Genomic DNA, 115,343 nt, shown 5'->3' on the forward strand with positions numbered 1-115,343 from the left:
CCTGGTCACCGCCGCCCACGCCTTCCTCACCGAACAGCGCCTGGCCCCAAAAGCCGATACAGCGGACTCACCCTCTACCAGATCCTCGACACCATTCAGGACCTGCTGAACTGCTGGACCGGCACCTGCACCACCTGCCACCAGCCCCTGCCCAGAACAACCCCCACCAGCGAAAACCCAAGAGCCAGAACAACCTAACGGAGTCCTACTAGCCGGGCTTCAAGGGGAGAACCCGCCGAGGTGTGGGGCTGGGCGGACCTCGGCACCTTGATCATCCGCGTGAAGGCGCGTGGAGGCGCGTGGTTATGAGGGCGCGGCGGATAGACCGGGTGGGCAGGGCCCTCGTCCAGCGCCACGAACACGCCGTACCGCTTGAGGAACGCCCAGAGTTCCGGGTGCTCGGTGGCCGCCATCGACAGGCGTGCCCGACCAGCATCCAGATCCACCGCGATCACCTCGGCGAAGCGCCGACGCCAGGAACCGTCCTCCCAGGCCCCGGCAGCGGCGTTCTCGGCGCATCCAGCACTTCACGCCGCTGCCGCCCGCTCAGGGTCCCGAGAGAAACAAGCGCTGCGGCCACCTCGTCCTCCGTGGCGTCAGCCACAGCCTCAGCGATCCGCCGCAGCGCCTCACTCACCTCAGTGCCCGTGCCCGTGCCCGTGTCCGCTGGTCGCAGCGTCCTTCTTGACCGTCAGCGGCAGCAGCTTCTTGCCCGTGGGGCCGATTTGGATCGTCGTGTCCATGGCAGGGCATACACCAACAGCTCTAAATCCAGTACGGTGCCGCCATGGCTACCAGAAGCAGGAAGCGCACGCCAACTCACTTACAGCTGTTCGACGTTGAAACGGAGTGGACCAAGGCGGACTTGGCAGTCCTCAAGGACCTGAAGAAGGCCGAGGCTCTGTTGCCCGACGACGCCCCCAGGGCGTTGCTTTCCATTCGCCTGTCGGTCCTCACCGACGAGACGACGTCCCCCGTCCGCCAGGAGCTGGATCTCCGCAAGCTGGCCCTGGAGCGAGGCCGGCGGGTCATCGGAGTCGCCAGCGACTTGAACGTCTCGGCCACCAAGGTCCCACCCTGGAAGCGCAAGGAACTGGGCGACTGGCTCAACAATCGCGCACCGGAGTTCGACGAAATCCTGTTCTGGAAGCTGGACCGCTTCGTACGACGCCTCACGGACCTCAGCACCATGATCGATTGGTGCCTGAAGTACGGAAAGAACCTGGTGTCGAAGAACGACGCGATCGACTTGACCACGACGACCGGGAAGATCATGGTCACGATCGTCGGAGGCATCGCCGAGATCGAGGCAGCCAACACGAGCACGCGCGTCACCAGCCTCTGGGACTACGCCAGGACGCAGACGGATTGGGTCGTCGGGAAGCCGACGTACGGCTACGAGACTGAGGAGAACGAGGACGGCAGGGTCGTGCTCGCCGTCAATGAGGACGCGTACAGGGCACTGCACTGGTGTCGCCGCGCCGCCCTGAGGCCGAAGCCGGCTTCCGCGAGTCGCATGGCCCGGGTGCTCATCCGCGCCGGAATCTGCGGACCGGGTCTGACGACGTCGACGATGCTCCGTCGGCTCAGGAACCCCGGGCTGATGGGGTACCGCGTGGAGGAGAACAAAGTCGGAGGCGTACGCCGCTCGAAGATCGTTCTGGGCAACGATGGGAAGCCCATCCGGGTAGCAGACCCGATCTTCACGGAAGAGGAGTTCGAGAGCCTGCAAGCAGCTCTGGACCGGCGAGGAAAGAACCAGCCCACCCGCACCCCCGGTGGAGCGACCCGGTTCCTGGGGGTACTGCTCTGCGATGACTGCGGCAGCAACATGACCGTCCAGAAGACCACACACAAGGGCAGGCACTACGAGTACCTGCGATGCGGCAAGTGCAAGAGCGGGGGTCACGGTGCACCGAACCCCCAGCACATCTACAGCAAGTTCGTCGAAGACGTCTTGAAGGTGCTCGGCAACGACCCCGTCATGGTGCGCGAGTACCGCCAGGGCGCCGAGGCCCGCAAGGAACAGAAGCGCCTCGAAGAGTCCGTCAGCTACTACATGACCGGCCTCGAACCCGAAGGCCGCTTCACGAAGACCCGTTTCACGAAGGAGCAGGCCGAGAAGACCTTGGATGACCTCATCCAGCAGTTGGAGGCCATCGACCCCGAGTCGACCCAGGACCGTTGGGTTGCCGTGCACAACGGCAAGTCGTTCCGGGAGCGTTGGGAGGAAGGCGGCATGGAGGCCATGGGTGCCGACCTTCTCCGGGTGGGCGTGAAGTGCAGGATCAATCGCACCAAGGTGAAGGGGGTGCGTGCCCCGCACGTCCACATGAAGCTCATGATCCCCAGGGACGTGCGGGACCGTCTGATACTCAAGGAAGACGACTTCGCCGAAGCCTTCTAGGTCGCGGAAGCCAGGGCGGACAACCACCGCGCAGCCGGACAGAGGGCAAAACGCGGTCCAGTCAAGACTGGACCGCATATATCAATACACAACAACCGAAATATCTAAATATAGCCATGCGGCAAATATATTAAGCCTCGCACCACTCCTGGTTGATCAGGCCAGGAGGCGATACCTATCGAATCACTAAAGACTAATCATTCGCGTTAACGTCATATGAAGAGCACAGGAAGTCATCCATTACAGAAATTTCACGAATCACGTCATACGAACAGGGGCCGCCATGGTCGTAGATATTCTCCATGGCCGTCAGGGCGGTACCGCCGTACCCAATGAGGCCTAGCACCAACACCAAGCTCCTGAGTGCACCTTCGAGCCCATACCTTCGCGGGGGCCTACTTCGATTGCCTAGACTGACCCCGTCCGCAAAATCATTACACGCTGTTGAATTTTCATCGAGGTGGTCGCCATTGCGGCTCAACCTGAAGAGCCGCATCACAAACCTTTTGCTTTCCACTCAGAACTCCTTTCACCGATGGGATGTGCAGCGAATGCCGCACAGGGAGGTTCACCCGTAGATGAACCCTCTGCGTGACACTCACCTCCCGGTGAAGGGAGTGGGCAAGCGACCCAGGAGGACGCTCGCTCACCCACATTATCTGGCTTCACGCCGTGCGCACACCCCTCGAAAGGGTGATCACCAGTGGCGCAGGAGGTGTAGGTGGTGTCTACGGGCCGCTCGTAGACACTGAAGTCGCGGCCGGCTGACCTGAGACCTGCGCCATGCGGGCCTCACCCTGCCGCGCAGGGCGTGCTCCCCGATGAGAACCACGACGCCGGGTCAAACGGTTCTTCCGTCCCGTCGTCGTCCACGATCACAATCTCGCTTTCGATCATGGCGACTGGGTTGCAATCACTGTCCCCCGGCGAGGGCAAAGGGCTGACGCGATGAGAGCCGCGCTTGGGAAGAGTCGTCGTCAGAGCCATCCCCCCTCTCGTCCTGCCTCCACAGCAAGCCGCCGTGTCTCCGCAAGGTCTTCGGCGACTCCGGCAGCGATGAGGGCCGCGCCGGGAGTGTGGCCGGAGCCGACATAGCGCCAGTACCGCTCGGTGACCGCGTCGGGGATGCCGTCGTGCCCCATGTGTTGGGAGCGCTCGGCTCGAAGTGCTGCGTAGGTAGTGGAGTAGGCGCGGGATTTGGTGAGGATGTGACCCCGGTAGCCGAGCGTGTGAGTCCAGGGGCGGAGGCGGAGCGGTTCGAATTCCGGGAGGCCGCCAAGACGCCAGCAGGCGCGCATCAGGGTGCGGACGTGTGTGCTGACGCATGCCGCGCCGATGTCGTCCCAGGAGGTGAGTGCGTGGTCGAGGCCGACGCCGGTCTCGCTGGCTCCCTTGGTGACGTACTTCGCGACGTACGCGGCTACAGCATCGTCGCCCAGGCCGTCGCCGTCCGTGCGTAGAGGCCGTGCATCGGTCTGTTCACCCCAGCGCAGGATCAGCTCCCCCGCGGCAGGGCTGTGGGGCGTGCGGACTTGGACGCGTGGGGCGGACGCTCGAACAGCGTCGATGAGCAGCCCTGCGGTGGCCCAGGCGGGGGGTTCGTCGCTGGATCCATCCGAGCCGTCGAGGCGGACGACAGCGTGAACGTGGACGGCCGCCCGTTTCTGGTATTCGGCGACACGGGCGAAGGAGAGCCGGGCGTGTTCGGCGAAGCGGGACTGTACGAGGCCGACGGAGGAGGCCAGACGCCGCCGTACGTCGATGACGAAGCGGTCCCACAGCTTGGAGGCGTGCGCGTGCCAGAGAACGTGCGCCGTGTAGTCGTAGCAGTCGGGGCAGAGCGGTTGACCGACGATCGGTCCGTCCGGGGCGTGGAGGGAACCGCAGCCGAGGGGACGGCCATGCTCGCAGGTGCCGCCATCGCGGCGGGGTCGGCACCGTGCGCCGGAGCGATGGACGAGGCCGAAGGAGGGGGCGGTCAGGGTGACGAAGAGCCGGGGGCGATGGCGGACCGTCGCGGGGATGTTCTTGCCGCCGAGGAGGCCGGCGCGCACCAGGTGGTAGGTGTCTCCGGCGTGGAGGCGGGAGCAGGCCGGGCAGATGGTGGCGCGTCGGTTGCGGCAGCGGACGAGGAGCCGTTCGCCGGGCTCGTTGCGGGTGTCGTAGTGATGGAGGATCTCGCCGGTCGTGCCGTCCACGGTGGTGGTGGAGCCGGAGAGGTGGATGGGGTGGGAGCAGCCGCCGGTTGCGGTGATCTGTTCCAGCCAGCGGGGGAACTTGGGGTCTTGGGCGAGGCGGATCGCGTCGCGGTCGGTATCGGGAAGCTGACACAGGCGCGCCGCACGGTCGAGGACGGCGCGCCGGTCAGCCGGGGTGTGCTCCGGGGTGATGGTGGTGACCTTCCGGGGTGGGCCGCCGTAGCGGCACGGATGGGGGTGGGTGGCGCGTGGTCGGTCATGGGGATCGCTCCCTTGCAGGTCGGTCGGGTGTGGCGGGGGTTCAGCGGATGGTGCCGGTACCGCGGCAGACGCGGCAGCGCCGGATCCGTCCGGTCCAGGTCTTGCGGGCTCCGTCGCCCTTGCAGTGGGGGCACCTCACGCGAGGCATAGGCATGGTTCAGGTCCCTTCTGCTCAGGTGTGGGAGAAGCCGCTGATGAACCACGTCACGAGGCCGTGGATGGTGAAGACCACGGGGGTCTGGCCGAGGTAGACGCCGAAGAGGCCGACGCAGACCGCTTCCCAGGCGCGGACGTCGCGGGAGCGGACGAGGAGGACGGTGATGATCCCGAAGATCACCGCGAACGTGAACGCCGTACCTTCGCTGATCACTTGGTGTCTCCTTCCAGCGCGACCAGCGCGCGGGTGACGAGGGGCAGTTCCGGGGTCATCGCGGCGTATTTGCGGGCCGTGGCCACGGCCTCATCCGTCGGGGTGAGGTGGGAGCGGGCGCGGCTCCAGCCGCCGTCCGGTCCGGTGCACACGGCCACCCCGCGTTCTTCCGCAGTGATCGCTTGGGCGACGGCTACGGCGTCCTTGTTGAGGTCGCCGAGGGTCATTTCCGCCGTGCCGGGGTCGTTGACCCGGTGGCAGATGCGGCCGCCGAGCTGGGCGCGCAGCGAGGTGACGCCGGGACCGAGGTCGGATCCGACGCGTTGGCCGGCCACGACCAGGTGGATGCCGAGCGCGGCACCGAGCTGGGCCAGCCGCAGCAGGAGCGTGGAGCACTGTTCGGCCTCCGCCCTGCTCTCGCGGGTGCCGTCGGACAGGTACAGCTCTGCGATCTCGTCGACCAGGACCACGACCGGCACCGGGCGGAGCTTGTCCGGGAGCTCCCAGATGGAGCGGACCCCGGCCGACCGGCACGCGCTCATGCGGTCCTGCATGTCGACGACGAGAGCGGAGAGGACCGCGACCGCTTCCCGCCGTGAGGTGGCCAGCGCGCTCAGCCGTCCGGCGAACAGGCCGAGCTCCATGCCGCCCTTGCAGTCGACGCCGACCAGGGCGACGCGTTGTGTGGCGAGTTGGGTGATGAGCCGGGCCAGCAGGGTCGACTTGCCGGACCGGGTGGCCCCGGTGATCAGCCAGTGCGGCACCAGACGCAGGTTCATCACCCACGCTCCGCCGGTCTCCAGAGCGCCGATGAGGGCACAGAGGAGTTCGGCCGGTGCCGTGGCTAAGCCCGGCCGCTGAAGCGGATCACTCGCCATTGCGGTCAGCAGCACGAGCCCGCGTTCGGGCGAGGTGACCCGCACCGCGTGCACCTTCCAGGCGTGCACGAACGCGTCCGCCGCCTTCAGATACGTCCCAGGGGTCTGGCCTGCGTGCAGCCGCACGGTCATGGTCAACCCCATGGGGGTGGCGCGGGGGAAGGAGCAGCGCGGAGCCACCGGCCGCACCGGGTCACCCTTGACCAGCAGGTGACCGACGAGGGTCCGGGCCGGAAGCCGGGACACGGCGAGGTCGTTGAGGACGGCGACCCGCCGCCAGGTGACCACCACCCGCCAGGCGGTCACCGGGTAGCCGACGACGTACCAGTGCCAGACCGGACGGTGCCGGCGCACCAGGTCGCCGACGACAAGCATCCAGGCGAGCACGGCCAGGGCGAAGGCGAGCACGACGGGTCCCATCACGCGCCACCGCCCTTGCCCTGCGCCGCCGGGGTGGCGTGCACGGGCGTGATGGCGTCGGCGCGGAAGCTGACGCCGTGCCGGTCCCCCATCGACCACATGAACGCCACCAGCCCGGTGACCTTCACGATCTGGCCCTCATCGATGCCCTTCGGTTCGCCGCTGACGGCGATCTCGATGACGGAGATCCGCCGCCGGTCCTGCCGCACCGTGACCGCCACGGTGTAAACGGGGTTGCCGTCCCGGTCCTTCTTCACCTCCTGTGTCTCGGAGTTGCTGATCTTCACTTCCGGCGCGATGGCGCACCGCAGTACGCCCAGTCGCGTCGTGTCCACGGGAATGGACTGCATTTCTTCGGCCTCCCTGGCCAGTCACGACGCCAGACCGATCCTGACGTCACTTGTCCTTACGAGTGATGAGTGTGGAGTCCTGTACGGCGAGTGCGCAACTACTTATGCTGACGAGTGATGTCGCGCGTGCGACGTGACGATGTGCCTACGACCTCAAGCCGAAGGTGTCGAGATGACGGAGATCCAACGCCCCGGAGCGCTCTACCAGCAGGTGGCCGCCGCGATCCGCGAAGCGATCCTCTCGGGCGAGTACGAACCCGGCGCCCCGCTCCCCTCCGAAGCGCAGCTCATGGACCGCTACAAGGTGTCCCGGCCGACCGTCCGCAACGCCGTCGCCGCCCTGCGCGCGGAAGGGCTCATCGACGTCCACCACGGCAAGGGCAGCTTCGTACGCTCCGACGGAAACCCCGTCGTCAGCATCCCCAGCCACGTGGGCCGTACATCCGGCGGACGCTTCGTGCTCCACGGCATCGCAGCGTGGGACCAGGCAGAGGAGCCGAGCACCTACCGCACCCACACCACCGAAGCCACGGCCCACCTGCTGGAACTGCAGGCGGAGGAAGCGCTCTTCGGCTGCGACCGGCTGCTGACCGACCCGGCCACCGGCACCCGCGCGATGCACCGCACGCTCATCCCGTTCGTCACCGCCGACGCCGTACCGGATCTCGCCGAGGCGCCGGACGCCGAACCCGCGACCGTGTACGCGATGCTGACGAAGGCCGGACACAAACTCTGGTGGTCCGAGACCGTACGAGCCCGCATGCCGCTCCCCGACGAGCGCACCGCGCTGCGCCTGCCCGACGCGACCCCGGTCCTGCACATCTCCCGCGTCACCTGCGGCACCGACGACCAGGCCCTGATCCTCGAAGAACTCCGCATCGGTGCCGACCGCGCCGAACTCGCCTACCGGCTCACCGCCGACAAAGAGCCCACCCGACGCCGCCAGGCATGATCGCCAAAGGGCATCGGTCGAAACAGTCTTCACTTCCTCAAGGGCGCGCCTGCGGCGCGCCGGGACGCCCGGCCGCCCCGGCCGGGCGTGCGGCGTGGCCGCCGGTCCCGTCCGAGCGCCGGACGCCCCACACCACAGCCGGCCAGACGGGCTGAAGCGTCGACCGGCCGTCGAGGGCCGAGGCGCGGGTGGCTGGGGGTCGCCGGCCTCCGAGACTTTAGGCAGCCACCATGGGGCGAGCCTCGAAGAACAGGGGGCCAATCGGGCACAACACCGGGCAGGTCCAGTACCTGCCCGATTCGCCGGGCGAGCGTAAGGCCCCCTGTTCACTCGCCCCATGGCAGCTCCCGCCCAAAGTCTCTCCGGCCGACGACGTGCCCACGCGCACCGCTCACCAGCAGAAACCCCGGTCACCGTGCACCACCATCACCATCGGCGAGCGCCACCAGGAGGCCGGCGAGCCGATCCACGGCGTAGGGCCAGCCCGCCAGGCGTACGACCCCACACCCGTCCTCGTTCGTCGAGGCGACCGCCCGTATCTCCGACAACTCGAAGCCGGCACCGAGCAGGGCACGGTTCAGCCCGTCGGCGGATTCGCGCGCCACACGCCAGCCCGCCATGTAGTCGACACCGCGCACCCACAGACCGGACTCCACGCCCGTGATGTCGTCCAGACCATCACTGATCCAGTCTTCATCCGAACCAGTCACTTGGCTCACCTCAACCTAATGGGTCGTCAACTCCCTTGATTCCAGGGTCAGAAGCGACGCAGCACAGCGACCCCGGTACCATTTGGCACCGGGGAACGCTGTGTCCCCAGCCGGGCCACCCTTTTGCTTTCCAGGGCTGATGGGGTGGCCCGGTCTCGGTATGAGGTTGTGAAGCGCGGCCCCTCACCCAGAGGGCAAAGGGGAGAGCGCCCCGGGAAGGGACCGCGCCTCTTGGCCGGAGTGGTCGGTCTCCAGCCGTTGACCGGGCCGCCGCCCGCTCCCGATCGCGAGAGAGTGAGCGTGGGCGACGGCCCGGAGTTCAGTCGTGTGGTCGGTCCGTGACACTGTCGCGGTCGAAGCGGCACCAGATCGTCTTGCCGCCCGGGTCTTCCTGCCTCCACCAGACCGCCGCCGCCAGCCGCTGAACGATGAGCAGGCCACGGCCGCTGTCAGGCAGGACCGCTTCCGACAGCTCCCCCGCCAGGCCAGGCGAGAACGCGTCACCAAGGGGAAGCAGCGGGGGTGACGAGTCCTCGTCTCCGACGCCGATGAACAGCCATTTCGGCCAGACCTTGAAGGTCAAGTCGATGCGCCGGGCCCCGCCCGGACGCGCAAGCCCATGGTCCGGCAGAACGTGATTAACCACATTGCCGACCAGTTCGGAGACGACCAACCGGGCGTCGTCCACAACTTCTCCCGCGCCCGCGTCGCGGAGGAACACCGCCGTCATGTCCCGCGCAACGCGTGCCGTGTCGGGAGACTCGGCGAACAGCGTAAGCGTCAGGAAGTGCCCGGCGTTCGACGGATCCGGCGCCGCGAACCAGTGGTCGAACGCGTCCAGCTCGCGGGCCACTTGCTCGGTTTTCCTCGCGTTCATCCCGTCCCTCTCCGGGCCGACTACGGCCCTTACAGCACCGCTTGCATCACGCAAACCAGTACACGGGGACACGGACCTGACCGGGAGCGTTCATCAGGGGGTTCACATGAACACCGGCAAAGCCAAAAGGGGTTCACCGATGAACCCCCAGGGCGATACTGCTGTGACAGGATGAACACTCGCAGTCATTCTCGGGTTGGCAGGGGAGCATGAGCCGGGAGCCGAACGCGCATTTAGCCGCCGTTATGGACGAAGCGCAGGTCTCGAACAAGGGCCTGGCACGACGGATGAAGGACACAGCCGCCCAACGCGGAATCAATCTCGGAACCACGCATGTATCCGTCCAACGGTGGCGAGACGGCGCGGGAATCCAACCGCAGACGGCAGCGATCATGGCCGATGTGTTGAGCGCCAAACTGGGACGCCGCATCAACCCTGGTGACCTCGGCTTCTTCGACCACACTCGACCCGCAGCTCCACAACCGATCGGCTATCCGAGCACCGTCCCCGATGTCCTGTCGCTACTCGACGATCTCGCCCAGGAACGCGCCGACGCGCCCGCTCCCACTGACCTGACCGTCTCAGACGCCGACCTCAGCTCAGCAGTACTGGCATGGATGATCGCGCGCCCCGACGGCATCCAGGCCGACAGACCCGCTCACCAACGAGTCGGCATGCGCGACGTACGCGCAATCAGGGACGCAGCCGCCACATTCATGCAGCTCGACTTCAAGTACGGCGGGGGTCACGGCCATAAGGCGCTGCGCCACTACTTTCGGCATGAAGTACTCCCCCTCCTCGACGCGAGTTACAGCGAGAAGGTAGGAACCGCGCTCTACGGAGCCGCCGCCGAAGTCTCCCAGTTACTCGCGTGGACCGCGTACGACGCCGGCAGCCACCGACTGGCCCACCGCTACCTCACATCCACTCTGCGCTTGTCCCAGGTCATCGACGACCGCATGTTCGGCGCGCGGATCCTGGGCAACCTCAGCCACCAAGCCAACTACCTCGGCAACCACGCCCAAGCCATCCAACTTGCCCGCGCCGCCGTCGAGGGCGCCAAGGGCCGGGCCACCCCGCGAGCCATGTCGAACTACTCGGCGATGGAGGCCCGTGCCCTCTCCAACGCAGGCGACCGCATCGCAGCCGGCCGAGCCATGAACGAGGCGGAACGCCACTTCGAGCGGGCCGACACAGGCGAGGATCCTGCCTGGCTCAGCTACTTCGACTCCGCGGAACTCATGGGCGAACTCTGCCACTGCTATCGCGACCTCAAGATGCGCCGCCAGGCCCTCGAACAGGCCCAGCGAGCAGTGGACAGCACCGACCCGAAGTACGCCCGCACCCTCGGGTTCTGCCGCATGGTGCTGGCTCAGAGCCAGCTACTGAACGGGGAGCTGGAGGCCGCCGTGACCACCGCGAGCCTGGCAGTCGACGGCGGCGAATCCCTTCAGTCCTCCCGCTTCCAGCGTTACGTGAACGACTTCCAGCAGGAGGTCAGCGTGCACGCGGCGAATCCGACGGTATCCGCCTTCAACGAGAAGGTGACCGATGCACTCGCCCGCCTGGACGACGACGAGTAACGGCTACCAGGGCCGCCAGTCCCGGGGTGCCTGATCATCCCGTAGGGCGGCGATACGCCGCCGGTACTCAGCCGCAGTCTCCTCGTTCTCCCGGACGTTCTGCATAAGCCACGTAGTCATGCCGAACTCTTGGAATCCCCGCAGGGTCTCGTATCCGTGCCAGTCGTACAGGTCTCGCCTGTATGCCGCGACGAAATCGGCGTACTGCGCGTCTGTCTGCCAGCCGAGACTGTGATGCTCCACCGCCGTCACCATGAGATCCCACTCAGGATGGTCGAAGCAGAACGCCTCGAAGTCGATCAGGACCACGCGCCCCTGATCATCGACCATGAGGTTCTGAACATGCGCATCCCCGTGCACCGGTCCCTTGGGCGACTCGAACCGCAGCTCCGCGTACTTGTCTCGCAGCTCACGCCACCGCTTCCGCAGGAAGGACTTGTCGTCCTCCGGGATCTCCGCCTTGTTGACCCGCAGTTCCTGCTTGTCGAAGGGATCGAAGGACGGCAGCACGAGGCCGGCAGGAACGGTCAGCGAGTGCAGCTCCCGCAGGATGGCGCCCAGCTCCCGGTACGTAGCCTTGCGGTCACCCTCAACGATCAGATGCCAGAACGTCACCGGGTGCCCGTCGACCAAGAGCGGTTGTTCCACGTCCTCAACGATGCGAGCAGCCGAGAACCCCTCCGCCGCCAACCACCGGGCCACAGCCACCTCTTTACGAGCTGTGGTCACCCATTCCTTGCCCCGCGCGATACGCACGACCACCGGCATCGATGCCAGCCGGAACAATGCGTTCTCCCCGAAGCGGAGCAGCTCAGCGCCCTTGTCATCGAGCCCCGCCGCCCCGCACGCGGCACGTAACACCCGCGCAGCCCCAGCCGACGTGAACCCCTCATCCGATCGAGCAGCGTCAACCGCCATGCCCGTACCAGCTCCCCTAGTCGCACGCGATCAACCAGCGCACGCCCACGGGTGACCAACCCGACGCACGCCGGACACGACGAAGACGGTACCTGCAACCACCCTCTCGACTCGACGGCGACCGTTACAGGAGGAGCCGTAGCCAGCGGAGAGATTTCCCTGACCGTGACATCCCGTCAGTCATGTCGATAACATCATGCCCTGGTAGTTCCGATGTCACGGCGGGGCGGGGTGCTGCAATGCGTAATGAAATCAGTGACGGCATCTTCTTTAACGCAGTAATTCAAGGTCAAAATGTCACAATGCAGCTTCCGCCGGCCATCCCGCTAGCCCTCTCCGGGATTCCCCGCCGTTCGTCGACATTCGTTGGACGCTCCCGCGAGCTTGAGCAAATGGCTGCCAGCCTTTCACCCAAACCTTCTCAAGGTGCAACCGTTCTCACCGTAACGGGTATGCCTGGAGTTGGAAAGACGGAACTTGTGCTGCAATTGGCGGACAAAGCGGCAAAAGAAAATGATTGGTTCCCGGGTGGTGTTCTTTTCATCGATCTGGCTGGCTACAGCAAGGAGCGCAAGGTCCTTCCCGGGGACGCGCTTGCAAGCCTCTTACGATCTCTGGGGGTCCCTTCTGAGGTGATTCCAGAAGAAACTCAGGACCGGGCACGCATTTATCGTTCCGTTTTGCAGTCATACGCTCAGCAAGAACGGCGTGTGCTTGTCATCATTGACAACGCAAAATCGGCTGAGCATGCCTCCCTCTTGCTACCCGCAGACGATGTAAATGCAGCTTTGGTCACGTCGCGGATTAATCTCGACATAGACGCCCCAATGTATACCTTGCAAGTTTTGACCCCTGAGTCTGCTGTAGATGTTATTCGTTCAGTATTGCGAACATACAGAGGCGCAGGGGACGTTCGCACAGACCAAGAAATCGGAGCAACACTTAGAGTGGCACAGCTGTGTGGATTCCTGCCACTGGCTCTTCAAATTGCGGCCGCTCTACTCGCAGATTCACCTAATCGCCCGGTGGAAGATTTGGCCGATGAACTGGCCGATGCACACGCAAGGCTGGACACCTTGGCGCGCGAAAAGCGCGCCGTCCGGGCAGTATTTGACCTCTCATACGAAGCTCTACCGGAAGAGCATGCCCGCCTCTTCCGGTTGCTTCCTATAAATGGTGGACCAGACGTTTCAACGGAAGCTGCCGCACAGCTCGCAAACAGCGAACAACGCGCAACAGGTCGCGCGCTTGAATTGCTTGCCCGGGCACATCTCATTGAAAGCAGTAGAGTATGGGGACGATGGCGCATGCATGACTTGCTGCGTCTGTATGCTGACGAGCGCGGAGCTGCAAAAGAGTATGAAGGTGAACGGTCTGCTTCCATACAGCGTCTAGTAAACTTTTACGCTGACGCTTCCGAGGCTGCGGATTTGATTCTCCGAGGACGCGCATCGGAGGCCGAGCACCAGCACTTCAAAAGAAGGCTAGGAGATCCCCTAAAGTGGTTCGAGGATGAGGAGTCCAACCTCATATCGTCAACTCAACTTGCAGCAGGTTCCAGCCTGTCCGAAGCCGCGTACAATATTGCGATAAATTTGGGCCTCTATCTGGACATCCGTAGACGAGTAGGCGACAGTCTCAGCGTAGCGCGCACTGCGCTAAGGGCAGCACGTCAAGCAAAAAATAAAGATTGGCAAGCAGGATCTCTAAATCATATCGGACTTTCTCTGAGCAGCGTAGGTAGATTCAGCGAGGCTATAGATGTCCTCAGAGAAGGGATTAAGCTAGCCCGGGAGGCAGGTAGCCGCGAAATCGAGTGTGACTGTCTGCTCGCTCTAGGAGCGGCGCAACAGAAGCTGAGAAAGCCCGAATCTGCCGTCGATGCACTGCGTCGCGCGTTGGCGATTGGGGAGGATCTAAAGAATCCAATCATAATCGGAACCGCCTTGACGAATCTAGGAAATGTTTACAGAGAGTCGGGGAGGTCTTCCGAGGCTGCTTACGCGTACAGCCTTTCCATTGAGTACCACCGTGCGAGCGGGGATCGCCGAAAAGAGGCCTCGGGTCACTCTGGTCTGGCTGCTACCCTTTCGCAATCAGGGCAGTTCCACGACGCATTCCCGCACTTCGGTGAAGCAATTAGGATTTATGATGAATTGGGGGATCGGCACGGCTTGGCAATCGCTCGCATGAACCTTGGAAATGCCCATATGCGCATGGGGAATTACCGCAAGGCGAAGAAATTTCTAGAGCAAGCTAGAGCGAACTATCAGGAGAGTAGTGATGGACCTGGGGAAGGTATGACGCTACTCAACATGGCACATTTGGAGCGTGCGGCAGGAAACTATACACTGGCTCAAGCTTATGCCGCAGAGGGGCAGAGGCTACTCAAGGCTAGATAATCGCATGCCCAATAGGGCATTTCGGGTGCGTCACAGACTGCACTGCTTACGCTCCCGAATATGCACTGCGAAATACCTCCCTTGGTTTACAATCGCGAGATTTTCTCATCGCCTTATTTGCTTCCAGCGAAGTACGGGCGGGAAAGGTGGCACAGGATGGATCTGATTTCAGCGGCACTATTGACAGCACTCGCGGGGGGCGCCGGTGGCGAAGCTGGCAGGCAGGCCTGGTCAGGGCTGGCGGCTCTGGTGCGACGCCCGTTCCAACGCAGCGCGAACGAATCCGCAGCAGATTCGCCGGTGAGTTCCGGGGAAGTGGAGCTGACCAGGCTGGCCAATGCGCCGGCGAATGCGGTCTACGCTCAGACGTTGAGCACGGCTCTAGCGGTTCGAGCGGCATTGGATGCTGACTTTTCTTCCAGGCTTCAGCAGTGGCACGAGCAGGCGAAACTGGCGCGTACCGGTGACGGTAAGACGAGCAACAGCATCAGCGGCGGGACGTTCAACGGGCCAGTCCTCCAGGGACGAGACTTCTCGGGTTTGTCTTTCACGCCTTCCTCGCCTCAGGTGCCCGCCGATCAGGAACCGGATCATCCTTCTACGCAAGGTCAGTAGCCAAGGCGATTTCGGTCAAGCTCGGAGGTTGCGCATCCGGAGACGGCCGTTGCGCGGCGAGACCGCGCTGATTCGCACCAAGTAGCGTCGGTAACGTGGAGTTCCATCTCAATCGTGTGCCGGAGGGACTGACGAAGCGGGCCCGATACTTTGTCGTCGCTCACGGCATCAGAGTCGACGTGCCGCCGGTGAGCCGGCATAGGGAGCAGTGGCTTGCCGGAGTCGCTCCCCTGCGGGGAAACCGCCAGGAGCGGCCACAGACGGCCGTCTCACGGGCTCAAGCCCTTCAGATCCACTCCACCTCGGACTGGAGGCCCGCTCGGCTCCCAGGCCCCGGCAGGGGCGTTCTCGGGGTGTCCTGAGCAACCCGCCGCGCCTTCAGGACCCCAAGCGAGCCGAGCGCTGCGGCTACCTCATCCTCTGTGACATCCGCCACAGCCTCAGCGATCCGCCGCAGCGCCTCACTCACCTCAGTGCCCGTGCCCGTGACTGTGTCCGCTGGTCGCAGCGTCCTTCTTGACCGTCAGCGGCAGCAGCTTCTTGCCGCTGTTGCTCAGTTGTGGCCACGTGTCGTACTGGGGGCAACCGGACACTGCAAAGGGAGCAACCTGCTACGAGAACACCCCAGATCAGCCACACCGTCTCGGGCGAATCAAGTGGCCTGCGCGGTGGGCACCCGTAGTCCGGGGCATCGAGAGAGCAGTGTCATGGCTGACCGGCGGCACGCCCGTCCAGCACATCAGGATGGTGCGCCCCACACTGTGATGCTGCCCGTGTAACTGCCGCTGGTCTCGTCGAACGCCCCGACGGTGACCGCGACAATGCGGCCCTTCGCGGACTTGACGCAGTAACGGCCGCCAGGACTGACTGGCAGAGTCTCGGCGCCTTGGGTGGCGATCAAGTCCGAGCACTGCTGCGGAGTAGGTTTCGCCGCTTCACTCCACTGGGCGACGGTCGGCTTCGTCGTGAACCATCCGCCGCCGAGTCCGTAAATCTCATCTTCGCGTTTGTCGCCGGTCGTGTTGTAGTGGATCCAGAAGCTGGCTCCGGTGTTGCTCGACAGCACGGACGGCGGAGACGAGTCAAGGTCGACATAGGTCAGCCTGATCTTCCCGGAATACAGCGTCTCACCTGCTTGGGGGCTCGGCGACTGCATGGAGCCCGATGCGGACTCCGACGGCGCCTTAGCCGAGGGGCTTGCAGCATTCATACCGGGCTGAGCGGTGATAGAGGGAGCCGTCGAGTGCTGCTCTGCTGCGCCGCCAGTTTTCGAGTCCGCCGAGAACTTGACGACCAACCCAATACCGAGCGCAACTGCCGCAACGCTGGTCACGACGACCGCTATCCGTCCCGCTGAATGGTGGTGGTGGGTCTCGATGTGCTGGTCACGGCCTGCCTGATAGACGCGCCCCTGCCCGGATGCCCGCACGCGGCTGTGAGCGGAGCGTCCAGGACGGGTCTTGTTACCGTTCGACTGCGGACCGTTGTTCATCGCTCGGTGATGTGCTGATCGCGGCCCGCCTGGTACACGCGGGCGTTGCCAGTCGCGCGGGCACTCATCCGGACTTCTCCAACATCAGCGTTACGCGCTGCCGGAACCGCACCTACTTCCTCCAGAAGTTCGCGAAGCGTCGCGGCTACGCTCGGGTTTTCCACAAGGAGCCGGCGAACGCGCCCTTGCCATTCCGTACGCAGTTCTGCCTCAGACAGTTCGTCACCATTGGCTCGGGCAGCAAGCAGGTCCTCCCGTCCGGCTTCGAGTTCGGCTCCCACGGAGTCGGCTCGCTCCGGATGAACGTGACGCCACAGCGCAACCATCCCGTCCCGCGTCCGGTTCCAGGTGTCCGTTGCCATGGCACCAACGATCGCTGCTCCAGCCGTACGCGCCAGTTCGACAGCCGTCTCCGGATTCACTATGCCCCCTCGCATCGAAACCCTGCCACGGTCACACTGATGATGCCGCTGACCAGAGATGGTAAGGCCTAGCCCGGCCTAGCCCCTTTCCAGCGGCGGCAGTTGACACGCTCGACTTGGTGCCCCAGGGGTGGTCAGCCCTGCGGCCAACTCCTCCTCTATGGCGTCAGCCACAGCCTTCAGTGATCGCCGCACTCACCCCGGTTCCCCGTTTCAGCTCGGCAGGGCACTCACCAAAGCCTGCTCAGTCCGGCCGTGGCCCAAGCGTCAGCCTGCGTCGCTCACGGTCCACACCTGTGACAGTCACCGAGACGTCGTCGCCGATCTGTACTACGTCCTCCGGAGCCGCCCCAGGAGCCACATCGAGCTCGTGCAGCGGGACCAGGCCCTCAACGCCGTCCGCGACTTGAACGAAGACGCCGAACGGGACCAGCCTGGTGACGCGCCCACGCAGTCTCTGGGCCACCGAGACGCCGTCGGCGAAGGCCAGGAATGGGTCTGGCTGCGTAGCCCGCAAGGACAGCCGGGCCTCTCCGTTCCACATGTCGAACTGCAAGAACTCGCACGACACTCGCTGTCCGACCTCAACGACGTCGGACGCCGCCTCGAAACGACGCCAGGACAGCTCGGGATACGTGATGAAGCCGACGCCGGGATACACCGGGTGGGCAGGGCCCTCGTCCAGCGCCACGAACACGCCGAACCGCTCGACCGCCGCCACCGTGCCGGCCAGGATCTCACCACGCCGCAGCCGCTTGAGGAACGCCCAGAGTTCCGGGTCCTCGGTGGCCGCCATCGACAGCCTTACCCGACCCGCGTCCAGATCCACGGCCGTCACCTCGGCAGTGATCCGCTGCCCGACCTCGGCGATCTCAGCGAAACGCCGACGCCAGGAGCCGTCCAACGCCCCCACCCACCCGAGCGGCCGGACGGTGAAACCGTCCAGGATCAGGGACACCTCGGACCGGGTGACGGCCGCGACCGTGCCGGAGCAGAGATCACCGACTTGCATCTCTGCCAGAAACCTCATGACGGTCTGATCGACCGACGCATCCCCCATACCGCCCAGGCTCTCACGAGAGCCCGCTAAACCCACTCCACCTCGGAATGGATGCCTGCGCGGCTCCCAGGCCCCGGCAGAGGCGTTCTCGGGACGTCCTGAGCAGCCTGCCGCGTCTTGCGAACCCCGAGCGAGCCGAGCGCTGCGGCCACCTCATCCTCCGTGGCGTCAGCCACAGCCTCAGCGATCCGCCGCAGCGCTTCACTCACCTCAGTGCCCGTGCCCGTGACTGTGTCCGCTGGTCGCAGCGTCCTTCTTGACCGTCAGCGGCAGCAGCTTCTTGCCGCTGTTGCTCAGTTGTGGCCATGTGTCGTACTGGGGACAGACCCCGCAGTCGAAGCAAGGCGTCCAGCGGCAGTCCTCGACCTCTGTTTCGTCGAGGGCGTCCTGCCAGTCCTCCCAGAGCCAGTCCTTGTCGAGGCCCGAGTCCAGGTGGTCCCAGGGCAGGACCTCCTCGTAGGTCTTCTCGCGCGTGGTGTACCAGTCGACGTCCACGCCGAAGGCGGGCAGTGTCTTGTCGGCGCACGCCATCCAGCGGTCGTAGGAGAAGTGCTCGCGCCAGCCGTCGAAGCGGCCGCCGTCCTCGTAGACGGCCCGGATGACCGCGCCGATACGGCGGTCGCCGCGCGAGAGCAGGCCTTCGACGATGCCCGGCTTGCCGTCGTGGTAGCGGAACCCGATCGAGCGGCCGTACTTCTTGTCGCCGCGGATCTTGTCGCGGAGCTTCTCCAGGCGCGCGTCCGTCTCCTCGGCGGAGAGCTGCGGGGCCCACTGGAAGGGGGTGTGGGGCTTCGGGACGAAGCCGCCGATCGACACCGTGCAGCGGATGTCGTTCTGGCCGGAGACCTTGCGGCCCTCGGCGATCACGTTCATCGCCATGTCGGCGATCTGCAGGACGTCCTCGTCGGTCTCCGTCGGCAGACCGCACATGAAGTACAGCTTCACCTGCCGCCAGCCGTTGCCGTAGGCGGTGGAGACCGTCCGGATCAGGTCCTCTTCCGAGACCATCTTGTTGATGACCTTGCGCATGCGCTCCGAGCCGCCCTCGGGGGCGAAGGTCAGGCCGGAGCGGCGGCCGTTGCGGGTCAGCTCGTTCGCCAGGTCGACGTTGAAGGCGTCCACGCGGGTCGACGGGAGGGACAGGCCGATCTTGTCCTCCTCGTACCGGTCCGCCAGGCCCTTGGCGATGTCGCCGATCTCGCTGTGGTCCGCGCTCGACAGGGAGAGGAGGCCGACCTCCTCGAAGCCCGTCGCCTTCAGGCCCTTCTCCACCATGTCGCCGATGCCGGTGATGGAGCGTTCGCGTACCGGGCGCGTGATCATGCCGGCCTGACAGAAGCGGCAGCCGCGCGTGCAGCCGCGGAAGATCTCCACCGACATGCGCTCGTGGACCGTCTCGGCGAGCGGGACCAGCGGCTGCTTGGGGTACGGCCACTCGTCCAGGTCCATGACGGTGTGCTTCGACACACGCCACGGCACGCCGGACTTGTTGGGTACGACCCGCGCGATCCGGCCGTCCGGCAGGTACTCGACGTCGTAGAACGCCGGGATGTACACCGAGCCCGTCTTCGCGAGGCGGAAGAGGACCTCCTCGCGGCCGCCCGGCCGGCCCTCCGCCTTCCACTCGCGGATGATCTTCGTCATGTCGAGGACGGCCTGCTCGCCGTCGCCGATGATCGCCGCGTCGATGAAATCGGCGATCGGCTCGGGGTTGAACGCGGCGTGGCCGCCCGCGAGGACGATCGGGTCGTCGACCGTGCGGTCCTTGGACTCCAGCGGAATGCCGGCGAGGTCCAGGGCGGTCAGCATGTTCGTGTAGCCCAGCTCCGTCGAGAACGACAGGCCGAACACGTCGAACGCCTTCACCGGGCGGTGGCCGTCCACCGTGAACTGCGGGACGGCGTGCTCCCGCATCAGCGCCTCCAGGTCCGGCCACACGCTGTACGTGCGCTCGGCGAGGACGCCCTCCTGCTCGTTCAGGACCTCGTAGAGGATCATGACGCCCTGGTTGGGCAGACCGACCTCGTAGGCGTCCGGGTACATGAGCGCCCAGTGGACGTCGCAGGACTCCCAGGGCTTGACCGTGGAGTTGAGCTCGCCGCCCACGTACTGGATCGGCTTCTGCACATGCGGGAGCAAGGCTTCGAGCTGCGGGAAGACCGACTCGACAGACATCGCGGGGTTACCTTCGTGAGCTGACAGGGACAGGGGTGACCATCAAGCCTAACCCGCCCGGAGGACTCCCCCGCCCGCGAGGATTCGGGCCCTGAACCTGCCCTAAACCCGCATCGAGCCGCTGGTCTTCTTCCACTTCTTGGGCAGCGCCTCCTCCACCCGCTCCGCGCGCCGCTCCTCACGGGCGTACAGCACGCCGTAGGTGAAGGCGCTCTCCCCCGCCGCGTGCGCCACCGCGGACAGCTCCCGCAGGGTCGTGCGGGCCATGACGCTGTCCTGGTGGTCGCCGAGCAGGCTCTGGAGCGACTTCATGGACTTGACGAGGGCCTTGGCCGGCTTGCCGAGGGCCGGGTGGGCCGTCTCGGCCGCGTACCGCGTCCGCTTGGCCTTCTTGCGGGCCTCGTGCAGTCCGAGGTCGCGGTCGGTGCCGGGCGGCTGCTCCATGCCGTCCTCGATCAGCGCGGAGACCTTCCCGAAGTCCTTGCGCACGGCTTTGGCGAGCACCTTGTCCGGCTTCTTGGCGGCTGCCTTGAGGGTCGGCGGGTCGGCGACCACGGCGTCCAGGCTGTCGAGGAGCGTCAGATAGCGTCGCGAGTCGAGTACGCCGAGCAGTCGGCGGCGGGAGCCGTGCTCGCCGGCCTTGGCCCAGGTGCGCAGCCGGTCGTGGATCGGGCCGGAGACGAGAGCGGAGGGCAGTTCGTCGAGGGCCGCGCCCAGCCGCTCGGCCAGCACCTCGTGGTCGCGGCCCACGCCCAGCTCCCCGGCCAGCCATTTCAGCTCGGCAGCGATCGGATCGGTGACGTCCCGGTCGAGGACCTTGCGGAAGGAGCGGAACGTGCTGCGCAGCCTGCGGGTGGCGACCCGCATGTCGTGGATCGACTCCTCGGCGTCCCGGCGCACGGCCGGGTCCAGCTCGACGATCGCGTCCCGCTGGGCACGGATGTACGCCAGCACGTGGTCGCCGGCGGTGACGGGCTCGGCAGGGCCCGTGTCCTTCGGCCGTGGATGCCCGCCCTTCGTCTCCGCCAGCGCCCGCTCCAGCTTCGACGCCGACTTCGACGGCCGTACGCCCGCCTTGCGCAACCGCTTGTCCACCTTGTCGAGGAGGGCCGGGTCGCCGCCGTCGGCGAGCTCCACCTCGATCTCGGTCCACTGGGCGGTGCCCTGACCGCCGAACAGCCGGTCCGCCCGTACGGCGTCCACGCTGGCCTCGGCGAGCAGCCGGCCCTTGGCGTCGACGAGGTCGCGGACGTCCCGGCTGGAGCGCAGCCGCACCACGGGCACCAGCTGTCCCTCCCGCACGCGGGAGCGGACCAGCTGGGCGAGCTCGTCGGGTACGGCGTCGGAGAGCGGGGCCCGGATCTCGTCCCGGATGCCTGGGCCGACCGGCAGTTTCAGGTGCCAGCCGGCGTCGGAACCTCCGGTCCGACGGCGCAACGTGATGGAGGCCGTGGCCAGACGCAGGTCGGAGGTGTCGTAGTAGGTCGCGTCCAACTCGGCGACGCCCTTGTCCAGGACGGACGTGATCCCGGCGGCGCCGGTCAGGTCGGGCAGTCCACTGTCGTCGGATTCGTACTTGCGCTCGATCTCGCGTTTCGTCTCCGCCATGATTCGAATCTAGTCGCAGTCAGGCGCGAACGGCAGTGCGCACCGGATCCGAATCACGGCTGAACTCAGGGAGACCAGAAGGTGTCCGACGCCTTGCGCCTCCTGGATCCCCTACGCCGACATGGGCCGCTGCACCCGGATGGACTGCAACAGCCCCACCGCCACCCACACCGAGAACATCGACGAGCCGCCGTAGGAGACGAACGGCAGCGGCAGGCCCGTCACCGGCATGATCCCCAGGGTCATCCCTATGTTCTCGAAGGACTGGAAGGCGAACCAGGCCACGATGCCGGCGGCGACGATCGTGCCGTACAGCTCGGTCGTCTCCCGGGCGATGCGGCAGGCGCGCCACAGCAGAATGCCCATCAGGACGATGATCAGGCCCGCGCCCATGAAGCCCAGTTCCTCGCCCGCGACGGTGAAGACGAAGTCCGTCTGCTGCTCCGGGACGAACTGGCCCGTCGTCTGCGAGCCGTGGAACAGCCCCGCGCCGGTGAGACCGCCGGAACCGATGGCGATACGTGCCTGGTTGGTGTTGTAGCCGACGCCGGCCGGGTCGAGGCTGGGGTTGGCGAAGGCGGCGAAGCGGGCGATCTGGTACTCGTCGAGGATGTGCAGCTGCCAGACGGCGATCGCGCCGGCCGCGCCCGCGCCGAGGAGCCCGAAGACCCAGCGGTTGGAGGCGCCGGAGGCCAGCAGCAGGCCCAGCACGATCATCACCATCACCATGACCGACCCGAGGTCGGGCATCAGCATGACGATCAGCATGGGGACGGCCGCGAGGCCCAGCGCCTGGACCACGGTGCGATGGTCGGGGTAGGGCTTGTCGCCCGCGTCGACCCGGGCCGCGAGCAGCATCGCCATGCCCAGGATGATCGTGATCTTCACGAACTCCGAGGGCTGGAGCGAGAAGCCGCCGCCGAGCACGATCCAGGAGTGCGCGCCGTTGACGGTCGAGCCCAGCGGGGTCAGCACCGCAAGGATCCCCATGAGGGAGAGGCCGTACAGGATCGGCACCACGTTGCGCAGGGTGCGGTGGCCGAGCCAGACCGTACCGATCATCAGGGCGAGCCCGATGCCCGTGTTCATGAGGTGGCGGATCAGGAAGTAGTACTGGTCGCCCTGGTTGATCTCGGTGCGGTTGCGGGTCGCCGAGTAGACCAGGAGCGAGCCGATCAGGGAGAGGGCGATCGCCGACAGCAGTATCGGCCAGTCCAGCCGCCGGGCCAGCGAGTCACGGGCGAAGACCCGCGTCCAGCCGGCCCGCTCGGGCCCGTATCCAGGGACGGAGAAGCTGTTCGCGCCGGTCATGTGCACATCCTCCGGCTTCCCCTCTTCCGCCGTCGCCTGCGGGTGTCGCGGTTGGTGTTCGTGTTCTGCTGCACGGTGGCCCCGGGCTGCGTCTCGTCCGTCTCCGGCGCGGTCTGCTGGCTGGCGCGCTGTTCCTTCGCCGGGTCCTTGGAGACCTTCGGGGACTTGATCGTGCCGTCCGCCTGCACCTTGGGCAGGGCGGTCTGCGGGGTGGGCAGCAGGGCGTTCTTCTTGTCGATCTTGCCGTCGTCGGAGACGCCGTACATCGCGTTGTAGATGTGCCGCACGGCCTCACCGGAGGCGCCCGAACCGGTACCGGCCTGAGCGATCGTCATGACGACCGTGTAGTCCTTGCTGTAGGTGGCGAGCCAGGACGTCGTCTGCTTGCCGTAGACCTCCGCGGTACCGGTCTTGGCGTGCAGCGGGATCTCGTCCTGCGGCCAGCCGCCGAACTTCCAGGCGGCGGTACCGCGGGTGACCACGCCCTCGAGGGCGGCGTCCATGCCCTTGATCGTCGCCTGGTCGACCGGCAGCCTGCCCTTGGCCTTGGGCTTGATCTCCTGGACGGACTTGCCGTCGGCACTGACGATCGCCTTGCCGATGGTCGGGGTGTACATCGTGCCGCCGTTGGCGAGCGCCCCGTAGATCACCGCCTCCTGGATCGGCGTGACGAGGGTGTCGCCCTGGCCGATGGAGTAGTTGATCGAGTCGCCCTCGCGCATCTTGTTGCCCTCGAGGCAGTTCTCGTAGGCGATCTTCTCGACGTAACTGCCGTCCTTCTTGCCGGACTTGCACCAGGAGTCCTTGTTGGCCTTCCAGTAGGACTCCTTCCACTGGCGGTCCGGGACGCGGCCGGTGACCTCGTTGGGGAGGTCCAGGCCGGTCTCCTTGCCGAGGCCGAACTGGTGGGCGGCCTTGTAGAAGAAGTCCTTGGGCTCACCCTTCTTGGGGTTGATGCCGCCGTCCTTCTTCCACTCCCGGTCGGCGAGACCGTAGAAGACGGTGTCGCAGGACACCTCCAGGGCCCGGCCGAGCGAGATGGGGCCGAAGCTCTCCCCCTCGAAGTTCTTGAAGACCTGGCCGCCCACCGAGTACGAACTGGTGCACGGGTAGCCGCCGTCCCACTCGTAGCCCGCCTCGACCGCGGCGGCCGTGGAGACCACCTTGAACGTCGAACCAGGCGCGGACTGACCCTGTATGGCCCGGTTCAGCAGCGGGTAGTCGGAGTTCTTCCCGGTGAGCTTCTTGTAGTCCTTGGCGGAGATCCCGCCGACCCAGGCGTTGGGGTCGTAGGTCGGGGCGGACGCCATGGCGACGACCCGGCCGGTCTTGGCCTCCATCACCACGACCGCTCCGGAGTCGGCCTTGTAGTTCTCGCCGGTGATCTTGTCGAACTGGGTGCGGGCGATCTTCATCGCGTTGTTCAGCTCGTACTCGGCGACCCGCTGGACCCGGGCGTCTATGCTCGTGACGAGGTTGGAGCCGGGCTGAGCCGCGTCCGCCTCGGCCTGGCCGATGACACGGCCGAGGTTGTCGACCTCGTAGCGGGTGACGCCCGCCTTGCCGCGCAGTTCCTTGTCGTACTGGCGCTCCAGGCCGGAGCGGCCGACCTGGTCGGAGCGCAGGAACGGCGAGTCGGTGTCCTGGGCCTTGGTGATCTCCTCGTCCGTGACCGGGGAGAGATAACCGAGGACCTGGGCGGTGTTGGCCTTGCCGGGAGCGGCGTAACGGCGCACGGCCTCGGGCTCGGCGGTGATGCCGGGGAAGTCCTCGGCGCGCTCACGGATCTGCAGGGCCTGCTTGGCGGTGGCCTCGTCGGTGATGGGGATCGGCTGGTAGGGCGAGCCGTTCCAACACGGTTGCGGGGTCTTCGCGTCGCACAGCCGCACCTTCAGCATTATGTCTGCGGGCTTCATGCCGAGGACGCCGGCGAGCTTGGTGAGGACCGCCTTGCCGTCGTCCGGCTGCTTCAACAGGTCCGTGCGCGAGGCGGAGACCACCAGCCGTGTCTCGTTGTCGGCGAGCGGCACACCTCGCGCGTCCAGGATCGAGCCGCGCACGGCGGGCTCGACGACCTGCTGGACGTGGTTGCCGGAGGCCTCCTTGGCGTATGCCGCGCCCTCCCGGATCTGCAGGTACCACAGGCGGCCGCCGAGGGTGCCGAGCAGGGAGAGGACGAGGATCTGGATCACGACGAGCCGGATCTGGACCCGTGGTGTCCGACCGGTCTCGGGAATGTTGGTCACTGCGGCTGCCTCCCCCTCTCAGTGCGCGGACGCGTGTGCGGACATGACGTGCGTACGGCCACACGTACGGCTGTGCGTACGGCTGTGCGTACGGCTGTGCGTACGGCTGTGCGTACGGCTGTGTGTGCGGCTGTGCGTGCGTACGCATGATGAACGACCGGCCTGTGAGGCCGCGTTCCCCCCGAACTTCCCCGTTCGGGTGAACCTTGAAGCGAACTCGCCCGCGCTCACAGCCGCTTGACCCCCTTGATGCGCCCCGCCCGGGTCGCCCGCGACTTGGCCGCCTTCAGCTTCAGGCCGCCGCGCTGGCCGCCGATCCTCAGACCCGTCCCGGAGGAGAGCCAGCCGGAGGAGATGTCCGGGCTCTTGGCGGAGTTGGTCTCCGCGAGCGGATCGTTGTCGGCGCGCCGCGCCAGGAACATGATCGCCGGGACCACGAACGGGGCGAGCAGCAGGTCGTACAGGGCGGCCGTGAACAGCAGTCCGGTGAGGCCGACATGGCGGGCGGCGGTGTCACCGACGAGGGCGCCGACCCCCGCGTACAGCAGGGTGGAGCCGATCGCGGCGCCGACGACCACGACCATCGGGCCGGTGGCCGACTTGATCTGGCCGGTCTCGGGCTTGATGAGCCCGGCGAGGTAGCCGATCACACACAGCACCAGGGCGTAGCGCCCGGCGGCGTGGTCGGCGGGCGGCGCGAGGTCGGCCAGCAGACCGGCGCCGAAGCCGATGAGGGCGCCGCCGACATGGCCGTAGACCATGGCGAGGCCCAGGACGGTGAGCAGGAGGAGGTCGGGGACGGCGCCGGGGAGGTGGAGGCGGGCGAGGACGCTCACCTGGATCACCAGGGCGACGACGACCAGCGGGACGGAGAGCAGGATCCGGTTGACGCGCATGGGGGTTGTCAGCTCCTACTGCTGCTGGCCGTCTACGGGTGCGTTCGCGCTCGGAGTGACCGTGACGGTCACCGTCGGCGTGGGAACCGGTTTGGGCTTCGAGGGGAGCACGGTGTCGCGCGGGTCCTTCTTCGGGGCCTGGACGACGACGCCGACGATGTCGAGCTTGGTGAAGCTGACGTACGGCGTGACGTAGAGGGTGCGGGTGAGGTCGCCGCCGGAGGGGTCGACGCGGGAGACGACGCCGACGGGGACGCCGGGCACGAAGGGCTTGTCGGCCTGCGAGCCGAAGGTGACCAGCCGGTCGCCCTTCTTCACGTCGGCCTTGCCGTTGAGGAGTTCCACGCGCAGCGGCCGGTCGCCCTGCCCGGACGCGAAGCCGAGCTCGTCGGACGCTTCCATACGGGTGCCGACGGTGAAGTCGGGGTCGGAGGCGAGGAGCACGGTCGCGGTGTCGGGCCCGACGGTGGTGACCCGTCCGACCAGCCCGTCGCCGTTGAGGACCGTCATGTCGCGTTTGACGCCGTCGTTCGCGCCGACGTCGATGGTGATGGTCCAGGAGAAGCCCTGGGCCGCTCCTATCGCGATGACCTCGGCGCCCTTGATGCCGTACTGGCCCGCGCCGGCGATCTTCAGCATCTTGTCGAGCTGCGCGAGGCGGCTGCGGTTGCGGTCGTCGCTGCCGAGTTTCGCCTTGAGGGCCGCGTTCTCCTTCTCCAGCTCGGAGAGCCGGTCATGGCGTTCGCCGGAGTCACGGACGGCGGAGACGGCGTTGCCGACGGGATCCACCGCCGACGACACACCGTCCTCGATCGGACCGAAGACCGCGGCCGCGGCCTGCCGGGCACCGTCGACCGGGGAGTCCTGCCCGCCACGGATGTCCACCGTGATCAGCGCGAACGCGATGGCGATCAGCAGCACCAGGAGCAGCCGGCTCTCTCGTGTGTCCCTCACGTGCGGCGGCCGTGCCCTTCCTCGAGAGAAAAACCAGGAATTCGGGTAGCCCCGGGCCAAGATGACCAAGGGCGCTTTGTGGGAGCTTATGCCTCGATATCAACGATCCGCCGCACGAGAGGAGATCATCCCGTACGGCGGAATCGAAGCGTTACGTCATCTGCGGGGCGCGGCGTCCAGAACCTGCTGCAACGCCTCGAACTCCTCGACGCACTTTCCGGAGCCGAGCGCCACGCTGTCCAGCGGGTCCTCGGCGATGTGGATGGGCATGCCGGTCTCCCGGCGCAGCCGCTCGTCCAGACCGCGCAGCAGGGCTCCGCCGCCGGTCAGAACGATTCCGCGGTCCATGATGTCGCCGGACAGCTCCGGCGGGCACTTGTCGAGCGTGGTCTTCACGGCGTCCACGATCGCGTTGACCGGCTCCTCGATCGCCTTGCGCACCTCGGCGGCCGAGATGACGACGGTCTTGGGCAGGCCGGAGACGAGGTCCCGGCCGCGGATTTCGGTGTGCTGGTCGTCGTCGAGGTCGTACGCCGAACCGATCGTGATCTTGATCTGTTCGGCGGTCCGCTCACCGAGGAGGAGGCTGTACTCCTTCTTGATGTGCTGGATGATCGCGTTGTCCAGTTCGTCGCCCGCGACACGGATGGACTGGGCGGTGACGATGCCGCCGAGCGAGATGACCGCGACCTCCGTGGTGCCGCCGCCGATGTCCACCACCATGTTGCCCGTGGCCTCGTGGACCGGCAGGCCGGAGCCGATGGCCGCGGCCATGGGCTCCTCGATGATGTGCACCTGACGGGCACCGGCCTGGGTCGACGCCTCGATGACGGCGCGGCGCTCGACGCCCGTGATGCCCGAGGGCACGCAGACGACGACCCGCGGCCGAGCCAGATACCGCCGCTTGTGGATCTTCAGGATGAAGTAGCGGAGCATCCGCTCGGTGATCTCGAAGTCGGCGATCACGCCGTCCTTCAGCGGACGCACGGCAACGATGTTGCCGGGGGTGCGTCCGATCATCTTCTTCGCTTCGGCGCCGACCGCGAGGATGCCACCGGTGTTGGTGTTGATCGCGACGACGGACGGCTCGTTGAGTACGATCCCGCGACCCCTGACGTACACCAGCGTGTTGGCGGTCCCGAGGTCGACAGCCATGTCACGGCCGATGAACGACATTGAGTTCCCCATCAGGATTCGACTGGCCTTCCATGAGCTTTGAGGGCTTTTCAGGTCGGCGTGGTGGGTGCTGTGACGTGAAGGCTTCCATCGTAAACGCGCCTGCACGAACACTGCGGAGCGGTCTCCGCCATTGTTTGCAGATGCTGTGTGGGTTCGCTTCTGGAGACGGGCGTTCGGGGGCTCGCGTTCCCTCGATCGCCCGTTTCAGCCGCTTCCGCCGCTCCGCCAGTTGGGCCAGTTGGGCCACTCGGCCGCGGTCGGTGTCAGACGCGACCGGGGAAGAAGATCTTCACCTCGCGCTCGGCGGACTCCTCGGAGTCGGAGGCGTGGATCAGGTTCTCGCGGACGATCACGCCGTAGTCGCCGCGGATGGAGCCGGGGGCGGCGGCGATCGGGTCGGTCGGACCGGCGAGCGCGCGCACGCCCTCGATGACCCGCTCGCCCTCGACGATCAGCGCGACGACCGGGCCGGAGGCCATGAACTCCACCAGCGGCTCGTAGAACGGCTTGCCCTTGTGCTCGCCGTAGTGCTGCTCCAGCGTGTCCTGGTCCAGGGTGCGCAGCTCCAGCGCGGTGATCTGCCAGCCGGCCTTGCGCTCGATACGGCTGATGATCTCGCCGGTCAGGCCACGACGGACGGCGTCGGGCTTGAGCAGGACGAGGGTGCGCTGGCTCACGAGGTGACTCCTTCTACGGCCGGATTCCACAGCCGGTTCGTACGGCCGGTGTGTGCGGTGGGATGAGGTTACAGGGCGTGTCCCGGTGCCTGTTACGCAGCGTCAGCAGTATCCGGAGAGCTTGCTGCGGCTTGCGCGGCGAAGCGGGCCTTGGCCTCGTCGATCTTTCTGCCGAAGTGCACGGACGCCCACCACAGGGCTCCGAACAGCACCCCCATGAAGAACATGATCGGGACGAAGAAGCCGGAGGCGACGAGGGCGATCTGCAGCGCCCAGCCGAGGGCGACGCCGCCGGGCCGGGTGACCACGCCGCACAGCAGCACGCTGAAGAGCATGGCGATGCCGCAGACCGTCCACACCGTGGACGTGGACAGGTCGGCGTCCTTCATGGCGACCAGACCGGCGAAGCCGATGATGAAGAACTCGCCGATCAGGGTCGAGGAGCAGAGCGTTCGCATGGCGGGACCTCAGCCCTTCCCGAGAAGCAGTCGGGCCTCGCCGACGGTGATGACGGACCCGGTGACCAGCACGCCGCCGCCGGCGAACTCGCCCTCCTCCTCGGCGAGCGTGATCGCCGCCTCCAGCGCGTCGGGCAGCCGCGGTTCGACCTGCACGCGGTCGTCGCCGAACACCTCGACGGCGATCGCCGCCAGCTCGTCGGCGTCCATGGCGCGGTGGCTGGTGTTCTGGGTGACGACGACCTCTGCGAAGATCGGCTCGAAGGCCTCCAGCAGGCCCCGTACGTTCTTGTCGCCGCTGGCCCCGACCACGCCGATCAGTCTGCTGAAGTCGAAGGCCTCGCCGACTGCCTCGGCGGTGGCACGGGCGCCGGCCGGGTTGTGCGCGGCGTCCAGGACGATCGTCGGGGAGCGCCGTACGACTTCGAGGCGGCCCGGTGAGGAGACGGCCGCGAAGGCCTTGCGGACCGTGTCGATGTCGAGCGGCTCGGGCCGCTGGGAGCCGACGCCGAAGAACGCCTCGACGGCGGCGAGCGCGACGGCCGCGTTGTGCGCCTGGTAGGGGCCGTGCAGCGGCAGATACACCTCGGGGTACTCGCCGCCCAGCCCGCGCAGGGTGACCAGCTGCCCGCCGACGGCGACCTGCCGGGCGACGACCCCGAACTCCAGCCCTTCCCGGGCCACGGTCGCATCCACCTCGACGGCCTTCTTCAGCAGCACCTGGGCCGCGTCGACGGGCTGCTGGGCCAGGATGACCGTCGCGTCCTGCTTGATGATCCCGCCCTTCTCGGCGGCGATCGCGGCGGGCGTCTCCCCGAGCCGGTCGGTGTGGTCCAGGTCGATGGGCGTGACGACGGCGACATCACCGTCGATGACGTTCGTCGCGTCCCACGAGCCGCCCATCCCCACTTCGACGACGGCGACGTCGACGGGCGCGTCCGCGAACGCGGCGTACGCCATGCCTGTGAGCACCTCGAAGAAGGACAGCCGGTACTCCTGCTGTCCGTCGACCATGTCGATGTACGGCTTGATGTCCTGGTACGTCTCGATGAACCGCTCGGCGGAGATCGGGGCGCCGTCGAGGCTGATCCGCTCGGTGATCGACTGGACGTGAGGGCTCGTGTACCGGCCGGTGCGCAGCTCGAAGGCGCCGAGCAGGGCCTCGATCATGCGGGCCGTGGACGTCTTGCCGTTCGTCCCCGTGATGTGGATCGAGGGGTACGAGCGCTGCGGGTCCCCCAGCACGTCCATCAGCGCGGCGATGCGGGCGACGGACGGCTCCAGCTTGGTCTCGCCCCAGCGGGTGGCAAGCTCCGCCTCGACCTCGCGCAGGGCCTTGTCGATCTCGGGGTCCTCGGGACGCCCCGGCACGTCGGCCTGCGGCGCGCCGCCCTGGGTACGGAGGGTGCGGCTGCCTGCCTCGATGACCGCGAGGTCCGGGTCGCGGTCGGTCTCGGCGGCGACGATCTCGTCGAAGGGGTCGCTTTCAGTCACAGGACCAGTCTACGGACGGCCACTGACAGACGCGGGCGAAGGCCCCCGGAACCGTACCGGCCGTATGGGCAGCCGTGCTGGTTCCGGGGGCCTTCGCCTACGCGCTGGTGGTTACGCCTCGGGCAGGCGCTCCAGCTGGGTCTGGATGCGGGCGATGTCCTCGTCCGCCTTGGCGAGGCGGGTGCGGATCTTGTCGACCACCTGGTCCGGGGCCTTCGCGAGGAACGCCTCGTTGCCCAGCTTGGCGTTCGCCTGGGCCTTCTCCTTCTCGGCGGCGGCCAGGTCCTTGGCGAGGCGCTTGCGCTCGGCGGCCACGTCGATCGTGCCGGACAGGTCCAGCGCGACCGTGGCGCCCGCGACCGGCAGGGTCGCCGTCGCCGAGAAGCTCTCACCCTCCGGCTGGAGGCGCAGGAGCTGGCGGACGGCGGCCTCGTGCGCGGCGAACGGCGTGCCGTCCAGCGTGAGGCGGGCCGGGACCCGCTGACCCGGCTGCAGACCCTGGTCGGCGCGGAAGCGGCGGACCTCGGTGATCACCGACTGGAGGCTCTCGATCTCCCGCTCGGCGCCCGCGTCCCGGAAGCCACTGTCCTTCGGCCACTCCGCGATGACGACGGACTCGCCGCCGGTCAGCGTCGTCCAGAGGGTCTCCGTGACGAACGGGACGATCGGGTGCAGCAGCTTCAGGGTGACGTCGAGGACCTCGCCGAGGACGCGCTTGCTGACCTCGGCCGGCTCGCCGCCCGCCATGAACGTCGTCTTGGACAGCTCGACGTACCAGTCGAAGACCTCGTCCCAGGCGAAGTGGAACAGCGCGTCGGAGAGCTTCGCGAACTGGTAGTCCTCGTAGAGCGCGTCGACTTCGGCGACGACGGAGTTGAGACGGGAGAGGATCCAGCGGTCGGTCGCCGACATCTTCGAGGCGTCCGGCAGCGGGCCGTCGACCGTGGCGCCGTTCATCAGCGCGAAGCGCGTGGCGTTCCAGATCTTGTTGGCGAAGTTGCGGGATCCCTGGACCCAGTCCTCGCCGATCGGGACGTCGACGCCGGGGTTGGCGCCACGGGCCAGGGTGAACCGGAGCGCGTCGGAGCCGTACTTGTCCATCCAGTCCAGCGGGTTGACCGCGTTGCCGAAGGACTTCGACATCTTCTTGCCGAACTGGTCGCGGACCATGCCGTGCAGGGCGATGGTGTGGAACGGCGGGGTGCCGTCCATCGCGTAGAGGCCGAACATCATCATCCGGGCGACCCAGAAGAAGAGGATGTCGTAGCCGGTGACCAGGACGGAGTTCGGATAGAACTTCGCCAGCGACTCGGTCTGTTCGGGCCAGCCGAGCGTGGAGAACGGCCACAGGCCGGAGGAGAACCAGGTGTCGAGGACGTCGGTGTCCTGACGCCAGCCCTCGCCGGTCGGGGCCTCGTCGTCGGGGCCGACGCAGACGACCTCGCCGTTCGGGCCGTACCAGACCGGGATGCGGTGTCCCCACCACAACTGCCGTGAGATGCACCAGTCGTGGAGGTTGTCGACCCAGTCGAAGTACCGCTTCTCCATCTCCTGCGGGTGGATCTTGACCCGGCCGTCGCGGACGGCGTCGCCGGCGGCCTTCGCGAGCGGGCCGACCTTGACCCACCACTGCATGGACAGGCGCGGCTCGATGGTGGTCTTGCAGCGCGAGCAGTGGCCGACGGAGTGGACGTAGGGCCGCTTCTCGGCGACGATCCGGCCGTCGGCGCGCAGGGCGGCGACGATGGCGGAGCGGGCCTCCAGGCGGTCCAGGCCCTGGAAGGGGCCGTGGGCCGTGATGACGGCGTGCTCGTCCATGATCGTGAGGGACGGCAGGTTGTGGCGCTGACCGATCTCGAAGTCGTTCGGGTCGTGCGCCGGGGTCACCTTGACGGCGCCCGTGCCGAACTCGGGGTCGACGTGCGTGTCGGCGACGACCGGGATGAAGCGGTCGGTCAGCGGGAGCCGGATCTCCTTGCCGACGAGGTGCTTGTAGCGCTCGTCGTCGGGGTGGACGGCGACGGCCGTGTCGCCGAGCATCGTCTCCGCGCGCGTGGTGGCGACGACGATGGTGTCGTCGCCCTCGCCGTACTTCATGGAGACGAGCTCGCCGTCGTCGTCCTGGTACTCGACCTCGATGTCGGAGATCGCGGTCAGACAGCGCGGACACCAGTTGATGATGCGCTCGGCGCGGTAGATCAGCTCGTCGTCGTAGAGCCGCTTGAAGATGGTCTGGACAGCCTGGGAGAGGCCCTCGTCCATGGTGAAGCGCTCGCGCGACCAGGCGACGCCGTCGCCGAGGCGGCGCATCTGGCCGCTGATCTGGCCGCCGGACTCGCCCTTCCACTGCCAGACGCGCTCGACGAACGCCTCACGGCCGAGGTCGTGCCGGGACTTGCCCTCCTTGCCCAGTTCACGCTCGACGACGTTCTGTGTGGCGATGCCCGCGTGGTCCATGCCGGGCTGCCACAGCGTCTCGTGGCCCTGCATGCGCTTGCGGCGCGTGAGGGCGTCGATGAGCGTGTGCTCGAAGGCGTGGCCCAGGTGCAGGCTGCCCGTGACGTTCGGCGGCGGGATGACGATCGTGTACGGAGGCTTGTCGCTCTTCGCGTCGGCCTCGAAGTAACCGCGCTCTACCCAGCGCTCGTACAGCGGCCCCTCTACGTCGGCCGGCGCGTACTGGGTCGGCAGTTCGATGGGGGGCGCTGGTGGCTGCTGCTGAGCGTTCTCGGTCACGGGCCCAGTTTAGGGGTGTCACCGGGCCGTCCCGAAACGTGTTTGCCGTGTAACGGTCGGGCCCCCGCTGCCGTGCAGGTGTTGGCTTTGAGCCAGGATGTGAAAATCACATAAGCATCTGGAGGGGAACCCAGAGATGAGTCACAACCAGCCGGGCCCGTACGGCGGGCAGCCCCAGCAGCCCGGACCGTACGGCCAGCCCGGTCCGTACGGCCAGCCGCCGCAGGCGCCCCAGCCCGGCTACGGCTACCCCCAGCAGCCGCCCGCCCCGCAACCCGGCTACGGCTACCCGCAACAGCCCCCGCAGGGCGTCCCCCCGCAGACCCCTCCCTACGGCCAGCAGCCGCCGTACGGCCAGCCCCCGACCCCGCCCTACGGGCAGCAGCCGCCGTACGGCCAGCCTCCCTACGGCGTCCCGCAGCCCCCGGCGCCGAGCGGCGGCGGGGGCAAGAAGGCGGCCGTCATCGTCGGCGCGGTCGCGGTCGTGGCGGCGATCGGCGTGGGCGCGTACTTCGTGATCGGCGGGGGCGGCGGCGCAGGCGGCCTGAAGGACGACGGCGCCCACAAGCTGGACACCCCGGCGACCGTCCTCACCGACTACAAGCGGGCCTCCAAGGAAGGTGCGGGTGCGAGCGACGACTCGGCCGCCGACCTGGAGAAGAGCGGCGTCAAGAACGGCAAGAGCGTGATCGGCGTCTACTCGACGGCGGACCTGAGCGGGTACGACCCCAACGACCCGAGCACCGCTCCCGACGCATCCGAGCTCGCGACGGCCAAGGGCATCACCTACGCCGGCGCCTACGGAACCATCGCCGACCCCGAGAAGGCGCTCGACGCGTTCTTCGCCAACTTCAAGGCGTCGTCCGAGAAGAGCTCCTCCGGCAGCAGCAGCACCGCCTCGGACGCCAAGCTGGTCGGCGAGCCGGAGGAGGTCGACCTCGACGGCGCGGTCATGAAGTGCCAGGCGGCCAAGGGCACCAACAAGGCCACCAAGCAGGAGAAGACCGACTGGTTCTGCGCGTGGGCCGACTACAGCACCATCGCCATGGTCTCGCCGGGTGACGTCACGAAGGGCATCACCAAGGACGTCGCGATCGACATCACCACGAAGCTGCGCAACGAGGTCCGCGTCAAGGCCTGACGGTCCGCTGCCGCCTCAACGCCGAAGGGGCCCCGGTCGGTTGACCGGGGCCCCTTCGGCGTACGCGGGGTGGATCAGGCGGTCTTCTGCTCCCCCGGGCCGCGGCCGCCGCGGGCGTCGCGGGGGATCAGGGTCGGGTTGACGTTGGACAGGACGACGTCCGCGGTGATGACGACGCGTGCCACGTCCTTGCGGGACGGGACCTCGTACATGACCGCCTGGAGGACCTCCTCCATGATGGCGCGCAGGCCACGGGCGCCGGTCTGGCGGAGGATGGCCTGGTCGGCGATGGCCTCCAGGGCCTCACGCTCGAAGTCCAGCTCCACGCCGTCGAGTTCGAAGAGCCGCTGGTACTGCTTCACCAGCGCGTTGCGCGGCTCGATCAGGATCTGCAGGAGCGCCTCGCGGTCCAGGTTGTGGACCGAGGTGATGACCGGCAGACGGCCGATGAACTCCGGGATCATGCCGAACTTGACGAGGTCCTCGGGCATGACGGCCTCGAACTGGTCCTTGGACTCCAGCTCGCGCTTGGAACGGATCGTCGCACCGAAGCCGATGCCCTTGGCGCCGGCCCGGGTCTCGATGATCTTCTCCAGGCCCGCGAAGGCGCCGCCCACGATGAACAGCACGTTCGTCGTGTCGATCTGGATGAACTCCTGGTGCGGGTGCTTGCGGCCGCCCTGCGGCGGAACCGAGGCCGTGGTGCCTTCCAGGATCTTCAGCAGGGCCTGCTGAACGCCCTCGCCCGACACGTCGCGCGTGATGGAGGGGTTTTCGCTCTTCCTCGCGACCTTGTCGATCTCGTCGATGTAGATGATCCCGGTCTCGGCCTTCTTGACGTCGTAGTCCGCGGCCTGGATCAGCTTCAGCAGGATGTTCTCGACGTCCTCGCCGACGTACCCCGCCTCGGTCAGCGCCGTGGCGTCGGCGATGGCGAACGGAACGTTCAGCATGCGCGCCAGGGTCTGGGCGAGGAGCGTCTTGCCCGAGCCCGTGGGGCCGAGCAGGAGGATGTTGGACTTCGCCAACTCGATGGCGTCGTCGCGGCCCTGGGCGCCGCCGTTCTCACCGGCCTGGACGCGCTTGTAGTGGTTGTACACCGCGACCGACAGGGCCTTCTTGGCGGGCTCCTGGCCCACCACGTAGCCCTCGAGGAACTCGTAGATCTCGCGCGGCTTCGGGAGTTCCTCCCAGCGGACCTCGCTCGTCTCCGCGAGCTCTTCCTCGATGATCTCGTTGCAGAGATCGATGCACTCGTCGCAGATGTACACACCGGGCCCTGCGATGAGCTTCTTGACCTGCTTCTGGCTCTTGCCGCAGAACGAGCACTTGAGCAGATCGCCGCCGTCACCGATGCGTGCCACGGTGTGCTTCCCCTTCGCCTGGGAGACGCCTGGACGCTTTCGAATCCAGCGGCTCCTGGTGCTGCCTTATTCCGACGGTACCTTGCCTGGGCCCCCGTTCGGGTCCCCCTTGGCACGGTTCACTGCGACGTGGACCGTGTCACACCGTGCCGAGGGGGGTCCGAACGGGACGAGCCCGGGCGTCAACGCAGAGAGTTGTTGTTCATCTTCCGGGTGGAGATGATCTGGTCGATCAGGCCGTACGACAGCGCGTCCTCGGCCGTGAGGATCTTGTCGCGCTCGATGTCCTCGCGGATCTTCTCGATCGGCGTGGTGGAGTGCTTGGCCAGCATCTCCTCCAGCTGCGCGCGCATCCGGAGGATTTCGTTGGCGGCGATCTCCAGGTCGGAGACCTGACCGCGGCCGGTCTCGCTGTACGGCTGGTGGATCAGCACGCGCGCGTTCGGCAGCGCCATGCGCTTGCCCGGCGTACCGGCGGCCAGCAGGATCGCGGCGGCGGAGGCCGCCTGGCCCATGCAGACCGTCTGGATGTCGGGCTTCACGAACTGCATCGTGTCGTAGATCGCGGTCAGCGCCGTGAAGGAGCCGCCGGGGCTGTTGATGTAGACCGAGATGTCCCGGTCGGGGTCCATCGACTCCAGGCACAGCAGCTGCGCCATGACGTCGTTGGCGGAGGCGTCGTCGATCTGCACGCCCAGGAAGATCACGCGCTCCTCGAAGAGCTTCGCGTACGGGTCGTACTCGCGCACGCCCTGGGAGGTGCGCTCGACGAAGCGCGGGATGACGTAGCGGGACTCGGCGCGGGGGCCGGTGTATTCGGCCTCGGTGCGGGCGTAGGGGCCGCTGCCGGGGAAGTCGTTCACGGTGTCTCCTGGAGAGAGGGCTTGAGGCGGTGGGCTGGAGGGGCTGGACGGGGCGCTGACGGCTTCCGAGGCCCCGGGGTGGCCCCAGGGGGCCTGAGGGCTCCTGGGGCCTCCAGGAGGGCCCGAGAGGCTTCCTGGAGCCCGGGGGGCCCAGCGTCTCGGAGGCTCCTGGAACCCCTTGAGCTTCTGGAGTCCTGGGACCTCCGGACTCCTGGGCTCCTGGAACTCCTGGGGCTCCTGGGGCTCCTGGGGCTTTCGGACTCCCGAGGCGCCTGGGCTTCCGGACTCCTGGGATTTCCGGACGCCTGGGCTTCTGGGGCTTTGGGACCCCCGGGGCTCCTGGGCTTTCGGATTCCGGCTTCGGAAGGGGCTCAAGGGGCTCCGGGGAGCGCCCTGGGCGGCCCTGCTGCCGTCAGCGGCCCTCAGGCCGCCCCGGTACCGCCGCCGCCCGGCATGCCGGCCGCGGTGGGCATGATGTCGTCGATCAGGCCGTACTCCTTGGCCTCGATCGGGTCGAACCAGCGGTCGCGGTCCGAGTCGATGGTGACCTGCTCCACCGTCTGGCCGGTGTGGAAGGCGGTCAGCTCCGCCATCCGCTTCTTGGTGTGCAGCAGCCGCTCGGCGTGGATCTTGATGTCCGACGCGGAGCCGGCGAGGCCGGCCGAGGGCTGGTGGATCAGGATCTCGGCGTTCGGCAGCGCGAAGCGCTTGCCGGGGGTGCCCGCGCTGAGCAGGAACTGGCCCATGGAGGCCGCCATGCCCATGGCGATGGTCACCACGTCGTTCTTGATGTACTGCATGGTGTCGTAGATCGCCATGCCGGCCGTGATCGATCCGCCGGGGCTGTTGATGTAGAGGTAGATGTCCTTGTCCGGGTCGGAGGCAAGGAGCAGCAGCTGTGCGGTGATCTTGTTGGCGATGTCATCGTCGACCGCCTGGCCGAGGAAGATGATCCGCTCGCCGAGCAGCCGGTTGTAGACCTGGTCGCCGAGGCCACCACCGATAGGGTCGCCGGCGGCTGTGGGCATCAGATTCGTCACGTATCCACCTGCTCGTCTTACGACGGCGCCGGGCCGTCTCACGTGTACTGCCGGGGGCAACGGGGACTCCCCTGCCCTCGTACTCATGGACCCTAACGCGCGGGTCCCTTCGGGGAATCCCGGAGAGAGGGGTGTTCGCCGGGGGCGTAGTCGCCGGGGACGCAGCGTGATCCCCGCGCCCCGGGGTGGACCGTCCCGACGTACGGCAGAAGGGCCCCGGGGCGAATCCCGCCCCAGGGCCCCTCGTGTCTACGTCGCATCCGCCTCAGAAGTGACGCGAGGCCGCTCAGGCCTCGGGCTTCTCCTCGGGCTCGCCGGCGCCCTCGACGGCCTCGACCGTCTCGGTGGCGGCCTCGGCCTCTTCCTCGTCGTCCAGGTCGATGACCTCGCCGTTGGTGTCCTTCACCGTGGCGGACTCGACGACCGTGGCCAGAGCCTTACCGCGGGCGACCTCGCCGACCAGAAGCGGAACCTGGCCGCCCTCGACGACCGCCTGGGCGAACTGGTCCGGCGACATGCCGGAGGAGGCGGCACGGCGCATGAGGTGCTCGGTGAGCTCCTCCTGGTTGACGTTCAGCTTCTCGCGCTTGACGAGCTCGTCGAGCACGAACTGGGTCTTGATGCCCTTGACCGCGGCCTCACGGGTCTCGGTCTCGAACTCCTCGGCGGTCTTGCCCTGGATCTCCAGGTACTTGTCGAGGTCGAGGCCCATCTGGCCGAGCTGGTGGTGCTCCAGGTTGTGCTTGCGGGTGTTGATCTCGTCCTCGAGCAGCTTCTCGGGGACGGGCACCTCGACGAGCTCCAGCAGCTTCTCCAGGACGCGCTCCTGGGCCTGCGTGGCCTGGTCGTACTGCTTCATGTTCTCGAGGCGCTTGCGGCTGTCCGCCTTCAGCTCGTCGAGGGTGTCGAACTCGGAGGCGAGCTGCGCGAACTCGTCGTCCAGCTCGGGAAGCTCACGGGCGGCGACCTGGGTGACCTTGACGGTGACCTCGGCCTCCTTACCGGCCGCCGAGCCGCCCTTGAGCTCGGAGGTGAAGGTGGCCTCGCCACCGGCCTCCAGGCCCTTCACGGCGTCGTCGATGCCTTCCAGCAGCTCGCCGGAGCCGATGGTGTAGGAGACGCCGCTGGCGACGCCGTCCTCCAGGACCTCGCCGTCGACCTTGGCCTCCAGGTCGACGGTCACGACGTCGCCGTCCTCGGCGGCGCGCTCGACCGGGGAGGTCGAGGCGAAGCGCTCGCGGAGCTGCTCGACGGACTTGTCGATGTCCTCGTCCGTCACCTCGACGGCGTCGACCTCGACCTCGATGGAGGAGAAGTCCTCGGGGAGCTCCAGGGCGGGACGGACGTCGACCTCGGCGGTGAAGTTCAGCGTCTCGCCGTCCTTCAGCTCCGTGATGTCGACCTCGGGCTGGCCGAGGACGTCGATCTCGGCCTCGTTGACCGCCTCGGTGTAGAACTTCGGCAGCGCGTCGTTGACGGCCTCCTCCAGCACGGCACCGCGGCCGAACCGCTGGTCGATGACCCGGGCGGGGATCTTGCCCTTACGGAAGCCCTTCACCGTGACCTGCTGGTTGATCTTCTTGTACGCCGCGTCGAGGCTGTCCTTGAGCTCCTCGAAGGGCACCTCGATGCTGAGCCGAACCCGAGTCGGGTTCAGGGTCTCCACGGCGCTCTTCACGGTTCGGTCTCCTTGGGGGCTGACTTCTTGGGTTCTGCCGGAGCCAGACCGGCCCGGCGGATTTCGCCGCCCGGAGACTTCAGTGGATGAGGACATACGGGCGTGCAGCTTGCATAGTAACGGCAGCGAGGACACGCCCCAAAGGCGATCAAGCGAGGTGACCGCGCAGGTGTGTCGGTCGGTGGTCGGGGTGGCGGGATTTGAACCCACGGCCTTCCGCTCCCAAAGCGGACGCGCTACCAAGCTGCGCCACACCCCGTCTGGTGCGACACGTAGGGTACATGCCCGCAGGCCGTCTGACCGCCGCTTTTGCCGAGCGTCGCGGCGGGCCGCGGCGGGGCCGGGAAACGGGGTGTGCGACACAGGGCGCCGACCCGCTACGATGCCTGCAGTGCCGCGGTCGGCTGACCTGCGGCGCGCCCTGTGCGGGCGTAGCTCAATGGTAGAGCCCTAGTCTTCCAAACTAGCTACGCGGGTTCGATTCCCGTCGCCCGCTCTGTACGACTCAGGGCCAGGTCAGAGAGTAAATTCTCCGCCTGGCCCTGATCGTTTTCGGGGGCTGTGTTCAGTCCGTCGTGTCCCCCGCGTGCCCCTTGGGCTTTGGATCTTGCTTTTTCTTGGCTTTCCGAGCCTTCTTGCGCCCCTTGTTGACGAGCCCGCTCACGGCATCGGCGATCAGCCGGTCACGGTCGGCGCTCGCGTGCTGATAGATCAACGCGGCGCGCGCGCTGCTGTGACCCATGCGCGCCATCAGCTCACGCGTGCTCGCCCCGGTCGACGCGGCGAGGGTGTTGCCCGTGTGGCGTAGATCATGGAAGTGCAGGCCCTTGATGCCCGCATCCGAACTTGCCTTGCGCCACAGCCGGTTGAAGTGGTTGCGGCGAGGAGTCGCACCCTTGGCACCGACGAACACCCGACCGTCGGCACCGTGCTCGGCGTAGCGGTCGAGATGCGCGCGGATCTCCGGGAGGATCGCGGCCGGAATGGCAACCGTGCGCTTGCCGGCTGCGCTCTTGGGTGCCTTGATCTCCCGCTGCCCGTTGTTCAGTTCGGCGACGGCGCGGCGGACGCGAACGGCCCCACCGTCGAGATCGACGTCACGACGGTGCAGCCCGATCAGCTCACCGAAGCGGAGACCGAGGAAGCCGGCCATGAGCACGAGCGCCCGGTAGCGCGGTTGGATCGCGTCGGCCAGGTCGTACACCTCTTGCACCGTCGCAGTGGGTCGCTCGGGGGTGTGCACCGTGCTGGCTCCCTTGATCGTGCACGGGTTGCGCCTGATCAGCAGGTCACTCACGGCCGTGCGCATGATCCCGCGCAGCAGGGCGTACGCATTTGCGACGGTGGTCGGGCCCGTACCGTCGGCGAGTTTGTCAGCGCGCCAACGACGGACGAGCGGAGGCGAGATCTCGGCGACGTTGACCGCGCCGAAGGTGGGTTCGAGATGGTTACGCAGGAGCGACCCGTAGAGCTGTCGTGTGGTGGTGGCCAACTCGCGCTCCCTGATCCACGCGTGGGCGTACTCGCTGAACGGCACCTTCCCGGCGTCCGGGTCGTGCCAGTCGCCGCGCCGCATCTCGGTCTGTTTGTCCGCCAACCAGTCGTCGGCGTCCCTCTTGGTGGCGAAGGTGTCCGGGGCGGGCCGCAGGAGCCCGTCAGGGCCGACGTAACGGGCCTGGTAGCGGCCGGACGGGAGCTTGCGGACACGGCCGAACTGTCGACGCTTGCCGGCCATCAGGCAGCCACCTTCCGAGCAGCAGACCGGCGACGAGGCTGCACCGTATTGGCCGCGATGAACGCGTCAACCACGCTCTCCGGGATGCGGACATACCGACCGACCTTGACGTACACGATCCGGCGCTCTTCGATCAGGCGACGCGGGAAGCGCTCCCCGCTCTCCTCCCAGGTCCCCAGCCGTACGGCGACCTGAGCCACATTGAGCAGTCGGTCAGCCATGCTCGCCCTCCCTCGTGTCGGCTTGCCGTTCTTCACGTGCGGTTTCGCGGTTGAGTTGGATGTCCCGGCGGATGGTGGCGGCGAGCCAGGATTCGCCGGGGGTGTGGCCGTGACCGGCGTAGGACCAGTGGGCGAGGGTCAGCGTGGTCGTCTCCGGGGCGTCGGGGTCGGGCAGGCCGAGGGCTTCGCGTTGCTGGGCTGCTCGGTAGTCGGCGCGGGTCTGCCGGAGGGCGCCGAGGGTGGTGGAGTAGCTACGGGACTTGGTGGAGAAGTGGCCGCGGAAGCCGAGCATGTGGGCCCAGTCGAGGAGCTTGCGTTCCGGGTAGAGCGGGTGGAGGTCGAGGCAGGCTTCGATGAGTCGGCGGGGGTGCTCGGGGACGTTGAGGATGACGAGGGCCTCTTTGTTGCCGATGCGGCGGTCGACGGTGCCGGTGGTCTCGGCCGCCTTGGTGGCGTACTTCGCGACGTAGGAGGCGACGGCCTGTTCGGTGATCTCCTCGCCGTGGCCGAACGCGCCGATGGGTTGTACGTCGAGCTGGGTGCCCCAGCGCAGGGTTCGGGCAGGCTGGTCACCGGCCGGGGCGACGCCGACCGCGACGCGGGCAGCGGCGGCATGGATCGCGCCGGTGAGGAGGTCGAGGGTGGCCCAGGCCGGGGGCGGGGAGTCCGGTCCGTCGGCACCGTCGAAGCGGATCACCGCATGGAAGTGCACGGCACCGCGCTTCTGGTACTCGGCGACCTTGCCGAAGGAGACCCGGGAGGACTCGCGGGCTGCTTTCTGAGTGAGGCCGGCCCGGCGGGCAATCTCGCGGCGGAGGTAGATCGTGAAGTAGCGCCACAGCTCGGATGCGTGGTTGTTCCACAGCACCGCGCCCGCGTAGTCATACGTGTCCGGGTCGAGGGGCGTGCCGAGTTCGGACGCCTCCTCGGGGTGGCGGGTGCCGCAGCGGCAGGGCCGGTTGCCGGGGCGGTTGTGCACCGGTCCGAACGACGGGGCGGTGAGGGTGGCGAAGACGCGGGGGTGGTCGCGGATCGTGTGCGGGGTGCCCTTGGCCGGGTCGCCGACGAGGCCGGCCCGGATGAGGTGGTACGTGTCCCCCGCGTAGGTCCAGGCGCAGGAAGGGCAGCGGGACGCGCGGCGGTTGCCGCAGGCGATCCGGAGTCGGCCGCCGGGTTCGCTGTCGGTGCTGTAGGTGTGGAGGATCTGTCCGGTGGTCTTGTCGCGGGTGACGGTGGTGCCTTGCAGGTGGATCGGGTCGGTGCAGCCGCCGGTTCGGCGGATCTGGTCTTGGATGCGGTCGAAGCCGGGGGCCCCGGCCAGCCTCAGCACGTCGGCGAGGGTGGCCGGGTCCAGGCCCGCCATGGTGGCGGAGTCGGTCACGCCTTGTTCCCCTTCAGCAGGATGGAGCGGATGACGACCGCGCAGACAGCCACCGAGGCGGCCGTGACGGCGACGGCGAGAAGCATGGAGACCAGGACCGCGCCGACGACCAGAACAGCGGCGCTGCCACCGGCGACGAGGGCGAGCGCGCTTCCGGGGGTGAGCTGAACCGTCGGACGGTTGGAGACCGGGGCGTACGGAGCCGGGACGGGAGCGGGGGCGTAGGCCGCCGGGCTGTACGCGGTCGGGCTGTAGACGGTCGGAGCCGGGGCGGTGTGGACCGGGGCGGTGTCCTGCGGCGGGTACTTCGGGGTGAACACGTGGGTGATCCCTTCTGCGGGCGGTCAGTTGAGGAGGGCGGCGACGGCGGGGGCGAGGACGCTGTCGGCGACGAGGTAGCCGCCCAGGAGGAGCAGGGCGACGAGCCACCACGGCGGGCGGGCGAGCTGGATGCCGAGGACGGCGACAACGAGCACGGCGAACCAGAGCGGGACGGTCATGGCGGCGGTCTCCTGTCAGGCCTTGCAGCGGTGGGTGCGGGCGGCGAGTTCGGCGGCGGCGCGGCTGTCGTACTCGGTGGAGAAGTCGCAGCGGGGCGCGGTGCAGGCGGCGAGGTGGCGGCTGCGGCCACGGGCGAGGTAGGAGGCGACCTGTACGGGGCCGATGCGGCGGACGTTGCGGAAGCGGGGGCCGGTCATCAGTGGGCGTCCTCTCCGGTGAAGTCGTGGGCGTGGTCGGTGAGCCATTGGCGGATCACGGGGTGTTCGTCGTCGGCGGCCTGGTTGATCGCGGCCTCTGCGACGGCGACGGCGTCGCCGAGCCGGTTACGGCGGGCCAGGTCAGCGGCGTACTCCAGCGCGGAGCGGATGGCGGGGCGCATGGCGTGCGTTCCTTCCTCAGAGGTGGGCGGCGACGGACGGCGTCATGGACGGCGGCAGGCCGAGCCGAGCGCGGACCGTGTCGGGGTCGGCCGGGTGGCCGGTGGCGGCGTGGTGTTCCTGGGCCAGGGCCCGGACACGGTCGACGAGGGCGGGCGGCAGGGAGGCGGCGGGGGCGAGGGGCGCCGGGCCAGGGGCGCTGATCGGTTGGGCAGCGGGTTCCGGAGCCGGTTTCGGTTCCGGTTCCGGGTCGGTGGAGGGTGCCGGGAGCGCGTCACGCTGGAGTTCCTCAACCGTGGCCGGGGCAGGGGGCGTCTCCGCCGTGTCCGCCGGTGGCACTGGGGCCATCGGGGTCCGGGGTGTGTGGGCGAGGAGGGTGCCGCCAAAGAAAGCGACGGCGGGCCAGCCGGCCACCACGACACGAAGCGAGGCGGGTACGTGGTCCAGGTCGAGGAGTCCGGCGGTGGCGATGTTCGCGCCGAGGGATGCGGCCAGGGCGACCAGGAACCACAGCCGCGGTCCCCCGGCCGGTCGTCCGACGCGCTGCTGTTCCCGCATCCGACGCCAGGCGGCGACCAGCAGCAGGTCGACCGAGACCGGGTAGGCCCACGCCTTCCAGCCGCCCTGTCCCGCAGCGTCCGCCAGGTCATGAAGGTGCGAGAAGGACAGGGCACCTGCGATGACGGCCTGGACGATCACGGCGTCCACACGAGCCAGTTGGGCGCGCATCGGCTCTGCTTCCTTCCGGTTCGAGGCATGGGAGGGGTAGGGACTTGGCGCGAGGCGGTCACGCCGACCGTGGGAAAGGGGGTGCGGCTACTCGGTCACCGGACGACCGATGGGCACGGCCGGGGCAGCGGAGGGAGAAGCCGACCCGGCAGACTCGACGGCGACGGCGGGCCGGAAGGAGTCGAGGCGGGGCAGTTCCGGCACGAGGGCGGACGTTGCCCGGCAGACGGCCGCCGCTTCTTCGAGGGTGAGGTGAGGCGAGCGGGCGCGGGACCAGCCGCCGGAGGAGTCGCCGATGATGGCGACGCCGGGCCGTTCGGCCGGGATGGCGGTTGCGGCGAGCGCCGCTTCCGGGGAGATGTCGGCAAGCGCCATGTTCGCCGAGGACTCGTCGTTGACGCGGTGGCAGATGCGGCCGGTGAGCTGGGCGCGGAGCATGGTCGCGCCCTTGCCGAGTTCGGAGCCGAAGCGCTGTCCGCACACTTCGAGGTAGATGCCGGCCGCGCGGCCGAGCTGGGCGATCCGGATCAGCTTGGTGACCATGGCGTCGCGTCGCTTCTCGTCGTCCCGGCTCGCGGCGAGGAAGAGTTCGGCGACTTCGTCGACGACGACCACGACCGGCACCGGCCGTACCGCGTCCGGCAGTCCCCACACGTCCGAGGTGAGCACGGCGTCCGGGCCCGCAGCGGACGAGAGACCGATGAGGCGGAACCGTGCCTCCATCTCTTCCAGCAGGACGTCGAGGAGTTCGTTCGCCCGGTCCGGGGTGTCGGCGAGCGCCGACAGCCGGGGCGCGAACGGGGCGAGTTCGACGCCCCATTTGCAGTCGATCCCGACGAGCACGACCCGTTGCCGGGCCAGGCCGCACACCAGGTTCCGCAGGTACACGGACTTCCCGGACTGCGTTGCGCCGAGGATGAGTTCATGCGGCACGGCGCGGAAGTCCCGCACGTGCCACCGCCCGTCATCGCGCAGCGCCATCGGGAGGGTGAGCGGGCCGCGCTGCTTCCACCGCCGTGCGGGCTGCACGTCGGAGAGAACGTCCCAGCCGATCAGCCGCAGTTCGAGCCACCCCGGCTTGGTCGGGCGGATGTGCACGGCGTGCGCGGCCCAGGCGTGGCGCAGCCGGTCGGCCGAGGCGATGAAGTCCTCGGGGGCCTGTCCGGTCGCCATGCGCAGCCTCATGACGAGTCCGGACCCGGTCGGCCACGGCAGCGACCGCCGAGGCGGTACGGGGGCGGCTTCCCGCCCGATCATCCGGGCCGTGGCCCGACGGACGGCCGAGGCCGGGACCGTCAGACCGCACGCGTCCATCGTGGCCCGATAGGTGGTGAGCACGCGCAGCGCGACGAACGGATAGCCGACCAGCCACCAGAACGCGACCGGCACTCGACGGCGCAGGACCAGTAGGGCGGCGAGCGCCAACAGGCACAGCGTCAGGGCCCAGGCAGTGTGGGTCATGGTGATCAGCCCTGCACCGAGGCGGGGGCGTTGACCATGACGGCGTCGGCCCGGTAGGCGATGCCGTGACGCATCCGCCCGCCAAACTCGCTCTCCCACGGCCGGGCGACGAGACCGGGCAGGATGACCGGAACTCCCATCACCAGGCCCTCACCAACACCCTTCTCCGGAACGGTGACCTTGATCATGTCCGAACCGCCCGCCGCGATGAACACCAGCTCCACCACCATCAGCCGGTCGTTGGTCACCGGGTCGACAGCGATCTCACCGGTCTGACGGTCCCTCACCTTGACCTCAGGCAGCTTGGTGACCAGCAGCGTCGCGGCCGAGGCGTCTACGGGGATGACACGCATTTCTTGAACCTCACTTGGTCAGCGACGCCTTACCAGCGCCGCACCGAACTGAATACCCCCCTAGACAGCACGGGGAGTGACCCGCCCTAACTGTCCAGGGGGGTTGACGACGACAATAGCCCGACGAGCCGTCAACTGTCTAGGGGGGTATACGCGTGAGCCTCGATGCGGGGGATCGCGTTACTGCAGCACCCAGTGAAAGGCGGTTGCGTCATCCTGCGACTTGCCCCGTGGCCAGCGCCGGCCCTCAGGGTCGCCAGCCTCAATCTCTCGCACGCGGCGAAGCAGCTCACCCGGCCCGGACGAGGCGAGTACAGCCACCGTCTCTTGCCAAGTGGTGAGTTGGAAGCGGTCGACGAGTCGCGTAGCGCCGTCGCTCAGCAGCGTCACGGACGTGAGCGACTCCAGCGGCACCGTCCCCGTAAGGGCATGCTCCGCCGCGCGCGGTTCGGGCCCGGCGATCCAAAAGCCGCCCGGCTGGTTGCGGAACCCGGTCAGAGCGTTCCGGTACTCGGCCAAGGCCGCGGCGTGTTCCGGTGAGCCGGTGGGAAGTGCGTCAACCGGCCCGCGCAGCTGTTTGCCGACGTCGTCCAGGCGGCGGTCGGTGACGACGGTCGTAGCGCCGTCCTTGTCGGCGAGGAGAAGCGACGAGTCCCCGAGTACGAGGTACTCCAGAGCTCCCGCGCCGGCCCGGACGGCGACGACCGTACTCGTCGGACTGGCCCGATAGGCCAGGTCGCAACTGTCCTCATGCAGGGACCGCACGGCCCGGATCGAGTCGGCGAGGCATTCGGCGAGCGGCCGGGCGGGGTGCGCCATGATGGTGCTCAGCAGCAGCCCGCCCAGCGTCGCGGAGAACCAGGCGACGCCATGCGCACACCCGGTCTCCGCGTCGGCCACTCCGGCACCGTCGAGGAGGACGGCCGCCCCGGGAGCGGCGGCGGCGAAGTCCTCGTTCTCTCGGCCCGGTTCGCCGGGCAGCGAGTCGAGGGCGATCCTCATGCCGACGGGTCCTCGTCGTGCCGGTAGAGGGGGGTGAGCAGTTCGACGGACTGCGGTTCGCTGGTCTGGGGGTCGTACTCGACGCCGACGAGGGTGGAGAAGCGATGGTCGCCGACCTGTCCCCACAGCGCGTTGAGGTCGGATGCGAGCAGCTGCACGACGCCGAGCGAGCCTTGCGTGTGGATGCCGGCGATGGCGAGGAGCGAGCCGTTGCCGTCGGGGCGCGGCAGCCGGCCGACGTATCCCACGTCGTACGAGCGGGCCGGATCGCTGTCCTGTCCCGAGCGGTAGGCGGTGCCGGTTCGCAGGTCGACGACCGTCCAGGGCCCGCCTTCCGTGCGCTCCCAGCGCAGTACGGGATCCTGTGCGTAGGTGTCCCACATCTGCTGGGACATGCGCGGGCCGCAGACCACGACCAGGCCGTCGCGGTTGAGGTCGATGTCGCCGCTCACCGGCACGTGCTCCGAGGTGACGTCGAGACCGTAGGACCGTGCGAGGTCTTCCAGGCGCTTGCCGGAACTGACGTCGTCCACGGCGACGACAGTGCGGCCGCGCTCGTCGTCGCGCCGCAGCGGAGTCGCGACGGTGACCGCACCGCGTCCGAGGAAGGCCCCTTCAGGCGCCGGTCCGGTATGGCGGATCTGATGGATCCGCCCGCGGCTCAGGCCGGCCTTCTCGGCGATCTGCGCGTAGGAGAGCCCTTGGGCATGGAGGTCTTGGACCACACGCCGACGGAGCCGGGCCAGCTCAGTGACCTCCTGCTGTGCGTCGGCCAACCTGGTCGTGACCTCCCTCAGGAGCAGATACGGATCATCGATCGCCGTGATCCGCTGCAACTCGTCCGACATGACCACACCTCCTAGAAGTACCCAGGAGTCTAGGGCCCTAGACGGAATGGGCGGGAGACGCCGCCCGGAACGAACGCCGATCACGTAGAACCTGGCTCTCCGCCGAGGCACACCCCGGGGGCTCACCCTCCACTGTCCACGAGGCGACCACGCGCCACCAGCGAGCGGGCCGTCATCGCACACTCACCCGTGCCAGGTCGGCCCAGACGCAACGGCTACCGGCAGGCCGGTCCTTCACGCCCCAGTCCTTGGCGCAGGCCGCGATCAACATCAGCCCGCGGCCGCCCTCCTCCACGTGACTGCGCACGCTGCGCAGCTGGGGCTCGTCGTCGCCGCCCTGGTCGATCACCTCGATGCGCACCAGGTCGTCGCCGAAGCCGACGACCACGAGGAACCACCCGCCGTACCAGCCGCTCCGCGAGTGCCGAACGGCATTGGCCGCCAGCTCGCCGACGACCAGGACGGCATCGTCGACGAAGTCCGACCCCTCGTCCTCCAGCAGTCTGCGGACGAAGTGACGGGCCTCGGCCACCTGCCAGGCCAGACCGGGAAACATGCGGCACCAACTTTTGAGCATGGGAACACTCCTCTTCGTCTAGGGGGCTAGACGGCACAGCGGCAGAGTATTCCCATGCCTGACTAATGAGCCAGGCATCTTGAGGAATTATTCCTCTAACGAGTGGTGGAGTCCTCCAACTCCCGGAACTCCTTCATCACCCGGACCAGGAGCTCCCGCACCTCGACCCCGAAGACCGCAGCCTCTTCGAACCGGGCGAAGGTCTCCTCGTACGCCGCGACCTCGGCGGGGTCGTCCAGGACCCGCTCACCCCGGAAGGTCTCGACGACGACCGCCTGCCGGTCGCACAAGGTGAACCCATGCCGAGGCATGACTGGCACCCGCCGCCGCCACGGAATGACTCCGATGCGTGCAGTGCTGAGACTGTCGACGGCCAGCAGCCGGTCGAACTGGGCAAGCATCAGCGCGGGGTTCCCCGGCCACGTCCTCAACACAGCTTCCGTCAGCACGAACACCGATTCCCGCCCCGGTTCGTACAAGACGCTCTGCCGCTCGACGCGGGCAGCGACAGCGCGGCCGACGGCCTCAGGGGTCGTGCCGGGCGCACTTTCGAAGACGTGCCGGGCGTACTCCGCGCTCTGGAGCATGGCCGGCAGGACGATGCACTGAAACGAGCGCACCAGCCGAGCCGACCCCACCGCTTCGTTGAGAGCCGCCCCGGCTGGAGCCTCATCGTCGGACGCTTCGACGGCGTCCGGCGCAGCTTCCACGGCGACCAGGAGGTCACTCACCTCGCGAGTGGTCGACTCGTCGAGGTCGAGGGCGAGCGACAAGCGGCCCAGGACATCGAGGCTCGGAACCATACGTCCGTTCTCGACCTTGGACACGGTCGGTTGCCCCACACCGGCCCGCTGCGCCAGCACGGCACCCGTCAGTCCGGCTTCTCCACGAAGTCCCCGAAGACGTGCCCCGAGCGCCTTCATGCGCTCCTGCCGCTCACTCCCCATGCCCAGGGTTCTACACCATGGGACAGCAGGCGCCGGATGTGTGACCGGGAATGATCGCCAGTTGCAGCCACCCCAGGGAGATCACCTGTTACAGGTTTCCCTACCTCATCAAGCACCCGTCGTCGCTTCGCTCCTCCGGGCGGGCGCGGGCCGCCGTCCGCGCCCGCGCTCATGTCTACGCCCCGCTCGGCACGGCCGACGGCCCGCGCCCGCCCAAGAGGCAGGCACACGGGCATGAGGCCAGAACGAGCCTCCGGCGGGGGCGCTCAGGCTCCGAGATGGAGGGGGCACCGTCCGCGAGTGCTGGCCCGTGGATGGCGGGAGCGGGGAGGCTCCCATCCCGTCCGCCGTCAACCCAGGCAGAGCCGAGCAGACACGGCCCCTGGCGTCCAGGTCGTTCGTACAGTGGCGCGCTCCACCTGGACGCCAGGAACCGCGCCCGCTCCACGGTGTGTGGGTCGACGGCAGACGGGATGGGAGCTGGGGAGGGTGGTGGGTGATCGACCGTGTAGCTCAAGCCATGCGAGCCGCAAGCTCATCCAGGCTGAGGAAGTAGCGAGCATGAGTACGGAGCAGGTCAGCGCGGCTCTTTGCGGTTAGCACCACGACCTCAACCTTTGTGTGATCGCGATACCGCTTCTCGGTCTCGAAGCGCGCAGCAAAGGCGTCTCGCCGGTGCTCAAACTCCTGCTCATGCAGCAAGCGACCGGCAGAGCGGTCATACACGACGAGAACGTTAGTCATGAGCCCACGCTACCAAGATCACCACGCTCGGAGACAGGTGTCATGCCGCTCATGTCCTCCCGAAGGTCAGCCAGCCCCTGTCGAACGTCATCCCACAGCTCCTGCACTGTGGCCGGATCCTCGCCCGTCCCCGAAGCCTCAAACCTTTCAAGCGCGTCGATGAAGTCACTGAGTGCGACCGCACTCCGAGCCATGGCCGCATGCAGCGCATAGGCGGCCTCATAGATCTGGCGACTGAGCTCCGCACGCTCCGGCGTCTCTTTCCTGATCTCTGGCTCCACCGCGGACCACCAGTGCGCAGGCGGCTCGCCGTAGCGAATGCCTCGACCAATCAAGTCCGCGAGCTTCTCGAACATGTCAGCCCATTCATGCTGCCACTGCGTCCTAACCTGGATCTCCACAGGGACACCGTCTGGGTACACGATCACGTGGACGGCCCTGTAGCCCTGGCTTGGCTGGGTGCGCCGATCGATGATCTTCGGCTCGCGTTCACAAGCGGTGAACGCTTCAACGATCACGGTGACAGCTGCGTCCTGCGCCCTTCTATCCCCGTCAAGCACGATCCGCATGCCCGCAAGATCCTGGATGCTCTTCAGCCAAGAGCCACCATGCCGGGCCAGCTTCTCCAAGATCGTTCCAGTGTTCTTCACGCGACTAGTGGGATCGAACCCCAGGCTCCGCACAGCCTCCAACGCCGAGACCAATGTGTCGTCGTACGCGAGGAGCAGCTGACCCAACGCCGTGAGATCTTCATCACTCGGCTCGTCCACCTTGTTCAGGCGCTCGCCTAGACGGACGATCTGGGACTTGCTGAAGGGCAGGGCCATAGTGACGTTTCTAGCACCTCATAGATGCCGCGAGCGTTCAGCCCTCAAGGCCGCCGTGCCCCCGGCGTGCCCGAAGCGGCAGCAACAGGCGGGGAGCAACGGGGAACGCCGGAGAGGCTCCCTGAAACGCGCAGGTCAGAGTTTCGCCAGCTCAGACCCGACCTGCATCCGCGATCTTCCAAACTAGCTACGCGGGTTCGATTCCCGTCGCCCGCTCTGTACGGCCCGGGCCGGGTCGGAGATGTACTTCTCCGACCCGGCCCTCGTCGTGTTCGGACGCATGTCCGGAACACGACGAGGGCCGGCCTCAGAAGCTGATCGAGTTGATCGTGTCCGCGAGCGAGTTGAGGAAGCGGTTGATCGACGGGGCCATGCCGGTCGACGCGAGGAAGAAGCCGAAGAGGATCGCGACTATCGCCGGACCCGCCTTGATCGACCCTCCCCGGATCAGTACCACCAGGATGATCGCCAACAGCAGCACCACTGACAGTGAAATGGCCACAACTGATCACACACCCTCGATCGGTCCGCACTCCCGAGACCATCGTGCCACCAACCCGGCCTCCCTATGCGGCCCGTGACGCATCATCGCGTGGACCTTCCGAGCACGAGTGCCCCGCACGGCAATTCGAGGGCCCATCCGCAGTGAAAATCGGGGCAGTTGGTTTCCGTGTCCACACAACATGTGCGCAGGTAATTCCAATGATGGCCGCAAGCACGTCAACTACGGGCACACAAGCGGCGTTATGCACCTTTTAGTGTGGATCAATCGTGACATCAAGGGCAGCCGCGAGGCACTCCAAGCGCAGTAACGAGGAATGACCTGGGGTGTTTTACGAATACGCGCACGCGACGCTAGGGTGCCTCGAATGTTCTCCGCCGCTCCGTCTCTCGTTCCGAGCCAGAACGATCAACGCGATCAACAAGATCAACGCGACGAACACGATCCACACGATCCGTCCAGGGACAGATCCGCCGAGCAGCCGTCCCCGCGGCCGGTCACGAAGCGTGACGCGTTCTTCGACAACGCCAAATACCTGGCGATCGTGCTGGTGGCGATGGGGCACACCTGGGAACCCCTCAAGGGCGACAGCCGGGTGCTCACGGCGGCGTACGTGCTGGTGTACACGTTCCACATGCCGGCCTTCATCCTCATCTCCGGCTTCTTCTCCCGCGGTTTCGACGCGAGCCCCGGCAAGCTGAAGCGGCTGGTGACGGGCGTCGTCGTGCCCTACATCGTCTTCGAGACCGCCTACCCGCTCCTGAAGACGTACGTCGACGGCTCCCCCCAGGACATCAGTCTGCTCGACCCCTACTACCTGACCTGGTTCCTGTGCGCGCTGTTCATCTGGCGGCTGACGACGCCCATCTGGAAGCTGGTCCGGTATCCGGTGCCGCTCGCGCTGGGCATCGCCATGCTGGCGTCCGCCACCCCGAACATCGGCGACGACCTGGACCTCCAGCGCGTTCTCCAGTTCCTGCCGTTCTTCGTGCTGGGGCTGAACCTGAAGCCGGAGCACTTCCGGCTGGTGCGCCGGCGCTCGGTCCGGATCGCGGCGGTGCCGGTGTTCGTCTTCGCGCTGGCCTTCTGCTGGTGGGCGGTGCCGCGGATGAACAGCGGATGGCTCTACCACCGCAACTCCGCGCAGGAGTTGGGCGTGCCGTGGTGGGTCGGTCCCGTCATGCAGGTCGCCCTGTTCGGCTGCTCCCTGCTGCTGACCGCCTGCTTCCTCGCCTGGGTGCCCGGGCGCACGATGTGGTTCACGGCGCTCGGCGCGGGCACGCTCTACGGCTATCTGGTGCACGGTCTGCTGCTGAAGACCGCCGACTACCGCGGCTGGTTCGATCAGCCGGCCCTGCACCGCCCGCTCGGGGAGATCGCCGTCACGGTGCTCGTGGCCGTCATCGTCACCCTGTTGTGCACCAGGCCCGTTCGGCGGGTGCTGGGGTTCGTGGTGGAACCGAAGATGGAGTGGGCCTTCAAGCGGGACGCCGGCACACTCGCCCGCGAGCGCGAGAAGGGCGAGAAGGTCGGCGTCTAGTCGCCGGTCAGGGAGACAGGCCGAGAAGTGCCCGCATGCGGGCGTACTTCTCGGTCAGCCGGGCGCGGGTCGGCGGGTCCAGGACCGCCAGCCGGGCCGGGTCGGCGTTGTGCGCCAGGTCCGCCTCCTTCACCAGCAGCGCGCCCGGCGTGGCCAGGATGCGCGCCGCGTACGCCTGCGGAGTCTCCCCCGCCCGTTTGGTGACCGACAGGACGACCGCCTTGGTGCGGTCGCTCAGCGCGGCGCCGTCCAGCCAGGCCGCGGACAGGGCGTCGTCCTCGACGGCGTCGTGCAGCCAGGCGGCCGCGATCTGGTCGGCGTCGCCGCCCCGCGCGCGTACGCCCTCCGCGACCGCCTGAAGGTGCTCGGCGTAGGGCCGGCCCGCCTTGTCGGTCTGCCCCTCGTGGGCGGCTCGGGCGAGGGCCTCGACCTCGACCAGGGTGAGCATGGGTGTCCCCTTACGTCTCAGGAGAGTTCCGCCTCGGGAGAGTGATGTCCCCGGCGAGTGAGGTCGCGAGTGAGGTCCCAGGTGAGTGAGGTCTCAGGACAGCGGGGCCATCTGGGCCGTCGGGCCCTCGCGGCAGACCAGGAGCAGGGCGCGGTCGTCGTTGACGTCCTTCGCCACCGCCTCGATCAGATGCCAGGCGGCGCCCTGGAAGCCGCCGGCGACATAGCGGTCGGCCTCGCCGGTGAGGCGGTCGATGCCCTCGACGATGTCCCGGTCGGAGGTCTCCACCAGGCCGTCGGTGAAGAGCATCAGCACGTCACCCGGGCGCAGGGAGCCCTTCACCGGGTCGAACTGGGCGCCGTCGTACACGCCGAGGAGGGGGCCCTCGGCGGCCTTCTCCTCCCAGCGGCCGCTGCCCGCGCTGAGCTGGAGGCCCGGCGGGTGGCCGGCGGAGTACAGCTCGTAGTCGCCGGAGTCGAGGTCGAGGACCAGGTGGATGGAGGTCGCGAAACCCTCGTCCCAGTCCTGGCGGAGCAGATAGCCGTTGGCGGCCGGGAGGAAGGCGTGCGGGGGCAGGGAGCCGAGCAGGCCGCCGAAGGCGCCGGACAGCAGCAGCGCGCGCGAACCGGCGTCCATGCCCTTGCCGGAGACGTCGGTGAGGACGACCTCCATGGTGCGGCCGCCGTTGGTACGGGCCGCGACGACGAAGTCGCCGGAGAACGACTGGCCGCCCGCCGGCCGCAGCGCCATCTCCCGGTGCCAGCCGGGCGGCAGGCTCGGCAGCTTGCTCTGCACGCGGATGCGTTCGCGCAGGTCGAAGAGCATGGTGCCGCCACGCCGCCAGGGCACGCCGACCCGGCTGCGGAACTGGGCGATGAGCAGGCCGAAGAAACCGCATGCCGCGACGACCAGGACCACGCCGGGCGTCACTCGTGAGGGGCCCTCGGTGTAGGGGCCGAGCTGCACGGACTCCACGATGAGGGCCGTGGCCGCCGCCGCGTACAGACCGAGCAGGCTCGACGGGCGCAGCAGCAGGCCGCCGGCGACGATCGGCAGCACCAGGGCGGCCGGTGAGCACCACACCGAGTTGGCGAGCGTGGTGGCGGCGATGAGCGGGACGGTGAGCAGCAGGAAGGCAAGCGCGATCCAGTCGGAGCCGTCGCCGCGGAAGTAGTCCACGGCGCTTCTGCGCACGCCGGTGCGGACCCGGTGCATCCAGTGCTTCAACCGGGCCGCCAACGTCTCGGCTTCCGCGCGCCGCTGTCGTCCTGCTGCCATTAGTTCGGGACCCTATCCATCGAACCCGCCGCTTGGCACGGGAGGTCCTACTTGTCCCCCGTCCGAGGCTCAACTTCACAGTGAACTTCACGGAAAGCGCTCGCGCCGCCAGGAGGGAGAAATTCCCTGGCTCGTCCCGCAATGGACTGCTAGGCATGAGCCCATGACGACTGAGGCGAGGCGCGGCGAAACCCCGGCGGCGGACGGTATGCGGGTGCTGCGGCGCGACGAGTGGGACGAGTGGTACGGCACCCTCCTCCGCGCCTTCGGCGGGGTCGAGGAGCCTGCCGAGGAGCGGGAGCTGTTCAGGGCGCTCACCCCGTACGAGCGCTCCCTCGGGGTGTGGGACGGCGGCGCGTGCGTGGCGACGGCCGGGGCGTACGACTTCCGGCTGACCGTGCCCGGCGGGGCCTCGGTGCCGGCGGCGGGCGTGACGATGGTCGGTGTGAGCGCGACGCACCGGCGGCGCGGGCTGCTGACGTCGATGATGCGGCGGCAGCTGGACGACGTGCGAGCCTGGGGCGAGGCGGTCGCCGTCCTCACGGCCTCGGAGCCCGCGATCTACGGGCGGTTCGGGTACGGGGCGGCGAGCTTCGGACTGCACGCCGAGATCGACACCGGCCGGGTAGGACTGTCCGTCCCGGCCGGTACGGACGACGTACGGCTGCGGTACGTCGATCCCGGCGTGGAGCTGGACGTGTGCGAGGCGGTGTACGCGCGGACCGTGCCCCGGCGGGCCGGGATGCTCGCGCGGCAGCCCGGGTGGGAGCGGCTGGCGCTGCTCGATCCGGAGAGCGGGCGGGGCGGGGCGTCGCCGCTGCAGTGCGTGCTCGCCGAGCGGGACGGCGAGGTCACCGGGTACGCCCGCTTCCGGATACGGCCGGAGTGGCGGGACAGCGGGCACAACGGGCAGGTGCTGCTCCAGGATCTGGCGGGGCTCGATCCCGTGTCGGAGGCGGCGCTGTGGCGGTTCCTGTTCGGGATCGACCTCACGACCTCGCTGAAGGTGCGGGGGCGGCCGCTGGACGAGGGGTGGCAGCATCTCGTCTCCGACATCCGGCGGTGCGAGCTGCGGGTGCGGGACTCGTTGTATGTGCGGCTGGTGGAGGTGGGCGCGGCGCTGGAGGCGCGGACGTATCAGGCGCCGGTGGATGTGGTGCTGGAGGTCGAGGACGCCTTCTGCCCCTGGAACTCGGGGCGCTGGCGGCTGTCGGGGGACGCCAAGGGCGCGGTGTGCGGGCGTACGTCCGACGCCGCCGATCTCGCTCTGTCCGTACGGGAGTTGGGGGCGGCGTATCTCGGCGGGGTGAGCCTCGGGGCGCTCGGGGCGGCCGGGCGGGTACGGGAGCTGCGGCGGGGGGCGCTTCGCGATGCGGCCGTGGGGTTCGGGGCGGGTGCGGCGCCTTGGCTGCCGCACGGGTTCTGAGCGGGCGCCGTACCTGGTCTCAGTGACGTCAGTTCTGCTGGCAGGTCGGGCACCAGAAGAGGTTGCGGGCGGCCAGGTCGGCGGTGCGGACGGTGTCGCCGCAGAGGTGGCAGGGCTGGTGGGTGCGCCGGTAGACGTACACCTCGCCGCCGTGGTCGTCGACGCGGGGCGGGCGGCCCATCGCCTCCGGGGTGTGCTCCGGGCGGACCGTGTCGATGCGGTTGTTGCGGACGCCCTCGCGCATGAGGGCGACGAGATCGGTCCAGATCGCGTCCCACTCGGCGGGGGTGACGGTCCTGCCCGCGCGGTACGGGTCGATGCCGTGCCGGAAGAGGACTTCGGCGCGGTAGACGTTGCCGACGCCGGCGATGATCTTCTGGTCCAGGAGGAGGGCGGCGATCGTCGTACGGCTGCGGGAGATCCGCCGGTACGCCCTGAGCGGTTCGGCGTCCTCGCGCAGGGGGTCGGGGCCCAGACGGTCGTGTATCGCCTGCTTCTCGGCGTCCGTGATGAGCGCGCAGGTCGTCGGACCGCGCAGATCGACGTACGACGTGGCGTTGGCGAGGCGCAGTCGGACAGTGTCCGTCGGCGGGGGCACGGGTGCGTCACCGAAGGCGACCTTGCCGAAGAGTCCGAGGTGGATGTGGACCCAGTCGGTGTCGCGGAAGCCGAGGAAGAGGTGCTTGCCGTGGGCCTCGGTGCGGGTGAGTTCCGCTCCGCTGAGGAGTTCGGCGGCGTCGGAGAACTTGCCCTGGGGGCTGGTCACGCGCGGTGCCGTGCCGGAGAAGCGGTCGGCGTAGTCCGACGCCAGCCGGTGGATGGTGTGCCCCTCTGGCACGGCGCGTGTTCCTTCCAGCCCCCGGGGGGCGGTCAGTCCTGCTGCGGGTGGTGCGCGGGAATGGCCGGCAGGTCACCCGTCGTCTCGTAGTCCGCGAGCATGTCGATGCGGCGGATGTGCCGTTCGTCCTCGGAGAACGGGGTGGCCAGGAAGGTCTCGACGAACTTCGTCGCCTCGTCCTGGGTGTGCATACGGGCGCCGACCGCCACGACGTTGGCGTTGTTGTGCTGGCGGCCGAGGGACGCGGTCTCCTCGCTCCAGGCGAGGGCGGCACGGACGCCCTTCACCTTGTTCGCCGCGATCTGCTCGCCGTTGCCGGAGCCGCCGATCACGATGCCGAGGGAGTCGGGGTCCGCGGCCGTCTTCTCCGCGGCGCGGAGGCAGAAGGGCGGGTAGTCGTCCTGGGCGTCGTAGATGTGCGGGCCGCAGTCGACCGGGTCGTGACCCGCCGCCTTGAGCCATTCGACGAGGTGGTTCTTGAGTTCGAAGCCGGCATGGTCCGAGCCGAGATACACGCGCATGGGATGAGTGTGACACGGGTGTTGCCGGGTAGCAGCGCCGGGTGCCGCGTCCGAAAACTGTGAGCAATGCTACAGAAGCTCAGGAAAACCTCAAGTAACGATATGGAATCAAAGGTTCCCGAATCCATTCACCTCGGATTCACTGGACCGGCTCGTACGCCCCCCAACCCCCTCGTACGCCCCCCACCCCCACGATTCACCTGATTCCGCCGCTTCCCCCGTATTCCGCTGTTTCCCCGTTTCCCTCCACGCGGCGCAAAGGAAGGCCGTCCCCATGACTTCGCAGCCGACCCTCACCCAGGCCGACCGCGGCCCCGGAGGTCCCGGAGAACCCGGTCCCGGACTTCAGGCAGGGCTCAAGAACCGGCATCTGTCGATGATCGCCATCGGCGGCGTCATCGGCGCCGGACTGTTCGTCGGTTCCAGTTCCGGAATCGCCACCGCCGGACCCGGCATCCTCCTCTCCTACGCCCTCGTCGGCACGCTCGTGGTGCTGGTGATGCGGATGCTCGGGGAGATGTCCGCGGCCAACCCGACCTCCGGTTCGTTCTCCGCGCACGCCGACCGTGCGCTCGGACGCTGGGCCGGGTTCTCCATCGGCTGGCTGTACTGGTTCTTCTGGGTCGTCGTGCTCGCCGTGGAGGCCACGGCCGGCGCCAAGATCCTCGAAGGGTGGATCCCCGCCGTCCCGCAGTGGGGGTGGGCGCTCATCGTGATGGTGGTGCTGACCGCCACCAACCTCGTCTCCGTCGGGTCCTACGGCGAGTTCGAGTTCTGGTTCGCCGGGATCAAGGTCGTCGCGATCGGCGCGTTCATCATCATCGGCGGTCTCGCCGTCTTCGGCGTGCTGCCCGGTGTCGACAGCGACAAGGCGGGCCTCGGCAACCTCACGGACCACGGCGGTTTCCTGCCCAACGGGCCCGGCGCCATCCTCACCGGCGTGCTGCTCGTCGTCTTCTCCTTCATGGGCAGCGAGATCGCCACCCTCGCGGCCGGCGAGTCCGAGAACCCGCAGCGGGCCGTGACCAAGTCCACGAACAGCATCATCTGGCGGATCGGCGTCTTCTACCTCGGGTCGATCTTCGTCGTCGTCACGCTGCTGCCCTGGGACGACGCGTCCATCAAGGAGCAGGGCTCCTATGTCGCCGCCCTCGACTCCCTCGGGATCGCGCACGCCGGTCAGATCATGAACTTCATCGTGCTGACGTCCGTGCTGTCCTGTCTCAACTCCGGCCTCTACACGGCCTCCCGCATGGCCTTCTCGCTCGGTGAGCGGGGCGACGCGCCGAAGGTCTTCGCCCGGACGACGAACCGTGGCGTTCCCCTCGCGGCGATCGTCGCCTCCGTGGTGTTCGGTTTCGTCGCCGTCTTCTTCAACTACCGGTTCCCGGACTCGGTCTTCTTGTTCCTCGTGAACTCCAGCGGGGCCGTGGCCCTGTTCGTCTGGCTCGTGATCTGCTTCTCGCAGCTGCGGATGCGGAAGATCATCCAGGCCGAGGCGCCGGAGAAGCTGGTCGTGAAGATGTGGCTGTACCCGTACCTGACCTGGGCGACGGCCGCGCTGATCGTCTTCGTGCTCGGTTACATGCTGACCGACACGGAGGGAGAGAGCAGCGGGCGGACGACCGTGCTGCTGTCGTTGCTCGTCGCGGCGGTCGTGGTCCTCGTCGCCTTCGTGAAGGAGTGGGACAGGCGGCAGGGTCGGCGGTCCTCCGCCATCGGCACGGGCGAGGCCATGGCCCAGGCCCAGGACAAGGCCCAGGACAAGGACAAGGACAAGGTCGAGTAGCTCTCCGGAGCCGATGTGAAAGGGGTCCGCCGCAGCGGGCCCCTTTCGTGCTTCTCCCCTGCCCACGCTGTCACATCACGCCTTCCTCGCTGAGGTGGTGCGAACGTGTGTGCCTGTGATTGCTGGTCGGGGTGGTGGCTGTGGGATCGGGGTGCGTTTGTGCGGCTGTCGTACGTATGGTCCTGGCGGCGGAGTGGGACCGATGCCGCTGGGTGTGGAACGAATGCGTCGCCAAGTCCAGGGCCGTGCATCTGCACAACCAGGCGAGCTGCGAGCGGGCCACGTGCGGGCCGGCGCAGCTCGACAGGATGCTGACCGAAGCCCGGAAGACGACGCCGTGGCTGCGTGAGGGCTCGTCGGTTGTTCAGCAGCAGGTCATCCGTGACTTCGGCCGTTCCCGAACCAAGGCGCAGACGGACATCCGCGAGCGCCTGCCCATGGCGCGCCGGGCGGGGATGCCGAAGTGGAAGACCAAACGCGAGGCACTGCCGACCCTCAACTACACGAAACGCGGGTTCCGGTTGAAGGACGGCCGGCTGCACCTGGCCGGGGGCATCGTGGTGACGGTGGTGTGGTCGCGGGAACTGCCGACCGAGCCGTCCTCGGTACGCCTCTACCAGGACAGCCTCGGACACTGGTACTGCTCGTTCGTCGTGCCCGCCCAGGTCCAGCTCCTGCCGGAGACCGGCCGGGTGCTCGGTGTCGACTGGGGCGTCAAGGAGACCGCGACCACCACGTCCGACGCGCACGACCTGCCCCATGCCGGGCACGGCCAGAAGGCACAGGCGAAGCTGACCCGGTACGACCGGATGATGGCCCGCCGCAAGCCGAAGAAGGGACAGCCGGCAACGAAGGGCTACCGCTATGCGAAGAAGCTGCGGGCGAAGGCGCATAAAAAGGTCGCGAGGCAGCGTGAGGACACCGGCCGCAAGTGGGCCAAGAAGGTGGTCCGCGACCACGACTCCATCGCGGTCGAGGACTTCCGCCCGAAGTTCCTCGCCAAGACCACCATGGCCCGCAAGGCCGCTGACGCCGCCATCGGCGCGGTCAAGGCCGCTCTGATCGAGATGGGCCGCAAGCACGGGCGGAACATCCGCCTGGTACATCCTGCGCACACCACAATGGACTGCGCGCGCTGCGATGCGAGAGCCAAGCATCGCCTGCCGCTCGGTGAGCGCACCTACACCTGCACCGCGTGCGGAGCCGTGTCCCCCAGGGACAAGAACTCCGCCCGCGTGATGCTCGTCCGGGCTGGTCTCAACCCGGCTGGCGCCGATGGCGGAAGACCTCCCGGAGCGCTGCTCCAGGAGGCGGCCTGAGCCAGGAATCCCCTCCCCCTCAGGGAGGGGGAGGATTCAAGGTGAAGCTGTCCTTGACCTTCTCGTACGTCTTCAGGGCCGTCGTCTCGGTCTCGGGCTGGTACCAGGTGTTGATCTGGTAGGACTTCCCGCTGTCGTCGAAGCCGAGGAGCCGGGCGTGCCAGGGGGTGCCCTGGAGGGTGAAGGTGTACTCCCAGACGACCGCCGGCCTGCCTCGGAACGTCGTCTCCTCCAGGCGGATCTTGCGGTAGTCCTGGCCCTGGTGGGCGTTGTGTTCGGAGGTCCGCCAGGTGTCCATGAGGTCGCCGCGGGCCAGGGAGGACTTGGCGACGAGTTCCTGGGTGCCGTCGGGGGACGTGTAGTGCACCTCGGCGCCCGTCTTGACGTCCCGCCGCCAGCCCCTGGGCGTCGCCCAGGCGAACCCACCGGCTTCCTGATGCGCGCCCGGGGGCAGGCTCGGCGGCCTGAAGGTCCCCTCGACCGTCGGTGAGGACAAAGGGGTCGAAGAGGTCGAAGGGGTGGGGGCAGGGGTGGTGGCGGCCTTCGCTGTGGCGGGGGACGGAATCGGCGAGGAGCCGCCGGCCTGGTCGCCGCCGTCGTGCGAGCCGGGGGCCGACGTCAGCACGATCGCGACGACCGCGCCCACGGCGACGACCCCGACGGCGGCCAGCACACCGGCACGGCGGCCCGTGAGGAACGGCGCGCGGTGACCCGGGCGGCGGCTGCCCCTGCGGCGCCGGGCCCCGGACGGGACGGGCGGGCCGGGCAGTTCACCGCCCGGCGGTATCTCGCGCCGCCGGGTCTCCGCGTCCGGACGGACTTGTGCGTGCGGGTCCGCGTGCGCGTCCGTGTACGGGTGGGCGCGCGGCACGGGGCCGGCCTGCCGGGCGGGGGCGCCGTCCGGTCCCGGCCTGCTTTCCGTCAGCGCGTCGGCTCGGACTAGGGAGACCCCCGGGCGCGGGCGCGGTGACGGCGAAGGTGAAGGTGACGGCGAAGGTGCCGGTGGCAGTGACGGGCTGGGAGAGGGGGGCTCCGAGCCGGACTCCGAACGCAGCTCCGAGGCCGCCTCGGTGGAAGCTTCGGAAGGCTCGGGAGAGGCGGGAGAGGCGGCAGGGGTGGGAGGAGTGGATGCGACGGGCGGTTGGGGCGGAGCTGGTGGGGCCGTACCCCCGACCCTCTCAGGCCCGGGACGCGCGTCCTCGGGTCGCTCCGCATCGGGTTGCCTCGGTTCCGGTCGCCTGGGATCACGGGGGTCGGGCGGCCTGGTTCCCGCTCCGTCCACTGTCAGTGTCGATGTGGGAGGGGGGTGGGCGATGGGGGCGAGGGTCGACTCCAGGTCGGTGAGGGCCGCGCGGACCGTGGGTTCCTTTTCCAGGAGGGAGGCGAGAACGTCACGCAACGGCCCTGCGTTGGAGGGGAGTTGGGGATCCTCGTAGAGGACGGCGTGCAGGGTCGCCAGCGTGGTGTCGCGGGAGAAGGGCGAGTGGCCGGCCAGGGCGGCGCAGAGCGTGGCGCCCAGGGACCACACGTCGGACGGCGGGCCCTGCGGGCGGCCCGAGATGCGTTCGGGAGCCATGTAGTCGGGGGAGCCGACCAGCATGCCGACCATGGTCAACGCCTTGGCGTCCTGGATCGCGGCGATGCCGAAGTCGGTGAGGACGATGCGCCGTTCGCCCCGCTCCCTGCTCCCCGCTTCCTCCACCAGGACGTTGCCCGGTTTGATGTCGCGGTGCAGGACCCCCCTCGCGTGGACCTGGCGCAGGGCCGTGACCAGGCCGAGGCCGATGCGGGCGGTCTCGGCCGGGCCCAGTGGTCCTTCCTCTGCCATGATCCGCTCCAGGGAACGGCCGGCCACCAACTCCATGACGATCCAGAGGCGTTCCCCCTCGTCCACGACGTCGTAGACGCGCACCACGTTGGGATGGTCGATGCGGGCGGTGGCCCTGGCCTCGCGCAGGGTGCGTTCACGGCGGGTGCGGGTGTCCTCCGGGTCGAGGCCGTCGATGCGCATTTCCTTCACCGCGACCTGCCGGTCGAGTACCTCGTCGGCGGCTCGCCACACCCGCCCCATTCCCCCCTGGCCGATACTCTCGACCAGCCGATAGCGCCCCGTCACCAGCAACCCCGGAAAACCGCCGTTCCCCGAGTTCTCCGGATTCCCTGTGTTTCCCGAATTTCCCGGCAATCCGCTGCACCCCCTCGACTGCTCTGCATTGCCCGGCCCCTGAAACACAATAGTCACACTTAGTGCCGTACCAGCATAGTGCGGAGAAATCTTGTGGTACCTCTTCAAGTACTGCGAATTCAGGCGCAGCCAAGGGGGACGAACATGAGTTCTCGTCGTGCGACGACCATCGCCGGATCGCTGGTCATGGCATCTTTCTCGGCAGTGTTGATCCTTTCCCTTCCTGCCGGGGCGGACGACCAGGGACCCGGCAGCAGCAAGGGGGGAAAGCCCGTCGACGAGGCGCCCGCGGGCGTGAAGACGACGACACTGCTGCCGGAGCGGATCTCGGTCGACAACAGTTCCAGGAAAACGGCGATCACCGCCACGGTGAAGAACGAGGGGACCAAGGACAGCGGACAGATAAGGCTTTTGGTCGTCGGGTTCGACGGGCTCGCGGTCAAAAGCGTTCAGGGATGTTCCGCGATAGCGGAGAAAGATCTCCCGGAAGGATCCAACAGCGGTTTCTCCTGCCCCATCGACAATCTCGCGGCCGGGGCGTCGAAGTCGTACGCCGTCGACGCGACCTTCGATCTGAGCAAGACCGGGAAGATCTGTCTGCCCGTCCAGAGCAGTGACGGGAAGAAGACGTTCTGGCAGCAGGGCCCGGTGCCGTTCGGTACGACGAACCCGTCGCCGAACGCGCCCGCCACCCCGCTGCTCCTCGGCACCGACAACACACCCGTGGCTCCCGGCGGCGACGAGCTGCCGAAGACCGGCGTCGGACGGGAGCTGCTGCCGCTCGGCGCGGCCGGAGCGATGCTGCTCGCGGCGGGCACGGCCGGCCTGTGGTGGTCCCGGCGGCGACCGGAGAGCTGAGCTCTCCCCGAGGAAGCAAGAGGCGGTGAACAAGCAAAGGGAGGAAGCAAGGGGACGGCACAACGATGACGGCCGGTCGACCGGGCCGTGCGCCAGGTCGACCGGCCGTCATCTTCAGCAACAGCCGGGCCGAGGTCCGTTGAAGTCCGTCACCGCTTGACGAGCTTCCAGGCCGTCGGCAGCAGACCCATCGCCAGGATCGCCTTGATCGCGTCGCCGATCAGGAACGGGGTGAGGCCGGCCGCGATCGCGGCGGCGGCGGAGATGCCGGCGGCGTAGGCCAGGTACGGCACGCCGACGGCGTAGATGATCGCCTCGCCCAGCAGCATCGCGCCGGCCGTGCGCAGCATGGAACGGTCGGCGCCGCGGCGGGCGAGGGCGCCCACGGCGGCGGACGCGAGGATCATGCCGAGGATGTAGCCGAAGGAGACGGAGACGCCGGAGGAGCCGTCGGCGAACCAGGGCACGCCGGCGAGACCGGCCAGCGCGTAGACGGCGAGGGCGGAGAACCCGCGGCGGGCGCCGAGGGACGTGCCGACGAGCAGCGCGGCGAAGGTCTGGCCGGTGACGGGGACCGGGGTGCCGGGCACCGGGACCGCGATCTGGGCGGCGAGACCGGTGAGCACGGCGCCTGCGAGGACGAGGGCGATGTCCCGGACGCGGGAGGCGGGGAGCAGGTCGGCGAGGACCTGCCCGGGGCGGCCGGGGGCGGCGGCGGTGCTGCTCATGGGGACTCCGCGGGATCGGGGTGGAGCGGGACACGGTGACGCTATCCCAGGGGCATGCGGCCGCTCACCGTCAGTAGTCGACAAACGGGCGTTCGGGAGCTTGGTGGGCTCCGGACAAAGCGTGGGCGTTACACGCGGTTCGAGGTGACCCTGGTCACTGAGGTGGGGTGGCTCGGGATACGGAAGCGCCGTGAGCGGCCTCTGTAGGGTCTCGCCAATCGGGCACGACCGAGCGGCGGCCGTCTCGCCCGTCGGTCGCCGTCTGGGCAGGGGCTGGTCCGATTTGCTAGCTTCGAGCCATGGTTGCCCAGGCCCAGGCCCTGAACTTCTCGTCGCGTCGCCATGTCGACCTGCGGCGCGTGAGCGCTGCCGCCTGTCGCCCTCCGGTGTGAGGCGGGCGGAGCCGATCATCCGGCGCGCCGCGCTCCACAGACGGCGCAGTGTCGGACCGGCTCCCGACTTCCGAGGAAGTTCCCCATGCCCCGTACCGCGGCACCACCCCTGCCTGTCTCCTCCGTTCCCCGGCTCGCCGACAGCGACCGGCGGCGCACCAGCGCCAGCGTGATTCTGCGGTCCGTGCTGGAGCACGGGCCGGTCGCGCGCTCCACCATCGCCCGGCTGACCGGGCTGTCCCCCGCCTCCGTCACCGAGCACTGCGCCCGCCTCACCGGGCTCGGCCTGATCCGGGAGGCGGCCGTGCCCCTGCGCCGCAACGGGGTGGGCCGGCCGCACGTTCCGGTGGATCTGGACGACTCGCGGTTCCTGGTGGGCGGGGTGCATGTGGCGGTGCCGTACACGACCGTCGCGCTGCTGGATCTGCGGGGACGGGTGGTGGCGCGGCGGGAGTTGAAGCATCGCGGTCTCGATCCGGGTGCGGTGCTGACGCGGGCCGGCGACGGGCTCGGTGCACTGCTGGACGAGGTCCCGGGCTGCCGGGTCCTCGGGGTGGGGGTCGCCGTGGGCGGCTGGGTGGACCGGGACTCGGGGGTCGTCGTCGAGCATCCGCTGCTGGGCTGGCGGGATGTGCCGGTGCGGGAGGCGGTCGGTGTGCGCACCGGGCTGCCGGTCCATGTGGACGGGCACGCACGGGCGTTGGTCAACGCGGAGCGGTTGTTCGGGCGGGCGCGCGGCAGCCGCAGTGTGCTGCAGCTGTTCGTGGGGAACGTGGTCGACGCGGCGTTCGCCACCCATGACGAGGTGCATCACGGGCCGCGTTCGCAGGCGGGCGCGATCGCGCATCTGCCGTTGGCCGGCGGCACGGAGCGCTGCGACTGCGGTCGGGTCGGCTGCCTCCAGGCGGAGCTGAGCGAGCGGACGCTGTGCCGGCGGGCCCGCGAGGCGGGGGTGATCGACGGGGTGAACCCGATGCATGTCCTCGCCGCGGCGGATGGCGGAAACCCGGTGGCCGTACGGCTGTTGCGGGAGCGGGCGCGGATGGTGGGGCGGGCGGCCGGGCTGCTGCTGGACGTGCTCAATCCGGAGCGGGTCGTCGTCGCCGAGGTGGGGGTGCTGTTCCGGGAGGACTGCCTGGCCGCGCTGCGGGAGGAGGTCGGGGCGGGGCGGGGCGCCGCGGTCTCGCGGAGCAGTTTCCCGGAGTCCGTGCTCGCCGTGGCGGGCGGGGCGGTGGCGCTGGACGTGCTCTACCGGGATCCGCTGGCCTCGGCGCCGAGCATCTCACCCGAGCCGAGTTAATTCAGAAACTCCGAATGTTGACAGGCCCCGCACGAGAACAGGAACATCGTTCCATGAGCTGTCGCACTCTCTGTTGCTGACGCCCCGGTGCGCCGGGAGCGCGCCCCTTCTCCTGCATCTCCTGCTTCTCGCGTCTTTCCCTGTGTGAATTCCTCGTGAATTCCTTTTCTCGGGCCCTGTCGTGCCCGGAATTCCGCCTGCCTTTTTCGCTGCTTTCCCTTGGGGGTCCTCCCATGCCTTCGTCCTATGACCGGCGTCTCTTCCTCGCTTCTCTGCTCGGCGCCGCCGCCGGTGTCGCGGGGCTCAGCGGCTGCGCCGAGAGCAGTGCCGCCACCGGTGACGAGGGGGCCTCGGCGGCGCCGCTCGCCGCCAAGGTGCCGGCCGGCACCAGCCTGAAGGTCGCCTCCTACCAGAATGTCCAGCAGTTGCAGTTCAAGCTGGCGAAACTGCCCGGGCTGCCGTTCACGGTGTCGAGTTGGGTGAACATCGGGGCGGGTCCCGATGTCATCAACGCCTTTCGCTCGAAGTCCCTGGACCTCGCCAACAACGCGGGTATTCCGCCGATCCAGGCGCATTACCAGGGCTTCGACGCGAAGATCGTCGCGATCGATCTCACACGAAAGCCGAACTATCTCTTCGCCACCAAGCCCGGCAGCGACATCCGCACCGTCGAGGACTTCCGGGGCAGGAAGCTGGCGTTCTCGCAGGGGCAGGCGCAGGGCGTCGTCCTGCTGCGGGCGCTGAAGAAGGCGGGCCTGACGTACGACGACGTGAAGCTGGTGCCGTTGACCAGCAACCAGTTCCTCACGGCCCTGCAGTCGGGCCAGGTCGACATCGCCCCGCTCGCCAACCAGCAGGCCCCGGCCTATCTCAAGCAGTACGGGCACAAGGGGGCCCACGCGATCACCACCGACGTCGTCGACCTGCTCAACCTGCTGTGGGCGCCGGTGTCCGTGCTGAACGACAGGGCGAAGGCGGCCGCGGTCGCCGCGTACATCCCGCAGTGGGCGCAGGGTCAGGTGTGGCAGTTCGAGAACCCGGACGTCTGGAACGAGGAGTTCTACGTCAAGACGCAGAACCTGACCCTCGACCAGGCCAGGTCGATCACCGCCCTCGCCAACAAGCCGCTGTTCCCGCCGAGTTGGGACGAGGCGATCGCATGGGAGCAGGAGACCGCGGACCTGCTCGCCCAGGGCGGCTTCGTGAAGAAGTTCGACGTCTCCTCGCTCTTCGACCACCGCTTCGAGGGCATCGCCGCGAAGTCCGTGACCGCCGAGTACCGGAAGTGACGGCCATGACCACGACCGTGACCACGACCGGGACGACGACGGGGAGCACGACGGGGGCCACGGCTGGGACCGCCGCACCCGACGTCACCGCTGACGACCGTTCTCGTGCCCGTCGCCGCCGGCGCCGCGGGCTCGCCCCCGGCAAACGGCTGCCCGCCGCCCGCCTCGCCGGACCCCTGCTCCTGATCGGGGTGTGGGCCGTCGCGTCGGCCGCCGGCCGGCTGGACCCCGGGGCGATCCCCGCGCCCTGGACGGTGGTGCGGACCGGCGCGCGGCTGTGGACCGACGGGACGCTGCCCACCGACATCCTCACCTCGCTGGAGCGCGCCGGATACGGCTTCGCGATCGGTCTGGTCGCCGGGGTGGCGCTCGCGCTGGCGTCCGGGCTGACCCGGACGGGGGAGGCGCTGATCGACGGAACGGTGCAGCTCAACCGGGCGATCCCGACGCTCGGCCTGATCCCGCTGTTCATCCTCTGGCTGGGCATCGGCGAGACCTTCAAGATCGCGATCATCGCCATCGTCGTCTACGTCCCGATCTACCTCAACACCCATGCCGCGCTGTCCGGCATCGACCACCGGTTCGTCGAACTCGCCGAGGTGCAGGGCCTGTCGAAGGTGCGGTTCATCCGGCAGATCGTGATCCCGGGCGCCCTGCCCGGATTCTTCGTGGGACTCCGGCTCGGAGTGACCGGCTCCTGGCTCGGTCTGGTGGTCCTGGAGCAGATCAACGCCACCAGCGGCCTCGGCTATCTGATGTTCCAGGCCCAGAACTACGGCCAGTCGGACGTCATCCTCGTCGGCCTCCTCATCTACGGCGTCTTCGGTCTCGTCTCCGACAGCGCGGTCCGTCTCATCGAAAGGAGGGCACTGTCATGGCGCCGCACGCTGAGCAGCTGACCCGCCCCGCCGCCGTCCAACTGCGCGGCCTGACGCGGTCGTTCGACGGACGGACGGTCCTCGACGGCGTCGACCTCGACATCCCCGACGGACAGTTCGTGGCGCTCCTCGGGCACAGCGGGTCCGGCAAGAGCACCCTGCTGCGGGCCGTCGCCCAGCTCGACCACGAGGTCGTCGGCAGCGGTGCGCTCACCGCGCCGGAGCGGGTGTCGGTCGTCTTCCAGGACTCCCGGCTGCTGCCCTGGCGGCGGGTGCTGGACAACGTACTGCTCGGGCTGGACGGCAAGGACGCCGAGCAGAAGGGACGTGCGGCCCTCGCCGAAGTGGGGCTGGCGGGCCGTGAGCGGGCCTGGCCGGGCGAGCTGTCCGGCGGTGAGGCGCAGCGTGCCGCGCTCGCCCGCTCACTGGTTCGCGAGCCCGAACTCCTTCTCGCCGACGAGCCGTTCGGGGCGCTGGACGCGCTGACCCGGATCAGGATGCACGGGCTGCTGCGCGAGCTGTGGGAGCGGCATCGGCCCTCGGTGCTGCTGGTCACGCACGACGTGGATGAGGCGATCGTGCTCGCGGACCGGGTGCTCGTCCTCGAGGAGGGGCGCATCGGCCTCGACCTCGCCGTCGACCGTCCGCACCCGCGCTCGTACCGGGATCCGCTGCTCGGCGAGTACCGCCAGCGGCTGCTCGGCGCGTTGGGCGTGACGGAGGACGTCGGGTGAACGCCGGCTCCCCTCATGCGGAAAACACTCCAAGGCCCTTCCAAAGGCCCCTCCAATAAACCCGCCAAAGGACCCTGATATGACCCGGCAGCTCCATCTCAACGCCTTCCTCATGAACACCGGCCACCACGAGGCGTCCTGGCGGCTCCCGGAGAGCGACCCGTACGCGCACGTCGAGCTGGACCACTACGTCCACCTGGCCCGGATCGCCGAACGCGGCACCTTCGACTCGCTCTTCCTCGCCGACGGCCCGCAACTGTGGGGCAACCTCGCGCAGCGCCCCGCCGGCGCCCTGGAGCCGCTCACCCTGCTCACCGCGCTGGCGACGGCGACCCGGCACATCGGTCTCATCGCCACCGCGTCGACCTCCTACAACTCGCCCTACAACCTGGCCCGTAAGTTCGCCTCCCTCGACATCATCAGCGGCGGCCGGGCGGGCTGGAACATCGTCACGACGGCCGGGGCGGAGGCCGCCCGCAACTTCGGTCTGGACGCCGAGCCCGCGCACGCCGAGCGGTACGCCCGTGCCGCCGAGTTCCTCGACGTGTCGCTGAAGCTGTGGGACAGCTGGGAGGACGACGCGATCGTCGCCGACAAGGCGTCCGGGGTCTGGGGCGACGACGCCAAGATCCATCCGCCCCGGCACCGGGGGACGTACTTCAGCGTCGAGGGCGCCCTCAACGTCCCGCGCTCACCGCAGGGTTACCCGCTGCTGGTGCAGGCGGGATCGTCCGAGGACGGCAAGGCGTTCGCCGCTCGGTACGCCGAGGCGGTGTTCACCGCGCAGCAGACGCTCGCCGACGCGCAGGCCTTCTACGCCGACATCAAGGCACGTACGGCAGCGGCCGGCCGCGATCCCGAGCACCTCAAGGTGCTGCCCGGCATCGTCCCGGTGCTCGGCTCCACTGAGGCCGAGGCGCGGGCCGCCGAGCAGGTGCTTGAGGATCACCTCGTGCACCGGCACGGGGTCGCCAACCTGGAGCGGCTGCTTCAACTTCCGGAGGGTTCTCTGGAGTTGGACGGCGAACTGCCGGCCGAGCTGCCCTCCGAGGACGCCGTCGAGGGCGCCAAGAGCCGTTACACCCTTGTGGTGGAGCTCGCCCGGCGCGAGCGGCTCACCGTCCGGCAGCTGATCGGGCGGCTCGGCGGCGGGCGCGGGCACCTCACCTTCGCGGGCACGCCCGAGCAGGTCGCCGACAAGATCCAGACCTGGTTCACCCAGGGCGCCGCCGACGGCTTCAACATCATGCCCGCCGTCCTGCCCTCGGGCCTCGACGCCTTCGTCGACCACGTCGTGCCGCTCCTGCGCGCCCGCGGCCTGCTGCGCGGCGAGTACGGCCCGCGCACGACCCTGCGCGAGAGATACGGCCTCCCGCGCCCCGCCAACCAGTACGTGCACGCTCCCGCACCCGCCCTGGTCTGAACCTCGTCCGACCCTCGTCCGCCCGTAGTCCGACCTCCTTCGACCTCCTTCGACCTCCTTCGAAAGGACCCTCCCATGAGCATCGAGATCCACAAGGTCACCGCGAACATCGGCGCCCACGTCTTCGGCGTCGACATCGCCAAGCCCCTCGACGAAGAGACGCACACCGCCCTGCGCGAGGCGCTCAACGTCCACAAGGCCCTGGTCTTCGACGACGTGAACCTGGACGACGAGGGCCAGCAGGCCTTCGTCCGCCACTTCGGCGACCTCACCACAGCCCACCCGACCGTGCCGGCCGTCGACGGCGCCCCGAACGTGCTGCCCGTCGACAGCGAGCGCGGCCGCGCCGCCAACCACTGGCACACGGACGTCACCTTCGTCCTCAACCCGCCGCAGGCCAGCACCCTGCGCAGCCTGGTCCTCCCGCCGTACGGCGGCGAGACCCTGATCACCAGCTCGGCGGCCGCCTACCGCCAGCTGCCGGAGCCGCTCAGGCAGCTCGCCGACACCCTGTGGGCCGAGCACACCAACGACTACGACTACGCGGTGCCGCAGGAGACGGTCGACGAGGAGCAGGCCGCCGCGCGCGCCCAGTTCACCTCGATCAAGTACCGCACGGTCCACCCGGTGGTCCGCGTGCACCCGCTGACCGGCGAACGCGGCCTGTTCATCGGCGGGTTCGCGCAGCGCATCGTGGGCCTTTCGCCGGCCGAGTCCCGCAAGATCCTCGATCTGCTCCAGTCGTACGTCACCCGGCCGGAGAACATCCTGCGCCACCGCTGGTCGCAGAACCAGCTCGTCCTGTTCGACAACCGCATCACCCAGCACTACGCGGTCGACAACTACGACGGCCGCCCCCGTCGGCTGCACCGGGTGACGGTCGCCGGCGACATCCCGGTCGGCATCGACGGCAAGGAGAGCTACGCGATCGAGGGCGACGCGGCGCACTACACGTCCGTAGCCGCCTAGCCACGCTCCGCAGGGGGTTTCCCCCCTTCCCCTCGGGGGGTTTCCCCCTGCTTCCCGTCCACCGATCGGTGGACGGGAAGTTCAACCGGGTACCTCTGTCCGGCAACTGCCCTGGTCAACCAGGCTTTTGGGCATGAACTCACTCACTGTGCGCATGGCGCGTTCCAGCGCGCGGCACCCCTGGCGGGCGATCGTCGGCTGGCTGGTGTTCGTGGCGCTGTGTCTGGCGGTCGGCAGTGCCGTCGGGATGAACAGCGCGAGGACGGCCGACTACCGGGTCGGCGAGGCCGGGCGGGCCGAGGCCATGGCGGCCGAGGGGAAACTGGAACGCAGGTCCACCGAGCAGGTGCTGGTGTCGGCGCGGTCCGGGACCCTCGACGCGTCCGCCGCCCGGGCGGCCGTCCGCGAGCTCACCGCCCGGATGGAGCGGCTGCCCGAGGTCGCCGAGGTCGCCGCGCCGGTCCGGTCCGCCGACGGACGGATCCTCATGGTCGAGGTGGCCCTGAAGGGCGAGGAGCGGGACGCCAAGGACAAGGTCGACGCGCTCACCGCGCAGACCGGGGCCGTCCAGCGGGCCCACCCGGAACTGCTGCTCCAGGAGACCGGAAGTCCCTCCATCAGCAAGGGAGTCGACGAGCAGCGCGGGGACGATCTCGCGCTCTCGGAGAAGATCACCCTGCCGGTCACGCTGCTGACCCTGCTGGTCGTGTTCGGCTCGCTCACCATGGCCGCCGTGCCGCTGCTGCTCGCGCTGTCCTCGATCGCGGCGGCCGTCGGACTGTCGATGGCGGCCTCGCACCTCTCCCCCGACACCGGCGTCGGCACCAACGTCATCCTGATGATCGGACTCGCCGTCGGCGTCGACTACACGCTCTTCTATCTGAAGCGGGAGCGTGAGGAACGGGCCCGCAGCGGGGGGCGGTTGAGCTCGCAGGCGCTGGTGGAGCTGGCGGCGGCCACCTCGGGCCGGGCGGTGGTGGTGTCCGGGTTCGCGGTCGTCGCCTCGACGGCCACGCTGTATCTGGCCTCCGACGTGATCTTCTCCTCACTGGCCACCGGCACCGTCGTGGTCGTCCTGGTCGCGATGGCCAGCTCCCTGACGGCGCTGCCCGCGCTGCTGACCGTGCTGGGACGGCGCGCCGAGCGCAGGGCGGCACGCCGGGCCGAGCGGGGCAAGCCCGCCCGCCGCACCCGCGACGAGAGTGGCGGCCGGGTCTGGACGGCTCTGCTGCGTCCCGCCGCCCGGCATCCGCTCGCCACCCTCTGCGTCTCCGTCCTCGCCCTGCTCGCGCTCGTCGTCCCGCTGGCCGGTCTGCACATCACCGAGATGAGCCGGGACACCCACTCCCGCGAGATCCCCGCGATGCGGGTGTACGACCGGCTCAACGCGGCGTTCCCGGAGCACCGGGTCACCCACCAGGTCGTCGTACGCGCCGAGGCCGCGCAGGCCGGGGCGGTCGGCGACGCCCTGCGGCAGCTGGCCGGGCGTGCGCAAGCCGACCCCCTGTTCACCGGCGCCCACGAGCTGCGCACCTCCGCCGACCACCGGATCAGCACCCTGGAACTGCACGTGCCCCACCTGGGCGACTCCGACCAGGCCTACGACTCCCTGGACCATCTGCGCGACGACTATCTGCCCGCCACCGTCGGCCGGATCAGCGGCGCGGAGTACGGCGTGAGCGGTGACGTCGCCCGGTACACCGACTATCCGGCGCACCAGAACGGCAAACTCCCGCTCGTTCTCGGGGCGTTGCTGCTGGTGACCTTCCTGATGACGCTGTACGCGTTCCGTTCCGTCGCCCTCGGTCTGATCGGCGTCGCCCTGAACCTGCTGTCGGCGGCGGCCGCGCTCGGGCTGCTGGTGCTCGTGTTCCAGCACACCTGGGCCGAGGGGCTGCTGGACTTCCACTCCACCGGCTCGATCGGTTCGCGGGTGCCGCTGTTCCTGTTCGTGATCCTCTTCGGCCTGTCCATGGACTACCAGGTGTTCGTGGTGAGCCGGATCAGGGAGGCCGTGCTGGCCGGGACCCCGACCCGGCAGGCCGTCCTCGACGGGGTCCGCCGGTCGGCGAGCGTGGTGACCAGTGCTGCGGTCGTGATGACGACCGTGTTCGTGAGCTTCGTCTTCCTGCACATCATCGAGATGAAACAGATCGGGTTCGTGCTCGCGGCGGCCGTCCTGCTGGACGCCTTCGTCGTGCGCATCCTGATCCTGCCGTCGGTGATGCTGCTGCTGGGCGAGCGCAGCTGGTGGCCGTCGCGGCCGCCGGCCCGCCAGGCGGCCGCTCCGCAGGCCCAACTGCCCCCCGACCGGCCCGTGGTCGACGTACGTTGATCGGTATGACCGCTCTCGCCGGGCCCTCCGCCGACGCCTTCTGGGCCATCTCGCTGCGCCGTTGGAACATGATCTGCTGGGTGCTGTTCGCCGCGATGGCCGCGGGGATCGTCTCGCAGGGCCGGCCCGGCGAAGCCAGGTACGAGGCGCTGGCGCTGCTGGCGTGCGTGGTGCTGAGCTACGCGCTCCTGGACCGCTTCCCGGGCAACCCCGTCGTCCGGCCGCACGGGTACCTCATGGTGCTGGTGCTCGCGCTCGGCGGGCTGGCGTATCTGCACAGCAGTTACGCGGCGCTGTTCATGGTGACGCTGCCGCACTACTGGATGTTCGGGCGGACCCCGCGGATCTCCATGGGGTTCCTCGGACTCGCCACCGCCTCGACGCTGCTGGGGAGTTGGCTGGAGCAGGGCTGGACGGCGCAGTTCCTCGGCGAGACGGCCGTGTCCACCCTGATCGTCGTCGCGGTGGGGGTGCTGATCGGGCTGTGGGCGCACTCGGTGGTCGAGCAGAGCACCGAACGCGCCCGGCTGATCGAGGAGTTGGAGCAGACACAGGCCCAGTTGTCCGAGGCGCACCAGCGGCAGGGCGCGGCGGACGAGCGGGAGCGGCTGGCGCGGGAGATCCACGACACCCTCGCACAGGGCTTCGCGTCGATCGTGGTGCTCGCGGAGGCGGCCCGGGCCCAGATCACGGCCGATCCGGCGCGCAGCGCCCAGCAGTTACGGTCGATCGAGTCGACCGCCCGCGAGAACCTCGCGGAGGCACGGGAGCTGGTCGGCTCGGGCGGGCAGCCGGGCGCGGCGGCGGGTTCCGTCGCCGTGACCCTGCGGCGGATCCTGGACCGTTTCGCCGAGGACACCGGGCTGACCGTGGACGCCGAGCTGGCCGACCTCGACTGCGACCAGCAGACCCGGATCGCGCTGCTGCGCTGCACCCAGGAGTCCCTGGCCAATGTACGCAAGCACGCCCGGGCCTCCACGGTCGGCGTGGTGCTGGCCCGGCGGCCGTACGGGGTGGAGCTGGAGATCACCGACGACGGCGCCGGGTTCGCGGTGGAGGAGTCGCGGGGCTTCGGGCTGGACGGGATGCGCAAGCGGACGGCGGAACTGGGCGGGCGGCTGACGGTGACCAGTTCGGTCGGGGACGGGACGCGGGTCCTGGCGATGATCCCGGCGACGATCGCGCAGGAGACATCGCAGGAGACATCTCAGGAGGGATCGGCATGAGGGAGGCGGCGACGCTGAAGGTGGTCGTGGTCGACGACCACACCGTGATGCGGGCCGGGGTGATCGCCCTGCTGGCCGGCGAGGACGGCATCGAGATCGTCGGCGAGGCGGGCGACGGCCGGGCGGCCCTCGACCTCGTCGAGCGGCACGACCCGGACGTGGCCCTCGTCGACCTGCGGATGCCGGTCCTCGACGGGGTCACGACGACGACCGAGATCGTCGCCCGGCACCCCCGCACCCGGGTGCTGATCCTGACGACGTACGACACGGATGCGGACATCGAGCGCGGGGTGGAGGCCGGCGCCATCGGCTACCTGCTGAAGGACACCACGCGCGAGCAGCTCGTCGACGCGATCCGGGCGGCGGCGCGCGGTGAGACGGTGCTCGCGCCCCGGGTGGCGGAGAAGCTGGTCGCCCGGATGCGGCGCCCGGTGCAGGAGGCGCTGACCGCCCGGGAGACCGACGTCCTCGGCGCCGTCGCCGACGGGCTGACCAACGCCGAGATCGGCCGGCGCCTCGTCATCTCCGAGGCCACCGTCAAGACCCACCTGCTGCGTCTGTTCGCCAAGCTGGACGTGAACGACCGGACCCGGGCGGTGGTGGTGGCCATGGAGCGGGGACTGCTGCGCCGGCCGTGAGACGGCCCCGCCACTCGGGTCACAGGTTGCTGAAGTCGGGGCCCTTGGTGCGGGTGCGCTTGATCTCGTAGAAGCCGGGGACCGAGGCGACCGCGAGGGTGCCGTCCCAGAGGCGGGCGGCCTCCTCGCCCTTGGGGGCGGGGGTGACGACGGGGCCGAAGAAGGCTATCTGCTCGCCGTCGGCGCCGGGCACGGCGATGACCGGGGTGCCGACGTCCTGGCCGACCTTGTCGATGCCCTCCTTGTGCGAGGCGCGCAGCTCGGCGTCGAACTCGAAGTCCTTCTGGTCGAAGTACTCGATCAGGTCGGCGGGCAGGCCGACGTCCGCCAGGGCGCCTTCGACGGCCTCGCGCGCCGGGCCCTGGCCCTCGTTGTGGATACGGGTGCCGAGCGCGGTGTACAGGGGGCCGAGGATGTCGGAGCCGTGCTTCTGCCAGGCCGCGGTGACCACCCGGATCGGCTGCCAGGCCTTGGTCTCCAGCAGCTCGCGGTACTCCTCGGGCAGCTCGTCGATCTTCGGCTCGTTGAGGACGGCGAGGCTCATGATGTGCCAGCGCACCTCGATGTCACGGACCTTCTCCACTTCCAGAACCCACCGGGAGGTCATCCAGGCCCAGGGGCACAGCGGGTCGAACCAGAAGTCGACGGGGGTCTTCTCGGACATGTCTCTCCTCAAGAGATCCGCATGGAGCAGGGCTTCTCACGAACAACACCGCCGTCGGTGCCGCGCATTCCCTGCTGCCCGAGGTCAGGAGCGCGTGGCAGGATCGCTCCTGTCCTGAGCCTTGAGGCCGCTAACGAGGGAGTACCGCCCGTGCCCGGTGAGAACCTGTCCCGCGACGAGGCCCGGGAGCGGGCCGCCCTGCTGTCCGTCGACGGGTACGACGTGTCCCTCGACGTGCGTTCGGCGATCGCCGACGGGAACGGCGAGCCGGGCACGTTCCGGTCGGTCACCACGATCCGCTTCCGCTGCAACGAGCCCGGCGCGTCGAGTTTCGCGGACCTGATCGCGCCGAGTGTGACGTCCGTCTCCCTCAACGGCCGTGATCTCGACCCCGGCGAGGTCTTCGACGGCGTCCGGATCCTCCTGGAGGACCTGGCCGCGGAGAACGAGCTGGTCGTCGACGCGCAGTGCGCCTACTCCCGCACCGGCGAGGGCCTGCACCGCTTCGTCGACCCGGAGGACGGCGAGGTGTACCTGTACACGCAGTACGAGCCGGCCGACGCCCGCCGGGTCTTCGCGAACTTCGAGCAGCCCGACCTCAAGGCCCCGTTCCGGTTCGAGGTGCGCGCGCCGCAGGAGTGGACGGTGTGGAGCAACGGCGTCGGCGAGCGCGCGGACGGGGTGTGGCGGTTCGCGGAGACGAGGCCGATCTCGACGTACATCACCTGTGTCGTGGCCGGCCCCTACCACTATGTGACGGACTCCTACAGCCGTGACCTCGCGGACGGTACGACCCTGGAGATCCCCCTCGGGGCGATGTGCCGCAAGGGTCTGGCGCCGTACTTCGAGGCCGAGGACGTGTTCCTGGTCACGAGGCAGGGCCTGGACTTCTTCCACGACCACTTCGACTACCCGTACCCCTTCGGGAAGTACGACCAGGCGTTCGTCCCCGAGTACAACCTCGGCGCGATGGAGAACCCGGGGCTGGTGACCTTCCGGGAGGAGTACATCTTCCGGGGGAAGGTGACGCGGGCGTCGTACGAGGCGCGGGCGAACGTCATCCTGCACGAGATGGCCCACATGTGGTTCGGCGACCTGGTCACCATGGAGTGGTGGGACGACCTGTGGCTGAAGGAGTCCTTCGCGGACTTCATGGGCGCGTTCGCCCTCGTCGGCGCGACCCGCTTCAGCGACGGCTGGATCACCTTCGCCAACCGCCGCAAGGCCTGGGCCTACCGCGCCGACCAGCTCCCCTCCACCCACCCCGTCACCGCCGACATCCGCGACCTCCAGGACGCCAAGCTCAACTTCGACGGCATCACCTACGCCAAGGGTGCGTCCGTCCTGAAGCAGCTGGTGGCGTACGTCGGGCAGGACGCGTTCCTGGAAGGCGCCCGCCGCTACTTCAAGCGGCACGCGTACGGCAACACACGCCTCGGCGACCTCCTGTCGGTGCTCGGCGAGACCAGCGGCCGGGACATGGGCGCCTGGGCGCGGTCCTGGCTGCAGACGGCGGGCGTGAACGCGCTGACCCCGCAGGTGCTGCTGGACCCGGAGGGCCGGGTGAGCGAGCTGGCGGTGGTCCAGGAGGCGGCGGAGTCGCACCCGGAGCTGCGCCCGCACCGGGTGGCGATCGGCCTGTACCGCCTCCAGGAGGGCGCTCTGGTGCGGTACGCGCGCGCCGAGACGGACGTCGACGGGCCGCGTACGGTCGTGTCGGAGCTGGTGGGCGCGGCGGCCCCGGAGCTGGTGCTGGTCAACGACGACGACCTGACGTACTGCAAGATCCGGTTCGACGCGACCTCGCTGGCCACGCTGCGGGAGCACCTGGGCTCGATGACCGACCCGCTGGCCCGCGCCCTGTGCTGGTCGGCGCTGTGGAACCTGACCCGGGACGCGCTGCTGCCCGCGCAGGACTTCATCGACCTGGTGCTGCGGTTCGCGGGGCGCGAGTCCGACATCGGGGTGCTGCAGATGCTGCACGCGTGGGCGGACTCGGCGCTGGTGCACTACGCGGCGCCGGACTGGCGGCCGCGCGGCGGGGCGCTGCTCTCCGAGGGCGCCGAGCGCGAGCTGTACGCCGCCGAGCCGGGCAGCGAGCACCAGTTGGCCTGGGCGCGTTTCTACGCGCAGACGGCGCAGGACCCGGGTGGCTTCGAGCTGCTCCAGGGCCTGTTGGACGGCGCGGCCGCCATCGAGGGGCTGGACGTCGACCAGGAGCTGCGCTGGGTGTTCCTGGAGCCGTTGGTCGCGCACGGGTTCGCCGACGAGAAGGCGCTGACGGCCGAACTGGCCCGCGACGACACGGCGTCCGGCAAGCGGCACCAGGTGCGCTGCCTCGCCGCCCGTCCCTCGGCGGCGGTCAAGGCGCAGGCCTGGGCCCAGCTGGTGGAGTCGGACGCGCTGTCCAACGCGCTGGTGGAGGCGACGATCGCGGGGTTCGCCCAGCCCTCGCAGCGGGAGCTGCTCGCGCCGTACGCGCAGAAGTACTTCGCTTCGATCGGGCGCATCTGGTCGGAGCGCTCGATCCAGATCGCGATGAACGTCGTCAAGGGCCTGTTCCCGTCGCTGCAGGACTCCCCCGCGACGCTGGAGGCGGCGGACGCGTGGCTGGCGGCGCACGAGTCGGCGGCCCCGGCGCTGCGGCGGCTGGTGCTGGAGGCGCAGGACGATCTGGCGCGGTCGCTGCGGGCGCAGGCGTGTGCGGCGGAGGCCGGCGCGCAGGCGGAGCCCGGGGCCGGGACCCAGGCCGGCTGAATCGTTGGCCATGAATTCCGCTGACGGTCACCGTTACGGAATTCAGTCAATCGGAACCGTAACCCCTGGCCCGCCCATTCGGGACCAGGGGTTTTCGGTGCCTACTCGGCATCCGAACACCCGTCCTTTAGGGTGAGCTTGTCCGGGTTTGTCGACGGGCGTGTAACAGCGGTTAAGACGCCGCCCGGGCGCGGAATCCCCGTTGCATGAACCCCAACACCCCGCTCCCCCACGTTCCCTCGGCGTCCCCCCGCCCCGTCCGCCATCTGTCGGACGTCCACCGTCGCGTCACGACGGCGGCCCAGCTCCGCGCGCAGGGCGTCTCGCAGGCCGAGGCCAACGAGCAGTGCCGCCCCGGCGGCCCCTGGCAGCAGCTCCTCCCCGGCGTGTACCTGCTCCACCCGGGCCCGCCGACCAGCGAGGAGCGGCTGCACGCGGTGCTGATGTACGCGGGCCGCGAGGCGTCGGCGCCCGCGGTGCCGGCCCAGCCGGGCGCCGGGGAACCGCACCGGACGGTGTACCAGGAGGCGATGATCACGGGTCTGGCCGCCCTGAACCTGCACGGCCTGTCGGCGGCCCCGCCGCTGCTGTCCCTGGAGCACATCGACGTCCTGGTCCCGCGCCGGCGCCGACTGCGCTCGGCGGGCTGCGCGCACGTCATCCGCACGGCGGCCCTGCCGGCGTCCGAGCCGGCCACGGGCGTCCCGGTGGCGCCGGTGCCGCGCGCGCTGGCCGACGCGGTGGCAGAGCTGACGGACGCGGGGGTGGTACGCCGGCTGCTGTCGGAGGCGGTGCGCGGCGGCCACTGCGAACCGGCTTCGGTGGTACGGGAGTTGAACGACGCGAAGCTGCTGAGCCGGCCCCACGTGGTGGACGCGGTGGACTCGCTGCTCGCCGAGGGCCGCGCGATCGCGGAGGCCCGCCTCTACACGATGGTGCGCGAGTACGGCCTCCCCGACCCGGTGTGGAACGTCGACCTCCGGCTGCCCGGCGGCCCCCACCTGGGCGGCCTGGACGCGTACTGGCCGGAGCAGGCGGTGGCGGTGGAGCTGGACACGCGGGCGCCGCGCCAGGACGAGGACGCCCTGTGGTCGGAGTACGCGCGCAAGCGCGAGCACCTGGAGCGCCTGGGCATCACGGTCGTGTACATCACGCCGAAGAAGCTGAGGCACTCGATGGAGCAGCAGGCGGCGGTGGTCCGTACGGCCCTGATGGCCTCGAACGACCGGGACCCCGCCGCGTACGTCGTGGTACTGCCGCGGTAGTCCCGACGGCGCCGGACCGGGGCGGCGCCGTCGACCGGCTCGCGCGGGCTCAGCCGTAGTTCGTGTTGTTCGGGCTGTTCGTGCTGTTCGTGTTGTTCGGGCTGTCCTCCGGGGAGGTGAGGCTGAGGGGGGCTCCCGCGTAGACGCGGTCGATCAGGGCCGCGTAGGACGCGATCATTCTCGTCCGGCTGAAGCGCTCGCGGCTCGCGGTGAGGGCCGGGGTGTAGGCGGCACGGTTCGCCACCGCCTCCGTCCAGGCCGCCGCGACGGCGTCCGGGGCCGGCGGGGTCACGAGGCCGTGGCCCGCGACGATCGCCGCGCTGTCGCCGACGTCCGTGGCCACCGGGACGGCCCCGCACATCATGCCCTCGATGAGGCACAGCGGGGCCGCCTCGCCCCAGGCGGAGGTGAGCGCGACGACGTCGGCGGCCGCGTAGACCGCCTCCATGTCCTGGCGTACGCCGAGCCGGTGCAGCCGCCCGTGGTCCTCGTCGCCGAACGCCGTCGCGATGTCCGCGTCCAGGCCCGGGTTGGCCGCCGTCATGCCGGCCCCGCACATCAGGACGTGTCCGTCCGGCACGGCGGCCAGCCACGCCCTGGCCGCGGCCAGGAACAGGGGGACGTTCTTCATGCCGTCGTAGCGGGCCGCGAAGACGACGACCGGGGCGGCGGCCGGGATGTCCAGGGCGGTCCGGACCGCGAGGCGTCGGGCCGCGTCCGGGCGGAAGCGGATCAGGTCGACGCCGTTCGGGATCACGTGGAGCAGGGCGGACGGGACGCCGGCCGCCTCGTACGCGGCCCGGGTCGACTCCGCGCAGCACACGGCGGCCGCGACGGTGCCGTCGGCGATCGCGGCCTTGAGGTCGTCGAGGGCGCGACCCTGGTTCTCGGGGTCGGAGCGGTGCAGACAGACCACGACCGGGCGGCGCGGCAGGCCCGCCTGGCGCAGGAGGGCGAGGGGCTGCTCCTTGAGGGAGAGGATGACGTCCGCGTCGGCCGTCGCCCGAGCGGTATCGGCCAGCTCGGGACCGGTGAAGACGGCCGGATCCAGACCCGCCGTTCCGAATGTACGTCCGAGGGATGTCACTCCCACGTCGGCCGCCGTCAGCCTGCGGTAGCAGGCGTCGTCCTCCATCCGCTGACGGGTGGCCTCGCGGTGCACCTCGCCGTGGACACTCAGCACCCGGTGGTGCTGGCCGCCCTCACGCAGTCCCAGCACCACATCGCTGTGCACGATCCGGGCCCCTCCGGAGAAGAACCCCTCGTACACCGAGAGCACCCGCAGTCCGTTTCCCCTGCGCACACGATCACCCGCCTCGCACCGATATCCAGCCATCCCCGTGAAGTGCGGGTTAGCCGATATGAGGCGGTACGGACATTTCGTACGGATGAACACGGCGTCACATGTCCGCGCATGCTGTGTGACGCGCAGGTCACCCGTCGACCGGTCGCGGCCGCGACCGTCACACCTGCGGCGGCAGGGACACCCGTCCGTCCACCGGGCGCTCGCGCCACAGCGTGAGCGCCACGTCGACCAGGCGCACCCGGGTGAGGTCCGCGACCGCGTCCAGGTCGTGCCAGGCGGCGAGGTCGGTGGAGCCGTTCACCTCGTAGCGCAGTTCGCCGCCGACGATCCGGCCCTCATAGACGATGCGCAGACCGTGGTGGTCCCGGGGGCCGCGCAGACCCTCGCGGCGCAGGACGCGGCGGGAGGAGTCGACGCCGAGGAGGCCGGTCACCTCGACGCGGTAGCCGGTCTCCTCGTCCAGTTCGCGCACGACGGTGTCGAGGGGGTCCTCACCGTGCTCCATGCCGCCGCCGGGCAGCACCCACTCGGGAGTGCCGTCGGGGGCCGGTGAGCGGGCGAGCAGAACCCGGCCGTCGCGGACGCAGACGGCGTAGGCCGCCACCCTCAACTTCTTGCGCATACAGGGACGTTAGCCGTTCGAAGCGGGGCAGGAGAGGCAAATGTCCCGCACATCCCGCCCACACGCTTCACGAAGACTCCCCACAGGTGACTCGTAGAGGGTTTTCCCCATACATCCATATCGATTCGGTCAACTCTCCCCAAACACCTGTCCCTTGGGTAAAGCTTTGCGGTCATCCGGGACCGTGTTCCGGACGGCCGTGATCAGGCAGGAACGTCCTGGTCGTGTGCTGCTCGTTCCTTTACCTACAAGGGATGCCGATGACCCTCACCCCCGAGCGTGAACCGATATCGGGCACAAGACGCGTGGCCCGCATAGCCGTGGCCGCCGGCCTGGCGGCCGCGCTGTCCGCGGCCGGGCCGATACCCATGGCCTTCGCCGCCGACGCCGGCCAGACCCCGGCGGCGGCCGACCCGGGCGTGAAGTCCGCCCCCGACAAGCTCGGCTCCGACGACGCCACCCTGCTCGCCGAGGCGAAGGCCGACGGCGACAAGAACGTCACGCTGATGGTCGCGACCGCCCCCGGCCAGACCGAGCAGGTCGCCAAGGAGCTGGACGCGGTCAAGGGCGGCTCGGTCGGCGAGTCCTACGACAAGGTCGGCTACGTCCGCGCCACCGTCCCGACGGCCAAGGCCGACTCGGCGATCGCCGCCGCGGCCAAGCTGACCTCGGTGCACGCCATCGACCTGAAGCAGGACATCGTCCTCGACGACCCGACGCCGGACGCGAAGGCCTCGAAGGGCGCCAAGTCCGCGCAGTCCGCGTCGAAGACGAAGACCTACGCGGCGCCGAACAAGAACACCCCCGCCAAGAACCCGTACAACCCGTCCTTCGAGACGGGCGCCGTCGACTTCGTGAAGAAGAACCCGAAGGCGGACGGCCGCGGTGTCACCATCGGCATCCTCGACTCCGGTGTCGACCTGGCGCACCCGGCGCTTCAGAAGACCACCACCGGCGAGCGCAAGATCGTCGACTGGGTGACCTCCACCGACCCGATCCTCGACGGCGACGCCTCGTGGCGCCCGATGACGACCTCGGTCTCCGGGCCCACCTTCACCTTCGGCGGCCGCACCTGGACGGCGAAGGCCGGCTCGTACCAGATCAACCTCTTCCGGGAGTCCGCCACCGCGGGCGGCGACGCCAAGGGCGACGTCAACCGCGACGGCGACACCACCGACGCGTGGGGCGTCCTGTACGACGCCGCGGCCGGCACGGTCACCGTCGACGTGAACAACAACGGCGACTTCACCGACGACACCGCGATGAAGCCGTACAAGGACGGCTACCAGATCGGGTACTTCGGCACCGACAACCCGGCGACCGACGTCGCCGAGCGGCAGCCGTTCGTCGTGCAGATCCGCAAGGACGTGCCGATGGACCCGTTCGGCGGCGACTGGGTCGGCAAGAAGGCCGATTTCGCCAACATCGGTCTCATCGCCAGCGAGCACGGCACGCACGTCGCCGGCATCACCGCCGCGAACGGCCTGTTCGGCGGCAGGATGAACGGCGCCGCGCCCGGCGCGAAGATCGTCTCCTCCCGTGCCTGCCTCTTCGGCCCGGGCTGCTCCAACGTCGCCCTCACCGAGGGCATGATCGACCTGGTCGTCAACCGCGGCGTCGACATCGTGAACATGTCGATCGGCGGCCTGCCGGGGCTCAACGACGGCAACAACGCGCGCGCCGAGCTGTACACGCGCCTCATCGACACCTACGGCGTCCAGCTCGTGATCTCCGCGGGCAACGAGGGCCCCGGCGCGAACACCATCGGCGACCCCGGTCTCGCCGACAAGGTCATCTCGGTCGGCGCGGCCATCTCCAAGGAGACCTGGGCCTCCAACTACGGCTCGCAGGTGACGAAGAAGTACGCGCTGCTGCCGTTCTCCTCGCGCGGCCCGCGTGAGGACGGCGGCTTCACGCCGACCCTCGTCGCTCCCGGCGCCGCGATCAACACCACCCAGACCTGGCTGCCCGGCTCCCCGGTCGCCGACGCGGGCTACCCGCTGCCGGCCGGCTACTCCATGCTCCAGGGCACCTCGATGGCCTCCCCGCAGGCCGCGGGCGCGTCGGCGCTGCTGATCTCCGCCGCCAAGCAGGCCAGGGTCGCGCTCACCCCGGCGATCCTGCGCACGGCACTGACCTCGACCGCCGACCACATCAAGGGTCTCCAGGCCTACGAGGAGGGCTCGGGCGCGATCAACATCGTGGACGCCTGGAAGTCCATCAGGAAGGGCGCCACCGCCCGCGACGCCGTGACCTCCGACTACACGGTGAAGGCCCCGGTCGACACCGCGCTCGACCAGGCGCTGAAGACCCCGGGCTTCGGCACCGGCATCTACGACCGCGAGAGCGGCCTGAAGGCCGGGCAGAAGAAGACGTACGACGTCACCATCACCCGTACGTCCGGCGCCGACAAGGCGGTCCGCCACAAGCTGCACCTCGAGAACAACGCGGCCGGCACCTTCCGGATCCTCGGCTCCGACGAGGTGAAGCTGCCGCTGAACAAGCCGGTGACGGTCAGGATCCAGGCCCAGCCGAAGGCCGCGGGCATCGCCAGCGCCATCCTGGAGGTCGACGACCCGAAGACCGAGGGCCTCGACAAGCAGATCCTCAACACGGTCGTCGTCTCGACGCCGGTGAAGCACACGTTCCACGTGTCGAACACCGTGCAGCGCAACAGCTTCCAGTCCTACTTCCTGACCGTGCCGGAGGGCGCCAAGTCCTTCGAGGTCGCGATCGGCGGGCTGAAGGACAAGAGCCAGACCCGGTTCATCTCGATCCACCCGTACGGCGTCGGGGTCGAGGACAGCTCCACGATCTACTGCTACAGCAACTACCCCAACACCAACGGGTGCCGGCCCGACGCCCGCTCGTACCAGAACCCGCAGGCCGGGGTCTGGGAGATCGAGGTCGAGTCGCGCCGCACCTCGCCGCTGCTCGACAACCCGTACAAGCTGGACGCCACCGTCTACGGCGTGGCCTTCGACCCGGAGACCGTGACCGTGCCCGAGGCGAAGGTCGGCGCCCCGACCGCCGCCTCCTGGAAGGTGAAGAACAACTTCGCCGCCTTCGACGGCAAGCCGGCCGGCGGCCCGCTCGGCTCGTCCAAGACGGCCCGCCCGACCATCGCCAACGGCACGACCCAGACCACCACGGTCGAGGTCCCGGCCGGCGCCAAGTCGCTGGACGTCTCCATCGGCAACGTCTCCGACGCCTCCGCCGACCTGGACCTGACGGTCTACGACGCGAACGGCAACCAGGTCGCGCAGCAGGCCGACGGTGACGCGGAGGAGGCGGTCTCCATCCCGTCGCCCGCCGCCGGCACGTACACCATCGAGGTCGCGGGCTACTCGGTCCCGGCCGGCACGACGGCGTACGACTACGTGGACGCGTTCCTGTCGCCCACGCTCGGCACCGTCACCGTCGACGAGTCGACGCCGGTGAAGCTGGCCACGGGCGCGTCGACGACGCTCGCCGCGACCGTCACCGCCGCGACCGTCGCACCGGAGGGCCGGGTCCTGTTCGGCCAGGTCCAGCTGGTGAACGCGCGGGGCACCGTCGCGGGCCTCGGCAAGGTGACGATCGAGAAGGTCACGCCGTAACACGCTGAGCACGAGTACACACGAGCACAAGGGGCGGGCGTCCATCCGGGCGCCCGCCCTTCGTCCGTTCGCGGCCCGGGACAGGCCCTATTCGCAGGCGACGCCCGCCGTGTCGGGGAGTGTCTCGGTGAGCGCCTCCCGCTCGGTGGCGATCTCGGATTCGCCGACCGCCCAGACCTCGGGGGTGTCGGCCCCCTTCGCCAGCGCGACCAGGACATGGTCGCCCTTGCCGAGCAGCGGATCCATGCCCTCCTCCACGACGAAGTCGACCCGGGGAGCGCTCTTGGCGGGCTTGTACGCGTGCGTGACGCGCAGGGTGACGCGTTCGCGGGCCGTGCCGGGCAGCCGGCGGACGTCCGTCACGTCGCCCTCCACGACGAGCCGGGCGCAGGCGAGATAACCGGGGTCGCTCAGGGGGCTGCCGGCGCCCGAGGACGCCTTGGCGCCCGCGTCGCCGCCCGCCTCAGCGGCGGAGGCGTCGCCGGCCGAAGCCTTGTCGTCGGCGCCGTCGCTCACCCCGTGCCCGACCTGGACGACCACCCAGCCGGCCCCGAGGACCAGCGCACCGGCGGCGGCGACGCCCACAGCACGCAGGGCCAGGGGGCGGCGCCGGCGGGCTGCGGGCAGTCGCCGTACGGGTGCGGGGGGCGCCTCGGCCGCGGGCTCCCGGGACGGTTCCGTCGGGGGGTCCGCGCCCAGGGCGCCGGCGACGAGGCCGAGCTGCTCGCGCAGCACCGCGAGGTCGGCGGTCGCCGAACGGTACTCGGCCATGAACGCGGCGTCCGCGAGGCTCTCGTCGGACAGCCGCTCGTCGGTGATCGCCGCCATCAGCGCGTCCGGCCCGGCGCCGCCGCTCTCGCCTCCGGCGCGGTCCTCGTGTTCCGCGGTCACGTCACACCACCTCGTCCTCGTGCAGGCGGGCGCGCAGGGCCCGTACCGCCGTGTGCAGGCGGCTCTTGACCGTGCCCTCCGGAACTCCCAGCTCCTGGGCTATCGAGCGCACCGGCAGGTCGGCGTAGAAGCGCAGGACGACGACCTGACGCTGGGCGTCGGGCAGGTCGTCCAGGCCCTTGGCGACGGCGAGGGAGAGCACGCTGGTGTCCTCGCCGGAGGGGTGCTCGTGCTGGCGCAGCGAGGCCAGCCGCTCCCCCAGCCGCTCCTGGCGGCGCTTGGCGCGGTGCCAGTCCATGGCGAGGTTGGAGGCGACGACCGCCGCCCACGCGGAGACGTCGCGCGGGGCCTCGTAGCCCTTCGCGGCGCGCTCCAGCAGCCGCAGACGTACCTGCTGTACCCCGTCCGGCAGGTCCGACTGCGGAACCCCGCCCAGCGCGAGCACCGCCCGCACCCGGCGCTCCTGCGCCGCGTCCAGAGGATCGTCGCCGTGCGCGACCCCGTCCCCCTGGGCGCGGCGGGCCCTTCCACGCAGCAAAGCCACCCCTCCCTCCCGACGCTGTATCTACGACGCCGCACGGCGCGGAAACGTTCGGCGGGACGCCGGGCAATTGTGCGGAGGCGTACGTCACACCGGTGCCCGTCGCGTCCCATTCCTCGGGCATGCGGGACAAAAAATTGGACAGGCGGGCCGGGGTCGGCCGCATGATGGAAAAGCCTCGGCCAGGCAACATGCATGTAAAGAGCCACGCAAGAGACACAGAGGAGTCGCCGTGAGGGTCGGAATCGTCGGAGCCACCGGTCAGGTCGGCACGGTCATGCGCAGGATCCTCAAGGAGCGCGACTTCCCCGTCACCGAGCTGCGCCTGTTCGCGTCGGCCCGCTCCGCCGGCTCGACCCTGGACGGCGTGACGGTCGAGGACGCGGCGACGGCCGACTACTCGGGCCTGGACATCGTCCTGTTCTCCGCGGGCGGCGCGACCTCGAAGGCGCTGGCCGAGAAGGTCGCCTCGCAGGGCGCGGTCGTGATCGACAACTCGTCGGCCTGGCGCAAGGACCCGCAGGTCCCGCTGGTCGTCTCCGAGGTGAACCCGCACGCGGTCGCGGACCGCCCCAAGGGCATCATCGCCAACCCGAACTGCACGACGATGGCCGCGATGCCGGTGCTGAAGCCGCTGCACGCGGAGGCCGGCCTGGAGGCGCTGGTCGTCGCGACGTACCAGGCGGTGTCGGGCTCGGGTGTCGCGGGCGTGGCGGAGCTGCACGGCCAGGCGCAGAAGGTCGTCGCCGACGCGGACAAGCTGACGCACGACGGCGGCGCGGTCGACTTCCCCGAGCCCGCCGTGTACAAGCGTCCCATCGCCTTCAACGTGATCCCGCTCGCCGGCTCGATCGTCGACGACGGTCTGAACGAGACGGACGAAGAGCAGAAGCTCCGCAACGAGTCCCGCAAGATCCTCGAGATCCCCGAGCTCAAGGTCTCCGGCACCTGCGTCCGCGTCCCGGTCTTCTCCGGCCACTCCCTCCAGGTCAACGCCCGTTTCGCGCGCCCCTTGTCGGTGGAGCGCGCCACGGAGCTTCTGGCGGGCGCCCCGGGCGTCGCCCTCTCCGACATCCCGACCCCCCTCCAGGCCGCCGGCCAGGACCCGTCCTTCGTGGGCCGCATCCGCCAGGACGAGACCGTCGACCACGGCCTCGCCCTGTTCATCTCCAACGACAACCTCCGCAAGGGCGCGGCCCTGAACGCGGTGCAGATCGCGGAGCTGGTGGCGGCGGAGCTGAAGGGCTAGACCCTCCTGACCTCGTAGAGGAAACAGCCGTACTCGACGGCCCGGACGTGGACGAGCACCACGGCCGGGTCGTCGAACGCGTTCCGGAAGGCCGCGTCGAAGCCGTCGGCGGCCTCGACCAGCTCCCCGCCGAGGATGTGCCCCTCGGCCGAGTAGCGGCGGACCGTGCGGTGCGCGTTGTCGAAGGGGTACCCGTCCGCGTCCGGGCCCGTGCACTCCTCGGCGTGGATGAAGACGGGGCCCTGCTCGTCGTAGGCCCCGGGGCAGGCGCCGGTTTCGGCGGCCCAGCGGCGCAGGGGCGCGTAGGAGACGAGCGCGATGCGCTCGCCCGGCTCACTGCGGCGCAGACAGCAGCGCAGGGGCGCCCCGCCCTCCTCGTCGGTGAACGGGGCGGCCGGGCGGCCCGCGTCGTCGGCCGTGCGCAGCTCCTTGAGGACCGTCGGGTCCATGGGTCGTGCGGTGTACGTCGTCATGTGTCCACGGTCGCGTGCGCCGGACCGCCCCACCGGCGGGAAACGGACATCGCGTTCCCCGCGGATGCCGTGGAAGGATGGCGCAACCCACACATAACGAGGAGATGACCGCGTGCCTGGCACAAATCTGACTCGCGAAGAGGCGCAGCAGCGGGCGAAGCTGCTCACCGTTGACTCGTACGAGATCGATCTCGACCTGTCCGGCGCGCAGGAGGGCGGTACCTATCGGTCCGTGACCACGGTGCGTTTCGACGTGGCCGATGGGGGCCCCTCCCGCTCGAGCGAAGCCGAGAGTGGGGGAGGAGCCGAGTCCTTCATCGACCTGGTGGCCCCGACCGTCCACGAGGTGACGCTGAACGGGGACGCGCTGGAGCCGGCGGACGTCTTCAAGGACTCCCGGATCGCGCTCTCCGGACTGCTGGAAGGCCGTAACGTCCTGCGCGTGGTCGCCGACTGCGCCTACACCAACACCGGCGAAGGCCTGCACCGCTTCGTCGACCCGGTCGACGAACAGGCCTATCTGTACACGCAGTTCGAGGTGCCGGACGCCCGTCGCGTGTTCGCGTCCTTCGAGCAGCCGGACCTGAAGGCGACCTTCCAGTTCACGGTGAAGGCCCCCACCGGCTGGACCGTCATCTCCAACTCGCCGACGCCGGAACCCAAGGACGACGTCTGGGAGTTCGAGCCGACCCCGCGGATCTCCACCTACATCACCGCGCTCATCGTCGGCCCGTACCACAGCGTCCACAGCGTGTACGAGAAGAACGGGCAGTCGGTGCCGCTGGGCATCTACTGCCGGCCTTCCCTCGCCGAGTTCCTCGACTCGGACGCGATCTTCGAGGTCACCCGGCAGGGCTTCGACTGGTTCCAGGAGAAGTTCGACTACGCCTACCCGTTCAAGAAGTACGACCAGCTGTTCGTGCCGGAGTTCAACGCGGGCGCGATGGAGAACGCGGGCGCGGTCACCATCCGCGACCAGTACGTGTTCCGCTCCAAGGTCACCGACGCGTCGTACGAGCTGCGCGCGGAGACGATCCTGCACGAGCTGGCCCACATGTGGTTCGGCGACCTGGTCACCATGGAGTGGTGGAACGACCTGTGGCTGAACGAGTCGTTCGCCACCTACACCTCCATCGCCTGCCAGGCGTACTCGCCGCAGTCGCGCTGGCCGCACTCATGGACCACGTTCGCCAACTCCATGAAGACGTGGGCGTACCGGCAGGACCAACTGCCGTCCACCCACCCGATCATGGCCGAGATCCGCGACCTGGACGACGTCCTGGTCAACTTCGACGGCATCACCTACGCCAAGGGCGCGTCCGTCCTGAAGCAGCTCGTGGCGTACGTCGGCATGGACGAGTTCTTCGCGGGCGTGCAGGCCTACTTCAAGCGGCACGCCTTCGGCAACACCCGCCTGTCCGACCTGCTGGGCGCCCTGGAGGAGACCTCCGGCCGTGACCTCGGCACCTGGTCGCAGAAGTGGCTGCAGACCGCCGGCATCAACATCCTGCGCCCGGAGATCGAGACGGACGCCCACGGCGTCATCACCTCCTTCGCCATCCGCCAGGAGGCCCCCGCGCTCCCCGCGGGCGCGAAGGGCGAGCCGACGCTGCGCCCGCACCGCATCGCGGTCGGCCTGTACGACCTCGACGACGACAGCGGCAAGCTGGTGCGCGACGAGCGCGTGGAGCTGGACGTCGACGGCGAGCTGACGGCCGTCCCGCAGCTGGTCGGCAAGCGCCGTCCGAACGTCGTCCTGCTCAACGACGACGACCTGTCGTACGCCAAGGTCCGCCTGGACGAGCAGTCCCTCGCGTTCGTGACCGAGCACCTCGGCGACTTCGAGTCGTCGCTGCCGCGCGCCCTGTGCTGGGCGTCGGCCTGGGACATGACCCGGGACGCCGAACTGCCCACCCACGACTACCTGTCCCTGGTGCTGTCCGGCATCGGCAAGGAGTCCGACATCGGCGTCGTGCAGTCGCTGCAGCGGCAGGTCAAGCTCGCCGTCGACCTGTACGCCGACCCGAGCGCCCGCGAGGCCCTGCTGACCCGCTGGACGGACGCCACGCTGGCCCACCTGCGGTCCGCGGCGGCCGGCAGCGACCACCAGCTGGCGTGGGCGCGGGCGTTCGCGGCCACGGCCCGCACCCCGGAGCAGCTGGACCTTCTGGAGGCCCTGCTGGACGGCACGCAGACGGTCGAGGGCCTGGCCGTCGACACCGAGCTGCGCTGGGCGTTCGTGGAGCGTCTCGCGGCGGTCGGCCGGTTCGACGAGGCGGAGATCGCCGGGGAGTACGAGCGCGACAAGACGGCCGCCGGTGAGCGTCACGCGGCGACCGCCCGGGCCGCCCGGCCGACCCCGGAGGCCAAGGCGGAGGCGTGGGCGTCGGTCGTCGACTCCGGCAAGCTGCCGAACGCCGTGCAGGAGGCCGTCATCGGCGGCTTCGTCCAGACCGACCAGCGTGAGCTGCTCGCGCCGTACGCCGACACGTACTTCGAGGTCGTCAAGGGCATCTGGGACACCCGTTCGCACGAGATCGCGCAGCAGATCGCGATCGGCCTCTACCCGACGGTCCAGGTCTCCCAGGAGACCCTGGACAAGACGGACGCCTGGCTGGCCTCGGCCGAGCCGAACGCGGCCCTGCGCCGCCTGGTCTCCGAGTCCCGCTCGGGCGTGGAGCGGGCGCTGCGGGCACAGGCGGCGGACGCGCGCTGACCGCTTCCGCGAGTCCGAGGGCGCCCGGTGTCGCACCGGGCGCCCTCACCCGTCTTCCGGCGGCCAGGGGTAGCCGAGTTGTTCGGCGCGTTCCCGGGTGCCGCCGCAGAAGCGGGCGTAGGTCCTCGGGTCCTCCTCGGCCAGTCGGCGCAGGGCGGCGGCCGCCTGCTCCTCGGGCGGGGCGCCGTCGTCCGGGACGACCCAGCGGAACTGGAGCGCGTCGCCGTCCGCTTCCCCGGCGCCGAGTCCCGGCGCGTACCAGAAGGTCACCACGGCCGTGTCCGGGTCGAGGAAGCCGCTGCCGATCCAACCTGGGCGCGCGTCCCACCGGGCGAGCAGCTCCGGCCGTGCGGCCAGGCCCGCCTTGATCAGCCGGGCCACGGTGCGGGCCGGCCAGGACCACTCCCGGTCCGCTTCGGCGCGGGCGATCTCCGCGTCGTAGGCGGCGGCGTCGAACCGTCGCGCGGGCAGTTCGGGCGCGGGCCCACGGGTGTCCGGCAGGGCGGGCCGCTCCCAGTCCTGCCATACGACCTGGTCGCCGTCGCGGCGGATGGTGACGTGGAGCGCGCCGCAGCATCCCTCGGTGCAGGAGGCCTCGGCGAGCTGCACCCGGCGGGGCTCGGGACCGGCCCGGAGCAGGCCGTCGTCCAGGAGACGCTCGGGGCTGTGCGCGGGGCCGTGCGGGAAGACGGCCGGGACGAGCGGACGTCCGTCGAGGAGGATGCGGGTCTCGACGGGTTCGCGGTCCACGGGGTCGCCGGCCACGACCTCGATGCGCAGCCTGCCGCCGGCCGGGCGGCTGAAGGGCCGTCGCCCGGTACGGCGGATCCAGCCGGCCCACAACCGTCGGGCCGCCGCGCCCGTGTCGAGCGCGTCGTGCGTGTCATGCGTGGCGTGCGTGGCGTGCGTGGCGTGCGTGTCGAGGTCGGTCGGGCGGGTCCAGGAGGGCTCGGCCAGCAGGCGGCCGAGGGAGGCTAGGAGTGTCTCGCGGCGACCGGAGCCGGTGGGCCAGTCGAGCAGCGCTCCGGTTCCGCTGCTCAGGCCGAGGGCGAGGGAGAGAAGCATGGCGTGGTGTTGGAGGGTCGGGGGCAGGAGACCGGCCCGGCTGACGACGGTTTCGTACACGCCTGTCGCATCGCGGTAGGCGAGGAGTTCGGCCGCTTCGTCGCGGGCGGACGCCATCCGGACGAGGAGGCGGCCCGCCCGGGCGAGCAGGGCCGTATCGGCGGGGTGTTCGGCGAGCAGGTCGGGCAGCAGGGCGGCTTCCGCGACACGGCGGGCGGTCGCGGGGCCGAGGAGGCGGGGTTCGGCGGGGAAGGCCACCAGCTCCCTGCGGACGGCCTGCCCGTCCCTGGCCGCCAGGGCGCGGACGAGCGACCGCAGTTCGGCGCGGCGGGTGGAGACCACGAGGTCGACGACGGCGGCGGACCGCCGGTCGAGCGTGTCGAGGGCCTGGACCGCCGGTCCGTTGAGCGCCCGGAGCAGGCCGAGGGTGGACAGGTACGGGACGTCCTCGGGCTCGCCGAGGCGGGTGAGGAGGGCGAGGCCCACGATGACGGCGGGCACGGTGGTGCCGGTCCGGGTCAGCCCTCTGGCCAGGGTGCGGGCGGCGGCGTGCTGGTCGGCGGGGAGCGGCAGGTCGGCGACGGTGGACCGGATCAGGTACCGGTGACAGCTCCACACGCCGAGTTCGGCGAAACGGCGGTGCAGGGCGGCCGGGTCGTCCGGCAGGGGGTGCAACGCCTCCGCGATGACGGCCGCCGCTTCCGGGCGGGACAGCGGCGCCTTGTCCTCGCCGGACGGGGCGGGCGAGTCGGGAACGTCGGGGAGGTCGAAGCCGCGGCCGGACGGAAGGCCGTCCGGGGACTCGTGCACCAGGTGCAGGGCGTGGTCGTACAGGGCGGGCGGGAGGCGGAGCGCGGCACGTGCGGCGCGCTCTTCCTGGGCGCTCACCGAGCGGTTTGGAACTCGATTCCGTAGGTCATGTGCGGCAGCCTGCCAGCCGGGCTCGCGCCCTGTCGACGGAATTACCGGAGCCGAAGCCGGAGCCGAAGCCGCACCTGCCCGACCCGCGCCCGGGACCCCGCCCCCGGGAACACGTCGAGGGCGCAGGCCTCAACCACGTACGCGTGCGCGTACGGGAATGAGGCCGACGCCCTCGGAGAGGAGTCGGGCCAAGCCCTAGGCCTTGGCCTGCTCCTTGGCCTTGACGGCGATGTTGGAGCTGGTGGTGTCGGCCCGGTCCTTCGACCGGTCGAGGACCCACACCAGTCCGGCGATCGCCGCGAAGATCGCGAGCGGGGCCAGGACGTAGAGGCCCAGCGTCTCGCCGACGCTCAGACCCGGGCCGGGGGAGTCGCCGTCGTCGCGGGTCAGCGCGAGGGCGGGGGACGACATGAGCAGCATCATCAGCGTCGTACCGGCGGCCAGGGCGCCGGCGCGCAGGGCGTTCTTCTTGTCCACGGTGCCCAAGTTAGCGAACGGTGTCGGAGGGCGCGCGCCCGGGGTGCCGTATGAGGGCCGGGGCCGGGATCACGCGCCCTCGAAGTGGGCGGTGGCCACCACGGAGCCGTCCGCGGCCAGCAGCCGGGCGCCCGACACCGTGCCCGGGTCGACACGCATGGGGGCTCCCCAGTAGCCCTGGCCGGCGTCGTCGAGGGAGAACTCCCCGATGCGGACCGACGTGCCGTCCGTACGCTCCAGTCGGCAGCTGACCTTCACGGCCTCCGGATATCCGTCGCCCGAGCCCGCGTCCCGGGACCCGTCTCCGGCCCGGCCGAGGTGGACCGACATGTAGACCCAGCCCGGAGATCCGGTGTAGGCGAAGATCCGGCCGGCCGGGCGGTGGTCGGGGGTCAGCAGAGGCGCCTCGACCAGGCCGTGCTCCGTGCCGGGCGGCTGCGAACTCCGCGAGGAGGGAGCCGACGCGCCCTCGATGGCCGTACCGACGGCCCAGCCGCCGAAGCCGAACCCGAGGGCGATCGCGGCGGCAGCCGCGACCGCCACGCCGGCCCGTGGCCGCCGTCGACGCGCCGGCCGGTTCAGGCCCAGCCGTTCCGTCACCCGGGTCTCGAAGCCGACGGGCGGCTCGCTGTCCGGAAGGAGGGAGAGCAGTCCGTCTCCGACGAGCGTCAGCTGCTCCACGTGCTCCCGGCAGGCGGGGCAGCGGTCCAGGTGGGCGATGGCCTCGGCGCGCTCCTGACCGGGGAGGATGCCCAGCGCCAGCTCGTCGGCGACGGCCCTCAGCCACGCGCAGTCCCTGTCAGTCATGATCGGCCCTCTCGGGTCCCAGAACCGTCCGCAGTTTCCCCATCGCCGTCCTGATCCGTGTCTTCGCCGTGCCCAGGGGGATCCCCTCGAACTCGGAGATCTGTCGTGCGGTCATCCCGTAGATCCCGGCCATGACCACCGCGCGCGCCTGCTGGCGCGGCAGATCCGCCACCGCGGCCCTGATCCGGGACGCCGTCTCGTCGGCCAGTGCCGACTGCTCGGGCGTCCGGGTCACGACGCCGAGCAGGGCGTCGAGGTCCTCGGGGGCGACCGGGGTCGCCCTGCGCGCCCGGACGGCGTCGATCGCCAGGTTGTGCGTGATGGTCGCCAGCCAGGTCTTCACCGATCCCCGCCGGGAGTCGTAGACCTGCGCATGACGCCACGCCCTTTCGAAGGCCTGCTGGGCGATGTCCTCGGCGAGCTGGGGGTCGTCGACGACCGCGACGGCGATGCCGAAGACCATGCGCTGGAACCGGCGGACGAACGCGAGTGCGACCTCCGGGGCGCCGGTCGCCATTCCCGCGAGCAGCGCCTCGTCCGAGAGCCGGCCGAGTGGTAGGCCCAATCTCCGCATACCAGTGGATACGGCGAACCTCGCCGAACGGATTCCCCCCGTTCCCCGCGGGACCATATCCCCATTCTCGTACCCCTTTGTGGGCAATCCCCTGGCGCGGTCCGTCCGTATGTCTGGTCAGGAACGATTTCTCACGGAGGGCCGAGACATGGCGACGACGCTCACGACAACGACGCTCATGACATTCGCGCGCAGGACCGCCGGGCCCGGGCTGGCCGCCGGAGCACTGGCGGGCCTCCTCGTGGCGTGCGGGGGCGGAAGCGGCAACGGCGGCAGCTCGTCACCGTCGGCCCCGGAAGAGAGCGGCAAGCCGGGAACCACCCAGGTGGCCGTGAAGCTGGTCGACTTCAAGATGGAGCTGTCCAAGACGACGTTGAAGGCGGGCACCTACACGTTCGTCGTCCACAACGACGGCCATCACGACCACGCCATGGAGATCGAGGGTTCCGGAACGGAACAGAAGACGCGGACGCTGGCGCCCGGAGAGTCGGCGAACCTCACCGTCTCGCTGAAGAACGGCACGTTCCAGGTCTACTGCCCCGTCGACGGCCACAAGGACCTCGGCATGAAGACCCAGCTCACCGTGGGCGGCACCGCCTCGACGAGCAAGAACACCAACACGACCAACGGCAATGGCTACTGAGCGGGCGGCTGAGCGGGCGGCTGGGCGCACGATCGCGATCGTCGCCCTCCGGCTGGCAGCGGCGGGAACGGTCGCGGCCATGGGCGCGATCCACCTGCGCCTCTGGTACGACGGCTACCGCCATCTGGACATGATCGGCCCGCTGTTCCTGCTCAACGCGATCGGGGCCGGGCTGCTCGCGTTGTCGCTGCTGATCACCCCCACCCGCCTCCTGCCCGTCCTCGCCGCGCTGGGAGCGCTCTTCACGGCGGGCACGCTGGCGGCCCTGATCGTCAGCCTCACCTCCGGTCTCTTCGGGTTCCAGGAGACTCTCGACGCGAACCTGGTCAAGCCCACCCTCGCCGTCGAAGCCGCGGGGTGCGTTCTGTTGGCGGCGCTGGCCCTGCTGAGCAGACGCGGCCGGACCGGACATGACCGATGACCGGACATGACCGATGAGTCCCCGGCGGCGGCTCGGTGCACAGAACATCTAGACGGCGCCCGACGCGTGATCCCACCCCCGCAGGACGTCGATCAGCGCCCGCAGTCGCGGCGAGGCCGTGAGCTGTTCCAGGGTGACGGGACGGCCGTCCGCATCCGCGATCGGCAGACGCCAGTTCGGGTACTGGTCCCAGGTGCCGGGGAGGTTCTGCGGGCGGCGGTCGCCGACGCCGTCCGGGAGCCAGACGCCGATCATGCGGGCGGGGGTGCTCGCCAGGAACCGGTGGACGGCCTGGACCTGGGTCTCCTCCGAGGCGCGGTCGCTGGCGCCGCCGGTGCCGGCCAGCAGTCCGAGGCGGGCGAGCAGGGCCAGCCACTCCGCCGTGTCGTTGGCCGCCTCGGCGCGCTCCTCCTCCAGGGTCCCGGTCAACAGGCCCAGCCGGTCGCGGAGTTCGACGTGCTCGCCGGTGAGGCGGGCGGCGGTGGACGGCAGGTCGTGGGTGGTGGCGGTGGCCAGGCAGTCGGCGCGCCAGCGGTCGGGGGGCAGCGGGCGTCCGTCGCCGTCCCAGTCCCGCTCGAACCACAGGACGGACGTGCCGAGCACCCCGCGCTCACGCAGCGCCTCCCGGACACCCGGCTCGACGGTGCCGAGGTCCTCGCCGATCACGATCGCGCCCGCGCGTGAGGCCTCCAGCACCAGGACGGCGAGCATCGCCTCGGCGTCGTAACGGACGTAGGTGCCCTCCGTGGGCGGCTCGCCCTGCGGGACCCACCAGAGGCGGAACAGGCCCATGACGTGGTCGATGCGCAGGGCGCCGGCGTAGCGGAACAGGGCCTTCAGCAGCCGCCGGTAGGGGGCGTAGCCGGACGCGGCCAGCCGGTCGGGGCGCCAGGGCGGCAGGCCCCAGTCCTGGCCGCGGGCGTTGAAGGCGTCCGGCGGGGCGCCGACCGACATCCCGGCCGCGAAGTACTCCTGCTGCGCCCACGCGTCGGCGCCCTCGGGATGCACGCCGACCGCCAGGTCGTGGACGATCCCGACGGGCATGCCCGCCTCACGCGCGGCGCGCTGGACGGCGGTGAGCTGGGTGTCGGTGAGCCAGGCGAGACGGGAATGGAAGTCGACGCGGTCCATCAACTCCCCGCGGGCGCGGTCGGTCTCGGCGGAGCGCGGGTCGCGCAGCCCGGACGGCCACTGCCGCCACCGCGGTCCGTGCACCTCGGCGAGGGCGCACCAGGTGGCGTGGTCCTCCAGGGCCTGTCCCTGCTCGGCGAGGAAGTCGCAGTAGGCGGCGCGCCGACCGGGCCCGAGCGGCACCCGGGCGAGCAGTTCCAGGGCCTCCCGCTTGAGCTCCCACACGGCGTCCCGGTCGATCAACTCCCCCTTTTCCAGCACGGTTTCCCGCAACCGCCCGGCACGCTCGGACAGGGCCCGCAGACGGTCGTCCTGGTCCTGGTCCTGGTTTTGGTTTTGGGCGAGGTACGCGTACTCGGGGACGTTCTCGACGCGCAGATGCACCGGGTCGGGGAAGCGTCGCGAGGAGGGCCGGTACGGGGAGGGGTCGGTCGGGGCGCCGGGCACGGCCGCGTGCAACGGGTTGACCTGCACGAACCCGGCGCCGAGCGCCCGCCCGGCCCAGGCGGTCAGCTCACCGAGGTCACCGAGGTCGCCCATGCCCCAGGAGCGGCGGGAGAGCAGGGAGTACAACTGGACGAGGAGTCCGTACGAGCGTCCCGTGGGCGTGGGCAGGCGCGGCGGGGCGACGACGAGGTGGGCGCTGCCGGTCCGCCCGTCGGGGGCGGTGACGGTCAACTGGTGTACACCGAGCGGGAGTTGGTCGATCGCGTGGTCGATTGCGGGGTCGATCGCGTGGTGGCTCTCGCCCTGCTCGGTCTCGACGTCGAGCCGACTGCCCTCGGGGAGCGCGGCGAGCGCCTCCGCCCGGCTACCGCTCCAGCACACCACCGTCGGCGGCAGCAGTCGCTCGCTCAGCTCCGCCTCCCGGGCGGCGAGCGCGGCGCGGACGGCCTGCGGGGTGCCCGCGTCGACGCCGAGGGCGGCCAGGGCGCGGGTGACGGCGGCGGCCGAGGCCGTGACCGTACGGTCCGGGGAGGGCTGGTAGGACGTGCCGACGCCGTGCAGCGCGGCGAGCCGGGCGAGCTCCTCTCCGGGTGGCGCGGTCATCGCTACGGCCTCGTGGAATCGGAGTCCACGACGCCGAGCGGCGGCTCACTGGTCAGCGGCTCGGCGTCGGGCAGCGGAGGCTCGCTGGTCAGCGGGGGTTCCACGCACGTCCCTTCGGCGCTGAACGCGCACAGGTGGGGGTCGGCGAGGGCGACGGGTGCGTCGGCGGAAGGCTCCGCCGGGCGTTTGGAGTGGGCCGGTGCGATCACGGGGACCTCCTGGTGGATCATGGCGTGGTACTGCGTCGGCTACCGCAGGCCTACCCAGTGAGCGCGATGGCAGACGTCCGACAGATGTCCTGACGTCATTCGACTTCACCGCATTCCTTGCTGCCCTCCCATGGTGCACCGGGATGATCTCCGGTTCCGAGCGTGGGCGCCGAGGAACTCCGTCCAGGCGGCGGGGGCTGACGCCCGGCATGCGGGCGCGTCCCGAAGGGCCCCGTGGCTGTGCCGGTCTGTGTGCGGCGCCACGGGGCATGCAAAAGCCCGGACCGTCTAGGCGGAGATGCCGTCGATCCGGGCCAGGGCGTCGTCCGCGCCGTACGGCTGCAAGTACGGCAGCCAGCGCGGATCCCTATGGCCCGTGCCGATGATGCGCCAGGCGAGACCGGAGGGAGGGGCGGGTTTGTGGCGCAGCCGCCAGCCGATCTCGACGAGGTGCCGGTCGGCCTTGACATGGTTGCAGCGACGGCAGGACGCCACGACGTTGTCCCACACGTGTTTGCCCCCGCGGCTGCGCGGGATGACGTGGTCGACGCTGGTTGCGACGCCACCGCAGTACATGCACCGGCCCCCGTCCCGAGCGAACAGCGCTCGACGGGTGAGAGGAACGGGCCCCCGATAGGGAACCCGGACGAATCGCTTGAGCCGGACCACGCTGGGTGCGGGGACTGTGACGGTCGCGCTGTGCATGAAGGCGCCGGATTCCTCCAGGGAGACTGCCTTGTTCTCCAGGACGAGGATGAGCGCGCGGCGGAGCGGTACGACGCCGAGCGGCTCGTACGACGCGTTGAGGACCAGGACATGCGGCACGGATGCCTCCTTGGGCGTCGGCGGCGCGTGGCTCGCGCCGGGACGATCTGCAGTCAGTCTCTCCTCTTGGCTGGTGGACGCGCCACCATGTCCCGGTAACGGGCTGGGAGTGTTTTCGACCACACCCTGATTTCTCCCCACGATCATGGCCGGTTCAAGCGCAGGTGAGGACCGTCTCTCCTTCACGTATCTCGCCGAACCACTCACACTGCCCCGTTAGTGTGGTGGTTCTGCCTTTCCGGTGACCTTTCCGTGACCTTGCAGCGCGTGTCGCCCTTGACCGCCGCACCGGATGGAGCAGTGCAGCACCTGGAGGTACCTGCCGTGTCCTTGCCCGCCGTCCTACTGGCCGACGCCTCGCCGTCGCCGACTCCCTCGGAGTCGCCGACCACGGTGACGGTCCCGTCCCTTCAGGACGCCCAGGAGAGCGCGACGAACGCGGCCAGCTGGGTCGAGCAGAACTGGTCGACGTGGCTGGCGATCGGCCTGAGGGTCCTGCTGATCCTGGCCATCGCCGTGGTCCTGAGAGTGGTGGTGCAGCGGGCGATCACCAAGCTGATCGACCGGATGAACCGCACCGTCGCATCGGTCGACGGCACGGCGCTGGGCGGGCTGCTGGTCAACACCGAGCGGCGTCGTCAGCGCTCGCAGGCGATCGGCTCGGTGCTGCGTTCGGTGGCGAGTTTCCTGATCCTCGGCACGGCCGCACTGATGGTTCTGGCCACATTCGAGATCAACCTCGCCCCGCTGCTGGCCTCCGCGGGTGTCGCGGGCGTGGCGATCGGTTTCGGCGCGCGCAACCTGGTCACGGACTTCCTCTCCGGCGTCTTCATGATCCTTGAGGACCAGTACGGCGTCGGCGACCAGATCGACGCGGGCGTGGCCACCGGCGAGGTCATAGAGGTGGGCCTGCGCGTGACCAAGCTGCGCGGCGCCAACGGTGAGATCTGGTATGTCCGCAACGGCGAGGTCAAGCGGATCGGCAACCTCTCGCAGGGCTGGGCGACGGCCGGCGTCGACGTCACCGTCAAGGCGTCCGAGGACCTCGACCGGGTCAAGGCCACGCTGGACGAGGTCGCCGAGAAGATGAGCAAGGAAGAGCCCTGGAACGAGCTCCTGTGGAGCCCAATCGAGGTCCTCGGCCTGGACAGCGTCCTGCTGGACTCGATGGTGGTCCGCGTCTCCGCGAAGACGATGCCGGGCAAGGCCCTCTCGGTCGAGCGCGAGCTGCGCTGGCGCGTCAAGCGCGCCTTCGACGCAGCCGACATCCGCATCGTGGGCGGCGAGACCGCCCCCCTCACGGCGGACGTGGCCGACCCGACGGACGGGGTCGCGGCGCCGTCCGTGTTCTCCAACGACGACTCCCCGCAGCATGCGGCGGCGACACCGATCACTCCGCAGCGGGCGGCGACGCCTCAGCCGAAGTAGGAGGCACCGCTCGCCGGCATCCGCCCCCGCGCCCCCGCGCCCCTGAGGTAACGACTCTGTTGCCTCGGGGGCGTTTGCCGTTTCGCGCCTTGACGCCCCCTTCGTGCCGGGCTTACGTTCCTGCCAGCCGATAGGAAACTTTCCTAACAGTGGCCGGAAGTGGACTTGTGTCCCGCGTCACTGAAAAGCTGTGCAGTTCAGAAAGGCAGGTGTCGACCCATGGCAGGAACCGCCGGTACGCCGGGCACGCCGCGCGTCCTGCGCGCCATGAACGACCGCGCCGCCCTCGACCTCCTGCTGGCGCACGGCCCCCTGTCGCGCACCCGCATCGGCAAGCTCACCGGCCTGTCCAAGCCCACCGCCTCACAGCTCCTGGCCCGCCTGGAGGCGGCGGGACTGGTCCTGGCCACCGGCACCACCGAGGGACGCCCGGGCCCCAACGCCCAGCTGTACGAGGTCAACCCGGCCGCCGCGTACGCCGCCGGTCTGGACGTCACCCCCGAACGCGTCCTCGCCGCCGTCGCCGACGTCACCGGCCGCACCGTGGGCACTTACGAGGTGCCCACTCCCGGCCGCAGGACCGCGGGGGCCGTCGTACGGCAGGTCACCGACGCCCTCGACGGCGCGGTGAAGGCCGCACACCTCACCCGGGACGACGTACGGCGGCTCGTCGTCGCCACCCCCGGCGCCTTCGACCCCACCACCGGCCGTCTGCGCTACGCCTCCCACCTGCCCGGCTGGCACTCCCCGACGCTGCTCGACGACCTCGCCGCAGCCCTGCCGATGCCGGTCGAGTACGAGAACGACGTCAACCTCGCCGCCGTCGCCGAACAACGGCTCGGCGCGGCCCGCGACCACGAGGACTTCGTCCTGCTGTGGAACGAGGGCGGTCTCGGCGCCGCCCTCGTCCTCGGCGGCCGGCTGCACCGCGGCTGGACCGGCGGCGCGGGCGAGGTGGGTTTCCTGCCTGTTCCGGGCGCACCCCTGGTCCGGCAGGTGACCAAAGCCAACAGCGGCGGCTACCAGGAGCTGGCGGGCTCGCAGGCCATCCCCGAGCTCGCCCGGGAGCTCGGCATGACCGGCATCCCGTCCGGACCGTACGCCGAGGTCGCAGCCGGGCTCGTCGAGCGGGCCGCCGCGGAGGACACGGTCCTGCACCGGCTGCTGCTCCAGACGTACGCGACCCGGCTCGCGACCGGTCTCGCCTCGCTCGTCTCCGTACTCGACCCCGAACTCGTCGTCCTCAGCGGCGCCAGCCTGACCGCCGGCGGCGAGACACTGCGCGCCCTCGTCCAGGCCGAGCTGGAGGAGCTGGCCGCGTCCCGGCCGAAGCTGGTCATGGGCGACGTCACCGAACAGCCCGTCCTGCGCGGCGCACTGGAGAGCGCGCTGGCCGCCACCCGCGACGAGGTCTTCGACACCTCGCGCTAGCAGCACCCGCTCCCGCACCTCCCCTTCGCCACACCCCGCACGTCACCTGACGTGACACCTCACACCTCACACCTCACTGCCCTGTCCCTGGAAGGCTCCGCCATGCCCACACGCATATCCGAAGTCGTCCGAAAGGCGGCTTTTGCCCTTACCGCCTCCACGGCCCTCCTGCTGAGCACCACCGCCTGCACCGGTCAGTCCGCGGCCGGCGCCGACGACGACGCGTCAAAGGAAACAACCCTTACCTTCTGGCACGCCTGGAGCGCGCCGAACGAGGTCAAGGCCGTCCAGTCGCTGATCTCGGGCTTCGAGAAGACGCACCCCAACATCCATGTGAACGTCGTCGGCAACATGACCGACGACAAGATCAACCAGGCGCTGCGCGCGGGCGGCAGCAAGGCGCCGGACGTGATCTCGTCGTTCACCACCAACAACGTCGGCAAGTTCTGCTCGTCGGGCGCCCTGATCGACCTCAACCCGGACTTCAAGAAGGCGGACATCGACCCGTCCACGACCTTCCCGAAGGCGATGAACCAGTACACCCAGTACGACGGCAACCGCTGTGCCGTCCCCCTGCTGGGCGACGCGTACGGCCTCTACTACAACAAGACGGCGTTCAAGAAGGCGGGCATCACCTCCCCGCCCAAGACCTGGACCGAGTTCGAGGCCGACGCCAAGAAGCTGACGATCCCCGAGGGGAACACGTTCAAGCAGCTCGGCTTCATGCCGGACTACCACGGCTGGGAGACCACCACCGAGCACTACCTCGGCCAGTTCTCCCCGACGTACTTCGACACGGCGGGCAAGTCGACCATCGCCACCGACCCGGCCGTGGCTGCCGCCTTCACCCTCCAGAAGAAGCTCGTCGACGAGCTCGGCGGCTTCAAGAAGCTGGAAACCTTCCGGTCGACGCTCGGCGACGAGTGGGGCCCGAAGCATCCTTTCCAGACCGGCCAGGTCGCCATGCAGCTCGACGGCGAGTGGCGCCTGGGCATGGCCCTGGACGCCAAGCCGGACTTCGAGATCGGCGTCGCCCCGCTGCCCGTCCCTGACGACCAGGCGGCCCAGTACGGCAAGGGCTACATCACCGGCACCATCGCCGGTATCGCCGCCACCAGCAAGAAGCAGAACGCGGCCTGGGAACTGGTGAAGTACATGACCACCGACACGTCCGCGGTGGTCGCCTTCTCCAACGCCATCCACAATGTGCCGTCCACGCTGGCCGCCCTGAAGTCCCCCGACCTGAAGTACGACCCGCGCTTCAAGACCTTCCTCGACATCGCCGCGAACCCGAACTCGACCACCTCCCCGGCCTCGGTCAACGGCGGCGTCTACCTCACCACCGTCCAGCAGCTCGGCTACGACTACGAGAGCGGCAAGGTCACCGACCTGCAGGCAGGCCTGAAGAAGGCGGCCGCGCAGATCGACACGGACATCGCGCAGGCGAAGTAGCGATGGCGGCCACCCACACGTTGCGGGCGAAGCACCGTCGCTCGACGCTGCGCACCCTCGCCTTCCTCTCCCCCTGGCTGATCGGCTTCACGGTCTTCTTCGCGTACCCGATGATCTCGACGGTCTACTTCTCGTTCATGCACTACGACGGCTTCCGGCCGCCGACGTGGAGCGGCACGAAGAACTGGACGTACGTCTTCGAGCACTATCCGTTCTTCTGGCCGGCCCTGCGCAACACCCTCTGGCTCGTCGTGATCATGGTGACCCTGCGGGTCCTGTTCGGACTCGGGATCGGCATGCTGATCACGAAGATCAAGACGGGTACGGGTGTCTTCCGGACCCTGTTCTACCTGCCCTACCTCGCCCCGCCGGTCGCCGCGACGATGGCGTTCGCGTTCCTCCTCAACCCTGGTACGGGCCCGGTCAACTCGATCCTGGAGAAGATCGGCATCCCGGCGCCGGCCTGGTTCAACGACCCGAACTGGTCCAAGCCGGCCCTCACGCTGATGTTCCTGTGGGGCGTGGGCGACCTGATGGTCATCTTCATGGCCGCCCTGCTCGACGTGCCCAGGGAGCAGTACGAGGCGGCGGAGCTGGACGGCGCGTCGGCGTGGCAGCGGTTCCGGTTCGTCACCCTTCCCAACATCTCGCCGATCATCATGTTCGCGGTCGTCACCGGGGTGATCGCGGCGATGCAGTGCTACACCCAGCCGCTCGTCGCCGGAAAGGTCGCCTCGGGCGTGATCCAGGGCGCGGGCACCATGTTCGAGCCCGGCTACCCCGAGCACTCCACGCTCACCCTCCCCCAACTCGTCTACAACCTCGGCTTCCAGCGCTTCGACTACGGCTCCGCCTGTGTCGTCGCCCTGGTCCTGTTCGCCCTGTCCATGGCGTTCACCGCGCTGTTGATGCGGCGCCGGGGCGGTCTCATCCAGGCAGGTGACTGACATGGCCCAGGACACGGCCCACGACACGGCCCAGCGCACCGCCCGAGTACCGGGGCGGCCGGTGGAGTCGAAGGCGCCCGTCTCGCCCGCCGAGCGCACGGCCCGCCGCAGGGCGCTCCTGGAATGGATCGCGGTCCACTCCCTCGGCGTCGCGGCAGCCCTGTTCTTCACGCTCCCCTTCGTGTTCGTCTTCCTGACCTCCCTGATGAGCGACTCGCAGGCGCTCAGCCGGGACCTGATCCCGCACACCTGGGAATGGGCCAACTACCGGAAGGTCTTCGACACCCCCGGTTTCCTCACCTGGTGGAAGAACACGCTGATCTACGCCGGACTGGGAACAGTCCTTACCGTCGTGTCCTCGGTCCCCGTCGCGTACGCGCTCGCCAAGTTCCGCTTCCGGGGCCGCAATCTGACGCTGATGCTGGTGATCTCGATGATGATGCTGCCTCCGCAGGTGGTCGTCATCCCGATGTACCTCTTCTGGGCGAAGCAGCTGGACCTGTCGGGCACCCTGTGGCCGATGATCATCCCGCTGGCGTTCGGCGACGCGTTCTCGATCTTCCTGTTGCGCCAGTTCCTGATGACGATCCCCAACGAGTACGTGGACGCGGCGAAGGTGGACGGCTGCGGTGACCTGCGCACCCTGCTGAAGGTGGTCCTGCCGATGGCCAAGCCGGGCATCGCGGCGATCGCGCTCTTCCAGTTCTTCGCCGCCTGGAACGACTACTTCGGCCCGCAGATCTACACCTCGGAGAACCCGGCCGCCTGGACCCTCTCCTACGGCCTGGAGTCCTTCAAGGGCGCGCACCACACCGACTGGAACCTCACCATGGCGGCCACCGTGCTGGTCATGGCCCCCGTGATCCTCGTGTTCTTCTTCGCCCAGAAGGCGTTCGTCGAAGGTGTCACCCTCACCGGAGTGAAGGGTTAACAAGGCATGAAACTCACTGTGGTCGGCGGCGGCTCGACCTACACACCCGAACTGATCGACGGCTTCGCGCGCCTACGCGACACGCTGCCCGTCGAGGAACTGGTCCTCGTCGACCCGGCGGCCGAACGCCTGGAACTGGTGGGCGGGCTGGCCCGCCGCATCTTCGCCCGCCAGGGCCACCCCGGGCGCATCGTCACGACATCCGACCTGGACGCCGCCGTCGAGGGCGCCGACGCCGTCCTGCTCCAACTCCGCGTCGGCGGCCAGGCGGCCCGTGAGCAGGACGAGACCTGGCCCCTGGAGTGCGGCTGCGTCGGACAGGAGACGACCGGCGCGGGCGGCCTGGCGAAGGCGCTGCGCACCGTCCCCGTGGTCCTGGACATCGCCGAACGCGTCCGGCGCACCAATCCGCACGCCTGGATCATCGACTTCACCAACCCGGTCGGCATCGTCACCCGGGCCCTGCTGGGGGCCGGACACAAGGCGGTCGGCCTGTGCAACGTGGCGATCGGCCTCCAGCGCAAGTTCGCCGGCCTGCTCGACGTCACCCCGGCCGACCTCCATCTGGACCACGTGGGCCTCAACCACCTCACCTGGGAGACGGGGGTCCGCCTGGACGGCCCCGAGGGCGAGGACGTCCTGCCGGACCTCCTGACCAACCACGCCGACGCGATCGCCGCCGATCTGCGGCTGCCCCGCGAGGTCCTGGACCGCCTCGGCGTGGTCCCGTCGTACTACCTGCGCTACTACTACGCGCACGACGAGGTCGTACGGGAACTGCGCACCAAGCCGTCGCGGGCGGCCGAAGTCGCGGCGATGGAACGCGAGTTGCTGGCGCTGTACGCCGACCCGGCGCTGGCCGAGAAGCCGGCGCTGCTGGCGAAGCGCGGCGGCGCCTACTACTCGGAGGCGGCGGTGGATCTGGCGGCGGCCCTGCTCACCGGCTCCGGCAGCCCGTACCAGGTGGTGAACACCCGCAACAACGGCACGCTGCCCTTCCTCCCGGACGACGCGGTGATCGAGGTCCAGGCGGCGGTGGGCCCCAAGGGCGCCTCCCCCCTCCCCGTACCGCCGGTGGACCCCCTGTTCGCGGGCCTGACGGCGAACGTGACGGCCTATGAGGACCTGGCCCTGGACGCGGCCCTGCACGGCGGCCGCAACCGCGTCTTCAAGGCGCTTCTCTCCCACCCGCTGGTCGCCCAGTACGAGTACGCCGAGCAACTGACCGACCGACTGATCGCACACAACCGGGAGCACCTCGCGTGGGCCTGACGGCAAGTGTGCTCGCCATCGACGCGGGCAACAGCAAGACCGACGTCGCGGTCGTGGCGGCCGACGGAGAGGTCCTCGGCACGGCCCGCGGCGGCGGCTTCCGCCCGCCCGCGGTGGGTGTGGAGACGGCCGTCGACGCCCTGGCCGACACCGTCACGCGCGCGTACCGGACAGCCGGCGTCAGCACGGCGACCCATGTCTCCGCCTGCCTGGCCAACGCCGACCTGCCGGTCGAGGAGGAACAGTTGGCGGCGGCCCTGCACGCGCGCGCGTGGGGCGCGTCCGTGGACGTCCGCAACGACACCTTCGCGATCCTGCGGGCGGGCGTGGCCGACCCCCTGGGCGTGGCCGTCGTCTGCGGCGCCGGCATCAACTGCGTGGGCATGCGCCCCGACGGCCGCACCGCCCGCTTCCCGGCGCTGGGCCGCCTCTCCGGCGACTGGGGCGGCGGCTGGGGCCTGGCCGAGGAGGCCGTCTGGCACGGGGCACGGGCGGAGGACGGCAGGGGCGCCCCCACGGCCCTGGCCCGCACGCTCCCGGCCCACTTCGGCCTGCCGTCCATGTACGCCCTGATCGAGTCCCTGCACCTGGAGCACATCCCGCCGTCCCGCCGCCACGAACTGACCCCGGTCCTGTTCGCGACGGCGACCGCGGGCGACCCCGTGGCCCGCACGCTCGTCGACCGCCTGGCGGAGGAGGTGGTCACCATGGCGACGGTGGCGCTGACCCGCCTGGAGATGCTGGAGGAGGAAACGCCGGTGCTGCTGGGCGGAGGAGTTCTGACGGCGGGCCACGCGCAACTGGACGACCGGGTGCGGGAACTGCTCGCGGCCAGGGCGCCGAAGGCGGTGCCGAACGTGGTGCGCGCCCGTCCCGTGCTGGGGGCGGCCCTGCTGGGTCTCGACCGACTCGGCGCCGGGGCTCAGGTGCAGCGGTCGGTGCGGGCCTACTTCGAGAACCCCGGCCCTGCCGTCGTCCCGAGGGAACCGAATGTGCGCCCACGACGTATTCATGAGCAGGGGTGACTGCGATCTGATCAAGATCCAGTGAAGGCCGGTGCGCACAACACCTCCCGCCAGCGATACTTACCGGCGGGAGCTGACCATGGGGGAGGTCAAACAGTGGCAAGCCTGGCGAACCCGCCGACCAGTACGACACCACCGCCGACACGCCGTACGGCATTCGCCGAGGGCGTTGACAAGGCGCGCGCCGCGGCGACCACGGAGCCGGGCCGACTGCGCATCATCGGCGCCTTCCTCGCCCTTCTCGTCCTCGCCTTCGGCGCCGTGACGGCCTGGCAGACGACCGACCGCGAGGCCGCCGCCGACGACGTGCTGCACAAGAGCCAGCCGCTCAGCGCGGCCGCCGCCGACATCTACCGCTCCCTCGCCGACGCCAACACGGCCGCCTCCAGCGGCTTCCTGGCGGGCGGCCAGGAGACGGCGGAGTCCCGGCAGCGCTACGAGGACGACATCGACAAGGCCGCCTCCAAGCTCGTCACCGCGGCCAACAACGCCGACCCCGACTCCCCCTCCACGGCGGTCATCACCAAGCTGAACAAGCTGCTGCCCGAGTACAAGGGTCTGGTGGAGCGCGCGCGGACGTACAACCGGCAGGGCTTCCCGGTCGGCGGCGCCTATCTGCGGTACGCCAACCAGAAGATGCAGCAGGACATGCTCCCGGCGGCCGAGGATCTCTACAAGAAGGAGAACCAGCGCCTCCAGGACGACTACGGCCACGCCACCCCCTACCCGTGGGCGGCGATCGCGCTGGGCGTCCTCGCGCTGGCCGGTCTCGCCTGGGCGCAGCACCGCAACTACCGCCGCACGAACCGGGTCCTGAACCACGGCCTGGTCGCCGCGTCGGGGGCCACCGCTGTCGTCCTGCTCTGGCTGGTCGTCGGCCACAGCGTGGCCCGCGCGGGTCTGAACGACTCCTACGACAACGGCGTCCGTTCGCTGAACGTCCTGCACGACGCCCGGATCGCCTCCCTCAAGGCGCGCGGCAACGAGAACCTGACGCTGGTGGCGCGCGGCGCCGAGACGGTGAAGGTGTCGGCCGACGGCGCAGATGTCACGCTCGACAAGTACGACCACGACTTCGCCACCGACATGACCGCCCTCGGCAAGGGCCTCACCCTGGCGGCGAAGCTAGCCGACGACCAGTCGGGCGAGAAGCCGGTCGCCTCGGCCGAGAGCAACATGGCGGAGTGGAAGAAGCGCCACACAGCGGCCCGCTCGCAGGACGACAACGGCAACTACGAGCAGGCGCTGGCCCTGGTCATAGGCGGCAAGGACGCGACGGGTGCGTGCTTCGACAGCGTCGACCAGAACCTCGCGGACGCGCTGGCGCACGAGCAGGTCGAGTTCCAGCAGGCGGCCGGGGACGGTCTGGACGCGATGACCGGCCTGGCGGTCGGCGCCGCCGTGCTCGCCGTGCTGGGCGCCGCGGGCGCGGTCCTCGGCATCGGCCGCAGGCTGTCGGAGTACCGGTGAAAGGGGGCGTGGCGATGCGTGCGCAACGTATGCGGGACGGCCTGAAGGGCTGGGGCGGCGTGGGGGCCATGGCGGCCGTCTGCGCCCTCGCGCTGGCCTTCGTGCTGCTGCTGCCGTGGGCGCACTCCCACGGCGACGCCAGTGCGGGGCGGGGCGGCCGGGGCGCCGCCGAGGGCAGCCCGGTGGCCGACGCCGCCTGCACGGCCCCCGAGAAGCAGACGCTGGCGCCGTCGAGCGCGGACGGCCCGACGATCGCCGCGATCAAGGCCCGGCAGGGCGAGAAGCGCAAGCTGATCGTCGGCGTCGACCAGAACAGCTACCGCTGGGGCTACCGCGACCCCAACAACGCCGGCGCGGAGCTGGAGGGCTTCGACATCGACCTGGTCCACCGGATCGCCCAGGACATCCTCGGCGACCCGGAAGCCGTCCAGTTCAAGGCCATCCCGACCAACCAGCGCATCCCGGCCATCCAGGAGGGCCGGGTCGACATGGTCGTGCGCACGATGACGATCTCCTGCGGCCGTCTCTCCGACGTCGCGTTCTCCGCGCCCTACTTCAAGACGGGCCAGCAGGTCCTCGCCCCCAAGTCCTCGACGATCACCGGCTACAACGACACGCTGGCGAAGAAGAAGATCTGCACGGCGACCGGTTCGACGGCCAACACCAAGCTCGACGACGACAAGAAGGCGAGCCGGCTGCCCGCCACCGTCGACATCCGCACCACCGTCCCCAACCAGCTCGACTGTCTGGTCCGGTTGCAGCTCGGCGAGGTCGACGCGGTCGTCACCGACGGCGCGCTCGCGGCCAGTCAGGCGGCCCAGGACCCGACAGTCGAGCTCAAGGGCGCCCCGTTCACTGTCGAGTACTACGGCGTGGCGATGAAGAAGGACGCGAGCGATCTGGTACGCCGGGTCAACCAGATCCTGGTGGAGTACCGCGCGAGCGGCTGGCAGGCCTCGTACGACAAGTGGCTGTCGGCGACACTGGGCAGTGACGCGACGACGTCGAAGCCGCCCACGCCGCCGCAGTACCTGCGCACGAGTTGACGGACCGACGGGCAGGCAGAGTACGCAGGGTACCGAGCGTGGAACCGACAAGGCAGCGAGAGGTGATCGATGGGCGTCACGGGACCCCCCGGGCCGGTGATGGACCGGGACGAGGTCGACCGTGCGCTGGCGCGGCTCGGCGCGGAGCACGAGGCGATCGAGACCTCGCTTCTCGCCCTGCAGGACCACGCGGGCCGCAGGCTGCTGGAGGGCGCCGAACTCACCGGTGTCACCAAGGAGCGCTGGGCGTCCGCGGAGGCGTCGATCACGCTGCTGTGGGCGTACTTCGACGCGTACACGGACGCGCTGCGCGGCGCCCGCGAGATCCGTTCGCGCCGCCGCTGGTCCAGCCGTGAGGACCTGGTGGAGCTGACGGAGCTGCTGCGCGGGGAGTCCGTCACCGTCGCCGGATCGATCGCGGGATCGGTCGCCGGGCCGCTGGCCGGATCGGCCGCCACCCTGGCCGGCGCGCCGACGCTGCACGGCTCGGGCAAGCTCAGCCAGAGCTTCTCCCTCACCACCCTCGTCGACCGCATGAACGAGCTGTACGCCTCGTCGCTGGACATGATCGTCGCCGCCGACGCGGTGTGGTCGGCGCTGCCCGCGCGGATAGATTTACTGGCCGCAGAGCTCCAGCGCACCCGCCGGCTCGCCCACTCCGTCGGCGTGCGCCCGGGCGAGCACCCGGCGGGCGACGACCTGGAACGCATCACGCACACGCTGACCGCCCTGCGCGAGCAGGTGGTGTCGGACCCGCTCGCGTACTGGGTGCGCGCGCAGGGCAGTTCGGCCCCGGGCGGCGGCCGTCCCGACACCACGGTGTACGACCGTGAGGCGCGCGCCCTGGAGGACGTGCGCCGGGAGATCGACGCTGTCCTGACGGTCCGTCAGGACGCCGAGCAGCGGCTGGTGAAGCTGCGGGACATCCTCAGCCGCGCCGACCGCACACTCGCCGAGGCGCGCACCGCGCGCGGCGAGGTGCTCGCGAAGATCGCCGCGACCGAGGTGCCGGTGGTCAGCGGACCGCCGACCGTGCTGCAGGAGCAGCTCGCGACGGCCGCCGAGTACCGCAGGCAGGCCCAGTGGCACCGTCTGTCGCCGCTCCTGGAGACCCTGGAGCAGAAGGCTGAGGACGAACTGCTGCGTGCCCGCGAGTCGTTGACCGCGGTCACCCAGCCGTTGGCGGTCCGCGCGGAGCTGCGCGGCCGCCTCGACGCGTACAAGGCGAAGGTCGCCCGGCACGGGCTCGCCGAAGACCCGTTCCTCATCGAGCGCTACGACGCGGCGCGCCGCATGCTGTGGAGCGCGCCCTGCGATCTGCGCGTCGCCGGACAGGCCGTCCTGCGCTACCAGCAGGCCGCCGCCGAACTGCTGGCCGCCCCGCGCGTGCCGGATCAGGGCGGCTTCGAGGACCGTAGGGGGGAGCAGTAGCCATGAGTCAGGCAGGGCAGTCGTGTCAGCGGCCAGGCTGCGAGGGGTCGTACGAGGACGTGGGCGGGGGCGAGCTGTACTGCGACACCTGCGGTCTGGCCCCGGTCGTCTCGTCGAGCGGCATGGTCGGCTCACCGCCGACCGGGGTGACCGCGGGCGGCAAGGGCTCGGCGGCCAGCGGGAGTTCACGCTCCGGCTCGCACAGCTCCCGCAGTGCCCGCAGTTCCCGTACGTCGTCGCAGTCGGCGAAGTCGCGGCGCTCGGTGTCGGGGCGGCTGTCGCGCTCGCTGTCGGGCAAGTCGACGGGCCGCTCGGTGTCGGTGCGCTCCTCCGGCTCCGCGGCCGGCTCCTCCGGGCGGGCCCGGCTCGGCGCCGGCCTGGTCTCGGTGCCGCAGGTGCCGAGGCCCGACCCGCGCGAGATGGTCCTGGAGAACCCCGAGGTGCCCGAGCGCAAGCGGTTCTGCTCGCGCTCCGACTGCGGGGCGCCGGTGGGCCGTTCGCGCGGCGAGCGGGAGGGGCGTACGGAGGGCTTCTGCACCAAGTGCGGTCAGCCTTACTCCTTCGTGCCGAAACTGAAGGCCGGCGACGTCGTGCACGGCCAGTACGAGGTCGTGGGCTGCCTCGCGCACGGCGGTCTCGGCTGGATCTACCTGGCCATCGACCGCCCGGTGGGCGACCGTTGGGTCGTCCTGAAGGGCCTCCTGGACACCGGTGACCAGGACGCGATGGCCGCGGCCATCTCCGAGCGGCGCTTCCTCTCCGAGATCGAGCACGCCAGCATCGTGCGGATCTACAGCTTCGTCGAACACCTCGACCAGCGCACCGGCTCCCTCGACGGCTACATCGTCATGGAGTACATCGGCGGCAAGTCCCTGAAGGAGATCGCCAACGATCGCCGCACACCGCAGGGCAAGCGGGACCCGCTGCCGGTCGAGCAGGCGTGCGCGTACGGCATCGAGGCCCTGGAGGCGCTCGGCCATCTGCACAGCCGCAACCTGCTGTACTGCGACTTCAAGGTCGACAACGCGATCCAGAGCCAGGACGAGCTCAAGCTGATCGACATGGGCGCGGTCAGACGCATGGACGACGACGAGTCGGCCATCTACGGCACGATCGGCTACCAGGCGCCGGAGGTCGCCGAGGTCGGCCCCTCGGTCGCCTCCGACCTGTACACGGTGGGCCGTACGCTCGCCGTCCTCACCTTCGACTTCCAGGGCTACACGACCGTCTTCGTCGACTCCCTGCCCGACCCCGACAACATCGAGGTCTTCCGCCAGTACGAGTCCTTCTACCGGCTCCTCGTCCGCGCCACCGACCCCGACCCGGCCCGCAGGTTCGCCTCGGCGCAGGAGATGGCGGAGCAGCTGACGGGCGTGCTGCGCGAGGTCGTCTCGCTGCAGAGCGGCCGGGCACGGCCCTCGCTGTCGACCCTGTTCGGGCCCGAGATCAAGGTCACGGACACCGAGCTGTTCCCGAAGCTGGACGGCGAGGTGTCCCGGCTGGGGAGCCGGGTCGCGGTCAAGTCCCGGCGGCTGTTCGGGAGTCCGGGAGCCACGACGGCCCTCGGCGGCGGCTCGGGCGGAGCTGCGGGCGGGACGGGTGGTGCGGGCGGGACGGGTGGTGCGGGGGGTGCGCTTGGGCCGTCCGGCGGCGCCGTCCCCGCTCTCGCCTTCGCGGGCGCCCCCGGCGGCGCGCTGCCGACGGCCGGCACGGGCATGGGTGCGGGTACAGGTACAGGTACAGGTACAGGTACGGGCGGTGTCCCGGTGTCGTCCGGCGGCGGGTCCGGCGTCGTTCCCGGTGGCTTGGTGAAGACCGTCCCCGCGCCGGCCGCGGCCCTCGCGCTGCCCGTGCCGCACGTCGACCCCACCGACCCCAACGCGGGCTTTCTCGCAGGCCTGTTGACGTCCGCGCCGGGCGAGCTGATCACGGCGCTCGCCGCCGCGCCGGCGCCGTCGGTCGAGACCCGGCTGCGGCAGATCCGCGCCTGGCTGGAGAACGGCGACCACCAGGCCGCCCTCATGTCCCTCCAGAAACTGGAGGACGAACAGCCCGACGACTGGCGGGTGGTCTGGTACCGGGGCGTGGCCTCGCTGGTCACCGGCGATCACGAGGGCGCCGCGCTCGCCTTCGACGCGATCTACGACGCCTTCCCCGGCGAACCCGCGCCCAAGCTGGCGCTCGGCCTGTGCGCGGAGGTGCTGGGGCAGCTCGACAACGCCGCCGAGTACTACCGTCTGGTGTGGTCGACCGACCCCAGCTATGTGAGCTCCGCGTTCGGCCTGGCGCGCGTCCAGCTCGCCGCCGGGGACCGCAAGGGCGCCGTACGGACGCTGGAGTCGGTGCCGGAGTCCTCCATCCACTACACGGCGGCCCGGGTGGCGGCCGTGCGCGCCCGGCTCCGGCAGCGGACGGCGCTCGCCTCCGACGTACCCTTCCTGGAGGACCTCACCGCCGCCGCGGCCCAGGTCGAGGCGTTGGACGCGTACGGTCTGGATCCGAAGCGGCGCGAGCAGTTGTCCGCCGAAGTCCTCGGCTGCGCCCTCGACTGGATACTCTCCGGTGGCCGGGGCGCGGGACCGGACGCCCGGCGGGCGCTGCTCGGCAGCGAACTGGACGAGCGGGGGCTGCGCTTCGGCCTGGAGCGCTC

The 115,343-nt window shown here is 69.5% G+C and carries 100 protein-coding genes, 2 tRNA genes and 1 pseudogene (1 of these 103 running past the window's edge); 40 read left to right on the forward strand and 63 right to left on the reverse strand.

Annotated elements, in window-relative coordinates; all coding sequences use genetic code 11:
* Positions 1-317: 317 nt before the first annotated feature.
* Positions 318-455 (reverse strand): annotated as a pseudogene (locus tag ACZ5SK_RS38960) (S1 RNA-binding domain-containing protein); the annotation flags it as partial.
* Between the two features lie 332 nt (positions 456-787).
* Here ACZ5SK_RS38960 and ACZ5SK_RS38965 point away from each other — a divergent pair.
* Positions 788-2,407, forward strand: a complete 1,620-nt coding sequence (locus tag ACZ5SK_RS38965) for a recombinase family protein (protein ID WP_468577251.1) — start codon at positions 788-790, stop codon at positions 2,405-2,407.
* A gap of 977 nt (positions 2,408-3,384) precedes the next feature.
* On the opposite strand, the gene ACZ5SK_RS38970 is transcribed toward ACZ5SK_RS38965, so the two are convergent.
* The 4 genes from ACZ5SK_RS38970 to ACZ5SK_RS38985 all read right to left on the reverse strand — a co-directional run bounded on the left by ACZ5SK_RS38970 (position 3,385) and on the right by ACZ5SK_RS38985 (position 6,884).
* The gene (locus ACZ5SK_RS38970) at positions 3,385-4,740 is read right to left on the reverse strand and encodes a replication initiator (RefSeq protein ID WP_468577348.1); all 1,356 of its coding nucleotides are present in this window, start codon (positions 4,738-4,740) and stop codon (positions 3,385-3,387) included.
* A 298-nt stretch (positions 4,741-5,038) separates the two neighbouring features.
* A complete protein-coding gene (locus ACZ5SK_RS38975) occupies positions 5,039-5,236 on the reverse strand; it encodes a hypothetical protein (RefSeq protein WP_020130201.1) in 198 nt (65 codons plus the stop codon).
* Positions 5,233-6,534 (reverse strand): FtsK/SpoIIIE domain-containing protein, encoded by a 1,302-nt coding sequence (locus tag ACZ5SK_RS38980; protein WP_468577253.1) that lies wholly within the window; start codon positions 6,532-6,534, stop codon positions 5,233-5,235. The genes ACZ5SK_RS38975 and ACZ5SK_RS38980 overlap by 4 nt, the downstream gene beginning before the upstream one ends.
* Positions 6,534-6,884: an SCO3933 family regulatory protein gene (locus ACZ5SK_RS38985; protein ID WP_468577256.1), complete on the reverse strand. Its 351-nt coding sequence runs from the start codon at positions 6,882-6,884 to the stop codon at positions 6,534-6,536. Before ACZ5SK_RS38985 ends, ACZ5SK_RS38980 begins: the two co-directional genes overlap by 1 nt.
* 172 nt (positions 6,885-7,056) lie before the next feature.
* On the opposite strand from ACZ5SK_RS38985, the gene ACZ5SK_RS38990 reads away from it, so the two are divergent.
* Complete coding sequence (locus ACZ5SK_RS38990) at positions 7,057-7,836, forward strand: GntR family transcriptional regulator (RefSeq protein WP_468577257.1); 780 nt, start codon at positions 7,057-7,059, stop codon at positions 7,834-7,836.
* 410 nt (positions 7,837-8,246) lie between these two features.
* On the opposite strand, the gene ACZ5SK_RS38995 is transcribed toward ACZ5SK_RS38990, so the two are convergent.
* Positions 8,247-8,546, reverse strand: coding sequence for a hypothetical protein (locus ACZ5SK_RS38995; RefSeq protein ID WP_468577259.1), 300 nt, complete (start codon positions 8,544-8,546; stop codon positions 8,247-8,249).
* A 319-nt stretch (positions 8,547-8,865) separates the two neighbouring features.
* Complete coding sequence (locus ACZ5SK_RS39000; RefSeq protein WP_468577260.1) at positions 8,866-9,423, reverse strand: ATP-binding protein; 558 nt, start codon at positions 9,421-9,423, stop codon at positions 8,866-8,868.
* A 209-nt stretch (positions 9,424-9,632) separates the two neighbouring features.
* On the opposite strand from ACZ5SK_RS39000, the gene ACZ5SK_RS39005 reads away from it, so the two are divergent.
* Positions 9,633-11,006: a sporulation protein gene (locus ACZ5SK_RS39005; RefSeq protein ID WP_468577262.1), complete on the forward strand. Its 1,374-nt coding sequence runs from the start codon at positions 9,633-9,635 to the stop codon at positions 11,004-11,006.
* A 3-nt stretch (positions 11,007-11,009) separates the two neighbouring features.
* On the opposite strand, the gene ACZ5SK_RS39010 is transcribed toward ACZ5SK_RS39005, so the two are convergent.
* Positions 11,010-11,924, reverse strand: a complete 915-nt coding sequence (locus tag ACZ5SK_RS39010; RefSeq protein ID WP_468577264.1) for an aminoglycoside phosphotransferase family protein — start codon at positions 11,922-11,924, stop codon at positions 11,010-11,012.
* A gap of 239 nt (positions 11,925-12,163) precedes the next feature.
* Between ACZ5SK_RS39010 and ACZ5SK_RS39015 the strand changes: the two genes are divergently transcribed.
* Positions 12,164-14,326, forward strand: coding sequence for a tetratricopeptide repeat protein (locus tag ACZ5SK_RS39015; protein ID WP_468577266.1), 2,163 nt, complete (start codon positions 12,164-12,166; stop codon positions 14,324-14,326).
* 156 nt (positions 14,327-14,482) lie between these two features.
* On the forward strand, positions 14,483-14,941 hold the full coding sequence (locus ACZ5SK_RS39020; protein ID WP_468577268.1) for a hypothetical protein: 459 nt from the start codon (positions 14,483-14,485) through the stop codon (positions 14,939-14,941).
* Positions 14,942-15,680: 739 nt separating this feature from the next.
* Here the strand turns inward: ACZ5SK_RS39020 and ACZ5SK_RS39025 are convergent.
* From ACZ5SK_RS39025 to ACZ5SK_RS39090, 14 genes are all read right to left on the reverse strand, one after another.
* Positions 15,681-16,433 carry a hypothetical protein gene (locus tag ACZ5SK_RS39025; protein ID WP_468577270.1) on the reverse strand — a complete coding sequence of 251 codons (753 nt, stop codon included), beginning with the start codon at positions 16,431-16,433 and terminating at the stop codon, positions 15,681-15,683.
* Positions 16,430-16,795 carry a hypothetical protein gene (locus ACZ5SK_RS39030; RefSeq protein ID WP_319671820.1) on the reverse strand — a complete coding sequence of 122 codons (366 nt, stop codon included), beginning with the start codon at positions 16,793-16,795 and terminating at the stop codon, positions 16,430-16,432. Before ACZ5SK_RS39030 ends, ACZ5SK_RS39025 begins: the two co-directional genes overlap by 4 nt.
* Positions 16,796-17,099: 304 nt before the next feature.
* Positions 17,100-17,885 carry a S1 RNA-binding domain-containing protein gene (locus ACZ5SK_RS39035; RefSeq protein WP_468577272.1) on the reverse strand — a complete coding sequence of 262 codons (786 nt, stop codon included), beginning with the start codon at positions 17,883-17,885 and terminating at the stop codon, positions 17,100-17,102.
* Between the two features lie 240 nt (positions 17,886-18,125).
* Positions 18,126-20,090, reverse strand: a complete 1,965-nt coding sequence (locus ACZ5SK_RS39040) for a TIGR03960 family B12-binding radical SAM protein (protein ID WP_334579875.1) — start codon at positions 20,088-20,090, stop codon at positions 18,126-18,128.
* A gap of 102 nt (positions 20,091-20,192) precedes the next feature.
* Positions 20,193-21,698 carry a CYTH and CHAD domain-containing protein gene (locus ACZ5SK_RS39045; RefSeq protein WP_361700510.1) on the reverse strand — a complete coding sequence of 502 codons (1,506 nt, stop codon included), beginning with the start codon at positions 21,696-21,698 and terminating at the stop codon, positions 20,193-20,195.
* Between the two features lie 111 nt (positions 21,699-21,809).
* Positions 21,810-23,009 (reverse strand): rod shape-determining protein RodA, encoded by a 1,200-nt coding sequence (gene rodA / locus ACZ5SK_RS39050; RefSeq protein WP_334579873.1) that lies wholly within the window; start codon positions 23,007-23,009, stop codon positions 21,810-21,812.
* Complete coding sequence (gene mrdA / locus ACZ5SK_RS39055) at positions 23,006-25,255, reverse strand: penicillin-binding protein 2 (protein ID WP_334579872.1); 2,250 nt, start codon at positions 25,253-25,255, stop codon at positions 23,006-23,008. Before mrdA ends, rodA begins: the two co-directional genes overlap by 4 nt.
* A gap of 227 nt (positions 25,256-25,482) precedes the next feature.
* Positions 25,483-26,151 carry a rod shape-determining protein MreD gene (gene mreD, locus ACZ5SK_RS39060; RefSeq protein WP_334579871.1) on the reverse strand — a complete coding sequence of 223 codons (669 nt, stop codon included), beginning with the start codon at positions 26,149-26,151 and terminating at the stop codon, positions 25,483-25,485.
* Between the two features lie 15 nt (positions 26,152-26,166).
* The gene (mreC, locus tag ACZ5SK_RS39065; protein ID WP_334579870.1) at positions 26,167-27,105 is read right to left on the reverse strand and encodes a rod shape-determining protein MreC; all 939 of its coding nucleotides are present in this window, start codon (positions 27,103-27,105) and stop codon (positions 26,167-26,169) included.
* 156 nt (positions 27,106-27,261) lie between these two features.
* Positions 27,262-28,281, reverse strand: coding sequence for a rod shape-determining protein (locus ACZ5SK_RS39070; protein WP_020127820.1), 1,020 nt, complete (start codon positions 28,279-28,281; stop codon positions 27,262-27,264).
* Between the two features lie 266 nt (positions 28,282-28,547).
* Positions 28,548-28,961 carry a nucleoside-diphosphate kinase gene (ndk, locus tag ACZ5SK_RS39075; RefSeq protein ID WP_079662271.1) on the reverse strand — a complete coding sequence of 138 codons (414 nt, stop codon included), beginning with the start codon at positions 28,959-28,961 and terminating at the stop codon, positions 28,548-28,550.
* A 92-nt stretch (positions 28,962-29,053) separates the two neighbouring features.
* A complete protein-coding gene (locus ACZ5SK_RS39080; protein WP_334579869.1) occupies positions 29,054-29,419 on the reverse strand; it encodes a DUF4233 domain-containing protein in 366 nt (121 codons plus the stop codon).
* Between the two features lie 9 nt (positions 29,420-29,428).
* The gene (gene folC / locus ACZ5SK_RS39085; RefSeq protein WP_334579868.1) at positions 29,429-30,913 is read right to left on the reverse strand and encodes a bifunctional tetrahydrofolate synthase/dihydrofolate synthase; all 1,485 of its coding nucleotides are present in this window, start codon (positions 30,911-30,913) and stop codon (positions 29,429-29,431) included.
* 111 nt (positions 30,914-31,024) lie between these two features.
* On the reverse strand, positions 31,025-33,649 hold the full coding sequence (locus ACZ5SK_RS39090) for a valine--tRNA ligase (RefSeq protein WP_361700518.1): 2,625 nt from the start codon (positions 33,647-33,649) through the stop codon (positions 31,025-31,027).
* A 136-nt stretch (positions 33,650-33,785) separates the two neighbouring features.
* Here ACZ5SK_RS39090 and ACZ5SK_RS39095 point away from each other — a divergent pair, with 136 nt between their 5' ends.
* Complete coding sequence (locus ACZ5SK_RS39095) at positions 33,786-34,790, forward strand: hypothetical protein (protein ID WP_334579866.1); 1,005 nt, start codon at positions 33,786-33,788, stop codon at positions 34,788-34,790.
* 74 nt (positions 34,791-34,864) lie between these two features.
* Here ACZ5SK_RS39095 and clpX read toward each other — a convergent pair whose 3' ends face one another.
* From clpX to ACZ5SK_RS39120, 5 genes are all read right to left on the reverse strand, one after another.
* Positions 34,865-36,154, reverse strand: a complete 1,290-nt coding sequence (clpX, locus tag ACZ5SK_RS39100) for an ATP-dependent Clp protease ATP-binding subunit ClpX (RefSeq protein ID WP_319336561.1) — start codon at positions 36,152-36,154, stop codon at positions 34,865-34,867.
* 182 nt (positions 36,155-36,336) lie between these two features.
* On the reverse strand, positions 36,337-37,017 hold the full coding sequence (locus tag ACZ5SK_RS39105) for an ATP-dependent Clp protease proteolytic subunit (protein WP_334579865.1): 681 nt from the start codon (positions 37,015-37,017) through the stop codon (positions 36,337-36,339).
* 422 nt (positions 37,018-37,439) lie between these two features.
* Complete coding sequence (locus tag ACZ5SK_RS39110) at positions 37,440-38,045, reverse strand: ATP-dependent Clp protease proteolytic subunit (RefSeq protein WP_079662264.1); 606 nt, start codon at positions 38,043-38,045, stop codon at positions 37,440-37,442.
* Positions 38,046-38,343: 298 nt separating this feature from the next.
* Complete coding sequence (gene tig, locus ACZ5SK_RS39115; RefSeq protein WP_319336558.1) at positions 38,344-39,735, reverse strand: trigger factor; 1,392 nt, start codon at positions 39,733-39,735, stop codon at positions 38,344-38,346.
* 182 nt (positions 39,736-39,917) lie between these two features.
* Positions 39,918-39,994: transfer RNA gene (locus tag ACZ5SK_RS39120), tRNA-Pro, on the reverse strand.
* A gap of 166 nt (positions 39,995-40,160) precedes the next feature.
* Between ACZ5SK_RS39120 and ACZ5SK_RS39125 the strand changes: the two genes are divergently transcribed.
* Positions 40,161-40,231 (forward strand) — tRNA-Gly (locus ACZ5SK_RS39125).
* Between the two features lie 69 nt (positions 40,232-40,300).
* Here ACZ5SK_RS39125 and ACZ5SK_RS39130 read toward each other — a convergent pair.
* The 17 genes from ACZ5SK_RS39130 to ACZ5SK_RS39210 form a co-directional block, all read right to left on the reverse strand.
* Positions 40,301-41,470: a tyrosine-type recombinase/integrase gene (locus tag ACZ5SK_RS39130; protein ID WP_468577279.1), complete on the reverse strand. Its 1,170-nt coding sequence runs from the start codon at positions 41,468-41,470 to the stop codon at positions 40,301-40,303.
* A complete protein-coding gene (locus ACZ5SK_RS39135) occupies positions 41,470-41,691 on the reverse strand; it encodes an excisionase family DNA-binding protein (RefSeq protein WP_468577281.1) in 222 nt (73 codons plus the stop codon). The genes ACZ5SK_RS39130 and ACZ5SK_RS39135 overlap by 1 nt, the downstream gene beginning before the upstream one ends.
* Complete coding sequence (gene repSA, locus ACZ5SK_RS39140; protein ID WP_468577283.1) at positions 41,684-43,072, reverse strand: replication initiator protein RepSA; 1,389 nt, start codon at positions 43,070-43,072, stop codon at positions 41,684-41,686. Before repSA ends, ACZ5SK_RS39135 begins: the two co-directional genes overlap by 8 nt.
* Entirely contained in the window at positions 43,069-43,392 is a 324-nt protein-coding gene (locus ACZ5SK_RS39145; RefSeq protein WP_468577284.1) for a SpdD protein, read from the reverse strand. Before ACZ5SK_RS39145 ends, repSA begins: the two co-directional genes overlap by 4 nt.
* Positions 43,393-43,416: 24 nt before the next feature.
* Positions 43,417-43,572: a hypothetical protein gene (locus tag ACZ5SK_RS39150; protein ID WP_099935933.1), complete on the reverse strand. Its 156-nt coding sequence runs from the start codon at positions 43,570-43,572 to the stop codon at positions 43,417-43,419.
* Between the two features lie 15 nt (positions 43,573-43,587).
* The gene (locus ACZ5SK_RS39155; protein ID WP_468577286.1) at positions 43,588-43,770 is read right to left on the reverse strand and encodes a mobile element transfer protein; all 183 of its coding nucleotides are present in this window, start codon (positions 43,768-43,770) and stop codon (positions 43,588-43,590) included.
* Positions 43,770-43,952: a hypothetical protein gene (locus ACZ5SK_RS39160; RefSeq protein ID WP_468577288.1), complete on the reverse strand. Its 183-nt coding sequence runs from the start codon at positions 43,950-43,952 to the stop codon at positions 43,770-43,772. The genes ACZ5SK_RS39155 and ACZ5SK_RS39160 overlap by 1 nt, the downstream gene beginning before the upstream one ends.
* Positions 43,953-43,968: 16 nt before the next feature.
* Positions 43,969-44,679 carry a DUF2637 domain-containing protein gene (locus ACZ5SK_RS39165; RefSeq protein ID WP_468577289.1) on the reverse strand — a complete coding sequence of 237 codons (711 nt, stop codon included), beginning with the start codon at positions 44,677-44,679 and terminating at the stop codon, positions 43,969-43,971.
* Positions 44,680-44,766: 87 nt separating this feature from the next.
* Complete coding sequence (locus ACZ5SK_RS39170; RefSeq protein WP_468577291.1) at positions 44,767-46,140, reverse strand: FtsK/SpoIIIE domain-containing protein; 1,374 nt, start codon at positions 46,138-46,140, stop codon at positions 44,767-44,769.
* A 5-nt stretch (positions 46,141-46,145) separates the two neighbouring features.
* Positions 46,146-46,493 carry an SCO3933 family regulatory protein gene (locus ACZ5SK_RS39175; RefSeq protein ID WP_468577293.1) on the reverse strand — a complete coding sequence of 116 codons (348 nt, stop codon included), beginning with the start codon at positions 46,491-46,493 and terminating at the stop codon, positions 46,146-46,148.
* A 180-nt stretch (positions 46,494-46,673) separates the two neighbouring features.
* Positions 46,674-47,495, reverse strand: coding sequence for a protein phosphatase 2C domain-containing protein (locus ACZ5SK_RS39180; RefSeq protein WP_468577295.1), 822 nt, complete (start codon positions 47,493-47,495; stop codon positions 46,674-46,676).
* Positions 47,492-48,343, reverse strand: a complete 852-nt coding sequence (locus ACZ5SK_RS39185) for a sigma factor-like helix-turn-helix DNA-binding protein (RefSeq protein WP_468577297.1) — start codon at positions 48,341-48,343, stop codon at positions 47,492-47,494. The genes ACZ5SK_RS39180 and ACZ5SK_RS39185 overlap by 4 nt, the downstream gene beginning before the upstream one ends.
* 172 nt (positions 48,344-48,515) lie before the next feature.
* On the reverse strand, positions 48,516-48,920 hold the full coding sequence (locus ACZ5SK_RS39190) for an ATP-binding protein (protein WP_468577299.1): 405 nt from the start codon (positions 48,918-48,920) through the stop codon (positions 48,516-48,518).
* 95 nt (positions 48,921-49,015) lie between these two features.
* The gene (locus tag ACZ5SK_RS39195) at positions 49,016-49,867 is read right to left on the reverse strand and encodes a helix-turn-helix domain-containing protein (protein WP_468577300.1); all 852 of its coding nucleotides are present in this window, start codon (positions 49,865-49,867) and stop codon (positions 49,016-49,018) included.
* Between the two features lie 513 nt (positions 49,868-50,380).
* A complete protein-coding gene (locus ACZ5SK_RS39200; protein WP_468577302.1) occupies positions 50,381-50,611 on the reverse strand; it encodes a hypothetical protein in 231 nt (76 codons plus the stop codon).
* Complete coding sequence (locus tag ACZ5SK_RS39205) at positions 50,608-51,438, reverse strand: hypothetical protein (RefSeq protein ID WP_468577304.1); 831 nt, start codon at positions 51,436-51,438, stop codon at positions 50,608-50,610. The genes ACZ5SK_RS39200 and ACZ5SK_RS39205 overlap by 4 nt, the downstream gene beginning before the upstream one ends.
* 307 nt (positions 51,439-51,745) lie before the next feature.
* Positions 51,746-51,940: a hypothetical protein gene (locus ACZ5SK_RS39210; RefSeq protein ID WP_108999428.1), complete on the reverse strand. Its 195-nt coding sequence runs from the start codon at positions 51,938-51,940 to the stop codon at positions 51,746-51,748.
* A 367-nt stretch (positions 51,941-52,307) separates the two neighbouring features.
* Here ACZ5SK_RS39210 and ACZ5SK_RS39215 point away from each other — a divergent pair, with 367 nt between their 5' ends.
* A complete protein-coding gene (locus tag ACZ5SK_RS39215; RefSeq protein WP_468577305.1) occupies positions 52,308-53,480 on the forward strand; it encodes an acyltransferase family protein in 1,173 nt (390 codons plus the stop codon).
* Between the two features lie 7 nt (positions 53,481-53,487).
* Here ACZ5SK_RS39215 and ACZ5SK_RS39220 read toward each other — a convergent pair whose 3' ends face one another.
* Entirely contained in the window at positions 53,488-53,928 is a 441-nt protein-coding gene (locus ACZ5SK_RS39220) for an HD domain-containing protein (RefSeq protein WP_334579863.1), read from the reverse strand.
* Positions 53,929-54,021: 93 nt separating this feature from the next.
* A complete protein-coding gene (locus ACZ5SK_RS39225; RefSeq protein WP_079662247.1) occupies positions 54,022-55,206 on the reverse strand; it encodes a PP2C family protein-serine/threonine phosphatase in 1,185 nt (394 codons plus the stop codon).
* A 163-nt stretch (positions 55,207-55,369) separates the two neighbouring features.
* On the opposite strand from ACZ5SK_RS39225, the gene ACZ5SK_RS39230 reads away from it, so the two are divergent.
* Entirely contained in the window at positions 55,370-56,632 is a 1,263-nt protein-coding gene (locus ACZ5SK_RS39230) for a GNAT family N-acetyltransferase (protein WP_334579861.1), read from the forward strand.
* Between the two features lie 28 nt (positions 56,633-56,660).
* Here the strand turns inward: ACZ5SK_RS39230 and ACZ5SK_RS39235 are convergent, their stop codons facing one another.
* Positions 56,661-57,470, reverse strand: a complete 810-nt coding sequence (locus tag ACZ5SK_RS39235) for an Fpg/Nei family DNA glycosylase (protein ID WP_334579860.1) — start codon at positions 57,468-57,470, stop codon at positions 56,661-56,663.
* Between the two features lie 32 nt (positions 57,471-57,502).
* Complete coding sequence (locus tag ACZ5SK_RS39240) at positions 57,503-57,991, reverse strand: ribose-5-phosphate isomerase (RefSeq protein WP_079662244.1); 489 nt, start codon at positions 57,989-57,991, stop codon at positions 57,503-57,505.
* A 274-nt stretch (positions 57,992-58,265) separates the two neighbouring features.
* Between ACZ5SK_RS39240 and ACZ5SK_RS39245 the strand changes: the two genes are divergently transcribed.
* Complete coding sequence (locus ACZ5SK_RS39245) at positions 58,266-59,780, forward strand: amino acid permease (protein ID WP_334579859.1); 1,515 nt, start codon at positions 58,266-58,268, stop codon at positions 59,778-59,780.
* Between the two features lie 176 nt (positions 59,781-59,956).
* Complete coding sequence (locus ACZ5SK_RS39250; RefSeq protein ID WP_443041284.1) at positions 59,957-61,099, forward strand: RNA-guided endonuclease InsQ/TnpB family protein; 1,143 nt, start codon at positions 59,957-59,959, stop codon at positions 61,097-61,099.
* Positions 61,100-61,118: 19 nt separating this feature from the next.
* Here ACZ5SK_RS39250 and ACZ5SK_RS39255 read toward each other — a convergent pair whose 3' ends face one another.
* A complete protein-coding gene (locus tag ACZ5SK_RS39255) occupies positions 61,119-63,215 on the reverse strand; it encodes a serine/threonine-protein kinase (protein ID WP_334579856.1) in 2,097 nt (698 codons plus the stop codon).
* A gap of 213 nt (positions 63,216-63,428) precedes the next feature.
* On the opposite strand from ACZ5SK_RS39255, the gene ACZ5SK_RS39260 reads away from it, so the two are divergent.
* Positions 63,429-64,142, forward strand: a complete 714-nt coding sequence (locus ACZ5SK_RS39260; protein ID WP_334579854.1) for an LPXTG cell wall anchor domain-containing protein — start codon at positions 63,429-63,431, stop codon at positions 64,140-64,142.
* 149 nt (positions 64,143-64,291) lie between these two features.
* On the opposite strand, the gene ACZ5SK_RS39265 is transcribed toward ACZ5SK_RS39260, so the two are convergent.
* Entirely contained in the window at positions 64,292-64,870 is a 579-nt protein-coding gene (locus tag ACZ5SK_RS39265) for a biotin transporter BioY (protein WP_334579853.1), read from the reverse strand.
* Positions 64,871-65,169: 299 nt separating this feature from the next.
* Here ACZ5SK_RS39265 and ACZ5SK_RS39270 point away from each other — a divergent pair, with 299 nt between their 5' ends.
* From ACZ5SK_RS39270 to ACZ5SK_RS39315, 10 genes are all read left to right on the forward strand, one after another.
* Complete coding sequence (locus ACZ5SK_RS39270) at positions 65,170-65,262, forward strand: putative leader peptide (RefSeq protein ID WP_359160048.1); 93 nt, start codon at positions 65,170-65,172, stop codon at positions 65,260-65,262.
* 85 nt (positions 65,263-65,347) lie between these two features.
* The gene (locus ACZ5SK_RS39275) at positions 65,348-66,562 is read left to right on the forward strand and encodes an ROK family transcriptional regulator (protein WP_334579851.1); all 1,215 of its coding nucleotides are present in this window, start codon (positions 65,348-65,350) and stop codon (positions 66,560-66,562) included.
* 233 nt (positions 66,563-66,795) lie between these two features.
* Positions 66,796-67,851, forward strand: a complete 1,056-nt coding sequence (locus ACZ5SK_RS39280; protein ID WP_334579850.1) for an ABC transporter substrate-binding protein — start codon at positions 66,796-66,798, stop codon at positions 67,849-67,851.
* Positions 67,852-67,856: 5 nt separating this feature from the next.
* A complete protein-coding gene (locus tag ACZ5SK_RS39285) occupies positions 67,857-68,750 on the forward strand; it encodes an ABC transporter permease (RefSeq protein WP_457494371.1) in 894 nt (297 codons plus the stop codon).
* Entirely contained in the window at positions 68,726-69,463 is a 738-nt protein-coding gene (locus ACZ5SK_RS39290) for an ABC transporter ATP-binding protein (protein ID WP_457494372.1), read from the forward strand. Before ACZ5SK_RS39285 ends, ACZ5SK_RS39290 begins: the two co-directional genes overlap by 25 nt.
* A 79-nt stretch (positions 69,464-69,542) precedes the next feature.
* Complete coding sequence (locus ACZ5SK_RS39295) at positions 69,543-70,886, forward strand: LLM class flavin-dependent oxidoreductase (protein WP_334579847.1); 1,344 nt, start codon at positions 69,543-69,545, stop codon at positions 70,884-70,886.
* Positions 70,887-70,961: 75 nt separating this feature from the next.
* Complete coding sequence (locus ACZ5SK_RS39300) at positions 70,962-71,855, forward strand: TauD/TfdA dioxygenase family protein (RefSeq protein WP_334579846.1); 894 nt, start codon at positions 70,962-70,964, stop codon at positions 71,853-71,855.
* 133 nt (positions 71,856-71,988) lie between these two features.
* Complete coding sequence (locus tag ACZ5SK_RS39305) at positions 71,989-74,190, forward strand: MMPL family transporter (protein ID WP_361700544.1); 2,202 nt, start codon at positions 71,989-71,991, stop codon at positions 74,188-74,190.
* 5 nt (positions 74,191-74,195) lie between these two features.
* Positions 74,196-75,416, forward strand: a complete 1,221-nt coding sequence (locus ACZ5SK_RS39310) for a sensor histidine kinase (protein ID WP_361700547.1) — start codon at positions 74,196-74,198, stop codon at positions 75,414-75,416.
* Positions 75,413-76,054 carry a response regulator transcription factor gene (locus tag ACZ5SK_RS39315; RefSeq protein ID WP_334579843.1) on the forward strand — a complete coding sequence of 214 codons (642 nt, stop codon included), beginning with the start codon at positions 75,413-75,415 and terminating at the stop codon, positions 76,052-76,054. The genes ACZ5SK_RS39310 and ACZ5SK_RS39315 overlap by 4 nt, the downstream gene beginning before the upstream one ends.
* A 19-nt stretch (positions 76,055-76,073) precedes the next feature.
* On the opposite strand, the gene ACZ5SK_RS39320 is transcribed toward ACZ5SK_RS39315, so the two are convergent.
* Positions 76,074-76,718: a mycothiol-dependent nitroreductase Rv2466c family protein gene (locus tag ACZ5SK_RS39320; protein ID WP_334579842.1), complete on the reverse strand. Its 645-nt coding sequence runs from the start codon at positions 76,716-76,718 to the stop codon at positions 76,074-76,076.
* 150 nt (positions 76,719-76,868) lie between these two features.
* Between ACZ5SK_RS39320 and pepN (ACZ5SK_RS39325) the strand changes: the two genes are divergently transcribed.
* Both pepN (ACZ5SK_RS39325) and ACZ5SK_RS39330 read left to right on the forward strand, forming a co-directional pair.
* Positions 76,869-79,475 (forward strand): aminopeptidase N, encoded by a 2,607-nt coding sequence (pepN, locus tag ACZ5SK_RS39325; RefSeq protein ID WP_468577314.1) that lies wholly within the window; start codon positions 76,869-76,871, stop codon positions 79,473-79,475.
* Positions 79,476-79,681: 206 nt separating this feature from the next.
* Positions 79,682-80,740, forward strand: a complete 1,059-nt coding sequence (locus tag ACZ5SK_RS39330) for a hypothetical protein (RefSeq protein ID WP_334579840.1) — start codon at positions 79,682-79,684, stop codon at positions 80,738-80,740.
* Between the two features lie 49 nt (positions 80,741-80,789).
* Here ACZ5SK_RS39330 and ACZ5SK_RS39335 read toward each other — a convergent pair whose 3' ends face one another.
* Positions 80,790-82,019 (reverse strand): glycosyltransferase, encoded by a 1,230-nt coding sequence (locus tag ACZ5SK_RS39335; protein ID WP_468577351.1) that lies wholly within the window; start codon positions 82,017-82,019, stop codon positions 80,790-80,792.
* Positions 82,020-82,203: 184 nt separating this feature from the next.
* Entirely contained in the window at positions 82,204-82,668 is a 465-nt protein-coding gene (locus ACZ5SK_RS39340; RefSeq protein WP_334579839.1) for an NUDIX hydrolase, read from the reverse strand.
* 260 nt (positions 82,669-82,928) lie between these two features.
* Here ACZ5SK_RS39340 and ACZ5SK_RS39345 point away from each other — a divergent pair, with 260 nt between their 5' ends.
* On the forward strand, positions 82,929-86,267 hold the full coding sequence (locus ACZ5SK_RS39345; protein ID WP_468157564.1) for a S8 family serine peptidase: 3,339 nt from the start codon (positions 82,929-82,931) through the stop codon (positions 86,265-86,267).
* A gap of 87 nt (positions 86,268-86,354) precedes the next feature.
* Here the strand turns inward: ACZ5SK_RS39345 and ACZ5SK_RS39350 are convergent, their stop codons facing one another.
* Both ACZ5SK_RS39350 and ACZ5SK_RS39355 read right to left on the reverse strand, forming a co-directional pair.
* Positions 86,355-87,158, reverse strand: a complete 804-nt coding sequence (locus ACZ5SK_RS39350) for a hypothetical protein (RefSeq protein WP_361700556.1) — start codon at positions 87,156-87,158, stop codon at positions 86,355-86,357.
* A gap of 1 nt (position 87,159) precedes the next feature.
* Complete coding sequence (locus ACZ5SK_RS39355) at positions 87,160-87,696, reverse strand: RNA polymerase sigma factor (RefSeq protein ID WP_334579836.1); 537 nt, start codon at positions 87,694-87,696, stop codon at positions 87,160-87,162.
* A 235-nt stretch (positions 87,697-87,931) separates the two neighbouring features.
* Between ACZ5SK_RS39355 and ACZ5SK_RS39360 the strand changes: the two genes are divergently transcribed.
* Complete coding sequence (locus ACZ5SK_RS39360; RefSeq protein ID WP_334579835.1) at positions 87,932-88,948, forward strand: aspartate-semialdehyde dehydrogenase; 1,017 nt, start codon at positions 87,932-87,934, stop codon at positions 88,946-88,948.
* On the opposite strand, the gene ACZ5SK_RS39365 is transcribed toward ACZ5SK_RS39360, so the two are convergent.
* Positions 88,945-89,421, reverse strand: a complete 477-nt coding sequence (locus ACZ5SK_RS39365) for a DUF1203 domain-containing protein (protein ID WP_334579834.1) — start codon at positions 89,419-89,421, stop codon at positions 88,945-88,947. The genes ACZ5SK_RS39360 and ACZ5SK_RS39365 overlap by 4 nt on opposite strands.
* A gap of 112 nt (positions 89,422-89,533) precedes the next feature.
* Between ACZ5SK_RS39365 and pepN (ACZ5SK_RS39370) the strand changes: the two genes are divergently transcribed.
* Positions 89,534-92,137, forward strand: coding sequence for an aminopeptidase N (pepN, locus tag ACZ5SK_RS39370; RefSeq protein WP_334579833.1), 2,604 nt, complete (start codon positions 89,534-89,536; stop codon positions 92,135-92,137).
* A 45-nt stretch (positions 92,138-92,182) separates the two neighbouring features.
* On the opposite strand, the gene ACZ5SK_RS39375 is transcribed toward pepN (ACZ5SK_RS39370), so the two are convergent.
* From ACZ5SK_RS39375 to ACZ5SK_RS39390, 4 genes are all read right to left on the reverse strand, one after another.
* The gene (locus tag ACZ5SK_RS39375; protein ID WP_457494375.1) at positions 92,183-94,090 is read right to left on the reverse strand and encodes a hypothetical protein; all 1,908 of its coding nucleotides are present in this window, start codon (positions 94,088-94,090) and stop codon (positions 92,183-92,185) included.
* Between the two features lie 228 nt (positions 94,091-94,318).
* Complete coding sequence (locus tag ACZ5SK_RS39380) at positions 94,319-94,600, reverse strand: hypothetical protein (protein WP_334579831.1); 282 nt, start codon at positions 94,598-94,600, stop codon at positions 94,319-94,321.
* Between the two features lie 69 nt (positions 94,601-94,669).
* Positions 94,670-95,407, reverse strand: coding sequence for a hypothetical protein (locus ACZ5SK_RS39385; protein ID WP_334579830.1), 738 nt, complete (start codon positions 95,405-95,407; stop codon positions 94,670-94,672).
* The gene (locus ACZ5SK_RS39390; protein WP_334579829.1) at positions 95,400-95,981 is read right to left on the reverse strand and encodes an RNA polymerase sigma factor; all 582 of its coding nucleotides are present in this window, start codon (positions 95,979-95,981) and stop codon (positions 95,400-95,402) included. Before ACZ5SK_RS39390 ends, ACZ5SK_RS39385 begins: the two co-directional genes overlap by 8 nt.
* A gap of 148 nt (positions 95,982-96,129) precedes the next feature.
* On the opposite strand from ACZ5SK_RS39390, the gene ACZ5SK_RS39395 reads away from it, so the two are divergent.
* The gene (locus ACZ5SK_RS39395; RefSeq protein WP_334579828.1) at positions 96,130-96,624 is read left to right on the forward strand and encodes a cupredoxin domain-containing protein; all 495 of its coding nucleotides are present in this window, start codon (positions 96,130-96,132) and stop codon (positions 96,622-96,624) included.
* Positions 96,614-97,045, forward strand: a complete 432-nt coding sequence (locus ACZ5SK_RS39400) for a hypothetical protein (protein ID WP_457494376.1) — start codon at positions 96,614-96,616, stop codon at positions 97,043-97,045. The genes ACZ5SK_RS39395 and ACZ5SK_RS39400 overlap by 11 nt, the downstream gene beginning before the upstream one ends.
* A 48-nt stretch (positions 97,046-97,093) precedes the next feature.
* On the opposite strand, the gene malQ is transcribed toward ACZ5SK_RS39400, so the two are convergent.
* The 3 genes from malQ to ACZ5SK_RS39415 form a co-directional block, all read right to left on the reverse strand.
* On the reverse strand, positions 97,094-99,226 hold the full coding sequence (gene malQ / locus ACZ5SK_RS39405) for a 4-alpha-glucanotransferase (protein ID WP_468577318.1): 2,133 nt from the start codon (positions 99,224-99,226) through the stop codon (positions 97,094-97,096).
* 2 nt (positions 99,227-99,228) lie between these two features.
* Positions 99,229-99,456 (reverse strand): hypothetical protein, encoded by a 228-nt coding sequence (locus ACZ5SK_RS39410; protein WP_079662215.1) that lies wholly within the window; start codon positions 99,454-99,456, stop codon positions 99,229-99,231.
* A 267-nt stretch (positions 99,457-99,723) separates the two neighbouring features.
* Positions 99,724-100,260, reverse strand: coding sequence for an HNH endonuclease (locus ACZ5SK_RS39415; protein ID WP_069772758.1), 537 nt, complete (start codon positions 100,258-100,260; stop codon positions 99,724-99,726).
* A 324-nt stretch (positions 100,261-100,584) separates the two neighbouring features.
* Between ACZ5SK_RS39415 and ACZ5SK_RS39420 the strand changes: the two genes are divergently transcribed.
* The 11 genes from ACZ5SK_RS39420 to ACZ5SK_RS39470 all read left to right on the forward strand — a co-directional run.
* Entirely contained in the window at positions 100,585-101,688 is a 1,104-nt protein-coding gene (locus ACZ5SK_RS39420) for a mechanosensitive ion channel family protein (RefSeq protein WP_361700576.1), read from the forward strand.
* A 219-nt stretch (positions 101,689-101,907) separates the two neighbouring features.
* Positions 101,908-103,119 (forward strand): ROK family transcriptional regulator, encoded by a 1,212-nt coding sequence (locus ACZ5SK_RS39425; RefSeq protein ID WP_361700578.1) that lies wholly within the window; start codon positions 101,908-101,910, stop codon positions 103,117-103,119.
* Positions 103,120-103,221: 102 nt separating this feature from the next.
* The gene (locus ACZ5SK_RS39430) at positions 103,222-104,571 is read left to right on the forward strand and encodes an ABC transporter substrate-binding protein (protein ID WP_334579823.1); all 1,350 of its coding nucleotides are present in this window, start codon (positions 103,222-103,224) and stop codon (positions 104,569-104,571) included.
* A 2-nt stretch (positions 104,572-104,573) separates the two neighbouring features.
* On the forward strand, positions 104,574-105,518 hold the full coding sequence (locus ACZ5SK_RS39435) for a carbohydrate ABC transporter permease (RefSeq protein ID WP_334579822.1): 945 nt from the start codon (positions 104,574-104,576) through the stop codon (positions 105,516-105,518).
* A 1-nt stretch (position 105,519) separates the two neighbouring features.
* Positions 105,520-106,449, forward strand: a complete 930-nt coding sequence (locus ACZ5SK_RS39440) for a carbohydrate ABC transporter permease (RefSeq protein ID WP_457494378.1) — start codon at positions 105,520-105,522, stop codon at positions 106,447-106,449.
* Positions 106,450-106,455: 6 nt separating this feature from the next.
* Positions 106,456-107,721: a 6-phospho-beta-glucosidase gene (locus ACZ5SK_RS39445; protein WP_334579820.1), complete on the forward strand. Its 1,266-nt coding sequence runs from the start codon at positions 106,456-106,458 to the stop codon at positions 107,719-107,721.
* Entirely contained in the window at positions 107,712-108,746 is a 1,035-nt protein-coding gene (locus ACZ5SK_RS39450) for an N-acetylglucosamine kinase (RefSeq protein ID WP_334579819.1), read from the forward strand. The genes ACZ5SK_RS39445 and ACZ5SK_RS39450 overlap by 10 nt, the downstream gene beginning before the upstream one ends.
* A 96-nt stretch (positions 108,747-108,842) precedes the next feature.
* Entirely contained in the window at positions 108,843-110,216 is a 1,374-nt protein-coding gene (locus ACZ5SK_RS39455) for a hypothetical protein (protein WP_334579818.1), read from the forward strand.
* 14 nt (positions 110,217-110,230) lie between these two features.
* The gene (locus ACZ5SK_RS39460) at positions 110,231-111,262 is read left to right on the forward strand and encodes a glutamate ABC transporter substrate-binding protein (protein ID WP_334579817.1); all 1,032 of its coding nucleotides are present in this window, start codon (positions 110,231-110,233) and stop codon (positions 111,260-111,262) included.
* Between the two features lie 69 nt (positions 111,263-111,331).
* Complete coding sequence (locus tag ACZ5SK_RS39465) at positions 111,332-112,693, forward strand: coiled-coil domain-containing protein (RefSeq protein ID WP_361700585.1); 1,362 nt, start codon at positions 111,332-111,334, stop codon at positions 112,691-112,693.
* 2 nt (positions 112,694-112,695) lie between these two features.
* Positions 112,696-115,343, forward strand: the 5' portion of a protein-coding gene (locus tag ACZ5SK_RS39470; protein WP_468157553.1) for a serine/threonine-protein kinase. Its footprint extends 94 nt past the window's final position; 2,648 of the gene's 2,742 nt are visible here — the first part of the coding sequence; its start codon is at positions 112,696-112,698; its stop codon lies off the right edge, out of view.

The sequence above is a fragment of the Streptomyces sp. NPDC031474 genome, from assembly GCF_055581185.1.

Coding starts and splice junctions, on each gene's coding strand:
- ACZ5SK_RS39005 (WP_468577262.1), top strand. CDS start 9,633: ATGAGCCGGGAGCCGAACGCGCATTTAGCCGCCGTTATGGACGAAGCG.
- ACZ5SK_RS39275 (WP_334579851.1), top strand. CDS start 65,348: ATGCCCCGTACCGCGGCACCACCCCTGCCTGTCTCCTCCGTTCCCCGG.
- ACZ5SK_RS39400 (WP_457494376.1), top strand. CDS start 96,614: ATGGCTACTGAGCGGGCGGCTGAGCGGGCGGCTGGGCGCACGATCGCG.
- ACZ5SK_RS39220 (WP_334579863.1), bottom strand. CDS start 53,928: ATGCTCACCCTGGTCGAGGTCGAGGCCCTCGCCCGAGCCGCCCACGAG.
- ACZ5SK_RS39340 (WP_334579839.1), bottom strand. CDS start 82,668: ATGCGCAAGAAGTTGAGGGTGGCGGCCTACGCCGTCTGCGTCCGCGAC.
- ACZ5SK_RS39070 (WP_020127820.1), bottom strand. CDS start 28,281: ATGTCGTTCATCGGCCGTGACATGGCTGTCGACCTCGGGACCGCCAAC.
- ACZ5SK_RS39320 (WP_334579842.1), bottom strand. CDS start 76,718: ATGTCCGAGAAGACCCCCGTCGACTTCTGGTTCGACCCGCTGTGCCCC.
- ACZ5SK_RS39095 (WP_334579866.1), top strand. CDS start 33,786: ATGAGTCACAACCAGCCGGGCCCGTACGGCGGGCAGCCCCAGCAGCCC.
- ACZ5SK_RS38965 (WP_468577251.1), top strand. CDS start 788: ATGGCTACCAGAAGCAGGAAGCGCACGCCAACTCACTTACAGCTGTTC.
- ACZ5SK_RS38980 (WP_468577253.1), bottom strand. CDS start 6,534: ATGGGACCCGTCGTGCTCGCCTTCGCCCTGGCCGTGCTCGCCTGGATG.
- ACZ5SK_RS39040 (WP_334579875.1), bottom strand. CDS start 20,090: ATGTCTGTCGAGTCGGTCTTCCCGCAGCTCGAAGCCTTGCTCCCGCAT.
- ACZ5SK_RS39045 (WP_361700510.1), bottom strand. CDS start 21,698: ATGGCGGAGACGAAACGCGAGATCGAGCGCAAGTACGAATCCGACGAC.
- ACZ5SK_RS39160 (WP_468577288.1), bottom strand. CDS start 43,952: ATGCGCCCCGCCATCCGCTCCGCGCTGGAGTACGCCGCTGACCTGGCC.
- ACZ5SK_RS39440 (WP_457494378.1), top strand. CDS start 105,520: ATGGCCCAGGACACGGCCCACGACACGGCCCAGCGCACCGCCCGAGTA.
- ACZ5SK_RS39205 (WP_468577304.1), bottom strand. CDS start 51,438: ATGGCCCTGCCCTTCAGCAAGTCCCAGATCGTCCGTCTAGGCGAGCGC.
- ACZ5SK_RS39305 (WP_361700544.1), top strand. CDS start 71,989: ATGAACTCACTCACTGTGCGCATGGCGCGTTCCAGCGCGCGGCACCCC.
- ACZ5SK_RS39170 (WP_468577291.1), bottom strand. CDS start 46,140: ATGACCCACACTGCCTGGGCCCTGACGCTGTGCCTGTTGGCGCTCGCC.
- ACZ5SK_RS39010 (WP_468577264.1), bottom strand. CDS start 11,924: ATGGCGGTTGACGCTGCTCGATCGGATGAGGGGTTCACGTCGGCTGGG.
- ACZ5SK_RS39185 (WP_468577297.1), bottom strand. CDS start 48,343: ATGTCGGACGAGTTGCAGCGGATCACGGCGATCGATGATCCGTATCTG.
- ACZ5SK_RS39260 (WP_334579854.1), top strand. CDS start 63,429: ATGAGTTCTCGTCGTGCGACGACCATCGCCGGATCGCTGGTCATGGCA.
- ACZ5SK_RS39460 (WP_334579817.1), top strand. CDS start 110,231: ATGCGTGCGCAACGTATGCGGGACGGCCTGAAGGGCTGGGGCGGCGTG.
- ACZ5SK_RS39435 (WP_334579822.1), top strand. CDS start 104,574: ATGGCGGCCACCCACACGTTGCGGGCGAAGCACCGTCGCTCGACGCTG.
- ACZ5SK_RS39465 (WP_361700585.1), top strand. CDS start 111,332: ATGGGCGTCACGGGACCCCCCGGGCCGGTGATGGACCGGGACGAGGTC.
- ACZ5SK_RS39385 (WP_334579830.1), bottom strand. CDS start 95,407: ATGACTGACAGGGACTGCGCGTGGCTGAGGGCCGTCGCCGACGAGCTG.
- ACZ5SK_RS39030 (WP_319671820.1), bottom strand. CDS start 16,795: ATGGCAACGGACACCTGGAACCGGACGCGGGACGGGATGGTTGCGCTG.
- ACZ5SK_RS39265 (WP_334579853.1), bottom strand. CDS start 64,870: ATGAGCAGCACCGCCGCCGCCCCCGGCCGCCCCGGGCAGGTCCTCGCC.
- ACZ5SK_RS39240 (WP_079662244.1), bottom strand. CDS start 57,991: ATGCGCGTGTATCTCGGCTCGGACCATGCCGGCTTCGAACTCAAGAAC.
- ACZ5SK_RS39135 (WP_468577281.1), bottom strand. CDS start 41,691: ATGGCTGACCGACTGCTCAATGTGGCTCAGGTCGCCGTACGGCTGGGG.
- ACZ5SK_RS39445 (WP_334579820.1), top strand. CDS start 106,456: ATGAAACTCACTGTGGTCGGCGGCGGCTCGACCTACACACCCGAACTG.
- ACZ5SK_RS39245 (WP_334579859.1), top strand. CDS start 58,266: ATGACTTCGCAGCCGACCCTCACCCAGGCCGACCGCGGCCCCGGAGGT.
- ACZ5SK_RS39215 (WP_468577305.1), top strand. CDS start 52,308: ATGTTCTCCGCCGCTCCGTCTCTCGTTCCGAGCCAGAACGATCAACGC.
- ACZ5SK_RS39195 (WP_468577300.1), bottom strand. CDS start 49,867: ATGGGGAGTGAGCGGCAGGAGCGCATGAAGGCGCTCGGGGCACGTCTT.
- ACZ5SK_RS39225 (WP_079662247.1), bottom strand. CDS start 55,206: ATGGCAGCAGGACGACAGCGGCGCGCGGAAGCCGAGACGTTGGCGGCC.
- ACZ5SK_RS39345 (WP_468157564.1), top strand. CDS start 82,929: ATGACCCTCACCCCCGAGCGTGAACCGATATCGGGCACAAGACGCGTG.
- ACZ5SK_RS39315 (WP_334579843.1), top strand. CDS start 75,413: ATGAGGGAGGCGGCGACGCTGAAGGTGGTCGTGGTCGACGACCACACC.
- ACZ5SK_RS39410 (WP_079662215.1), bottom strand. CDS start 99,456: ATGATCCACCAGGAGGTCCCCGTGATCGCACCGGCCCACTCCAAACGC.
- ACZ5SK_RS39230 (WP_334579861.1), top strand. CDS start 55,370: ATGACGACTGAGGCGAGGCGCGGCGAAACCCCGGCGGCGGACGGTATG.
- ACZ5SK_RS39310 (WP_361700547.1), top strand. CDS start 74,196: ATGACCGCTCTCGCCGGGCCCTCCGCCGACGCCTTCTGGGCCATCTCG.
- ACZ5SK_RS39300 (WP_334579846.1), top strand. CDS start 70,962: ATGAGCATCGAGATCCACAAGGTCACCGCGAACATCGGCGCCCACGTC.
- ACZ5SK_RS39285 (WP_457494371.1), top strand. CDS start 67,857: ATGACCACGACCGTGACCACGACCGGGACGACGACGGGGAGCACGACG.
- ACZ5SK_RS39175 (WP_468577293.1), bottom strand. CDS start 46,493: ATGCGTGTCATCCCCGTAGACGCCTCGGCCGCGACGCTGCTGGTCACC.
- ACZ5SK_RS38990 (WP_468577257.1), top strand. CDS start 7,057: ATGACGGAGATCCAACGCCCCGGAGCGCTCTACCAGCAGGTGGCCGCC.
- ACZ5SK_RS39290 (WP_457494372.1), top strand. CDS start 68,726: ATGGCGCCGCACGCTGAGCAGCTGACCCGCCCCGCCGCCGTCCAACTG.
- ACZ5SK_RS39035 (WP_468577272.1), bottom strand. CDS start 17,885: ATGAGGTTTCTGGCAGAGATGCAAGTCGGTGATCTCTGCTCCGGCACG.
- ACZ5SK_RS39430 (WP_334579823.1), top strand. CDS start 103,222: ATGCCCACACGCATATCCGAAGTCGTCCGAAAGGCGGCTTTTGCCCTT.
- ACZ5SK_RS39330 (WP_334579840.1), top strand. CDS start 79,682: ATGAACCCCAACACCCCGCTCCCCCACGTTCCCTCGGCGTCCCCCCGC.
- ACZ5SK_RS39280 (WP_334579850.1), top strand. CDS start 66,796: ATGCCTTCGTCCTATGACCGGCGTCTCTTCCTCGCTTCTCTGCTCGGC.
- ACZ5SK_RS39425 (WP_361700578.1), top strand. CDS start 101,908: ATGGCAGGAACCGCCGGTACGCCGGGCACGCCGCGCGTCCTGCGCGCC.
- ACZ5SK_RS39190 (WP_468577299.1), bottom strand. CDS start 48,920: ATGCTCAAAAGTTGGTGCCGCATGTTTCCCGGTCTGGCCTGGCAGGTG.
- ACZ5SK_RS38985 (WP_468577256.1), bottom strand. CDS start 6,884: ATGCAGTCCATTCCCGTGGACACGACGCGACTGGGCGTACTGCGGTGC.
- ACZ5SK_RS39020 (WP_468577268.1), top strand. CDS start 14,483: ATGGATCTGATTTCAGCGGCACTATTGACAGCACTCGCGGGGGGCGCC.
- ACZ5SK_RS39000 (WP_468577260.1), bottom strand. CDS start 9,423: ATGAACGCGAGGAAAACCGAGCAAGTGGCCCGCGAGCTGGACGCGTTC.
- ACZ5SK_RS39080 (WP_334579869.1), bottom strand. CDS start 29,419: ATGCGAACGCTCTGCTCCTCGACCCTGATCGGCGAGTTCTTCATCATC.
- ACZ5SK_RS39200 (WP_468577302.1), bottom strand. CDS start 50,611: ATGACTAACGTTCTCGTCGTGTATGACCGCTCTGCCGGTCGCTTGCTG.
- mreD (WP_334579871.1), bottom strand. CDS start 26,151: ATGCGCGTCAACCGGATCCTGCTCTCCGTCCCGCTGGTCGTCGTCGCC.
- ACZ5SK_RS39015 (WP_468577266.1), top strand. CDS start 12,164: ATGCGTAATGAAATCAGTGACGGCATCTTCTTTAACGCAGTAATTCAA.
- ACZ5SK_RS39365 (WP_334579834.1), bottom strand. CDS start 89,421: ATGACGACGTACACCGCACGACCCATGGACCCGACGGTCCTCAAGGAG.
- ACZ5SK_RS39180 (WP_468577295.1), bottom strand. CDS start 47,495: ATGAGGATCGCCCTCGACTCGCTGCCCGGCGAACCGGGCCGAGAGAAC.
- ACZ5SK_RS39130 (WP_468577279.1), bottom strand. CDS start 41,470: ATGGCCGGCAAGCGTCGACAGTTCGGCCGTGTCCGCAAGCTCCCGTCC.
- ACZ5SK_RS39155 (WP_468577286.1), bottom strand. CDS start 43,770: ATGACCGGCCCCCGCTTCCGCAACGTCCGCCGCATCGGCCCCGTACAG.
- ACZ5SK_RS39150 (WP_099935933.1), bottom strand. CDS start 43,572: ATGACCGTCCCGCTCTGGTTCGCCGTGCTCGTTGTCGCCGTCCTCGGC.
- ACZ5SK_RS39110 (WP_079662264.1), bottom strand. CDS start 38,045: ATGCCCACAGCCGCCGGCGACCCTATCGGTGGTGGCCTCGGCGACCAG.
- malQ (WP_468577318.1), bottom strand. CDS start 99,226: ATGACCGCGCCACCCGGAGAGGAGCTCGCCCGGCTCGCCGCGCTGCAC.
- ACZ5SK_RS39295 (WP_334579847.1), top strand. CDS start 69,543: ATGACCCGGCAGCTCCATCTCAACGCCTTCCTCATGAACACCGGCCAC.
- ACZ5SK_RS39025 (WP_468577270.1), bottom strand. CDS start 16,433: ATGAACAACGGTCCGCAGTCGAACGGTAACAAGACCCGTCCTGGACGC.
- rodA (WP_334579873.1), bottom strand. CDS start 23,009: ATGACCGGCGCGAACAGCTTCTCCGTCCCTGGATACGGGCCCGAGCGG.
- ACZ5SK_RS39165 (WP_468577289.1), bottom strand. CDS start 44,679: ATGCGCGCCCAACTGGCTCGTGTGGACGCCGTGATCGTCCAGGCCGTC.
- ACZ5SK_RS39270 (WP_359160048.1), top strand. CDS start 65,170: ATGGTTGCCCAGGCCCAGGCCCTGAACTTCTCGTCGCGTCGCCATGTC.
- ACZ5SK_RS39395 (WP_334579828.1), top strand. CDS start 96,130: ATGGCGACGACGCTCACGACAACGACGCTCATGACATTCGCGCGCAGG.
- ACZ5SK_RS39250 (WP_443041284.1), top strand. CDS start 59,957: ATGGTCCTGGCGGCGGAGTGGGACCGATGCCGCTGGGTGTGGAACGAA.
- ACZ5SK_RS39390 (WP_334579829.1), bottom strand. CDS start 95,981: ATGCGGAGATTGGGCCTACCACTCGGCCGGCTCTCGGACGAGGCGCTG.